The sequence below is a fragment of the Prauserella oleivorans genome, assembly GCF_042685745.1.
Classification (GTDB): Bacteria; Actinomycetota; Actinomycetes; order Mycobacteriales; family Pseudonocardiaceae; genus Prauserella_A; species Prauserella_A oleivorans.
Map to the genome: position 1 here is coordinate 5,402,416 of NZ_JBHUNT010000001.1, position 115,343 is coordinate 5,517,758.

The window sequence follows — 115,343 nt, forward strand, 5'->3', positions numbered from 1 at the left end:
CGGCTACCGCGAGAGCACACGGCGCGCCGAGCACCAGCGCGAGCAAGAGCAACGCGAGCACGGCGAGGACCTGTAGCCGCCGCCCAGGTCGCCGTGTCCGCCGTTCCGGTAGCCGTGTCCGCCGGCTGCGCGTCGGACAGCGGCCGCCCCCTGTGGAACCCGTATCCCACGACGGCCGGCGGGACGCTCAGAGCTGGACGCCTCTGGTGAGTGCGCCGTCCACGACGAGGTTGGTTCCGGTGATGAAGCTCGCCGCCGGGCTGGCGAGGAACGCCACGGCGTTCGCCACCTCCTCCGGCGTGCCCATCCGGCCCGTGGGATTCAGCGACAGGGCGTGCTGGTACAGCTCGGGGTCGTTCTGTTCGGTGTTCTCCCAGATGCCACCCGGGAAATAGGTGTTGCCCGGTGACACGCTGTTGGCGCGAATGCCCTTGTCCGCCAGCTGATACGCCAGCCCCTGCGTGTAGTGGACGAGCGCCGCCTTGAACGTGCCGTAGGGTCCGGCGGCGAAGTCGATCTCGCGCCCGGACACGCTGGAGATCGTGACGATCGAGCCGGCCGAGCTCCGTTCCAGATGTGGCATCGCGGCGTTGACGAGCCGGACGGAATGCATCATGTCGACCTGGAAGCTGGTGTTCCAGTTCTCCTCGGACTCGCCGATCGCCAGCGCGCTCACGTTGGCCACCACGATGTCCACACCGCCCAGCTCGGCCGCGCTGTCGTCGACCCACTGCCGGATCGCGGCCGCGTCACCGACGTCCACCGCGCGTCCGGTCGCCGGGTAGCCGTCACCGCGCAGCTCCTCGACGAAGGTGTCCACATCCGTCTTGGTGCGCGCACAGAACGACACGGCGGCGCCCTCCGCCGCGAGCGTGTTCACCGTCGCGCGTCCGATTCCCTTGGTGCCGCCCGTGACCAGCGCGCGGAGCCCCTTCAAACGCAGATCCATGCTCTTCCTTCCGATCTCTCAGACGACGCTCGCGGCGAGCTCACGAAGCCGGCGGTGCATCCCGTCATAGGCGTTCGCGGCGGGTAGCAGCTCTTTCGGGACCTTCGTGGCCGCGCTGTAGTTGGCGTCGCACACGTTGGCCAGCGGTGACTCGCTGATCTGCGTCAGCAGCTGGTAACCGTCCATTTTGTCCAGTCCGTACAACTCACCGAACCAGTGGATCATGTCGACCTGGCTCGCCCGCCACGCGTCCTCGAGCGGACGGCTGGAGCCGATCACCACCAGGTGGTCGTCGGATTCGATGCGCGGCCACGCCGGTGCGCCGCCCTTGATGAGGTCGACCAGGAGGGTGACGTTCATGGCACCCTCCACGGCCGTACCGCACGACTCACCCTCGCCCTGCCGGTAGTGTCCGTCCCCGACGGAGAACAGCGCGCCCTCCACATTGACGCCGAGGTAACACGTCGATCCGGCACGCATTTCCGGCGTGTCCATGTTGCCGCCGAAGGTGTCCGGCACCAGGGACGACCGCGCCTCCCCCGCGGCCGGCGCGACACCGACGGTGCCGAGCATCGGCGCCATCGGAAGCTCCAGGCGAAGCTCGGTGGACTGAGCCACGAACTCCACGCTGCGGCGCTCGGTGTTCACCTCGTAGATCCAGGTGCGCTCCGGCAACGGATCCTGCAACGTCACGGTGCGGTCGGTGCTGGTCAGCCCTCCGAACAGGGGGATCGTCGTGGAGGCGCCCCAGCTTCGCGCGGGCGTGAGGTCGACGATGTGCAGCGCCAACGTGTCACCCGGCTCCGCTCCCTCCACATAGAACGGCCCCGTCTGCGGATTGACGTAGGGCATGTCGAGCGACACGCTGGGCATGTCGGTGATGTTCCGCAGACGTCCGCAGAACGCGTCGTCGGTCCACAACTTCAGCATCGAGCCCGGCTTGATCTGGTGCGTCGGGGCGACCCCGCCGAAGGTCCAGGCGTACTGCTCCGGTTCCGGCGTGTACTCGATGACGTCCACGTACTGTCCTCCTACCGGCGAATCCGCGAGTCGTTCCGCAGCCGAGTTCCCCAGCGTCCACAATGTCCCGGCGTGGCGGACGATCGCGAACGCTCACGCCTCGTTCCTACTCATGATCCGCACCGGCGGCTATATGTCGCCGCCCACACCGGAATGGTTGCAATACGACGGAAACACGCAGGTCACGAGCGTGAAATTCCGCCTCGGTTCAGCCGGTGACGGCCTCGGCGGGCGAGCGGCCGAGGACGTTGCCCTCGCTGTCGAGGGCCTCGACAGCGACATACCGGGCCGCGGCGGGGAGGTCGACCTCGGTCTCGAAGCCGACACGGGCCGCGTCGGCGACCGGCTCGAGAGCGATCGGGCCGTTCCCGGCCAGCACGCGCCAGGTGGCGACCTCGGTCGCGCCGTTCCAACTGGCGTAGACATCGGTGCCGCCGTCGGTGTCGGTGACGCCGGCGACCTCCGGGTCGTCGGCCGGCTGCCCGACCCACGTCTTGCGGTAGGCGCGGTAGGAACGCATGCCGTCGGCGATCTCGGCGTGCAGCGCCACCGAACCATCCGCGGCGTACTCCGTGTAGCCGGGCCCGCCACCCCAGCCGACGAATGCGTGCCCGCCCGGCATGACCTGGTGGTTGCCCATGTTCGGGCTCAGCACCGGGTCCGCCCGTGGCAGGTCTCTGGCCAGCTGGGCGGTGCGCGCGGTCTCGTCGAGCCACAGCGTGATCGCCCGCGACCGGTCCTTGGCCCCTCCGGCGCCGTTGTCGAACAGCGTGATGGTGCCGTCGGGACGGCGCCGGGCATCGTGCTGCCACTCGAACCCCGTGCCCGGCCCCATCCGGAAGTCGCTGCGCTTGCCGCCGAGGCGCCAGTTGACGGCACCGGTGTCGCGGTTCAGCTGGTAGACCGCGTGGGTGTTGCGAGCCGAGATGAGCAGGCTGCCGTCGCCGTCCTCGGCGACCGAGTTGATGTGGAAGTAGTCCCAGGGCACTGCCGGGTCCTGCGAGACGGGCACGAACGACTCGTCGATGCCGACGTGCTCGAGACTGTTCCATTCGAACAGCACCCGTCCCGTGGCGATGTCGACCTCCTGCACCACGCCCTCGTAGACGGAGCCGTCCGCCGGACCACCGACGGGCGTCAGGTCCATCGGCACGGTGCGGTAGGCCAGCAGCAGCGCGGTGTCGCGGGGCGTGATGACGAAGTCGTGCAGATCGGCCCGCACTCCGTTGCCGGTACGGACCGTGGCGATCTGCCGGTACGACTGGTCCATGATCACCGCCTCGCCCTCGCCGTAGCCGGGCGGTACGACGACGCTGCCCTGCCACCACGTGAGCACCGGCTTGCCCTGGTAGGTCTGCGCCTTGAAGTCCTGCACGGCCACGCCGGCCGGACTCGGCGCGAACCAGATGGGCTGCCCCTGGTCGTCGACGATCAGCGGGCCGGGCTGGCCCGAGGGCTGCCCCTGCGGCAGCGGCGCGATGAAGATGCCACCCGGCAGGGTGCCGTTGGCGGGTGTGATGGTGTCGACCAGGGGCGGGTGCAGGTCCGGCTCGGTGACGAACTGCCAGCCGAGCTGTTCCTGAGCCGCGGCGTGCGGGGCGGCGACGAGCGAGCACGCCGTCGCCAGCACGACACCGGCGATCCCGAGCCTGAACGTCTTGCCTCCGCGCTCCCCACGGCGGACGGCGTCTACCGGTGTGCTCACTGCGGCCCTCCAGTCACGGCAGCCTCGCTGACGACTACCCGAACGGCGACGGGAACTTGCCCTCGGCACGGACTCGCTCGACGAGCTCTGGCATCGAGGCGCTGTCGTTGACGTGCGGGAATTCGACGTCCGGCACGTCGACGCCGAGGAACTCGCACAGCGGCTCCCAGCCGGAGCCGACCTCGTACTCGAGCAGCCGCGAGGCCGGCACGGTGCCGCGGACCTCCTCGTTGTGCCGCTCGAACACCTCGATGGCGTGATCGCGGTCCTCGAAACGGCCACCGAAGGTGCCCTCCCAGATCATCTTTCCGACCAGTGGGCGGAAGACCTCCGACATCTCGGCAGGCACAGCGGGGTCGGTCTCGGCCGTGTAGAACTGATAGATCGTCTTGTACGTGCTGTCGTACCAACGCTGCGGGTCGCGCACGGTGAGGAGCACCTTCGACTCCGGGTACGCCTCGGCGATCTGGGACCAGAAGGCGCAGCCCGGCCAGTCCACAGTAGACTGGTAACCGGCGAAAACCTTGGACCAGTCCATGTCCTCTCCGTCGACCGCGCGGCGCCAGTGGTGCATCTTCCCGGGGTCGGCGATGACGTCGAACATGTGGTAGCACGGGCCGAATCCGAGGTGTTCCAGCGCTGCCTTCATGGATGCGGTGCCGGTCCTCCCGAACCCGGCGCCGACGATCTTCATCGTGGAATCGCCTCCCGTGACGGCCGAAGTCTTTTCAGTGGGAAAGTAACGTCGGAGTGCCGACTATGCCGCGCCGTGTGCACGACCGCCTGCCGAAAACAGCCGATCGGATGTCCCTGTGTGAGTGACCCGTTCGATCACCGACCGTGGTGGCACGAGGTCAGAACCAATCCACCCGGGCCGGCCGGGTTGCCCTTCGTGGCCGCTTCCGGACAAGTGCGGAGCAGGTACCACGACGTCGCACCAGACTCGAGACCCGACACCACGGCGCATCGAGTCTCGGAGGTGGGACATGTCGACACCTTCTGGCCAAGCTTCCGGGCCGGCCGCCGACAGCGGCGGTCAGCCGGGATCGACCTCCACCGCGGAGGCTCCGCAAGGCCCGCCGGATTCCGGCGAGCCATCCGCCGAGACGCCGAGCACGACGCCCGACTCGGCGCAGGACGACCCGGCGCCGGACGACCCGGCGCAGGACGACTCGGCGCAGGAGGCACCGTCCGGTGGCACGACGGAACCGGCGCCACCACCGGACGACCACGCGGAAAGCAGCGATCCGGACACGGCAGGCGGACCGCCGGCCGAACCCGGCTCGGACGGCGCACCACACGAGGGCGATACCCAGGAGGTCCCGCTGCCGGGCGAGGAACCCCGGGCCGAGGCGGAGAACAGCGCGATACCCGGAATCCTCCCCGGTGCGGACGTGACGGAGGTGGGCGAGGACCGCCCGCCGGGGCCCCTTTCCGGCGAGGAGGTCGTACCGGACGACGACGAGTTCAAGGCAAGCGTTCGGAAGCAAGCTCCACCCATCGAGACTCCGGCGTCCATACTGGACGAGCTCGGGCAGCAGTGGCGCAATGCCGGCGCCGACGCCGAAGCCGCGCACGCCGATGGCTCGGGTGGAATGGACGTTGTCGTCCAGTCGTGGAACGACCCCGCGCTCGAGGAGCTGCGGCGCCGGACCGATCCGTCGCTCGCCGAGACGAGGAGCGTCCGCGACTCCGCCGGCGCACTGGACGAACAGGTCCGGCGCGCCGGCGAGCAAGCCCGAGCCGCCGCGGACGGGATGGAACGGAACATCGAGCGTCAGGCGCCGGGGTACTACCTCGCCACCGCGACTCTGCCACCCGGCGAACGCGAGGTCGCTGCGCAACGCATCGTCGACCTCACCGCGGCCGGCAACCGCGACCTCGCCAACCAAGCGGCGAACAGCATCGCGAACGACCCGGGGTGGGACCGCGTCGAAGCCACAGCCACCCCGGCGCCACCAGCACCGGAGAATCCCACGCCGGCGGTCCTGGCGGCGGCCTCGGTCGGCGCCGATGCTGCCGCGAGTGTCGCCACACAGCGGTATGCGGCCACGATGGCGGCCGAGGGATTCGACGACGTGGCAGGCAAGGTGCTCAAGCTCGGGGCGTTCGCCGGACCCGCGTTGGGCCTGCCCATCGCGATCGCCGGCGCCGCCTACGACGCTCACGAAGCGCCGCCCGACAACAGGGAATCGCTCACCCGAGCGGCCGTGTCCAACGGGGCGGGCTGGTTGGCGAGCATCGCCATGGGCACGGCCATCGGTACCCCGATCGGCGGCGTCCCCGGGGCAGTGATCGGTGCGGTCGCCGGCGGCATTTACGGCGTGGCGACCTCCGGAATGGTGGACGCGATGTTCGAGCACGGCACCGAGGACCGGAACCACCTCGCCGATGGGTGGAATGCTGTGGTGGACACAGGCGCATCGCTCTGGAAGGCCGTGACCCCGTGATCGCCGAGCAACGACCAGGAGACGCCGTGACCGACGACGACAAGCCATCGCCACCCGAACTCCCTCCGGTCCTCTACCTTCCGTGTCTGGAACACGTCGAAGCACCGGAGGATGCGGTCATCGAGTACGTCCGCACTGACCGCGGGCACGTGGCGCTCGTGGGGTACTCATCGCTCGATCAGCTGAAGGCCCGGTGCGGTGACGACCGGCCTTGGCTGCGGTGTCCGACCGAGATGGTGGGCCGGATCAGGGAGGCGGCGCCTTTTGACGCCGTACTGATCGACGTCGCCATGCCACCCGGGCTACGACGGGACACCAACCGATCGGTCGACAGTGGACAGGAGGCGGACCGTGACCCGCTATGACCTGGACCCCGACGGGGTCGGCAAGGGACTCAGCCTGCTCCGAGCGGCGGGTGAGACCTTCGGCTCGGCGTGGCGACAGCGCCGCGACGCGCTCACAACCGGGCTTTCCGGAGTCGGCAACGACGTCGTCTCGCAGGCATTCCGATCCAGGTACCTACCACTCGCCGAACGGCTGATGGCGCGAGCCGACGCCATCTCACCCTCGTACCGCAACGTCTGCGACGACGCCCAGTGCTGCGTCGACGACTACCTGGCAGCGAACGCACGCGGCACCGACGCGATGCACCGGCTGACCGACGCGGAAGCCGGACGCCCGCGGTAGGCCCTTCCGCCACGACCGGCGGTCGGGGTTCCTGCTGTATCTCCGGTGCGGCCCGGCCGTGGACGCAGCTTCGCCGTGGTCAGGCCGCGCCGAGCCGCCGGGTGAGCTCGGTGAGCGCCTCGCCCAGCGGCCGGTCCACCCGGACGGTCGCGTACCGGTCGCCCCGGGTCACGCCCAGGTTGACGATCGCGACGGGCTTGCCCGCTCGCGCCGCACGGCGGACGAACCGCAGGCCCGACATCACGGTCAGGGAGGAGCCGAGCACCAGCAGCGCGGACGCGGCATCGACCAGGTCGTAGCAATGCTCCACACGGGACGGCTCGACGTTCTCTCCGAAGAACACCACGTCCGGCTTCAGCACACCGCCGCAGTCGCGGCACGGTACGACGCGGAATCCGCGCACGTGCTCGTCGGCGAGGTCCACGTCGCCGTCCGGGTTGATCCGCGTGGCGGTGGCGTCGAAGTGCGGGTTCGCGGCACGCAACCGGCGGTCCAGTTCCTCCCGCGAGCTCGTCGCTCGGCACGACAGGCACACGACCCGGTCGAGGCTGCCGTGCAGTTCCACCACGTCCCGTGTGCCGGCGGCCTGATGCAGCCCGTCGACGTTCTGCGTGATCACGCCGCGCACGAACCCCGCCGCCCGCAGCGCGGCGACCGCGCGGTGCCCGTCGTTCGGGGCCGCCCGCGCGATGGTGCGCCACCCCAGGTGGCTGCGCGCCCAGTAGCGGCGCCGCGCGTGCTCCCCGGCGACGAACTCCTGGTACGTCATCGGCGTGTGCCTGCGCAGGCTCCCGGTAACGCCGCGGTAGTCCGGAATGCCGGATTCGGTGGAGATGCCCGCCCCGCTCAGCACGGCGACGTCCCCGTCCCCCACGATGCGGACCACGTCCTCCAGGCTGCTCGTCCGGGGCAGCGGATCACCCGCCGGCGTCCAGCTCAGGGTCGGTCGCGTCCGCACGCCGCCAGTGTAGGCGGGCACGTCGGACCGGGTGGGTGCGTCGACCAGTCCCCCGTCACGGTGCGGGTCTCGTGCCTGGCCGGTGAGCCGCGATGTCGAGGGCAAGCCCGTCGCGGCAGGGGACCTGGCCGGCAGGACGCGCAGGTGGGGTCCGCGAAGCCCCCGAAGCCGTGTACAGCGCACGAAAAAAACCCGCCGACCTGGCGACAATCGCAGGTCAACGGGCTTTCGAACTGTGGAGCTAAGGGGACTCGAACCCCTGACCCCCTCACTGCCAGTGAGGTGCGCTACCAGCTGCGCCATAGCCCCGTGTGTAGCGGCTTTCGTCGCTCACGTGCCAACCAATGTACCCCACCCCGACACCCGCTCTGCACGGGGGGTCGGCTTAACGATCCGAGCGCAGGGTCGCCGGGTCGAAGGTGTCGAGGTCGTAGTCCTCGTCGGGCTCCGGCGCGGGCGCCGGGGCACGGCGACGGCCCGCGGCGAGCCGCTCCTCCCGCCGCCGCTGGAACTCCTCCACCGTCAGCCCAGGGTCGTCGCCCTGCGCACGAGCGGGCGCGGGGACACCGGAGAGCTGCTCGATCAGGTACGTCATGTGCTCTCCGAGCAGCAGCGCGACCTTGTTGTAGCTGGCCTGTGTCGCCTCCCGCATCGCGACCTGCGCGACCTCCACGATGAGCGAGCCGAGCCGCTCGGGGCCCCAGTTCACCGCTGCCGGGGCCAGCCACAGGTCGATCAGCTTGCCGCGCGCGTCGACGGTGATCTCGATGGTGCTGTCCAGGTCGTGAGCGGTTCCCGTGGCCTGCGCCAGCACCGCGTCGACCCTGGCCAGCGCCTCCTGGCGCGCCCGCGCGTCGTCGATGAGCTGTCTCGTCGTCCGCTCGATGGGCACCTGCTCCACCACTCAGCGTCGTCCTCCCAGGTACGGCACGTCGTCCTCGTCGTCCGGGAGCGGCTCGTAACCGAGCGTGCTCAGGTGCTTCTCGCCGTCCGGACCGAGTACCGGAGCCAGCGCGCGGTACATCCGGTCGCCCGCACGCCGTGTCGCGCGGTGTGCCAGCTCGGTGATCTGCTGGGCGAGCGCGTCCGAGCCCGCCCGCAGTGCCGCGTGTGTCAGCCGCACGTCGGTGAGGAGTCCACCGGGCGCCACCTCGACCCGGATGCCACCGTCGGCCGATTCGGCGCGGCCCGTGACACCACCGACGCGGTCGAACCGTTCCCGCGCCTGCTCCGCCGCGCGTTCGGCCTGGTCGGCGACCCGGGATGCCTCCAGGTCGACATTGATCTCCACCACGTCACTCCTAGCCGGTCGGGCGGTAGAAGCCGAGGAACTGCTGGCCGGCGTTGTCGGTGCGGATCGGGTTGATCTGCACCGGGTCGCCCGCCTCGATCATCAGCCCGTCGCCGATCACCATCGCGACGTGGCCGTCCCACACCACCAGGTCCCCCGGCAGCAGCTGGTCCTGCGACGGCACCTCGGCCCCGATCGTCTGCGCGCTGGAGTGCCGTGGGATCTCCAGACCGGCCTCGCCGTACGAGGTCATGGTGAGGCCGCTGCAGTCCAGCCCCTCGCCGCGCGCGGTGCCGCCCCACACGTACGGCACGCCGAGCTGGGACAACGCCGCCCGCACGGCCTTGGCCGCGGTCTCGTTGGGCGCCTCGACGGTCGAGCCGTTCGGCAGGTTGATCTTGACGCCGGTACCGGGCTGGGGCGGGATCGCGACGGGCAGGCGTGGCTTCGTAGCCGTTCCCCCACCGCCGCCGCTGTAGCCACCACCGCCGGAGTCACCGCCGCCACCGGACCCGCCGGTGCCCTGGCTGTTGAACGAGGACGCCACCTGCGTGCCCCCGCCGGAGCCACTCGGCGTGGTGGACTGCTCGCCGCCGCCCAGCTTGCCCGCGATGCCGGTGAGCGTGTCGAGGGTCCGGGCGCTGGTGTCGGCGGCCTGCCCGGTGAGCTCGCCGATGGTGCGTTGCAGCTGCACGAGCAGCTGGCGCACCGCGGCCTGGCCGCCCGTGGGCACGGGAGGCGTCTGCCGGGCGGCCGCGACCGCCTTCATCGTGGAGCTGATCTCGCGGATGATCTGCTCGCGGATGCGGTCGTTCTCGATCTGGCCGACCTTCAGCGCCTCCGCAGCCTCGGTGACCGCGTCCTCGATCTGCCTGCTCTCGTCGAGGAGCGCGTCGATCTCCCGCTCCAGGCTCTGGGACGTGCTCGTCGCCAGGTCGGCGGCGTTGCCCGACGCCCGCGAGGCGAGCGTCACGCGCTGTGCCCCGGCGGTGCCGCGCACTCCGTCGAGCGACGTCCGCAGTGCCGTGTGGCCGTCGGCGGCGCCCTGGATCGCCGAGTCGTCGGTACGCATCTTCTGCGCGAACCGGTCCGGCAGGTCCAGGGCCGTGTGCATCAGCTGGGCTGTCTCGGTCATCCCAGCTCCTTGCCGAGCCGGGCGATCGTGGCCTGCTGATCGGCCTCGACCGCGTCGTAGTTGGCACTGGTCTGCCGTGCGGCGTCGGCCATCTGCTGCCAGTTCCCGCCGAGCCGGCCGAGCCGTTCCTGCAGGCTGCGCATCCGGCCGGCGTACGCACCGGTGAACCCGGCCTCGGACCCCATCGCCGAGAAGCCGTCCCCGGCCAGTTCGACATGTGGCGCGACGTGGCCTTCACTCGCCTTGCGCACGTCGTCGCCCGTCGGATCGATCGACCGTGCGTAATCGGTGTAGGCGCCGTCGTCGACCTGGAAACCCTGATGCGGCGTCCCGTCCACGTACCCTCCTCGTCCCCCATGAGGTGCGACGCGGCCGCGGCCTGCGCGGTTCCGGCGAGCACCCGGCGCTCAGCCTAGAACACCGAACGTGCACGGAAGGGTGGAAACGCTAACCTCGCGAACCGGCCGTCAGCTTGTCGAGCCACCGCTGGTCGCGGAAGTCGACGATCTTGCCGTCGGCCACGACGGTCGGTGTCCCGAATCCGCGCTGGCCGTCGCCGAAGTCCTGGTGCAGGCTCGGGTCGTTGCTGATGCGTTCCATCTCCGCCGTGAGCTGCCGGTCGAACCTGCCGTTGCGGACGCCGTCGGCGAAGGCCTGGCTCGTGATGCCGAGGTCGCGCCCGAGCTGGATGAGCTGGTCCTTGCTGTAGCCGCGCTTGCCCTCCTCGGGCTGGCTGGCGTAGAGGCTGTCGTGGAACGCGGTGAACTTGCCCTCGTCGGCGGCCAGCAGGGCGGCGTTGGCGGCGTCGAGCGAGTAGCCGGGCGGATCGGAGGCGTTCACGAGCAGCGGCACCATGTGCGTGCGGACCTGCAGCACGCCGTCGGCCACCTTCTGCTGGATCTGCCGGCCGTAGGCCTCGTGGAACTGGCGGCACACCGGGCACAGGAAGTCGGCGTAGACGTCGATGGTGGTCGGCGCCTGCGGGTTGCCGGTGACGACGACGAGGCCCTCGCGCCGCTCGGGGTAGTCGGAGGCGATCGGCTGCGCCGTGGGGATGGACTGTCCCTCGGTCTCGTTCTGCGAGGCGTTCGTCCAGACGATCCCGCCGACCACGACGGCGGCGATGGCGACCACCGCCGCGACGATGATGCCGATCCGCTTCGGGTCCGTCCCACTCCTGGCCTTGGCGACGGCCTGCTTGCCCATCTGCTGCTGCCGGCGCTTCCGCGCGGTCCGTTCGGCTCCGCCCACTGGGGTCCTTCCTCGTGCGTGCGCCTTCTAGGCTAATGACCGCGTGGAAAGACCCGGTGAGGAGTTGGGTGTGCGGCTGGCATGAGGCTTCCCGATCTGCCGGTGCGCGACGTCCTCGACGAGCTGCGCGCCGAGCTCGGCCGGCACGGCACGGCGGTGCTCGTCGCCCCACCCGGCACCGGCAAGACGACCGTGGTGCCGCTCGCGCTGGCGGAACCGGCCGCGGGCCGGATCGTGGTCGCCGAGCCGCGCAGGCTCGCCGCTCGCGCCGCCGCGACCCGGATGGCGGCACTGCTGGGTGAGCCGGTGGGCGAGACCGTCGGGTACGCGGTCCGCGGTGAGCGGCGGGTGTCGGCACGCACGCGGATCGAGGTCGTGACCACGGGCCTGCTGGTACGCAGGCTGCAGCGCGATCCCGAGCTGCCGGGAGTGTCCACCGTGCTGCTCGACGAATGTCACGAGCGCCACCTCGACGCCGACCTGCTCCTGGCGTTGCTGCTCGACGTCCGCGCCGGCCTCCGCGACGACCTCACGCTGCTGGCAACCTCCGCGACCGTGGCCGCCGACCGGCTCGCCACCCTGCTCGGCGATGCCCCGGTGGTCACCGCGCACGCCCGGACCCACCCCGTCGACGTCGTGTACTCCCCACCCGCACGCGGGGAACGCATCGAGGCGTGTGTGGCCAGGGCGGTCCGCGCCGCACTGTCCGAACGGGACGGAGATGTGCTCGTGTTCCTCCCGGGTGCCGGGGAGATCGCGCGGGTCACGCGGCTGCTCGACCTCCCGGACGTCGACGTGCTGCCGCTGCACGGCAGGTTGTCGTCGGCTCGGCAGGACGCCGCCCTGCGGGAGGGCGGCCGCCGCCGGGTGGTGCTGGCGACGGCGGTGGCGGAGTCGAGCCTCACCGTGCCCGGGGTGCGGGTGGTCGTCGATTCCGGGCTGGCCAGAGTGCCGCGTGTCGACCACCGGCGTGGCCTGCCAGGGCTGGCGACCGTCCGGGTGTCGGCGGCGGTCGCCGACCAGCGGGCGGGCCGGGCCGGTCGGCAGGGCCCGGGTGTCGTGTACCGGTGCTGGCCGGCGCACGAGCAGGCGAGCCTGCCGGCGTACCCGGAGCCGGAGATCCGTACCGCCGAGTTGTCCCGGCTGGCCCTCGAGCTGGCGTGCTGGTCCACGCCGGACGGCAGCGGGCTCTCGTGGTGGGATCCGCCGCCCGAGGGCGCGCTCGCGGCGGGCAGGCGGCTCTTGCACACGCTCGGGGCGGTCCGCGAGGACGGCACGGTGACCGAGCGGGGGTCACGCATGGCGGCACTGGGCTTGCATCCGCGGCTGGCGCGGGCCCTGCTGGACGGCTCGGCGGAGATGGGCGCCGAGGCGGCGGCCGAGGTCGTCGCGCTGCTCGACCAGGGCGCCTCCCTCACCGACGTGGACGCCGAGTTGCGCAGGCTCCGCGGGGCGCGCGACGCCCAGGACGGCACGCGCTGGCGGCGGGAGGTCCGCAGGCTGACGGGGCTCCTCGGTGATCCGGGCGGCCGTCGTGGGGCGCGGGAGTCGGCGGGCACGGCGACACGGGCGGCGAACACGGCTACGCGGGCGGCAGACACGGTGACCGGTACCGCGGACACGCGGGATCCGGCTGCCGTCGTGGCGCTGGCGCATCCGGAACGGCTCGCGCGCCGCCGCGGGCCGGCGTCGAACGTGTACCTGATGGCCGGGGGCACCGCGGCCGAGTTGCCGCCCGACAGCGGGCTCGGGGACGCCGAGTGGCTCGCCGTCGCCGAGGCCACGCGCGAGCCCGGCCGCGCGCACGGCGTCATCCGGCTCGCGGCACGCGCCGACGAGGACCTGGCCACCCGTGTCGCGGCGAACCTGGTGACGGAGACCGATGAGGTCGCCTGGTCCGACGGGGACGTCGTGGCGCGGTGGGTTCGCAGACTCGGCGCGATCACGCTCACCGAGCGGCCGCTGACCTCGCCGGACCCACAGCTCGTGCGGCAGGCCGTGCTCGACGGCCTGAGCCGCGAGGGGCTCGGGCTGCTCGGCTGGCCCGCCGGCGCGACCCGGCTGCGGCAGCGCATGGCGTTCCTGCACGTCCACCTGGGCGGGGCGTGGCCCGACGTATCGGACGCGGCACTGCTGTCGCGAGTGGACGAATGGCTTGAGCCGGAGCTGTCCACGGTCCACCGCCGCGCCGACCTGGCCCGCATCGACACGACGTCGGCGTTGCGGAGGCTGCTGCCGTGGCCGGAGGCGATCCGGTTCGACGAGCTGGCACCCGACCGCATCGAGGTACCGACGGGGTCACACATCCGCGTCGACTATTCCGGCCCCGACCCCGTGCTCGCCGTGAAGCTGCAGGAGACGTTCGGGTGGCAGGCGACGCCGCGGATCGCCGACGGCCGGGTGCCCGTGGTGCTGCACCTGCTGTCGCCGGCGGGCAGGCCGGCGGCGGTGACGTCCGATCTGGAGTCGTTCTGGCAGCAGGGGTATCCGGCCGTGCGTGCCGAACTCCGCGGCCGGTACCCGAAACATCCGTGGCCGGAGGACCCGCTGACCGCCGAACCGGCCCGCGGCACCAACCGGCGTCCTAGGTGAACAGCTGGCGTTGCGGCCGGGCAGGCAACGTCCGGGCGAGGTCCTCGTCGTCGTCCTCGTGCAGTCCCAGCTGGACGGCCTCGCGGATCTGCATGCGGTTCTCCCGCACGACCTCGGCGAAGAAGTGGTCGATGCGCTCGTCGGTGAGCACGTCCAGGATCACCCGGATGGTGGTGTCCACCACGGACTTCACGATCTCGTCATGGAAGGGCAGCCGCTGCAGCCGGCCCGCCTGCGGGTCGTTCTTCAGCTTCTCGGTGACGATCTCGCGCAGCATGTCCTTGTGCTCGCCGAGCGAACGCGCGAGGTTCTCCGGGTAGTTGCCGGTCTCCAGCACCTTCACCACCTCGTCGAGGACGGCGATCGTGACCGGTTTCTTGATGGCGAGCACGATCGGGCGGGAGAACCGCTCCACCATGCGCTGAGTGAAGCGCTCGCCGAAGGCGCGATCGGCCGTGCGGGCGAGTCGCACGACCACGACGACCACCCGCAGCAGGCGAAACCCGCGCAGTGCCGGGTGCGCGACGGGGATCATGCCGAGGATCTCGTACCAGCCTCGGACGGGGAACATCTTGTCCCAGCCTGCGGCGCGCCAGCGCCAGAGGAACTCGACGAGGAAGACGCCGCAGATGCTGGTGTCGATGATGAAGATCGTGCGCGCGGTCTCGGCCGGCACGTCGACGAAGAGCAGATAGCAGAGCAGGCCCACGGAGACGATCGCGAGCGCGAGCATCACGAGGTCCACAAGGCTCACCCGTCGCCGAGGCTGCGGCGTGCCAGTGGTCATGGGCGGCATTGTGCCTGACGCCGGGCGGCGGGGCCGCGCGGAAGGCCGGGGAGGCGCGCCGCGAAGCGGCGGAGCCGCTCGCAGCGCGCCGCCCGCCTGCACCGCCGCGGGTTCTGACATGGTTCCTCGCGAGGACAGCGCCGACGTGGTGAATTGGCATTCATGAGGAGGCGATCCCGCAGCGAGGGGCCATGTCAGGTTCCGCTACCCGCCAAGCGAACCGCGCCCAACGATCCCTACGACGTGGTGGCCTGGATGAACGCGAGCACCTGTGGCCACGAGGTGGCGTAGGCGGTGGCGTTGATCTCGTTGCCGTGGGTGCGGCTGTCGCTGAACCCGTGCTCGGCCTCCGGGTAGAGGTGCACGATGCTCGGGGCGCCGGTGCGCGAGTGCAGCGCGTCCTGCAGGCGCTGGAAGCTCTCGTGCGGCACGAGGGTGTCGCGACCCGGGTACAGCATCATGGTGGGCGCGGCGATCCGGGCGGTGTGCTCGACGGCGTCGACCGTGTGGTTCGGCGCGGGCGGGATCGGGACGGTCGGGTGGTAGGCGATCACGTTGGCCAGCCGGTCGTCCCGGCCGCCGAGGATCAGCGCGAACCTGCCGCCGAGACACCAGCCGATCACCCCGACCTTGCGCAGGCCCAGCTCGCCGAACATGTGGTCGAGCAGCGTGCGCATCTCGTTCAGGCAGGTCTCGTCGTCCAGCTTGCCCATGAGGTCGAACAGCACCTCGCGCGAGGTGTCGTCGGCGCTCGGTCCGTGCCAGGGGTCCCAGCTCAGCGCGGTGACGCCGGTGCGGGCGATGTCGTCGGCGAACTCCCGCACGCGCTCGCCGATGCCGGTGATCATCGGCAGCAGCAGCATCCCGCTCGTGCCGCCGCCTGCCGGCCGCGACAGGTACGCGCCGAGCTCGCCGACCTTGATCGTGGAAGTGTCGATCTCGTGTGCCATGACCCGAACCTAGCGGCATCATGGATGACCATGCGCTCGAAGAGTACGCTCGCCGAGCAGATCGAGGGGCTGTTGCCCGACAGCATCGAGGCGCTCGACGAGGAGCACAAGCAGGTGCTGGCCGACGCGCTGCGGCAGGCACGCAGGCGGCAGGCCGCCGCCCTGGAGGCCGCCGCGGAGGACTCGCTGTCGCACATCCCGTTCTTCCTCCGGGGCGCGGTCCGCAAGGCGGCGGGCCTGTGAGTGACGCGCTCGACCGGCTGTCCGCCCACGCCGAGGTGCTCAAGCTGGCCCGCGTGCTCGGCGAGGATCCGGACCGGTTCGGCTTCCTGCTCGACGTTCCCGCCGGCGACATCAGGGTCCTGCGCGGGCAGGTCACCGAGGCCCTGCACGGGGCCCACCTGCCGGTGCTGCGCAGGCTGGCCGGTGCGAGCAGGTTGCTGCCCGCGCCGGTGCTGGCCGTCATGGCGGAGAAGGCGTTCGGCGCCCTGCTGAGCGCGCGCATCGCGGGCCTCGTGGACGCCGACCGCGGCGCCGACATCGCGGGCAGGCTCTCCCCCGGTTTCCTCGCCGACATCGCCGCGGAGCTCGATCCGGCACGCGCGGTGGACATCATCACGCGCCTGCCACCCGAGACGGTGACGGCGGTGAGCCGCGAGCTCCGGCGACGCGAGGACTGGATCACGCTCGGCCGCTTCGTGGGCAACGTTCCCGCCGACGTCGCGGCGGCGGGGCTCGACGTGCTCACCGAACCGGACCTGCTGCGGGTGGCGTTCGTTCTCGACGACACGTCCACGGCCGACGTTCTGCTCAGCCGCGTGCCCGGGGAGCGCTATCCCCGGCTCGTCCACGCCGCGGACGAGCACGACCTGTGGCACGCGTTGTTCCTGCTCCTCTCGCGGCTCGGAGCGGAGACGCGGCGGCGGGTGGTCAGGGCCGCGGCCGGGCTCGAACGGGAGGTACGCGACCGGGCCGCCGCGCAGGCCCACGAGTTCGGTGTACTGGACGAGCTGCCGCCGCTTCGCGAGGTCCTGCTCGGCTGACCGGGTGCTGGTGCGTGGACGGCAGACACGGATACGTGAACCGCGCACACGGCTACCTGAATCGCAGACACGGTGACCCAGACGGCAGACACGGCTACCTAAACCGCGCACCCGGCTACCCGAATCGCAGACACGGCGTGGGCGTTCAGACCACTCGCCGGCCTCGACGCCACACGGCCCAGGTGAGCGGCACGCCCGGGCGGTAGGCGAGGTGGGTGGCCGACGGCGCGTCGAGGACGTGCACGTCCGCCCGCGCGCCGACCCGGAGGGCCCCGACCGCGCCGTCGCCGGTGTCGCGCCGCAGCGCCCGCGCCCCGCCCGCGGTGGCCGCCCACACCGCCTCCCGCACCGTCAACCCCATCTGCAACACCGCCGTGGCCACACAAAACGCCATCGACGTGGTGTACGAGCTGCCCGGGTTGGCGTTGCTGGCGAGGGCGACGGTGGCGCCCGCGTCGAGCAGCCTGCGCGCGGGCGCGAGCGGCTGCCGGGTCGACAGGTCGCAGGCGGGCAGCAGCGTCGCCACGGTGTCCGACGCCGCGAGGGCGTCGACGTCGTCGTCCGTCAGGTACGTGCAGTGGTCGACGCTGGCGGCGCCGTGCCGCACGGCGAGCCGAACGCCGGGGCCGTACCCGAGCTGGTTGCCGTGCACCCGCAGGCCGAGGCCCTTCGCCTCGGCGGCGCGCAGGACCCGCTCTGACTGCTCCTCGTCGAACGCACCGTCCTCACAGAAGACGTCGGCCCAGCGCACCGACGGCAGCACGGCGTCGAGCATCTCCCCGCACACCGAGTCCACATAGGACTCCGCCTGCTCACCGGGTGGCACCAGATGGGCCCCGAGGTAGGTCACCTCGTCGGCCACCTGCGCCGCGATGCGTGCCGAGCGTGCCTCGTCGGCCACGTTGAGCCCGTACCCGGTCTTGGTCTCCAGGCAGGTGGTGCCCTGCCGGATCGCCTCGGACACGTGCCGGGCGAGGTTCGCCGCCAGCTGGGTGTCGGTCGCCTGCCTGGTCGCCTGAACGGTCACGGCGATCCCGCCCGCACGGTAGGGCTTGCCCGCCATGCGCGCCTCGAACTCGGCGGTCCGGTCCCCGGCGAACACCAGGTGCGTGTGGCTGTCCACCCACCCCGGCAGCACGGCACGTCCGGCGACGTCCACTTCGGTGTCGGCCACGGGAGCCAGCCGCGCCGGACCGACCCATGCCACCCGCTCGCCCTCGAGCACCAGCGCGGCGTCGGTGAGCACCCCGAGCCCGGGGTCGTTGGTGGTCAGCTCACCGATCCCGGTGACCACAGTGGACTTCATCGGAGCCTCCCGATCTCGGTCGCGAGCAGTGCGGCGGGCCGGTCGACGCGGGTGTGCACCCCGTCTCGGACCACGTGCTCGCCGGCGACCAGCACATCGGTGACGTCCGCAGCCGACGCGGCGAAGAACACGCCGTCCGGCTCGGCGCCCGCCGTGCGGACCGAATCGAGCCGCACCGTCACCAGGTCCGCCTGCGCTCCGGGTTCGAGCCTCCCGACGTCGGGGAAGCCGAGCGCGTCGTGGGCGGTGGCGGCGGCCAGCAGTTCGGTCACGGTGAACCGACCGCGGGCCTCGGCCGCGAGCCGCTCGTTCAGTTCGAGCGCCCGGGTCTCCTCGAACGGGTCGACGACGGCGTGGCTGTCGGTGCCGAGGCTCAGCGGCACACCCGCGTCGTTGAGTGCCCGCGCGGGCCCGATGCCGTCGCCGAGGTCGCGCTCGGTGGTCGGGCAGAAGCACACGCCCGTACCCGTGGCCGCCAATGTCGACATGTCACCGTCGGTCAGGTGGGTGGCGTGCACGGCGACGGTGTGCGGACCGAGCACGTCGTGGTCGGCCAGCAGTCCGGTGGGCGTCACGCCGTGGGCGTGCAGGCAGTCCTCGTTCTCCGCGCGCTGCTCGGACAGGTGGACGTGCAGCGGCCTCCCGCCCGCCGCCTCGGCCACCACCGCCAGCTGGGAGGCGGGCACCGCGCGCACGGAGTGCACGGCGGCCCCGACGGTGACGTGCCGGCCCTCGGGCCGGAACTCCGCGACGCGCGCCGCCCACGCCTCGGCGTCGCCGTCACCGAAGCGTCGCTGGGTGCCCTCGAGTTCCCGGCCGGGCCCGCCGGCGAGGTAGCAGGTGTCGAGCAGGCACAACCGGATTCCGGCGTCCTGCGCGGCGGCCACGAGCGCGGCGCTCATCGCGTTCGGGTCGGCGTAGCGGCGGCCGTCCGGGGCGTGGTGCAGGTAGTGGAACTCGCCCACGCTGGTGTACCCGGCGAGCACCATCTCCGCGTACACGGCACGGGCGAGCCGGTAGTAGGAGTCCGGATCGAGCCGTGCCGCGAGCGCGTACATCCGCTCCCGCCAGGTCCAGAACGTCCCGCGTTCGCCGTGCGTGCGTCCCCGGAGCGCCCGGTGGAAGGCATGCGAGTGCACGTTGGCGAACCCGGGCATCGTCAGTCCGGAAAGGACGGTTCCGGACCGTGGCCGCCCGGGTTCCACCGCCTCGACGACGCCGTCGGAGACGTCGATGCCGACCCCGGGCACCACGCCGTCGGGCAGCCAGGCGTACTCGCACCAGTACCTCATCGGCACAGGTGCTCCAGGACTCGGGCGAGCGCCCCGGCTCCGGCGGCGACGTCGGCCGCCTCGGCGAATTCCTCGGGCGCGTGGCTGACGCCCGTGGGGTTGCGGACGTAGAGCATCGCGGCCTGGACGTGGTCGGACAGGATCGCCGCGTCGTGTCCCGCGCCGGTCGGCAGCGCGGGCACGCCGCCGAGCAGGCCGGCGAGCTCGTCGCGCAGCCCCGGGTCGAACTCGACCTCCCCGCTGTGCGATTCCTGCCGCACCTGCACCGAGCAGCCCTCCTCGGCCGCCGCGACCCGCGCGGCCTGTTCGATGTCGGCCACCAGCGAGGACACGTCACCACCGCGTGCGTCGAGCCAGACGTCCACAGTGGATGCGATCACGTTGGTGCCGCCGGGGTTGGGGACGAGGCGGCCCACCGTCGCACGCGCACCCGGCACGGCCCGGGCGAGCCGGCGCGCCGCCGCGATCGTCTCGGCGGCGGGCAGCATCGGGTCCCGGCGGTCGTCCATCGGGGTGGCTCCCGCGTGGTTGCCCTGGCCGGAGAAGGTGAACCGCCACCGCCCGTGGGCGATCACGGTGCTGCCGACGGCGATCGGCGAGCCGAGATCGATCAGTCCCCTGCCCTGTTCGACGTGCAGCTCGACGAACCGGCCAATCCGGCCCAGTGCCTCGGGGTCGGGGCCGATGCGGTCCGGATCAAGCCCCGCCGACACGGCGGCCTCGGCGAAGGTGACGCCGTCGGCGTCGCGCAGCCGCAGCGCCGCGTCCGCGCGAAGCGATCCGGTGAGCAACCGCGACCCCAGGCACGGCACCCCGAACCGGCCGCCCTCCTCCTCACCGAACATCACCACCGCGAACGGCTTCGCGGGCGTGACGCCGCGGCCACGCAGCTCGTCCACGGCGACGAGCGCGCTCACCACGCCGAGCGGTCCGTCGAACGCACCGCCGCCCGGCACGGAGTCCAGGTGGCTGCCGGTCACGACGGCGTCCGGTCCGGGCGTGCCCCACCACGCCCACAGGTTGCCGTTGCGGTCGCGTTCGACGTCCAGTCCGCGCCGCTGCGCCTGCTCGGCGAACCACTCGCGCAGCTCACGGTCGGCGGCGTCGAACACATGCCGGGAGTAGCCGCCGCGCACCCGGTCGCGGCCGACGTCGGCGATGTCGTCCAGCAGAGCCTGCGCGCTCACGCCTGCTCCCGCATCGGGATCCGGACACCCCGCTCGTCGGCGACCTCGGCGGCCCGCTCGTACCCGGCGTCGACGTGTCGCAGCACGCCCATTCCCGGGTCGTTGGTGAGCACCCGTTCGAGCTTCTGCGCGGCCAGCGGCGTCCCATCGGCCACGCACACCTGGCCGGCGTGGATCGAGCGGCCCATGCCCACGCCCCCGCCGTGGTGGATGGACACCCAGGTGGCGCCGGAGGCCGTGTTGACGAGGGCGTTGAGCAGCGGCCAGTCCGCGATCGCGTCGGAGCCGTCGGCCATCGCCTCGGTCTCCCGGTACGGCGAGGCGACGCTGCCCGCGTCGAGGTGGTCCCGGCCGATCACGACCGGCGCCTTCAACTCTCCGCGTTCCACCATCTCGTTGAACCGCAGGCCGGCGAGGTGCCGTTCGCCGTAGCCGAGCCAGCAGATGCGCGCGGGCAGGCCCTGGAACGCGACCCGCTCCCCCGCCATCCGGATCCACCGCGCCAGCGACTCGTTCTCCGGGAACAACTCCAGCACGGCACGGTCGGTGGCGGCGATGTCGGCCGGGTCGCCGGAGAGCGCCGCCCACCGGAACGGGCCCTTGCCCTCGCAGAACAGCGGCCGGATGTAGGCGGGCACGAAGCCCGGGTAGTCGAACGCGCGCTCGCAGCCGCCCGCCTTGGCCTCGCTGCGCAGCGAGTTGCCGTAGTCGAACACCTCGGCGCCGCGGTCGAGGAAGCCGAGCATCGCGTCGACGTGGGCGGCCATCGACTCGCGGGAGCGGTCGGTGAACTCGTCGGGCTTGGCGGCGGCGTAGTCGTGCCAGTCGGCGACGTCGACGCCGATCGGCAGGTAGGCCAGCGGGTCGTGGGCCGAGGTCTGGTCGGTGACGATGTCGACCTCGACGCCGCGCCGCAACAGCTCGGGCAGCACTTCGGCGGCGTTGCCGATGACCCCCACCGAGAGCGGCACCCGCCGCTTCTTCGCCTCGGTCACGCGCGCGATCGCATCGTCCACATCGGAGGCCAGTTCGTCGAGGTAACGGGTCTCGAGCCGGCGCTGCGCACGCGCGGGGTCGCACTCCACGACCAGCGCCACGCCGTCGTTCATGGTGACGGCAAGCGGTTGCGCCCCGCCCATGCCACCGAGGCCCGCGGTCACCGTGAGCGTTCCGGCGAGCGTGCCGCCGAAGCGTTTCTCCGCCACGGCCGCGAACGTCTCGTACGTGCCCTGCAGGATGCCCTGCGTGCCGATGTAGATCCACGACCCGGCGGTCATCTGGCCGTACATGGTCAGGCCCATCGCCTCGAGCCTGCGGAACTCCGGCCACGTCGCCCAGTCGCCGACGAGGTTGGAGTTGGCGATCAGCACGCGCGGCGCCCACTCGTGCGTGCGCAGCACGCCGACCGGCTTGCCCGACTGCACGAGCAGGGTCTCGTCGTTCTCCAATGTGGTCAGACACCGGACGATGGCGTCGTAGCTGGCCTGGTTGCGGGCGGCCTTGCCGCTGCCGCCGTAGACGACCAGGTCCTCCGGCCGTTCGGCCACGGCAGGGTCGAGGTTGTTGCGCAGCATCCGCAGCGCGGCCTCGGTCTGCCAGTTCTTCGCGGTCAGCGTCACATGTCCTCCAGACAGTCGAGTACGGCTCCGGATGCGATGAGGTCTTCGGCGGCGGCGATCTCCGGAGCGAGGTGGCGGTCGGGTCCCGGACCGGCAACCCGGGTGCGCACCAGATCGCGTACGGCCGCCGTCACCGGCGCGGGCCGCAGCGGGGCCCGCAGGTCCAAGGCGCGCGCGGCGGTGAGCAGTTCGATGGCGAGCACGGTGCGCAGGCCGTCGATGCCGCGCCGCAGCTTGCGGGCCGCCGACCAGCCCATCGAGACGTGGTCCTCCTGCATGGCACTGCTCGGGATGGAGTCCACCGAGGCCGGGACGGCGAGTCGCTTGAGCTCGCTGACGATGCCGGCCTGCGTGTACTGGGCGATCATGTGGCCGGAGTCGACCCCGGGGTCGGCGGCGAGGAATGCGGGCAGCCCGTGCGAGCGCGCCACGTCGAGCATCCGGTCGGTGCGCCGTTCGGCGATCGAGGCGACGTCGGCGACCGGGATGGCGAGGAAGTCCAGCACGTAGCCGAGCGGCGCGCCGTGGAAGTTGCCGTTGGACTCGACCCTTCCGTCGGGCAGCACCACCGGATTGTCCACAGCGGACATCAGTTCCCGGTCGGCCACCGTCTCGGCGTGGGCCAGGGTGTCGCGGGCGGCGCCGTGCACCTGCGGGGCACAGCGCAGCGAGTAGGCGTCCTGAACACGCGGGCAGTCGGGACCGCGATGGCTGGCCACGATCTCCGAGCCGGCGAGCGCCTCCCGCATCCGGCGCGCCGAGATCGCCTGCCCGGGATGCGGGCGCAGCGCCTGGAGATCCTCGGCGAACACGCGGTCGGTGCCCAGCAGCGCCTCGACGCTCATCGCCGCCGTCACGTCGGCGACGTCCAGCAGCCGCGCCAGGTCGGCGGCGGCCAGCACCAGCATGCCGAGCATGCCGTCGGTGCCGTTGGTGAGCGCGAGTCCCTCCTTCTCGGCGAGCGTGACCGGTTCGATCCCGGCCGCGCGCAGCGCGTCGGCGGCGGGGCGGCGCTCGCCGTCGACCAGGACCTCGCCCTCCCCCATGAGGGCCAGCGCCACGGCGGACAGCGGCGCGAGGTCACCGGAGCAGCCGAGGGAGCCGTACTCGGGTACGACCGGTGTGATGCCGGCGTTGAGCAGTGCGGCGAGGGCGGCAGCCGTCTCGGGGCGTACGCCGCTGTGCCCGGTGGCCAAGGTGCGCAGCCGCAGCACCATGAGTGCCCGCACCACCTCGGTCTCCACGGCCGGGCCGGCACCGGCGGCGTGCGACCGGATGAGCGAGCGTTGCAGGTCGGTCCTGCGCTCCGGCGGGATGTGCCGCACGGCCAGTGCGCCGAACCCGGTCGAGACGCCGTAGGTGGGGGCGGTGGAGGCCGCGAGCGCGTCGACGTGTCTGCGTGCCTCGGCGATGTTCTTCTCGGCGGAGGCGTCCAGCACGACGGGAACCCGGCCGCGCGCGACCGCGACCACGTCCTCCCGGCTCAGCGGGGACGCTCCGAGCGGTACCTCGTGCGGCATGTCCCCATTCCATCGTCTCGGGCACAGGCGCATCATCAGCGGTGACGTGGTTTGTGTCTCGGATACCAGACAGGAGCGGCCATGACCGAGGGCAACGTCCCCGCGCTACGACGCGGCCTCGCCCTGCTCGGGGTACTCGCGCGGCATGCGGGCCCGGTGTCGGCCGCCGCGCTGGCACGCGAGCTCGACCTGCCGCGCTCGACGACCTACCACCTGCTGGGCGAGCTGCAGGCGGCCGGGTTCGTCGTCCACCTGCCCGCCGAGCGGCGGTACGGACTCGGCATCGCCGCGTTCGAGCTCGGTTCGGCGTACCTGCGGCACGACCCGCTGGAGCGGCTCGCGGGCCCGATCCTGCGCAGGCTCGTCGACGAGGCCGGGCACACCGCCCACCTCGGCATCCTGCACGGCAACGAACTGCTCTACCTGGTGAAGGAACGTCCCGCCCGGCCGCAGACGCTGGTGACCGACGTCGGGGTCCGGCTGCCCGCGCACCTCACGGCGTCGGGCAGGGCGATGCTGGCGTACGTGCCGCGGGCACAGGTGCGTGCGCTGTTCCCGGCGGCGTCGGCGTTCGTGCACCGCACCGACCGGGGTCCGCGCGGGCTGGCGGAGCTGCGGGCGGTTCTGAGCGCGCACCGCAGGCTCGGCTGGGCCGTCGAGGACGGGCACGTCACGGCCGGGTTCGCCTCGGTGGCGTATCCGGTGTTCGATCACGGCGGCAGGCCGATGGCGGCGATCAGCGTCACCTTCCGGCACCCGTGTGAGGGCGCCGAGTGCGGCGAGACGTGGCCGGAGCTGGCCACCCGGGTACGCCGGGCCGCGGGCGAGCTGACCGCCCGGATCGGCGGCCGGCCCGGCTGAGCGGGCGGCCGCCGATCGGCAAGCACCCCTACGACGGGACGAAGTCCGTCGCCGGCGCGTCCGTCCTCGCCGATGCCGGCCGGCGGTCAGGTCTGCGCCGCCTCCGCCGGTTCGGCCTTCGGTGCCTCCACCGGCTCGGCGGCCGGCACGCGGACATCCACCGTCGCCTGCTGGACCGTGGCCGTGGGCGCCTCCAGGTGGTAGGCGGACTCCGCGTGCAGCGACACGTCCAGGCCGCTCGTCTCCTGCTCGGGGTCGACGCGCAGACCGATGGTCTTGTCGAGGCACCAGGCGAGCGCGTAGGTGACGGTGAACGAGAAGACCATGGTCGCCGCGATCGCGACCAGCTCGCGCCACACGATGTCCCAGCTGCCGCCGAAGAGGATCCCCGCGGTCTCCCCCGGCGAGGACGCGCTGCCGACGAGAATGATCCCGATGGTGCCGACGATGCCGCCGACGCCGTGGACCGCGAAGGCGTCCAGGCTGTCGTCGATGCCGAGCTTGGTCTTCCAATTGACCGCCCACGCCACCACAGCGCCACCGGCGAAGCCGACTACCAGCGCGCCCACCGGGTTCAGTGTGTCGGCGGCGGGCGTGATGGCGACCAGGCCGCCGACGATGCCGGTGGCCAGGCCCAGCGACGTCGCCTTGCCGTCCCGGAGCCGCTCGACCAGGCAGAAGCCGAGCATGCCGGTGCAGCCGGCCAGCAGCGTGGTCAGCACGACGTACTGGGCGAGGTAGCTGGAGCCCAGCGCCGAACCACCGTTGAAGCCGAACCAGCCGAACCACAGGATCCCTGCGCCCAGCAGGACCAGCGGCACGTTGTGCGGGCGTTCCGGCCGACCGCGCCGCTTGCCCAGCACCAAGGCCAGCGCCAGCGACGCCACGCCGGCGTTCATGTGCACCGCGGTGCCGCCTGCGAAGTCGTGCAGTTCGAGGACGTTGCGCATCCAGCCGCCGACCGTGCCGGATTCGGGGTCATCGCCGGCGAACACCCAGTGGCCCAGCGGGAAGTACACCAGTGTCAGCCACAGCGCGCTGAAGATCAACCACCCGCTGAACTTCATGCGCCCGGCCGCGCCGCTGGCGGCGATGGCGACGGTGATGGCCGCGAACAGCAGGAAGAAGGCGACGTCGTAGACGGTTTCGGGCCCGCCGGAGCCGCTGTCGGTCAGGTCGGACAGAGCGAAGTACTCCAGCGGGTTGCCGATCAGGCCGAGACCGCCGAGCGAGTCGCCGAGCACCATGCCGTGTCCGAAGAGGACGTAGAGCACCGAGGTCACCGCCAGGGTGCTCATCACCATCATGCTCATGTTCAGGACGTTGCGGCCATTGAGCATGCCGCCGTAGAACATCGCCAGGCCCGGGAACATCAGGATGACCAGGGCGAAGGCGGCGAGCAGCCACGCGAGATCTGCTGCTGGCATGGATTCTCCTACAAGAGAGCGGTTAGGGAGGGGCGTCCTTGCGCCATGCGAGGTGCCCGGCCGGTGCGCGACGCGGGCGCGCGCGGTGCGGCCGGCGTCCGGAACGGACTACTTCCTGGCAGGAGAGAACGTATCCGGGCGGGAAACCTTAATGGGTTAACGCCACGTCAAGACTGGTAAGTGACGGGTGACGTCGGCTCACCCGCTACCCGGTGACGACAATTGCCGCACGCCGCAAGCTCCCCTGCGCGCGCGATGCGCTGAGACCGGACGCTCACAGCGGCGCAACACCACGGAAACATGGCGTACCTTCCGTCCACTGTGGCCGCGTGAGCGTGGTCGACCGACGTGGCGACGCAGGCCGCCAAGCTTCAGTTGTTCCTCGCGTCGGCCGGACATGGGCGAGCCCGGCCCGGAGCGCATGGTTCCGCGCCGGGCCGCGTGCACCTGCCGGTCAGCTCGACAGGCTCAACGGATTCCGGCGCTGTCAGCACGCTCTTCGGCACGTCCAGGTGATGTCGGCTGCTCGTCAGAAGTCAATACCGCCACGGGAAAGCCCTGTCGGGAAAAAGGGGTGATCGTGCGGGGCTACGGATTTCGGCAGGAGTCCGGGTCCGCAGGAGAGGCGCTGCGGAGCGTCACCGACTCACCGCAGGCGTTCATGCCGGCGTGCACCGGCGCAGGCCAGCCACGCGACGGACATCTGAGGCGTACTGAGGCCAACGGAGGCCAACGGAGGCCATCGGAGGCCGCAGCCGCCGGTCCCCGGAGGGGCTCCCGGGATACCGCGCGCGTATGTCCGGCTTCGACGCGGCGGCCCGACCTGGTCACCCGCCCGGACCGGCGGCCCTGGCGGCCCGGACGCCCGGATCCGGGCTCAGGTCCGCAGCCCGCCCGCGCTGCCCGCGTCGACCAGGGCGCGCAGGTCCTCGGGCAGGCTGTCGCGGACCTTGGCGAAGGTTCCCTCCGTGGCCTCGCGGGTCACCTCGAACACGACCCGGCTGCCGTACAGCGCGGTCGGCTCGTCGTGGTGCCAGCGTTCGGCGACGCGGCGGGCGAACTCGTCGAGGCCGAAGCGCTCGCCGGTCCCTGCGCCGCCCATGGTCACCGTCCGGCGCAGGTGCTCGCCGATCTCCGTGGGGAGCTGGTCGGCCAGATGGCTCGCCGACTGCTCGGGCACCCGCTCCCCGAGCGTCTCGAGCGTGGCCCGGGTCAGTCCCTCGGCCTCTCCGCGGCTGGCGAGCTGCGCACGTGCCTGTACCTGTCCGATGAAGTGGTCGTGGTCCATGATTCACGCCTGGGCGAGCCGCTGAGCGAGCAGTCGTTTGCCCTGCTCGCCTGCCTTCTGGTTGTTCTCCTGGATCTGCCGGAACCACGCGGCGAGCTCCCGGTCGCCGTCGCGCTCGGCGTCGGCGATGTACTCCTCCATCTGCCACGCGTACTGCAGCGACGCCTGGAGGACGCTGACGAGGTCGTAGTTCTTGTCCTTCACGGGACTCTTCGGTGCGGCGGTCATCTGCGTCTCCTTTCCCACTCGACGTGTTACCTCCCGATGTGGGCGGTCAAACAGGCCCCGCGCGCGACGACGAGGCCGCGACCCCCCCTGGGTCACGGCCTCGTCGCGGGCGGCACGCGTCAGGCGTTGACCTTTTCCGGGATGCCGAACTCCTCGGCGGCCGGACGGCGCCGGGCCGGGCCGGTACGGGCGTGGGTGGCGTACAGCGTGAGGCCCACGAACGTCAGGCCGCCCACGAGGTTTCCGATCACCGTCGGGATTTCGTTCCACAGGAAGTAGTCGGCGAGGGAGAAGTCACCGCCCATCATCAGGCCCGACGGGAACAGGAACATGTTGACCACCGAGTGCTCGAAACCCATGTAGAAGAACACGAGGATCGGCATCCACATCGCGATGACCTTGCCCGACACCGACGTCGACATCATCGCGGCGACCACACCGGTGGACACCATCCAATTGCACAGCACACCGCGGATGAACAGGGCCAGCATGCCGGCGGCGCCGTGGTCGGCGTAGCCGACGGTCCGGTCGGCGCCGATCGCGCCGAGCCGCTGGCCGACCTCGTTCGGGTCGACGGTGAAGGCGTAGGTGAGGATGATCGCCATCATCAGCGCGACCGTGAGCGCGCCCGCGAAGTTGCCGACGAACACCAGTGCCCAGTTGCGCAGCAGCGCCCGCAGGTTCACGCCGGGCCGCTTGTCGAGCCAGGCCAGTGGCACCAGCGTGAAGACGCCGGTGAGCAGGTCGAACCCCAGCAGGTACAGCAGGCAGAACCCGACGGGGAAGAGCAAGGCTCCGACCAGGGCGTTGCCCGTCTGCACGGTGATCGTCACGGCGAACGCCGCCGCGAGGGCGAGGATGGCGCCGGCCATGTACGCGCGGATGAGCGTGTCGCGCGTGGACATGAACGCCTTCGCCTCGCCGGCGTCGATCATCTTTCCGACGAACTCGTGGGGGTTCAGGTAGGACAAGACGTCGCTCCTTCGGTCAGCAGTCTGGGGCCCCCGCGGACACCGGGCGACGTGCCCGCGGGCCGGACTGTCCGGAAGAGTGTGCGCAGCGGGCATGTCCTGCCTGTGACAGGCGGTGGAGCGTCAGGTCACGGACAACTCACCGCGGGGCGGGCGACGCTGTGCGATCCCGGCGCCGGTGGCGACATCCCGGGCATCGAGGAGGCCGGGCTAGAAGCCCTGCTCGTGCACGACACCCGCGGCACGCGCGCGGTCCAGCCACGCGCGCAGCTCCGGGGAAAGCGACGCGGGCTCACGGCCGGGCGGTGCCGCGAGCACGATGTCGCAGAGCCGTCCGGCCAGCCGGATCGGCACGCTGACGGTCAGCGGGTAGTCGAGATCGCGCAAGACCGCGGGTGCGTCCTGCTCCCGGTCGACGACCACGCACACCCGTCCGGTGTCCGACAGCAGCCGCGAGAGGCGCCGCCAGAACGGCAGCAGCGACCGGGTCAGCGTCCCACCGGCGTCCACGGCCAGGTTCCACGGCGGGTTGGTCACGATCACGTCGATCTCACCGTCGGGGAACGGCAGCCGTCCCGCGTCCTGCTCGGTCACCTCCACCTCGGCGCCGAACGCGCGCGCGTTGGCACGGGCGTTGGCCACGCGTTCGGCACTGACGTCGGCGGCCAGGATCGCGGCGTCCGGGCACTGTGCGTACGCCTCGATGGCGCACGTGCCGTCACCGCAGAAGGGGTCGAGGACGGTCTCGCCTGCGGACGGTCCGGCAAGACGGGCCAGCGCGGCCGCCAGCGGCGGGTGCAGCGTCCCCGGCCCGGTGTGCCGCTTGTAGGCGCGCCGGTGCAGCGGCCGGCCGGCGACGCGGAGGGTGATCGTGGCGATGCCTTCGCCGAACATGATCCGGACCGTCAGATCGGTGCCCTGCGGTGTGCCGCCCGAGCGCTGCACGGGATTGTGCGAGACGTACGTGCCGCCGAGCACCGGCGTCAGCTCGGCGCCGATCCGGTCCTCCAGCGTGTAGCGGTTGAAGTTGCGGCGCCCGACGAAGTTCGCGACGACGTCGAAGACGGGGCGGCACGGCACCGCGCGCACGGCGCGCAGCCGGTCGAGCGCGCTCCCCCAGTCGGCGGCACCGATCTCGGCGGCGAGTCGCGGGGGGACGTCCTTGGTGTGGCCGGGGTCGGGCGTCGTGCCGACGACCAGGAAGGCGTCGTCGACGGTACGCAGGTCGAGCACACCAGGTGTCAGGTCGGGCACGGTGACAGAGACCTGCCGCGGGGCCAGGTCGATGCGTTCCGGGCGCAGGGCGCCGTCCACCTCGCTCGCCACGATCCATTCCGTGCCCCGCAGGCATCGGACGACCAGGTCGACCGCCACACGACTCCCTCCGACGATGTGCCCAGTGTGGCAGGCGCGGCGACGTGGGATCCGGGCGTGGCCGCGCCTGCCACGGCTGGGCACCGGTGGGCTGGGCGTGCCGGTACCCGTGGTCGGGACCGGGAGAGGTCGGCGTCAGGTGGAGGCCTGGTCGCTGTCCTTGAGCGCGCCCCAGCCATGCCACCGGTCGACCTCGATCCACGCGCTGACGCGGGAGCGCACGCGGTCGGGGTACTGCGCGCCCGTGTAGTGCCGGGCGATGCGGTCGATGTCGGCCAGTCCGGCGTCCTCCCGCAGGTCGGTGGCGCGGCCGATGAGCGTGACGTGCGTGTACCAGTCGTCGGCCAGCACGGTCAGCGTCACCCGCGGATCCCGGCGCAGGTGCTTGAGCCGCACCCGGCCCTCGTCCATGCTGATCAGCGCCCGCCCGTCGTCCCAGACGTACCAGGTAGGCGTCGACACGGGCGCCCCGTCGGATCGCAGGGTCGCCATGACCGCCGGGTTCGGGCGGAGCAGCAACTCCACGGCTTCGGGCGGCAACGGCGGCTTCGACACGGTGATTCCCCTCCCCGGTGTGTTCCGCGTCGAAAGCCTAGTGGAGCCCGGGCAACACCGCCGGGCGCGAGCGGCGGCGGCGTGGTCCCGGCAGGCTCATGCCCGACCGGAGCCCGGCCGCGCTCCTCGCCGGAGCCGAACGCCCGGAGCGGCCGCGCACCGGTGTCACGCCTTGGCGGGCTCCGCGACGCCGACGTCCGGGGTGTCGAGCGCGGGCATCACGGTGTCGTGCACCATGCGCAACTGTTCGTTCGTGTGCGCGACACCGGGCAGCTCCATCCCGGAGAACGCCTTGACCAGTGCGGAGTCGGTGATCGCCAGGACCATGTGGTTGACGCCGGTGGGCGCGATCTCTCGCCGGATCTTCTCGGCGCACTCCTCCGGGGTGCCCGCGATCGAGAGCTTCTCGGCGAGTTCGGGCGGGGTCAGCTCGTAGGCCCGCTTCAGGTCACCTGCACCGACTGCGGCGACGATCTCCGCCAGCGACTCCGGCTCGACTCCGTTGCGGCGCAGTTGCTCCTCGGGCATGGCGGAGGCGTACAGGCCGACCATCGCGCGCGCGGCCTGCTTCGCCGCCTCGCCGTCCTCGCCGGTCGCGAACACCACCCACGCGGCGATGTCCAGCGACCGCCAGTCCCGGCCCGCCCGCTCGGCACCGAGCTTGACGTTCTCCACGAGGTAGTCGTAAGCCTCGCGGGTGTAGCTGAGCGCGTGGTGCACGCCGTCGGAGAACTCCCCGGCCGCCTGGAACGACTTCGGCCCGCGCATCGCACCGAGCTTGAGCGGTAGCCGGTCCTGCACCGGCCGCGCGAAGGTGAACAGCCCGCTGTACTTGTAGAACTCGCCCTCGAACGTGATCGCCCCGTCGTCGAGGAACGTCCGCATCACCTGGTGGGCCTCCTTCACCCGCGACAACGGCCTGGTCCGCGCCCAGTCGATCCCGTACTGGGCGAGCAGGCCGAAGTTCCCGCTGGAGATCACGCATTCGGCCCGGCCGCCGGTCAGCTCGTCCAGGGTCGCGACGGCCTGGCAGATCAGCGTCGGCTCCCGCAGGCAGATCGGCGAGAGGTTGGGGCCGAACCGGATGTTCGTCGTCTTGTCCGCTGCCGCGGCGAACAGCAGCCACAGATCCTTGTGCCAGGTCTCGTCCGCCGCGTAGGCGGCGTAGAACCCGAGCTCGTCGGCAAGCTTGATCGACTCGATGGAATCCGTGATCGGGTAATCCGGGAGCATGACGTAGCTGAACTTCATGACACTCACCTCGCGTTAGATGTCCAGATTGGACATGACGTGCTTGACCCTGGTGTAGTCCTCCAGCCCGTACAGGGACAGGTCCTTGCCGTAACCGGAGCGTTTGAACCCGCCGTGCGGCATCTCCGCGACCAGCGGGATATGGGTGTTGATCCACACGCAGCCGAAGTCCAGCCGCTTGGCCATCCGCAGCGCCCGGCCGTGGTCCTTGGTCCACACCGACGACGCGAGCCCGTACTCGACCCCGTTCGCCCAGCGCACGGCCTCGTCCTCGTCGCTGAAGCGCTGGACAGTGATCACCGGGCCGAAGATCTCCTCCTGGACCGCCCGGTCGTCCTGCCGCAGGCCGGAAACGACCGTCGGCGCGTAGAAGTATCCCCGGTCACCGACACGTGAGCCTCCGGTCCGCACGGACGCGTGATCCGGCAGCCCGTCGACGAACCCGGATACCCTGGCCAGCTGGTTCTCGTTGTTCACCGGGCCGTACGCCACGTCGTCGCCGGTGCCGGTCGTGGTGCCCCGGGCCTGCTCGGTGAGGGCGTCGAGGAAGTCGTCGTGCACCCGCGGACCGGCGAGCACGCGCGTGGCCGCCGTGCAGTCCTGCCCGGCGTTGAAGTACCCGGCCTCGGCGATCGCCGCGGACGCCGCCTCCACGTCAGCGTCGTCGAACACCACCACGGGTGCCTTGCCCCCGAGTTCCAGGTGCACGCGCTTGAGGTCGTTCGCCGCGGCCTGCGCGACCTCCATGCCGGCCCGCACACTGCCGGTGATCGACACCATGTCGGGCTCCGGGTCGGCCACGAGCGCGCGGCCGGTGTCCCGGTCACCACAGACCACATTGAACACACCGGGCGGCAGGAACTCCGCCATGATCTCGGCCATGAGCACCGTCGACACCGGCGTGGTGTCGGAGGGCTTGAGCACCACGGTGTTCCCCGCTGCGAGCGCGGGGGCGAACTTCCAGATCGCCATCATGATCGGGTAGTTCCATGGGGTCACCTGCGCGCACACGCCTACCGGCTCGCGGCGGATCCACGAGGTCAGCCCGGCCATGTACTCGCCGCTCGCCCGACCCTCCAGGCAACGCGCCGCACCGGCGAAAAAGCGCAGGTGGTCGAGGAACATCGGGAGCTCCTCCGAACGCGTCAGCGCCTCCGGCTTGCCGGTGTTGCGGCATTCGGCCGCGAGCAACTCGTCCGCACGTTCCTCGAAGGCGTCCGCGATGCGGTTGAGGGCCAGTTGCCGCTCGGCGGGCGTGGTGTCCCGCCAGCTCTCGAACGCCGCGCGGGCCGCAGCCGTCGCCTGACGCACGTCCTCGGGCCCGGAAACCGGCGCCTCGGCGAACGCATCCCCGGTGGCCGGGTCGATCACCGGGGCGGTCCGGCCGTCCACAGCGTCCACGAGCTTGCCGTTCACGAAATTGCGCACCGTCTGCGTCATGACAATCACCTCGTCCTTTCGAGCGTGGCCGGAGGTATGGCGTCGCTGGCGGGTGCCTCACTGCGGCCGTACGGGCGGGTGGTCACCAGCAGGACCAGACCGGTTCCGACGACGAGCACACCGGAAAGCAGAGTGAGGTAGTTGTCGTACCAAGGGGCGTCGGGCGAGCGTGGCCACACCATGTTGACGATCGCGGACACCCCGTAGAGCAACGCGAGCACGTTCACTGGCATGCCCCATCGCCCGAGCGTGAACTGTCCACTCGGGATCCATCCCTTGATCCTCGCCCGCAGCGCGGCCAGCACCACCATCTGGAACCCGAGGTAGATGCCCAGCACCGCGAACGACACGATGCGCTCGGTGGCGTCCTCGGAGATCCGCGACGCCAGCACCACCAACGCGGGCACGATCGCGGCCACCAGCAAGGCGTACGGCGGCACGTGCAGCCGCGCGGAGAAACGGGAGAACACCGAGCTCGCCGGCAGCATCCGGTCGCGGGCGTACGAGTAGATCAACCGGCTCGCGGCCGCCTGCAGGCTCAGGGCACACGACAGGAACGAAACGAGCACCACGGCCAGCACCACCTTCGAACCCACCGGGCCGAACGCGGAACCGAGCACTGTGGACACCGGGTCGGCGTCGGTACCGGAGATGACCGCACCGAAGTCGGGAACGGCCAGCACCAGCGACAGGCAGACGAACGTGGCCGCGAACCCGCCGACGTAGATCGTCATGCGCATCGCCTTCGGAATGCGCCGCGCCGGGTTCGGCACCTCCTCCGCGACGTCGCCGCACGCCTCGAAGCCGTAGTACTGGAAGATGCCGATCAGGCCGGCGGCCAGGAAGGCGGCGAGGTATGAGCCTTCCCCGCCTGCACCGAACCCGTCGAACAACACCCCGAGGCCGTGCTGCCGCTCGGTGGCCAGCAGCCAGCCGCCAACCGCCAGGGCGCCGAGGATCTCGGTGGTGAAGCCGATGATCGCGGCGATGCCCAGCGCCCGCGTACCGCCGAGGTTGATCACGGTGGCCACCAGCAGCACGAGCAGCGCGCACAGGATCGTGTTGCCGGTGCCGGGGGAGAGCTCGAACAGCATCGACACGTAGGGCCCGGAACCGTAGGCGACGCTGGCGATCGTCACGAGCAACGCGATCATGTACACCCAGCCGGTGAGCCACGCCCACCGCTTGCCCCACAGCCGCCGCGCCCACGGGTACACCCCGCCCGCGAGCGGGTACTGGGACACGACCTCGCCGAAGACGAGGGCGACGAGCAGCTGCCCGACGCCGACGATCAGCAGGGTCCACACCATCGGTGGACCCGCGGTCGCGAGCGCGAATCCGAACAGCGTGTAGATGCCCACGACCGGGGAGAGATAGGTGAACCCGAGGGAGAAGTTCGCCCACAGGCTCATGTCCCGGCGGAACTCCGAACGGTAGCCGAGTGCTTCGAGCTGGGCGGCGTCGGAGGCGGAATGCCCGCCTACGCCGGACCCTCGGGCGGGGACCTGGTCAACCATGAGCCGTCCTCTCGGTGGGAAAGGCGGATCCGGCCACGCGGCCGGGGGGTTTACTCGTCCATCTCGTCGAGCAGGCGCTGACCGGAGACCACCTTCCGCGCCCAGTGCCGGTGCATCCAGTCCAGGTGGTCGTGCCGGCTCGCGACGATGCGCAGGGTGTCCCAGTTCGGGAACACCTGTTGCGCCACGTGCACGGTCATCAGCTTCGGGTCGACCTCGAAGACGTCCTCGAAGCGTTCGATCGCCACGTCGGTGACCTGCCTGGCCTCCGGTGGCCGGTGCTGCTCGGAGTAGCGGTAGCCGCTCATCGCACACCTCCCGCGTCCGGCTCGTAGGCGCGGTCGAGCCCGTACTTGCCGGGGTTCATAATGTTGTTGGGATCGACCGCGCGTTTCACGGCGAGCATCACGTCGTATCCGCCGCCCAGCTCCTGCGGCACCAGATCGACCTCGCCTTCCCGGCAGGAGCCGTGGCAGGCGCTGATCGAGCCGCCGTAGCGCAACGCCACCGCCGCGATGTCCTTCTTGGCCTGCACCCAGGCGGCCCACGACGCGTCGTCCAGTCGCTGCTCCCAGATCCCGACGTCGATCTCGGTCAGGTAGTCCACCCCGGTGTTCGCGCTGGTGTAGGCGAACATGCCCCAGTCGTCGAACATGTCGAAGCGGTCGCGGAGCTTGCGCACGATCTCGTGCCATTCCAGCCGGACCTTGGGCAGCTCGCTGTAGTTGATCGCGGCGTCCTCGCAGTGCCAGCTCATCGGCACGACCTGCCCGGCTCTGGTCCTGCCGTGCAGCGGCGTGGCGTACCGGTCGTGCCGGGCCGCCCAGTCCCCTTCGGACACCTCGTCGCCGAGGTAGCGGCCGCCGTTCTCCTTGGCGATGCGCAGCAGCCGGCGCCCGCCCGCGATCACCTCGTCCTCGTAGCCGTAGGCGACGGCGCACACGAGGGCGCGCACGTCGGCGGGCTGGGGAATGTAGGCCTCGTCGTCCCGGCGCAGGTAGTCCACTTTCCACTCGTCGAACAACACCGCACCCGCGAACGTCGCCACGCCTGCCCGCGCCAGCTCCCCCACCGCTCGGTAGGCACTGTCGTAGTCGGGGAACGCGAAGAACGGCGAGAGCTCGGCTTCCGGCTTCGGGAACAGTTTGAGAGTGGCCTCCGTGGCGATGCCGAGCGTGCCCTGATGCCCCATGAACAGGTGCTTGAGCTGGTAGCCGCTGGAACTCTTCGACAGCTTGTGCCCTGCGCCGTCGCCCACGTGGATCACCCGGCCGGTCGGCAGCACGAAGTCGAAGCTCAGCACAAGATCACGGGTGTGGCCGTACCGGCTTCCTATGAGCGACCAACCGCTGGTGCCGATCCGCCCGCCAACCAGCGAGCAGGGGTACGAGGCCGGATCGTCCGGGTAGATCAGCCCGTACCGCGCGAGCACCTCGTTCAACTTGAGCATGTTGATGCCGGTGCCGACCGTGCAGGTGCGGTTGACCTCGTCGATCTCCTTGATGGTGTTCATGCGCTTGACGTCCACGACGATGCCGCCGCGCAGCGGCACGGCCCCGTCGGTGAGCCCGGTGCCGCCGTCGCGGGGCACGACCGGGATGCGGTGGGCGTTGGCGATCCGGACGATCTCGGCGACCTCCTCCGTGGAGCCGGGCAGCACCACGACATCGGGCACCCGTTCGGACCACCGATGCACGGGGAACGGCGCGGGCACGCGGGCTCGGTTGAAGCGGGCGGGCTTGTCGGTGAGCACCTGGTCGCTGCCGACCACTTGGCACAGCTCGTCGACCACCGGGTCGGTGAGTGCGGGCGCGATCGTCATTCCCCTCGCCTCCCGCCGACCTCGATGCCGAGCGACTCGGCGAGCAGTTCGTGGATGTCGACCACGTCGATGTCCTGCGCGTGCCCGGCCTCGGACAGCGGGCGTTCCGACCACGGGCACGCCGACACGAGCGTGTCCACCCCGAGCTGCGCCGCCTTGTCCACTCTGGACTCGCTGATCTTCGCGGTCAGCTCGGGCTTCTCGATGGGCAGCCCGCCGCCTCCGCCGGAGCAGTAGGACCACTGGGTGACCCGGTCCACGTCGTGGAAGGTCAGCCCGGGGATGGCGGAGAGGATCTCGCGGGGTGCCTTCCAGATGCCCTTGCGCTTGTTCAGCCGGCACGGGTCGTGGTAGGTGATCGTCCGCTCGATCGGGACGGACGGCCGCAGCCTGCCGTCCGCGATCATCTCCGCGAACAACTCGACCACCAGCATGACCTCGATGTCGTAGTCCTCGCCGAAGTACTTCGGGTAGTCCTCGGTGAAGGTGATGTAGTCGTGCGGGTCGAGCACGAGCACGCGCTTGACCCCGCTCGCCCGCCAGTCCTCGAGGTTGTGCCGGGCGAATCGCCGCGACTGCTCGACGTAGCCCATCTCGGCCGCCGGTCCGCCGCAGCACCACTGCTCGTTCATGAGCCCGAACTCGTAGCCCGCGCGCTGCAGGATCTGGGCCACGGCTCGGGGAACCGACGTGCGGTAGAACGCCGCCTCGCAGTCCACGAACAGGATCGACTCGCCGCCGATGGGAATGTCGAGGCCCGCCGACCAGTCGCGCACGTGCTCCTGGCTGACCGGGGTGTCCCCCAGTACGGGTTCGTGGGTTCGCTCGTCGGTGAGGAGGTTCCACCGCTGCCAGCCCGGCTGGTGCACGCCCTCGGTGACGGCGAGCGCGCGCATCGCCTTGACCAGGTCGACCGTGCGGGTGCGGAAGCGGTAGAAGTCGCCGGTGAACAGGGTGTTCGGGCACCGCAGCTCGCAGGCGCCGCACTGGGTGCAGTTGACGTAGTCCGCGGCGACGTCGGCGATCTCCAGCTCGCCCTGCTCCATCGCGACGACGTTGGCGTGGAACGCGGTCGGCGTCCACGACTCGTTGCGGGTCACCTGCATGACGGGGCAGACCTCGCGACAGAACTTGTGTCCCGAGGAGAAGCAGTTGTACGCGGCGTTGCGCCACTGGTTGACGAATTCGCCGGTGTTGTCCGGCCGGCCGTTCGGGGACGACGGGGCGCCGGTGTCGTGGTGGGAGATGTCGGTCATGAGATCCACTCCTGAGGCGGCGGGTGCGGGAACTCGGGTGGACAGACGGGTCGGTTCGTGATGCGCGTCACGTCATGACCATTAAAGTATGAAACCATATTCCAATGCGCAACCCCCTGTAACCGTGTGGATTCGCGCGTAACGCAAACTCAACAAGGGCGGCAGTGCCGACAAAAGCGACGGAGGTGGGCGTGGACAACACGGTGTCCGGAGCGGCGCGGCATGCGGCCTTCGCACCGCTGGATGACGGGGGACGCGCCGAGGTCGTCGCCCGTCGGCTGGGGGAGGCGATCGCGCTCGGACTGCTGGAGGACGGCGAGCAACTGCCGCGCGAGTCGGAGCTCGCCGCACAGCTCAAGGTCGCCACGGTGACCTTGCGCGAAGCCTTGGCCTCGTTACGCCACGAGGGTCTGGTGGAAACCCGGCGTGGCCGGGGCGGGGGCAGCTTCGCCCGCTCCCCCGCCGACCCTTCGCTCGACCGGCTGCGGGCCACCCTCCGCGAGCTGAGTGTGCACGAGCTGCGGGAGATCGCCGATCAGCACCTCGCGGTCAGCGGCACCGCGGCGCTGCTGGCGGCCGAACGCGCCGACGACGGCGACATCGCGACCCTGCACGGCCTCGTCGACCAGCTGGGATCGGCGTGCACCCCGGGCGACCGGCGGCGCGCCGACGCCCGCTTCCACATCGAGATCGCGGCGGCCGCGCAGTCGTCCCGGCTGACGCGGCAGGAGATCGCACTGCAGGCGGAGGTGGGCGAGCTGCTGTGGATGCCGTCCGGCGAGGCGATCCCGCATCCGGACGCGATCGCGGACCATCGCGAGATATTGCGGGCGATCGAGGTCGGTGACGGTACGCTCGCGCGAACCCTCGCCGAGCGCCACGTCACCCGGGGAATCGATCGTCTGATCGAGTTCCACCTCCGGCTTGCGGGCGCATGAGAATGTCTGTGCGACACGGCAGCCGGACGCGGAAGTGGGGCGAACGTGACCGACGCGCGACAGGTGCACATCGGCGCCGCGGCCGATCGGGTCTCGGCTGTGCTCGACGACGCCTTCGGCTGGCTCGACCGGCTCGCGGGGCGACTCCGCCTGCTCCACGACTCGGCGCGGTCGGAAGGCCGCCCGCTACGCGCGGAGGAACTCGCCGACCTGCGTGAACCGATCTTCGCCCGGCTGCGGGAGCACCCCCGGCTGGTGGCGGGCACCGGGGTGATCCTGGCCGGTGATGTGCTGGCCGATCGCAGTCACTGGCTGGAGTGGTGGCAGAACCGGGCCGGCGACTCCCCGGTGTTTCTGGAGGTCGACCACGACCCGGCGAGCGTCGGCTACTACGACTACGCGACCGCGGCGTGGTTCGCGCTGCCGCGGCGCACCGGCCAGCGGGTGGCCGTCGGGCCGTACGTCGACTATTCGGGCACCGACGAGTACATGCTCACGCTGGCGAATCCGGTGTCCTCCGGCGAGTGGTTCCTCGGCGTCGCCGCGACCGACATCCGGGCCGACGCGTTCGAGTCTCTGCTGCTCCGCGCGCTGGGCGGCACGGGGCCACCGGCGGTGCTGGTGAACGCCACCGGCCGGGTGATCGCCTCGAACACCCCGCACAAGATCGCCGGTTCCCTGGTGGCCGAGCGGGAGCTGGACCCGGACCGGCCCGCCTACCCGGTGACGGCTCCGTGCGCCGCCGACTGTGCGGGCCTGCCGTGGCGCGTGTGCGCGCTGCGAGGCTGAGTCCCACCCGGCGCGCCCACCGCAACGACAATCGAGCACCCATACCCCGCGCCGAACAAGCTGCGCCTTCGATCGAGTGGAGGTGCCGGGCCGAAACCGCACCGCAACCACCACGACGGGGTCCGGGGACCTCCCCGGGCGGGGCTCTGGGGGCCGCGCCCCCAGAAGACACGACGAGGATCGAACACAGCGAAGGCCCCCGGCGACGAGCAGGGGCCTTCGATCGAGTGGAGCTTCGGGAGCGTACTCGAACTCCCGGCTGGTCCGACCTCAACTGGACCACGACCAGTCCGCACGAGCACGCACCGTGGGGCTCCGGGGGCTCGGCCCCCGCAATCAATACCCGAAACGAGAAACCGGCGAGCGCTCTCCGCGAGCACTCGCCGGTCTTCGAGTGGAGGTGCCGGGAATCGAACCCGGGTCCTCTGTCGCCTTTCCAGGGCTTCTCCGTGCGCAGTCCGCTGTGCCTCTACTCGGCCCCACCGGTCACGCGGACAAGCCGGTGTGACGGGCCCAGCCACTGTTCGTTTCCCAACCGGTCCCCGTGGCCGGGACCGGCGGTGAGCCTCCTAGCTGATGCCGGCAAACCGGGTCGGAGGCTTACCCGGGCCGACAGACTTCACACTCGCTCAGGCGGCGAGGGCGAAGTCGCGCTGACTGTTCGTCTTGGCGCTTATTTTAGTGCGACGACGCTCACGGTGGTCGTTGCCTGCACCGGCACGCTTCCCCTGGATCAACGTCCAGAGTCGAGACCGTTCACCCCCTTGTCGGTGTCACTCTTTCCACCCAGGATAACGCGACCCGCAAGCCGATAATTCCGCGGCGCCGGTAGGGCTGTCCCCACCGTGCACTGACCGGTGTGCTCCATGGTCCGGGCAGGTCAGAGCGGTGATGCTGGAACACCTCACCCCCGGCACGATCGAAGGGACCGCCCGCCATGAACCGCGCCGCCCGCAAGATCCCGCTCGCCGGCTCGCTCGGCTACCTGCTGCTCAACCTCCCGGCCGGCATCGCCGGCTTCGTCTTCGTGGTCACCACGCTGGCCGTGGGTGTCTCCACGGCGATCATCTGGGTGGGGGTGGCGGTTCTGGCGCTCACCGTGGTCGGCGTCCGCGCGGCCGCGACTGCCGAACGTGCCCGCATCCGCGCTCTGCTCGACATCACCATCCCGCAGCCCTACCGGCCGCTGCCCGGCACCGGGGCCCGCGCCCGCTGGCGCGCCCGCGTGCGCGATGCGGCGACCTGGCGTGACCTGGCCTACCTCGTGCTCCTGTTCCCGCTGGGCATCGCCGAGTTCGTTGTCGTGGTCACGAGCTGGGCGGTGGCCCTGGCGCACCTCGCGTTGCCGGTGTTCTACCGCTGGCTGCCGGACGGGGCCTACTTCTTCCCCAGCTACGACCTGCGGTGGATCGTCGTCGACTCCGTGCCGACCGCGTTGCCGTGGGCCGCCCTCGGGATGCTGCTGGCCTGCGTCGCCGTGGCCGTCACCCGCGGGCTCGCCACCGTGCACGCCCGGTTCGCCCTGGCGCTCCTCGGCCCGAGTGGTCGCCGCGTGCGGGAGGCGGAGGCGAGCTTCGCCGATACCCGCGTGCCCTCCACGGTGGCAGGATGAACCCCGGGGCGACGGACGGGGGACCCACCATGAGCGACGCCGCCACCGTGGCAAATCAGCCGCGGCCGAGCCCGGCCAGGTCGATCGCCTTCATGGTGCTCAGCTTCCCGCTGCGGCTGGTGCAGTTCATCACCGTCGTCGTGCTCGGTCTCGTCGGGATCGCCACCACGATCGTCTGGGTCGGCATCCCGGTGCTGATGCTGGCCACGCAGCTTGCCCAGTGGTTCGGCGACCTCGAACGGGCATGGGTCCGCAAGGCGCTCGACACCCCGGTCCCCGATGCCGAGCGCCGGCACGCCGAGGGCTGGGTGCGCCGCTGGTTCGCCCAGCTCACCGACCCCACGACCTGGCGGGATGTCGCCTACCTGCTGGCGGCGCTGCCGCTCGGCATCGTGGAGTTCGCCCTCGGCCTGGTGTCGATCGTGCTGCTGCCGATGGCCATCTGGGTGATGCCCGGTGCGGGCTGGCTGCACGGCCGGTTCGCGATGACCCTGCTGGGACCGCCGCGAGCCGACCGGCTGGAGGCCAAGGCTTCGCGGTTGCAGGCGTCGAGGGCTCGTGGCGTGGACGCCGCCGAGGCCGAGCGCAGGCGCATCGAACGCGATCTGCACGACGGCGCGCAGCAGCGGCTGGTGGCGGTCGCGATGACCGTCGGCCGGGCGAAGGCGAAGCTCGACGGCGACCCGGGCGAGCTGCGGGCCCTGCTGGACGAGGCCCACACCGACGCGAAGCTGGCCGTCGCCGAGCTGCGTGACCTGGCCCGCGGCATCTACCCCGCCGTGCTGGCCGACCGCGGGCTCGACGCGGCCCTCTCCGCACAGGCCGCGAAGTCGCCCGTGCCCGTGATGGTCGAGGTCGAGCTCGACGTCCGCCCGCCCGCGGCCGTGGAGACCACGGCGTACTTCATCGTGGGCGAGACGCTCGCCAACGTCGCCAAGCACTCGGGTGCCACCGAGGCGACCGTGCGGGTGTGGCGGGCGGAGGACACCGTGGTGGTCGAGGTGACGGACAACGGAGCCGGAGGCGCGTCGATGCGGCCGGGGGGTGGGCTTGCCGGGCTCGCCGACCGTGCTGCCACGATTGACGGCGTCATCTCCGTCGTCAGCCCATCCGGCGGTCCCACGGTGATCCGCGCGGACCTTCCCTGCACCTGGTGAGCTGACCATGTTCGCCACTGGGGGCAGGAATGCGCGTCGTGATCGCCGAGGACGCCGTGTTGTTGCGTGCGGGCGTGCAGCGGCTGCTCGCCGACGAGTCCATCGAGACGGTGGCGGCGGTGGGCTCGGGCGACGAGCTGCTGCCCGCCGTGGAACAGCATCGGCCTGACCTCGCGATCGTGGACGTCCGGATGCCGCCGACGTTCACCGACGAGGGCCTGCGCGCGGCCCTGCGCGCACGCGAGGTCGTGCCGAACCTGCCCGTGCTGGTGCTCTCCCAGTACGTCGAGGAGACCTACGCCGTCGAGCTGCTGTCCGCGGGCGCGGGCGGGGTCGGATACCTGTTGAAGGAGCGCGTCGCCGACGTCACCGACTTCCTGGACGCCGTGCGCCGCGTCGCCGCCGGTGGCACGGCGATCGACCCCGAGGTGATCTCCCAGCTGATGGCTCGCGGACGGAAGAACCCGCTCGACGCGCTGACCGCCCGCGAGGGCGAGGTGCTCGAGTTGATGGCGCAGGGTCTGTCCAACTCCGCGATCGCCAAGCGGCTCGTCGTCTCCCACGGCGCGATCGAGAAGCACATCGGCAACATCTTCACCAAGCTCGGCCTCGAGAACACCGCCGAGGAACACCGCCGCGTCCGCGCGGTGCTCACCTACCTCGGCCGCTGACGCGCCGGGGGTAGGGCGAACCCCACCCGCCCCGGGCGAAAACCGGAAGATCAAGACGCCGGTCTGCACCGCTGTGCCCGCACCGCCTGCCGACCAGGCTTGCCTGCATGACCGCAACCCGGAGCAACCCGCCACCCACGCGCGATCGCTTCCTCGACATCGTCCGTGCCGTTGCCATTCTCGGGTCGTCGTACAGCACTGGGCGATGCCGGTACTGGACTACTCCGGTGGCCGGCTCACCGCCGGCAACGCCATGACCACTTCGGGCTGGTGGCTGCTCACGTGGCTGTCGCAGGTGATGCCGCTCGTGTTCTTCGCGGGCGGTGCGGCGAACCTGATCTCCCTGCGTCGCGCGAGCTCCGTCCGGCTCTGGCTCGCCGGTCGCCTGCACCGGCTGCTGCTGCTGCCGGTCCTGCCGCTGTTCGCCGTGTGGCTCGTCGTGCCGACGGTGCTGCGGGACGCCGGTGTGCCGGAGCAACCCGTGGCGCTCGCCGGCGCGATCGCCGCGCAGCTGCTGTGGTTTCTCGGGGTCTACCTGCTCACGGTCCTCGCGACGCCGCTGCTGGCTCTCGCCCACCGCCGCTTCGGTCTCGCCGTGCCCCTCACGCTGAGCGCCGCCGCGGTCGCCGTGGACATAGCCCGCTTCGACGGCGTTCCTCTCGTCGGCTATGCCAACGCGGTGTTCGTCTGGCTCGCCGTACATCAGTTCGGTTTCCAGTACACCGACGGCTGGCTCGGCCGGTTGTCGCCGCGCGCCGCGCTCGGCCTCTCCGCCGCGGGGTTCGGTGTCACGGCGGTGCCGGTGGCGTTCGGTCCCTACGCGGCGAGCATGATCGGCATACCGGGTGAGCCCGTGTCGAACATGAGCCCGCCCGCCGCGTGCCTGGTGAGCCTCGCGGCGGGGCAGATCGGTCTCGTCCTCGCCGCGAAGAGGACGTTGACGACGTGGGCGCATCGGCCGGCGATCGGCACCGCGCTCGGCTGGGTGGGTCCGCGGTTCATGAGCATCTACCTGTGGCACATGCCCGCGCTCGTCGTGGTCACCGGAGGCACGGTGGTCGCGCTCGGCTACGCGACCCCGGCACCCGGCACCGTGCTGTGGCTTGCCGCGCTACCGGCGTGGCTGGCGGCCACCGGTCTCGTGCTGGTGGGGCTGCTGCGGGTGTTCAGCCGGTTCGAAGCGCTGCCGGCCGCGCCCTCGTCCCCGATGGTGTCCACGCGCCGGCTCGTCGCCGCCGGACTGCTCGCCTCGGGCGGCGTACTCGGACTGGCCGCGACCGGGTTCGCCGACGGGCCCGACCGTGGATCGCATTGGTCGCCTGTGCGTTCCTGCTCGGGAGGCACGCGGCAGGCCGGGTCCCCGCGACGAACCCCTAGAGTCCGAGCAGTTTGGCCGGGGTGTCGTGCAGCACCGCACGCAGGAACGGTTCGCCGAGGCGGTCGTCGGCGTCGGCCCAGCCGGCGATCGCCCGTAGCTGCGTGGCGTAGTCGTACGGGATGTTCGGGAAATCCGTGCCCAGCACGACGCGGTCGGGCACCTCCGCCAGCCGCTGCGGCCAGTCGGGGGGCGTCGGCATGAACCCCTCGGTGAACGGCACGCCCACCATGGTCGTGTCCAGGTACACGCGCGGAAACCGGTGCACCAGGGCGAGCGCGTCGTCGTACTCCGGCATCCCGGCGTGGGCGAGCACGGCGACGAGCTGTGGATGCCGGGCGAGCACCTCCGCGAACACGCCGATCCCGGTGTGCTCGCCGCGCAACGGCCCGTGTCCACAGTGGATCACCACCGGGATCCCCGCGTCGGCCAGCACTCCCCACGCCTCGTCGAGCAGCTCGTCCCGTGGGTCGTAGGCACCGACCTGGACATGTGCCTTGACGCAACGGGCACCTGCCCGCACCGCGGACTCCACGTAGGACGCCACGCCGGGCTCCGGGTACAGCGTCGCGGTCGGCACGGCGTCCGGCTCCCGCCGGGCGAACTCCAGCACCCACTCCGTGAGCCACTCGGCCATGTCCGGCTTGTGCGGGTAGACCAGCGGCGCGAACGTCCGCACACCGAGCGAGCGCAGCACGTGCAGCCGCTCCTGCTCGGGCAGCCGGTAGTGCACGGGCCAGTCCATGCCGTAGTGCTGGTCGGCCTGGTCGAAGTACGCCCACACCTTGGTGAGCACCCGCTCGGGCAGGAAGTGCACGTGGATGTCCACGAGCCCGTCCAGCCCGAGGCCTCGCACCCAGGCGGCGACGTCGCTGTCCGAAGCCGGGCCCGTCAACGGCGGTACTTTCCCTTCACGGCGCGGCCCATGGCCCTGGCCACTTCACGCTGGGCGTCCCGCTTGGCCAGGGCCTGCCGCTTGTCGTAGGCCTTCTTGCCCTTGGCCAGCGCGAGTTCGACCTTGACCTTGCCGTCCTTGAAGTAGAGCGACAGCGGCACGAGGCTGACGCCGCCCTCCTTCGTCTTGCCGATCAGCTTCTGGATCTCCCCGCGGTGCAGCAGCAGCTTCCGCGTCCGGCGTGGCGCGTGGTTGGTCCACGTGCCCTGCGCGTACTCGGGGATGTGCAGGTTACGGAGGAAGACCTCGCCGTCGTCGACGGTGGCGAACGCGTCGACCAGCGACGCCTTGCCCGCGCGCAGGCTCTTCACCTCGGTACCCACGAGGGCGACGCCCGCCTCGTAGGTATCGAGGATCGAGTAGTCGTGCCGCGCCCGGCGGTTCGACGCGATCACCTTGCGCCCGACTTCCTTGGCCATGATTCGACTTTAACCGCTAGTGGCGGACATAGAGGCGCAGTGTCACGTACCCGGTGATCGCCGAGATCAGCACCGACACGCCGAGCAGGATCGGAGCCACGGGGAACAGCACGTCGATCAGCTCGATCTTCGGGATCGCCCCGCCCGTCGCCTCGAGGATGCGGTCGAGCGCGACGTACTTGAGGGTGATCAGCCCCGCGACGCCGATCACGGCACCGAGGACGCCGGCGACCACCGCCTCCAGGAGAAACGGCAGCTGCGTGTACCAGCGGGTGGCGCCGACGAGCCGCATGATGCCCACCTCGGTCCGCCGGGTGTAGGCCGAGACCTGGATGGTGTTGGCGATCAGCAGCACGGCCGCGAGCGCGGCGATGAGCGCGATGATGAACGTGCCGTTCCGGCCGGAGTTGAGCAGGCTGAAGAAGCGGTCGAGGAACTTGTTCTGGTCGTCGACGTTGGCCACCCCTGCCTGGCCGCTGAACTCCTGGACGATCACCTCGCTGCGCGCGGGATCGAAGAGCTTGACGTGCAGGGACGCGGGCAGCGCCTCGGGCCGCGCGAGCTCGACGAGCTCGGGCTGGCCCTCGAAGATCCGCTTGAACCGTTCGTAGGCCTCGGCCCGGTCCTCGAACACCACGGACTCGACGGCCTGGTTGCTCTCGAGGGCCTGCCGGATCGACGAGCACGGCTCGCCCGTGCAGTTCTGGTCGTTGGCGCTGATGTCCTCGGTGAGGTAGATCGTCACCTCGACGTCGTCGAGGTAGCTGGCCTTCATCTTGTCGATGGTGCGGACGAAGAGCAGGCCACCACCGAACATCCCCAGCGAGATGGCGGTGGTCAGGATCATGGCGATGGTCATCGTGATGTTCCGGCGCAGACCGGTGACGACCTCGCTGAAGACGAAGCTGGCGCGCATCTAGGGCACGGTTCCTTGGGTCGGGGGTACGTGGGGGGCGGGGACTTGCCGGGTGTGGGACGTCGCTGCGGGGGATCAGCGACCGACGCCGTACACCCCTCGCTTGTCGTCGCGGATCACCCTGCCGAGGTCCAGTTCGACGACGCGACGGCGCATGGAGTCGACGATCGAGTGGTCGTGGGTCGCCATCAACACCGTGGTGCCGGTGCGGTTGATCCGCTCCAGCAGCAGCATGATGTCCTGGCTGGTGTCGGGGTCCAGGTTGCCCGTCGGCTCGTCGGCCAGCAGCACCAGCGGCCGGTTCACGAACGCGCGTGCGATCGCCACCCGCTGCTGCTCACCACCGGAGAGCTCGTGCGGCATCCGGTCCGCCTTGCCTTCGAGGCCGACCAGTTCGAGCACCTCGGGCACCACCTTGGTGATGGTGCGCTTGGGCTTGCCGATCACCTCGAGGGCGAACGCGACGTTCTCGGCGACCGTCTTGTTCGCCAGGAGCCGGAAGTCCTGGAAGACGCAGCCGATCGTCTGGCGCAACCGGGGGATCTTGCGCCGGGGCATCTTGGCCACGTCGAAGTTCGACACCATCACCCGACCCTTGCTGGGCACCTCCTCCCGCAGCAACAGTCGGAGGAACGTCGACTTCCCTGAACCCGAAGGGCCGATGAGGAAGACGAACTCGCCCTTGTCCACATCGACCGAAACGCCGTCCAGGGCGGGACGTGTCGAGGTCTTGTAGACCTTGGAAACAGAATCGAGCCGGATCACGATCGGCCATACTACCCACGGCCGCCGTTAAGCCCGGGTTGCATGTGTGAAGCGCTACGCCGCGGCCGTTTCCTGTTGCTTGCGCCACCGGATTCCGGCTTCGAGGAAGGCGTCGATCTCACCGTCGAGCACGGCCGAGGGATTGCCCACTTCGTACTCCGTGCGCAGGTCCTTCACCAGCTGGTACGGGTGCAGAACGTAGGAACGCATCTGGTTGCCCCAGCTGGAACCGCCGTCACGCAGTGCGTCCAGTTCCGCACGCTCCTCGGCCTTTTTCCGCTGCAGCAGCTTGGCCTGCAGCACCTTCATCGCGGCCGCCTTGTTCTGCAGCTGCGATTTCTCGTTCTGGCAGGAAACGACGATGCCGGTCGGAAGGTGCGTGATGCGCACGGCGGAGTCGGTGGTGTTCACGCTCTGCCCACCGGGCCCTGACGAGCGGTACACGTCCACGCGGATGTCCTTCTCCGGGACGTCGACGTGGTCGACCTCCTCCACCTCCGGCAACACCTCGACGTGGGCGAAGGACGTCTGCCTGCGGCTCTGGTTGTCGAACGGCGAGATGCGCACCAGGCGGTGAGTGCCCTGTTCCACCGAGAGCGTGCCGTAGACGTAGGGAGCGCTGACCTTGAAGGTGGCCGAGCGGATGCCGGCTTCCTCGGCGTAGGAGATGTCGTAGACCTCGGTCGGGTACCCGTGCCGCTCGGCCCACCGCAGGTACATGCGCAGGAGCATCTCGGCCCAGTCTGCGGCGTCGACCCCGCCTGCCTCGGAGCGGATGGTCACCACGGCGTTGCGTTCGTCATATTCGCCGGAGAGCAGCGTGCGGACCTCGAGCGCGTCGATGTCCTTGGCCAGTGCCGTGAGCTCGTTCTCGGCCTCGGTCTTGCTGGCCGCGTCGCCCTCGGCCTCCGCCAGCTCGTGCAGGACTCCGAGGTCGTCGAGCCGCTGACGCAGTTCGGTCACCCGCCGGACCTCGGCCTGCTTGTGCGAGAGCTGGCTGGTGACCTTCTGCGCCGACTCCGGGTTGTCCCAGAGGTCGGGGCGGGCCGCCTCCTCCTCGAGCGAGGCGACCTCCTTGCGCAGGGCATCGACGTCCATCACGGACTCGATCCGCGTCAGCTTGCCCCCGAGGTCCTTGAGGATGTCTTCGAACTCAGCACTCACAACCCACAAGGTTACGGCAATTCGTGCGGCCGCTCGCGGCGGCCGCACGTCTTGCCCCGTCAGCTCGACGCGACGGCGTCGAGAAGCTTCAGCGCGGCCTTGGCGTGTGCCTGGCCGAACTCCGCCACCGCCTTCGCGAGGGGGTCCGGAGCGGCCTTGACGGCGGCCTTGGCCTCGTCGAGCTCCTCGGTGTAGGTCGCCCGCGCCGACTCGAAGAGGTTCTGGCGCTGCTTGGGCGTGAGCACACCGGCATGCACGACCCGGAGGATGAGCGGCGAGCGCAGGTGGTCGGGGGTGGCCTCACTGGTCACCCACGCCTTGAAGGCCTTCTTGCCCGCTGCGGTGATCAGGTACTGCTGGCTCGATCGCGGCCCCTGCTTGCCGAGCCTCACATAGCCCGCCTTGTGCAGGGCGGGGAGCTCCCGGTAGACCTGGCTCCTCGTCACGCTGAAGAACGCTCCGAAGCGTTCCTCGGCTCCGGCGACGAGCTCACCACCGGTGGCGGGGCCATCGTGAAGCAGACCAAGCAGTGCTGCGGCTGTTGCGTTCAAATCGGACACGTATATACCGTGCCACGTTCTCGCGTATCTGTCCACTGTGGTCCCGACACTTGTCCACTGTGGAGCCCTGCCCACACCGGGACACCCCCCGCCTGAACAGCAAAAAGGCCCGGATCGCGTGATCCGGGCCTCTGCCTGGTAGCGGGGACAGGATTTGAACCTGCGACCTCTGGGTTATGAGCCCAGCGAGCTACCGAACTGCTCCACCCCGCGTCGTTGTGTTTGCAACTCTACCTCACCCAAGATCGTGCCCAGCGAGGGGGTCACCCAAGCCGGCCGACGCCCCAGCGACCCGCCTACCTAAGGGGGCCCAGGGGGGCGAAGCCCTCCGGGTGGGGGCGCGGGGTCCGACCCCCACAACAATGCGAAAGAGGCCCGGTCTGCGCCTTCCGCAAACACGGGCCTCTCGCCTCTGTAGCGGGGACAGGATTTGAACCTGCGACCTCTGGGTTATGAGCCCAGCGAGCTACCGAACTGCTCCACCCCGCGTCGGTGACACCCACTTTACGCCTTGGTTTCCGGTCGGTGCAAAGCGGGTGCCCACCTGGTGGCCGTGATGTCAGCCACCCGCGTTCTGCGCCTCCTCGTAGCGCCGTGCGGCGGCGTCCAGCTCGGCCAGCGCCTGCCCCTGCGCGGTGAAGTCGCCGGACTGCTGAGCGCTCCGCAGCTTCTCCAACGCGGCCTGGATGTCGGCGACGGCCTGGCTCAGGTCGGCGTTACCGCTGCCACCGTCCGCGGGCGGCGGCTGCTGTTGCTGCGTGCCCGTTGGCGGCGGCGTGGTCGGCGCGCCCGTCGCGTCGTCGGGCGACCCCTGCGCGGGCCCGGTCGCCGCCTCTCCCGTGCCCTCGCCGAACACCTGGTCGAGCGCACCGTTCAACGTGGACGCGAAGCCGATCTTGCCGCCGAACGACACCAGCACACGTGCGAGCTGTGGGTAACTCTGCGCGTTGCGCTGCTGGATGTAGATCGGCTCCACGTACATGAACCCACCTGCCACCGGCAGCGTCAGCAGATTGCCGTAGATGATGTCGACGCTCTGGTTGCCGAGCAGCGTCCGGTCCTGGGTGAACGCCGGATTCGACTGGAAGGCGTTTTGCACCTGGACGGGACCCTCGAGCTGGTTACCGCCCGTCGGCAGCCGGAGCACGGTCATCTTCCCGTAGTTCTCCGGGTCGGACGACACCGTGACCCAGGCCGCCAGGTACTGCCGCGCGAGCGGGGTCAGCGCACTGGTGAGCTGGAACGTCGGCTGGTTCTGTCCCGGCGCCTGAGCCAGCACGTAGTACGGCGGCTGCTTGGCCGCGTCGGAGTTCGGGTCGAGCCCGCCCTCCTGCGTCGGGTCCTGCGGCACGTTCCAGAACGTCTGCGTGGAGTAGAACTCCTGCGGGTTCTGCACGTGGTACTTCGTCAGCAGCTCCCGCTGGATCTTGAACATGTCCTCCGGGTAGCGGAAGTGCTCCCGCAGCTCGTTCGTCACCTCGGAGCTGGGCTTGACGATGCCCGGGAAGACGTTCATCCACGCCGACAGCACCGGGTCCTTGTCGTCGACCTGGTAGAGGTTCACGGTGCCGTCGAAGGCGTCGACCGTGGCCTTCACGGAGTTGCGGACGTAATTGATCTGGTTGTCCTGCTGCCGGGCGACCCCGCTGAGCGAGTCCTGGGTCGCCGTGCCGAGGGACGTCCGCTGCGAGTACGGGAAGTTGTTCAGCGTCGTGTAGCCGTCGACGATCCACTGGATCCGCCCGTCGATCACCGCCGGGTACGGGTCGCCGTCCGCGGTGAGCCACGGCGCGACCTTCTCCACCCGCTCGCGCGGGTCGCGGTTGTACATGATCTTCGAGTTCTCGCCGATGGCGTCGGAGAACAGGATGTTGCGCTCCCCGTACTCCGCGGCGAAGACGAGCCTGTTGAACCAGTTGTCGATCGGCACGCCGCCACGGCCCTGGTACAGGTAGCTGCGGTCGGTCGCCGTGTCGTACTCACCGGGGGCCTGGCCACGCTGCCCGCCGACGATGGCGTAGTCGGTGGCGAGCTCGCCGTAGTATATGCGCGGCTCGTCGACCCGGATACCGGATCCGTTGGGGTTCTGCGTGTCGCTGGTGCGCGCGATCGGGTACCCGCCGTCGCTGTTCGCGCCCTCGATGGCACGGTCGATCGTGTTGGCGGGTGCCGCGACGAAGCCGTTGCCGTGCGTGTAGACGAGGTGGCGGTTGATCCAGGTCTGCTGGTTCTCCCGCAGGCCGCTGGTGTTGATCTCCTTCGCGGCGACGATGTAGGACTGCTTCTCGCCGTTGACCGTGTAACGGTCGATGTCGAGCTTGTCCGGGAAGCCGTAGAAGTTCTCGCGGCCGACCCGCTGCGTGAAGGTCGGGCTGAGCACGTTCGGGTCGAGCAGCCGCACGTTCGGGATGGTTCCCTGCTCGTCGCGGATCTGCTGTGGACTCGCCTCGGATTGGCCCGTGTAGTTGCGGTACTCCACGTCCCCGAGGCCGTAGGCGTAGCGGGTCGCCTCCATGTTCCGCTGGATGGAGGTCGCCTCGCGCTCGTTGGCGTTCGGGCGCACCGAGAACTGCTCCAGCACCGCGGGCCAGGCGACGCCGATGATGATGCCCGACAGGATCAGCAGCACCAGCGCGATCGCCGGCAGCTGGATGTTGCGCAGGAAGGCGCCCACGAAGAACGCGATCGCGCAGAACACCGAGATACACAGCAGGATCAGCTTGGCGGGCAGCACCGCGTTCAGGTCGGTGTACGTGGCGCCGGTGAACAGGTTGTTGCGGTCCGAGAGCAGCAGGTCGTACCGGTCGAAGAAGTACTCGACCGCCTTGAGCAGCACGAACAGCCCGATCAGGACCGAGAGGTGCACCCGCGCCGAGCCCGAGACCTGCCCGCCACGGCCCGCCAGGCGGATGCCGCCGAACAGGTAGTGGGCGAGCAGGCCGCCGATGAACGCCACGACGATCGCGACGAACAGCCAGCCGAGCAGCCAGCCGTAGAACGGCAGCTCGAAGACGTAGAAGCCGATGTCGTGCCCGAACTGGGGATCGGTGCGGTTGAATTCGGTCCCGTTGAGGAACAGCTGCACGATCTCCCAGTTGCCCTGGCCCGAGACCCCGGCGATGAGGCCGGCGAGCACGGGGATGCCGATGCCGAACAGCCGCACCCGCGCGACCACGACGGAGCGGTACCGCGCGAGCGGGTCGTCCGCGCCCGCGACCGGCACGAACACGGGCCGCGTGCGGTAGGCGATCACGAGGCTGACGGCCAGCAGCCCGCCGACGAGGATGCCCGAGGCGAAGAACAGGGCGATCCGGGTCAGCAGAACGGTGCTGAAGACGTTGCGCGCGCCGACCTCACCGAACCACAGCCAGTCGACGTAGGTGTCCAGGAACCGTGCGCCGAGCAGCAACAACAGAATGAGGGCGGCCGCGATCGTCAGCAGGATGCGAGCTCGCCGGGACAGCTTGGGCAGGCTGACTGGGGGCCGGGTGGCCACTACGCACACTCCTGTGGTCGAGACTGACGTTCCGGGGGCGCCAGCGCTGCGAGCGTCCCATGATTACTCAACTCTACGGATGCGGGCGAGAGTTCCCGAAATGCCCCCAAACCGGGCGCGCGTGTGGCGGGCGGCCCCGCCTGCCACGATGTCGGCATGACGGAGAACGGACCCGAGGCGAGCCCCCCACGGGTGGCCGCCCTCGCGCGGGAGGTCGAGGAGTTCGTCGCGACGGCCGGGTGGGAGCAGCAGCCGCAACTGTTCGCGCTCGTGCCGACGGCGGAGCTGCTCGCCCAGCAGCCCGAGCTCGCCGAGCAGCTCGACCCGGCCAGTGCCCTTACGCCGGTGGCGCAGGAATCGCTGCCCGAGGGCGACCTCGCCGAGACGCTGGCCACCCTCGCCTGGCCCGACGCCGTGCACGGCTGCGCGCTGTCACAGGAGATCATCGTGCTCCCGCCCGACGCCGAGGCCGAGCTGCCCGAGGTCGACGACTCCGCCGGCGCGGTGGACGCCTCGGACGTCGAACGACTCAAGCAGGCCGCGGCCGGGCACCCACGCCGCACCGAGGCGCGGCTGGTGGCGGCCGTGCTCCGGGACGGCTCGGCGGCGTGCGTGATGCGGTTGCGCGGGATCCGCACCCGGCCGGAGGACGACTCCGAGCCGACCGAGGAGATCATCGAGCACCCCGAGCTGGCCCCGAACCTCGTCGACGCCCTGCGCGCCACGCTGCTGCCCTGACGCCGCGGGCCGTCAGCCGCAGGTCGGGACGGGCTTGCCGGCACGGAGGTTGCGCAGCGCACTGACGGCGTCGTCGAGCGTGCCGACCCTGACCAGCCGGAGCCCGTCCGGTGCCGCCGACACTGCCTCGGCGCAATTGTTCGCCGGCACCAGGAAGGTGCTCGCGCCCGCTTCCTTGGCGGCGACGAGCTTGAACGAGATGCCGCCGATGGCGCCGACGTTGCCGGCCGCGTCGATCTCCCCGGTGCCCGCGATCCGCTGACCGCCGACCAGGTCCTCCGCCTCCATCCGCTCGACGATCGCCAGCGCGAACATCAGCCCCGCGGACGGCCCGCCGACGTCCTCGAGCGAGATGTCCACCTCGAACGGCACGTCGGCACGGTCCACCGGCTGCATGCCCACGAACCCCTGCGGCTGGCCGTCCGGGTGCCGGGCGAGTGTGAGGGACCGGGTTTGTTCCGGCTGGCCGTCGCGCTGGTAGGTGAGCGAGACCCGCTGGCCCGGACGGGTGTTCTCGAGCGCGGTGAGCACGTCCTGCTGGGAGGCGATCGCCTTGCCGTTGACCGCGACGATCCGGTCCCCGGGCTCCAGCACCGAGTCGGCCGGGCTGCCCGAGACGACCTGCTGCACCAGGACCTTCACCGGGTGGCCGATGCTGCGCAGCGCCGCCACCTCGGCGTTGCTCTGCGAGTCCTGGAACTGCTGGACGTTCTGGCGCCGGACCTCTTCGTCGGTCTCGCCGGGACGGAAGTACTCCTCGCGCGGCGCCACGGCATAGCGGCCGCTGACCCACAGCCCCAGGGCGCCGAAAAGGGTGACGTCGTCGTTGAGCGAGACGGTGGTCATGCGGAGCTCGCCGCGGCCGGGATAACTGCGCTCGCCGTTGATCGACACGACCTGCTCGCCCTCGACCGTGCCCAGCGTGTCGTAGGTGGGTCCTGGCCCGAGGGCCACGTACGGCACGCGCACGAACGCACCCAGCAACGCGAACACGACCACGAGCACGCCGCTGAACACGACCGTCCACCCGCGTCTGCTCAGACGGTTCCTCGGCCGGCGGCCGTCGTCGTCACCCGGCGTGGCCGAGGGCGGTGGCACCTCGGTCGCGGCACCTGCCTGCGTGCCTCCTGACGCGGTATCCATGTCGCGGGACTCACTCACGCGCACAGCGTACGGTGACCGTTCTCAGCCGACAGCGAAGGTCCGTAGCGGGCACGTCGCAATCCCCTCGTGTCCGCGTACGGTAGGTGGCATGAGCAACCCACCGTTCGGGTTCGGCTTCCCCGATCCCGACAAGCGTCCTGAGAACGAGCCGTCGGGCTCCGGCGGCCAGCAGGGTGCCGACGCGTTCCAGCAGCTGGGGCAGATGCTCAGCCAGCTTGGGCAAATGCTGAGCCAGGCGGGCAGCTCGTCGGGACCGGTCAACTACGACCTCGCCAAGCAGATCGCCCTCCAGCGCCTCGGCGGTGGTGGACAGCAGATGGGCTTCAAGGCCGACGACCCGCAGGGCGACACCGCTGTGCGGGACTCCGCGCATCTCGCGGAGCTGTGGCTGGACGAGGCGACGATCCTGCCTGCGGGCGCCTCCAAGACCGTCGCGTGGACCTCCAAGGAGTGGGTGGAGCAGACGCTGCCGACGTGGCAGCGGCTCTGCGACCCGGTGGCCAAGCAGGTGTCCGGCGCGTGGATGCAGGCGCTGCCGGAGGAGGCCAAGCAGGCCGCGGGTCCGCTGCTGTCGATGGTCGGCCAGATGGGCGGGATGGCCTTCGGCTCCCAGCTGGGCAACGCGCTCGCGGAGCTGGCCTCGGAGGTACTGACGTCCACCGAGGTCGGTCTGCCGCTCGGCCCGGAGACCACGTCGGCACTGCTGCCCGCGAACATCGAGAAGTTCACCGAGGGCCTGGAGCGTCCGGCCAGCGAGGTGCTCGTGTTCCTCGCCGCCCGGGAGGCCGCCCACCAGCGGCTGTTCGCGCACGTGCCGTGGCTGCGGCAGCGGCTGCTGGCGACGGTCGAGGAGTTCGCGCACGGCATCACCGTCGACACGTCCGCGCTCGAGCAGCTGGCCGGCCAGGTCGACCCGAGCAACCCGGCGAGCATCGAGCAGGCCATGTCGTCGGGGCTGCTGGAACCGAAGACGACGCCCGAGCAGCAGGCCGCGCTGACACGGCTGGAGACCCTGCTCGCGCTCGTCGAGGGCTGGGTCGATGTCGTGGTCGCCGACGCGGTCGGCAACCGGCTGCCCGGGGCCGACGCGCTGCGGGAAACGCTGCGCAGGCGCCGGGCGACCGGCGGCCCGGCGGAGCAGACGTTCGCCACGCTCGTCGGCCTGGAACTGCGGCCCCGGAGGATGAGGGCCGCGTCGGCGCTGTGGAAGCTGGTCGGCGACCGGCACGGCATCGACAAGCGGGATCAGCTCTGGTCGCACCCGGACCTCATGCCGACCACCGACGACCTCGACGAGCCCATGGACTTCGCCGACCGGCTCGGTGGCGTCGAGATCGGTGACGATGTCGACCCCATCGCCGAGCTCGAGAAGACCGAGCGCGCCGAGGAGCAGGCCCGGTCGGAGTCGGCCGAGGCTGAGGCTGGGTCGGGCTCGGCTGGGTCGGGCTCGGCTGGGTCGGGCTCGGCTGGGTCGGGCGACGCGCCCGGGTCGGCGGGCTCGGCCGACGAGGGCGGTTCCGACACCGGGAGCGCACGCGACTCGGGGCAGGACGACTCCGGCGAGGCCGGCGGTCGCTCCAAGGACGCCTGAGCTCTTCACGTGGTCCGCACCGGCCCGTGGTGGCCGGTGCGGGGTGCAGGGCTGCGCCGAACGGAGGTCTCGTGGCGCTCGCCGTTGGCACATGCTGTCCGAACAGCGCCAACGGCGGTTCACGTCGGCTGCCGGCGGCCCGCCGACGACGCCGGTCGACATCAGCGAGGTCCACGCACAGCGACCCCGGAAGGCGTCGAGCCAGCGGTGTCAGCGGGTCAATCCCGAGGCTTCTGGCCTCACAGCCTCGGACCACACGTCCGGCTCGCCAAGCTGATGCCCCGGGTCCGATCGGGCGGAACTGCGCGCCGCCGGGCAGCTCCAGGTTGGCCCCACCGCTCGCTACCGGTCGCTACTGAGCGTCCCCACGAGCAGCAGCCTTCAACGTCACCAGTCGCTGGTGCATGCCGACCGAGATTCGCGCAGCAGCCTCCGGCGTCACCAGCCGTCGCCGGTGGAAGCAGAACGCGACCATGCGCGCCGCAGCGCCACCAGCGGTCGCGGCGCGCCGAACGCCACACGCGCAGCAACGTCACCAGCCGCCGGTGCATGCCGATCGAACGCCACCGAACCCGTGGCCGGTCAGACCCAACCGGGCCATCAGAACCAGAACCCGGACAGACCGCATCCTCAACGCCGCTCGAACCCACCCCGGCCTGGCCGCACGTCCGTGTCGCGCGTGTCATCGCCGGATTCAACCTGTTCCAAGCCACGAGCGCGTCTACTCGTCGTCGTCGAGCCCCGTGATGCCGAGATTCGCAGCGGCGGACAGCCCTTCCAGGTAGCCGATCGCGCGTTCCGTCTTCGGGTACCGCCCGACCAGCTCCCAGAACTGGGCGTTGTGGTGCGCGACGCGCAGATGCGCAAGCTCGTGCACGAGCACGTAGTCGAGCACCCAGGACGGCACATCCCGCAACCGCTCGCTCACCCGGATCGTCCGGTCGACCGGCGTGCAGGACGCCCACCGGGTCCGCATCGGCGGGACCCACCGGACGCTGGCGGGCTTGGCCGTTCCGTCGAGGTAACGGCGTGAAAGTTCCGTACACCGCAGCAGGAGGGCTTCATCCGAGGCGCGGGCAGGCGACGCTCGTCTGCTCTCGGTGCGCTTCAGCTTTCGCTGCATCTCTGCCACCCAGTGCTCCTCCTCCGCCCGGCTCATGGAAGCCGGGATGAGCACCACGAGTGTGTCGCCGTCTCGGTACGCCGTGACGGTCCGGCGGCGGCGGGCGCTGCGTCGAACCTCGATCTTCTCGTCGGGGACTGAAGGCTGGCGCTCGTTCCTGTCCCGATTCCTCAATGAGGGAACCCGTGCTTCGGCCACCCGTACACGGTAAAGCCAATCGCCGACATCTCCGATGGCTCCGGCGTCACATCTCCGTAGTTATCCACAACCGAATTCACCTGTGGATAACCCCGGTCGGGTGTAAGCACCGAGCACGATCAGCGGCCACTCTGGCTGCATGACGAACTCACTACGCCCAGTGACCATTCCCCGCAGACCGCGGCTCGTGCCCGGCCTCGACGTTCTCGAACGACGCAGGAACGAGCTGCAGATCGGTCTCGAGCCCAGGCATGCCGTCGTGCTCAAAGACCTGCCGCCCATCCTCATGGACATCCTCCGTGGACTCGACGGGAGCCGAAGTACCGCATCGCTCCTGGACCTCGCCGATGACCGGCACGCCGAGCGGCTGCGGGACCTCCTGACGGGCCTCGCCGAACGCGGGCTCATCGAGGAGGCCGAACCGCCGGCTCACCCGCACACGCGTAGTGACGAGCCCGCGCTGTGGTCCCTCACCCTGTCGCGCCCCCGGCGTGACACCGCCGCCCGGCGGGCGCAGAGCGCCGTGCTCGTCCACGGCGGCGGCAGACTCGCCGCGGCGATCACCCACCTGCTCGCGACGTCCGGTGTGGGCCACCTCGACGCGCGGGCGGAAGGCCGGGTCGGCCCGGAGGACATCGGTTCCGGCTTCACCGACGGCGACGTGGGAACCCCCCGACGGCAGGCACTCGCCGAGGTCGTCCGACGCAGCAGCACGACCACGAAGACCGGCACGATCAGAGGCAAGCGCCGGCCCGACCTGGTCGTGCTCACCGACGCCGTGGTCCCGGCACCGGAGGTGGTGACCGAACTCATGGCCGAGCGTCAGCCGCATCTCGCCGTCCGGGTGCGGGACGGCATCGGCCTCGTCGGGCCCTTCGTCCACCCGGGTCGCACGAGCTGTCTTCGCTGCGCCGATCTCCGCCGAACCGGGCTCGACGCGTGCTGGCCGCGGGTTGCTAGCCAGCTCGCCGGCAAGCAGCCCCGGACCGAGCTGTGCAGCGTCAACGCGACCGCCGGTGTCGCCGCCGCACAGATCCTGCGGATTCTCGACCCCGAGGACACCGAGCCGCCGACCTGGAACGGCACGCTCGAGCTCGATTCGTTCGGTGGCACTGTGACGCGCCGCACGTGGCTACCACACCCCGTCTGTCCGTGCGGTGCGGCCCACATCAGTCCCGCACCCTGACCCCGCCCAACGGCCACAACGGCTGCGCGACCGGTGATCGGCAAGGCAGAATCAGCCCCGTGACGGAATTCCGGGACTCCAGCGAGGACAGGGCCGAGGCCGCCATGCCGCGCCGGGCCGCGGCGCGGACCGCCAAGCTGGCGAGCCTGCCCCTCGGCATCGCAGGTCGCGCAGTCGGTGGCTGGGGCCGGAGGCTGACCGGGCAAAGCGCGGAAGAGGTCAACGCCGCCATGTCCGCGAAGGCCGCCGAGCAGCTCTTCGAAGTCCTGGGCACGCTCAAGGGCGGGGCGATGAAGTTCGGCCAGGCGCTCAGCGTCTTCGAGGCGGCCGTGCCCGACGAATTCGCAGCGCCGTACCGGGATGCTCTCACCAAGCTGCAGGCCGCCGCGCCCCCCATGTCGGTGCGCCAGACCCACCGGGTCCTCGCCGAGCAGCTCGGCCGCTCCTGGACTCGCCGCTTCGAGTCGTTCGACGACGAACCGGCCGCCTCCGCGAGCATCGGCCAGGTGCACCACGCGGTCTGGCACGACGGCCGAGAGGTCGCCGTCAAGGTCCAGTACCCGGGCGCCGACGAGGCCCTCCGCAGCGACCTGCGGCAGCTCCAGCGTTTCAGCAGGCTGTTCCAGGCTCTCGTGCCGGGCACCGACGTCAAGCCCCTGCTCGCCGAGCTCGCCGACCGGATGAACGAGGAGCTCGACTACCGGACCGAAGCCGACAACCAGCGCAGCTTCGCCAAGGCCTTCGCCAGCGACGATCAGGTGCTCGTGCCGAGGGTCGTCGCCAGTGCTCCCAAGGTCGTCATCACTGAGTGGGTGACCGGTACGCCCTACGCCCGGATCATCCGGGAGGGCACCCAGGAGCAACGCAACGAGGCCGGCCGCCTCCTGGCCGAGTTCCACTACTCCTCTCCCGCTCGCGCGCGCCTGCTCCACTCCGACCCTCACCCCGGCAATTTCATGCTGCGGGACGACGGCCGGATCTGCGTGATCGACTTCGGTGCTGTTGCTCAACTTCCCCAGGGCGCGCCGCCCGCCCTGGGCCGGATGATGCGGTTCGCACTCGAAGGGCGGTCCGAGGAGCTCTACAGCGTTCTGCGTGCCGAGGGATTCGTCCGCCCGGACACCGACATCCAAGCTGATGACGTCTACTCCTACCTCCTTCCGCTCGTGTCGCCCCTCACCGAGGAGCGGTTCCACTTCTCGCGCCGATGGGCCCAGAAGCAGGCCATGCGCATGGGTGACATGCGCGGTCGCGACTTCCGCACCGGCCGGTCGCTCAACCTGCCGCCGCACTGGTTGCTGATCCACCGGGTGACCGCCGGGGCCATCGGCATCCTCTGCCAGCTCGACGCCGAACTGGCTCTGCGGTCCATTGTCGAGCGCTGGCAGCCGGGTTTCCTCGACTGAACCCGATCGGCCGATCAGTTATCCACAACTTCGGGCCGGACGGCGCGAAATCGCCATTCGCGCGGCCGGTTCATCCACATTCTCGGCAAGATCTCCCGCAGCCCGGCCTGCTCCCGCCACCCTCGACGCATGACTCTCACAGCCGGCGCGGCACGAGCAGTGCCCGACGCCACCGACAACATCATCACGGCCGCCGAGCTCAAGGCGGGCGGCATGTCCGACAGCGCCATCCTGCGACGATGCCGCCCCGGCGGACCCTGGCGACGTCTGTTGCCCGGGGTCATCCTGCTGTCGCCCGGCGAGCCGACCCGTCGTCAGCTGCTGAGGGCGGTCGCCCGCTATCTCGGCCCGGACACGGTCATCACCGGCATCGACGCGCTGAGCGCACACGGCCTCGAGCTACCTCGCCAGCCCGCCGTTCACGTGCTCGTGCGCGCGCAGCGCCGCGTGCTCGCCCCGGAATTCGTCCAGCTCGAACGGACCATCCGCGTTCCCGATCCGGTCAGGATCGACGGCCTGCCCTACGCCCCGGCCCCGCGGGCGGCACTGGATGCGGCGCGCCGGCAGCGCGACGCCGCCCTGCTGCGCGACCTGTTGTCACTGCCGATCTACTACGGGCTTTGTACCTACGAGGAACTGAGTGTCGAACTCGCGGCCGGCAGCCAGCGCGGATCGGCGGCGGTCCGCGCCGAGCTGCGGCGAATCGGCCGGACGCGGGACACTTACGTTCACGGATGGGCTCGCCGGCTCCTACGCCGCGCTCCGCTCCCACCGCCCCGGTGGGACGTGACCGTCTGCGACAGACGTGGCCGCCCCATCGGTGCGGTGGACGCGTGGTGGGACGACGTCGGCATGGGCTGGCAGTTCACGCCACCCGGCCGAGCGGGCAGCGGGCATCTCGGGCACCTCGCGCTGACCGCGGCCGGCATCGTGCTGGTGCGAACCGAGCCGGAGCGACTTCGCTCGGCGGACGAGACAGTTCTCGTGGAGCTGGCGAGCGCCTTTCGTACCGCCGCGACCCGAGCCCGGCCTCCGGTGCAGTGCGAGGCGCCGGAACAGGCCGCATGAAGCATCACCAGTAGTCCACGGGAAGTTTGCCCTCGATGTCGAGAACGTGCTCGCGCGCGCAGCGCGGGCACAGCCAGCGAGTCCGGCCGTCCTCGGTCTCCCGTACCCAGGCCAGTGTCGTGACGGATCGGTCTTCGGGCCGACCGGCACCGCACATCGCGCACACGACCACCGGCTGCTCAGTCATGTCCGCCGTCCGATGTGGACGGTCCGGGCGTTCAGGAGGTAGAGGTCGTCGCGATTGCCGATGTAGTCGGGACTTTCAGGGTCGAGGAGCCGCCGCACCGCGTCCCTGTCCTCGTCGTCGAGTTTCTCGTCGGCCATCTCGGAAAGCCACGTCAAGCGTTCGACGGCGAAGTCCCGCACCCGCTCGTCCGCGGGTGCCGGATGATCGAGGAGGTAACTGAATGACGTGATGTCAGCGAGGCCCGCACGCGCCAACGCGGTGTTCCAGCCGTAGGGCATCCGCACGGCATCCGGCATGGTGGCGCGCATCTGCTCGAACCAGTCGTCGCGGTTCGCGTTGAGCCGCTGCTCGAGTCCTGGCCTGCCGAGGCCGAGGTCCCACGGCAGGCATCGCGTGTCGAGGCCGCCCTCCGCGATGGCGAGGAGGCCTCCCGGACGCAACGCGGCGGCGAGGCGGTCCACCGCTCGCTGCTGATCAGGAAGGTGATGCACCACAGCGGAAGCCCACACGAGGTCCGCGGGCGGCACGAGCTCGTCGAGCGGCTGGGTCCCGGCATCGGCGACGACCGCCTCCACCCGGACGTCCGGACCACCCGACGCCTGCGCCGCCTCGCGCGCGGCCGCCAGGAGCTCGTCGACCGCATCGACGAGAAACACGGTCCCGCCGCCGTGAGCCCGCAGCGCACCGGCGAGCGCAGCGCTCATCCCGCCCGCGCCGGATCCGACATCCACCACGGTGCCGCCGGAGGGAAGGTCGGTCGTGATGCGTGCTGCCACGGACTCCAGCGTGTCGCGCTCGAGGTCGTCGAGCCTGCGCATGGCTGTCAGGCGGGCGGCCCAGTCCACGTCGTCGTGCGTATGTGCTGACATAGCGCCATTGAACACCGGATGGAGCCCCGTGGGCGGGCCGGCCGCATCGGTCGCCGTCCGCCCACGGGAGCTCGGTCCGCTTTTACCGGGCGTAGTGGCGAGATCTCTTCGCCGCCCAGTGCGCCACCCGGTTCCAACGACGCGCGGCGCGGGCACGCCGCAGCTCGCGCTGGCCGTGGGTGGCCTCTCTCAGTTCTCGTATTCGGGCTCTGGCCAGTTCTTCATGTAGCAACATTCGGGAGGTCTCCGTGTTCATGACTGTGTGAATCGGCTCGTAGGTCTGCGCCGAACCGGCCGCGCGCTTCGGGCGCGGGCCGTTCTCGCCGTCGGTGGTCATGCGGCACTCCTCTGACGAGGGGCCGCAGGCTCTGCGGCCGGGTTTTTCCGAGGGCGGCCACGGGGCCGCTTGCGGGCGATCACCGCGCCCCGTTCGAAGATCTCGCCGCCCCAGACGCCCCATGGCTCCCTACGGGCCAGCGCGCCGGCAAGACAGGCCGAGCGCACCGGGCAGTCACCACAGAGCACCTTGGCGCGCTCCAGGTCCGCTGGCGCTTCGGCGAACCACAGGTCCGCGTCCCCGGACTGGCACGGCAGGTTGAGATCCGGAGAGGACACCGCGTCGAGTAGTTCCGCGACGCCGGTCGTCCCGTCCAACAGGTCGGGTAACGCCTCCTCTGACGCGAAGGCGGTTGCCGCTGGCATTTCCCGTTCTCCTTTGTTACGAGGGATTTCCTGATGGATCCACAGGCCCCGAAACAGCACGAAGGCCGCGGATCCGATGTACGGTTCCGCGGCCTTCGAGAGCCTTCTCCCTAGACGGGTGCTAGGGGCATCTCTCCCGTGAGCACAACGGAACCCTGGGCTTGTCCTGCTGGATCGGACGCTGGACGCGCACCGGACGGAACACCGGGTTGGCAAGTCCGGCGTTCCAGTCAGCGGTGTCGAGAGCGGCGGTACGCACATGGCGACCACGACGCGTCTCGCCGACGAACTGACCAGCGAGGGACATGCCGGTGCACCGGCGAGCGAGCACGACCTGTTCGGTCCAAGACAGCGCGGTGCCTGCGACGCCGATCCGCTCCGTGAGCTTCATCCGAGGCACCTCCTCCCGCTGTCCGTCGGTCCGCCGCAGTGTCGGCGACCGAGATAGATGTTCCACCCAGTGCTTGCAGGCTATTGCGCGTCTACTCGGCGGGGCAACCGATTTTCCGGAACTTTCCCCGCCTGGATCAAAAGTCTGTCGTGACCAGGCCATTCCCCTGGCCGGCAGTGCCGACGCGGCTACTCACCGTGGGCGTCGCGGACCACCTCGAGCACCTCCGCGCCGAAGCGCTCGAGCTTGGTCGCGCCGATACCCGAGATCGCCACGAGTGACCTGCTGTCGGTGGGACGTTGCTCGGCGATGGCGACGAGCGTCGCGTCGGTGAACACCACGAACGCCGGCACGTTGAGCTCGCGTGCCCGTTCCATCCGCCAGTCCTTCAGCCGGGCCAGCAGGTCCTCGTCCACATCGGCCGGGCATTTCGTGCACCGACCGAGCTTGACCTCCATCGTGGAGATCAGCGGCCGGTCGCAGATACGGCACCGCGCCGCGAACTTGGACGCCTTCGGCGAGCGTGCCACGCGAGCGGCCGGGTGGTCCTCGGGAATCAGCCCGTAGAGGAACCGGCTTCGCCTGCGGTTCCGCCGTCCGTCCGGGGTGCGCGACAGCGCCCACGTGAGGGACAGGTGCTCCCGGGCACGCGTGACACCGACGTAGAACAGCCTGCGCTCCTCCTCGATGGCCTCGTCGTTGCCGTCCGCGTGCTGGATCGGCACGGTTCCCTCGGCGAGGCCGACCAGGAAGACGGCATCCCACTCCAGACCCTTCGCGGCGTGCAGGGACGCCAGGGTGACACCGTCCACGGTCGGTGGGTGCTGCGCGGCGGCGCGCTGATCGAGCTCCGCGACGAAACGGCCGAGCGTCGCGCCTTCGGTCGTGCTCGCCAGTTCCTCCGCGAGCTCGACGAGAGCGAGCAGCGCGTCCCAGCGCTCCTTCGCCGCCCCGCCCGGCGGCGGTTGCTCGGTGAGCCCCACTCCGGCGAGCGCCTGCCGGCACAGGTCCACCAGGTCGCCCTCCGGGTTCCGTGACGCCGCGGTGCGCAGCGCCGCCATCGCCTGCCGGACCTCCCTGCGCTGGAAGAACCGCTCACCGCCACGCACGAGGTACGGGATGCCGGCCTCGGACAGCGCCTGCTCGTAGGCCTCCGACTGCGCGTTGACGCGGTAGAGCACGGCGATCTCGCTCGCGGGCACGCCCGCGTCGAGCAACTCCCGGATCCGGCCCGCGACCGCTTTGGCCTCGGCGATCTCGTCGTCGTACTCGGCGAACCGCGGCGGCGGGCCGTCGGGCCGCTGACCGATCAGCCGCAACCGGGAGCCCGCCGGCCGTCCGCTGGCCGCGCCGATGACCCGGTTCGCGAGCTCCACCACCTGCGGCGTCGATCGGTAGTCGCGTTCCAGCCGCACCACCGTCGCCTCCGGGAAGCGGCGGGTGAAGTCCAGGAGCGGACGCGGCGACGCGCCGCCGAACGAGTAGATGGTCTGGTTCGCGTCGCCGACGACGGTGAGGTCGTCCCGCCCGCCGAGCCAGGCGTCGAGCAACCGCTGCTGGGCGGGGGTCACGTCCTGGTACTCGTCGACGACGAAGCAGCGGTACCGGTCGCGAAACTCCTCGGCCACACTCCGGTGCTCCTCCAGGGCCGCGGTGGTGTGGAGCAGCAGATCGTCGAAGTCGAGCAGCTGGGCCTCGTTCTTGATCCGCTCGTAGGTGCGATACAGCTCCGCGATCCGCCCGGCGGACTCCGGGATGTCCCGGTTGAGCCTCGCCGCGACGGCCGGATAGTCGTCGGGGCTGACCAGCGACGCCTTCGCCCACTCGATCTCGCTGGTGAGGTCGCGCAGCACCTCGACCTCGGTCGGCAGGCCGAGCCGGTTCGCCGCCTGACCGACCAGCCGCAGCTTGTTGCCCTCGATGAGGTCCCAGGGCCGGTCGCCCACGACGCGGGGCCAGAAGTAGCGCAGCTGGCGCAGCGCCGCGGCGTGGAACGTCCGCGCCTGCGCTCCCTCGACCCCGAGTGCGCGCAGCCGGGTCCGCAGCTCGCCCGCGGCGCGCGCCGTGAACGTCACGGCCAGTACCTGGCCCGCGGAAACGTGACCGGATCGGACGAGGTAGGCGATGCGGTGAGTGATCGTCCTGGTCTTGCCGGTCCCGGCTCCGGCGAGCACGCACACGGGCCCCCGCGGCGCGCAGGCCGCGGCTCGCTGTTCGGGATCGAGGCCCTCGAGCAGCTCCTGATGACGGTTCGACGACGCACTTCCCACGGCCGCATCCTCGCAGAGGGGACCGACAGCGCCACGGTCCCCCGGCCGCCCGTATCCTGGGTCATTATGGCGGAGAAGCTGGACAAAGAGGCTGCCAAGAAGGCCAAGAAGGAGAAGCGCGCGGCGAGCAAGGCGCGGCGTGGCCAGATCTTCCAGGCGTTCAAAATGCAGCGCAAGGAGGACAAGGCCCTCATCCCGTGGATGCTGGGTTCCTTCCTGGTCGTCACGGCCGTCGTCTTCCTGATCGGGTTGTGGCTCGGCATCCAGTGGCTGCTGCTGCCGGTCGGCATCATGCTGGGCCTGCTGGCCGCAGTGATCATCTTCGGCAGGCGCGTCCAGAAGACCGTCTTCGCCAAGGCCGAGGGCCAGCCGGGCGCCGCTGCCTGGGCGTTGGACAACCTGCGCGGACGCTGGCGGGTGACACAGACCGTCGCGGCGACGACGCAACTCGACGCCGTGCACCGCGTGCTCGGCGGCCCGGGTGTGATCCTGGTGGCCGAAGGCGCCCCGCACCGCGTGCGGAACCTGCTCTCGCAGGAGAAGAAGCGCATCGCCCGGCTCATCGGCGACACCCCGATCTACGACGTCGTCGTCGGCAACGACGAGGGCCAGGTTCCGCTGCGGAAGCTGCAGAGCTACCTCATGAAGCTGCCCCGCAACCTCAAGGGCCCGCAGGTCGACGCGCTCGAGGCCAAGCTCTCCGCCCTGGGCAACCGCGGCGCGGCGCTGCCCAAGGGCCCCATGCCGCAGGGCGCGAAGATGCGCAACGTCCAGCGCACGATCCGCCGCCGCTGACTCAAGCCGCCGTCCGACACCACGGCCTCCGTCCCGGTCTCCGCGATCGGGCGGGGGCCGTTGTCGTACCTGCCGCGAACGGGAACGGACGTCAGCACGCCCGACAACGGGTGTTCCGTGGAAGCTCCCTCAGCGCATCCGGATGACGACGGTTTCGGTCAGCCGGTCGTGCCAGCCGCGGTTGTCGGCGTTGCGCACCGCGGCCGGGATGATGAGAAACGTCAGCACGCAGCGGACCACGGCACGCCACACCCCGGGCACACCGCCACCGTCCAGCCGCGCCACGCGGATGCCGCACGCGGCCATGCCCGGCGTGAAGCTGAAGAATGCGGCGGGCAGCATCGTGATGGCGGCCCACATCGCAAGCGACCACAGGTTGTAGGTCTGCATGCGCGCGAGGTCGTCGTAATCCGGCTGGATGAACAACGCCGTCAGCAACGACGCGAGCACCAGGTCGACGACGAGGGCCAGGAACCGGCGCCCGGAACCCGCCGCGGAACCGACTCCGTCCTCGGGCAGCCCCAGATGCTCCCCGGGCCAGCGCGGCGGCTCACATAGAGCTGCGTCACTTCCCGAGGACAGCGACGTAAGCCACTCTCCGGTCCATCTAGCCACGTGAACAGGGTATGTCGCCGATTCGGAGGTGTTTATCGCGCCCTCATATCCGATATCCGCCAACCCGTTAACGTCGGCGAAACATATGGGTGACGGTCGGGCAACACCGCCAACTTAGCTTAGGCCGAAGAGAGCACTGCCGCACGAGCTCGAAGATGAAGGAGTCACCGAGGGTGTCCACTACTCCAGACGATGTCCTGCGTCTGATCGCTGACGAGGACGTGGAATTTGTCGACGTGAGGTTCTGCGACCTGCCTGGCATCATGCAGCACTTCACCGTCCCCGCCAAGGCTTTCGACGCGGACGCGTTCGAAGAGGGCCTCGCCTTCGACGGCTCGTCGGTGCGCGGTTTCCAGTCGATCCACGAGTCGGACATGCTGCTGCTGCCGGACCCGGTCACCGCGCGCATCGACCCGTTCCGCAAGGCCAAGACGCTGTCGCTGAACTTCTTCGTGCACGACCCGTTCACCCGGGAGCCGTACAGCCGCGACCCGCGCAACATCGCGCGCAAGGCCGAGCAGTACATCACCGAGTCCGGCATCGCCGACACCGCGTTCTTCGGGCCCGAGGCCGAGTTCTACGTCTTCGACGACGTGCGCTTCGACTCGTCCGAGAACGGCACGTTCCACGAGATCGACTCGGTCGAGGGCTGGTGGAACACGGGCCGCAAGGAAGAGGGCGGCAACAAGGGTTACAAGACCAAGTTCAAGGGCGGCTACTTCCCCGTCCCGCCCGTCGACCACTACGCCGACCTGCGCGACGAGATCGTGCAGAAGCTGGTGGGGTCCGGCTTCGAGATCGAGCGTGCCCACCACGAGGTCGGCACCGCCGGCCAGGCCGAGATCAACTACAAGTTCAACACGCTGCTGCACGCTGCGGACGACCTGCAGCTGTTCAAGTACATCGTGAAGAACACGGCCTTCGCCAACGGCAAGACCGCCACCTTCATGCCGAAGCCGCTCTTCGGTGACAACGGCTCGGGTATGCACTGCCACCAGTCGCTGTGGAAGGACGGCGAGCCGCTGTTCTACGACGAGTCCGGCTACGCGGGCCTCTCGGACATGGCGCGCCACTACATCGGCGGCATCCTGGCGCACGCGCCGAGCCTGCTGGCCTTCACCAACCCGACCGTGAACTCCTACCACCGGCTCGTGCCGGGCTTCGAGGCTCCGGTCAGCCTGGTGTACTCGCAGCGCAACCGCTCCGCGTGTGTCCGCATCCCGATCACGGGCAGCAACGCCAAGGCCAAGCGCCTCGAGTTCCGGTGCCCGGACTCGTCGGGTAACCCGTACCTGGCGTTCGCGGCCATGGTGATGGCGGGCCTCGACGGCATCAAGAACAAGATCGAGCCGCCGGAGCCGATCGACAAGGACCTCTACGAGCTGCCGCCCGAGGAGGCCAAGGACGTCAAGCTGGTCCCGAGCGACCTCGGCTCCGTGCTCGACTCGCTGGAGTCCGACCACGACTACCTGCTCGAGGGTGGCGTGTTCACCCCTGACGTGATCGAGACGTGGATCGCCTTCAAGCGTGAGAACGAGATCGACCCGCTGCGGCTGCGCCCGCACCCGTACGAGTTCGCCCTCTACTACGACGTGTGATTTTGGGTGTTCCAGGGACGGCTGAGCAACGACGAATGCTGAGGAAAAACCGCCTCTGACCTGCGGAAACGCCGCCGACGACCTTCGTGGTCGTTCGGCGGCGTTTCTCGTGGTTTTCCACTCGCTTGTTACATCAGTGGTACATGGAGCGCCTCCGGCGCCTCGCCTTCATGCTCGTGAGAACACCGGATCAAGAACGTCGGCGACGCGGCGCATCTGGTCGTCGAGGTCGGCTTCACTGATGTCCTCGACGCCCTCCTTCCTGCGCCAGGCGGCCCACTTTGCCTGCATGTCACCGGTCGCGGCGTAGCCCGCCACCACCGACGTGATCGGCCGGAGCACCACTCGGCGGTAGCGGGCAACGGCTCGAGCCGACTCCAGCAGCTGATCCTGGTCGACCTCGTGGTGCTCGAGCAGTTGAGCGATGTCGATGTAGTCGCGCCAGCGGGTGCTGATGGTCCCTCGCTCGAGGATGGTGACACCCTTCTCGGCGATGATCGTCTCGGGCGCGTAGCCGAGCATCTCGATCGGCTCGCCGATGACGCGTTCAACGCGAACCGTCCTGGGCGTCGGCACGACGGGGTCGCCGGTCGAGACTACCTGCCATGGTCATCGCTCCTCCAGATGTGAGGAGCCCCACTTTGCCACTGCGTTCATCACCACCCAGACCGGTCCGCACCTTGCCCGGCGAGCGTCAGAGCGACGGCGCGTCCGATTCCGCGCCCGGCGCCGGTCACGATCGCTTGAGCACCGGACAGATCCGACATAAGAACCTCATCTCCTTCTCGCCTCTGTGGCCTCGGTCACATCGATGAGGACTACCTGACCACACCGCGACTGGGCTTGAAAGGGCCGCAGTCGCGGCGGAACGCGACAAATGTCTCGCTCGAATACAGCACCCACAGCGACCCAGTCTGGGCAGCGAGGGTGAGGCCGCGACCGAGTGTCACAAGCTGGCGGGGCCCTGGAGTACCCCACAGCGCGCGATCGGCCTCGCACGGGCAGGATGGGGGTCCAGTAGGTTGCGGCGGAAGACTCAGCGAGCCGGCCTCGGCAGCATCCGGTCGCTGACGATCTTCTTCTGGATCTCGCTGGTGCCCTCGAATATCGTGGTCAGGCGCGCGTCGCGCCAATAGCGCTCGATGGGCCAGTCCCGGGTGTATCCGTTGCCGCCGTGCAGTTGCAGGGCCTGACCGGTGACCTCGACCGCCATCTCGGTGGCTAGGAGCTTCGTCATCGCGGCTTCGGTCTCGCACGGAGCGCCTGCGTCCATCATGGCGGCGACCTTCTGGTAGAAGGCGCGTGACTCCTCAACGCGGGCCGCCATGGTGGCGAGGGTGAAGCGTAGAGCTTGGAAGTCGGCGAGGGGGTGTCCGAACTGCACGCGCTCCTGTAGGTAGCGGATGCTGTCCTCCACGGCGGCGCGGGCGAGGCCGACAGCCCGGGCGGCGGTTTGGACCCTGGCGACGTTGAGGCCGGCCTCGACGGCTCGGAATCCGTGGCCCTCGGCGCCGGAGAAACCGAAGGGCTCGGCGATGTCGGCGTCGGTGACCCGCACGTTCTCGAAGGTGAGGTTCCAGCTGACCAGGCCGTGGTAGCCGATCTTGTCGATCGGCTCTCCGCTGACACCATCCGGAAACGACTGCCTCGCCTTCGGCAGGACGAACGTCTGGATGGGTCCGGGCTCGTCGCCGTCCATGACGCGGCACATCACCAAGATGAAGTCGCCCTCGAACGCGTTGCCGCACCACCGCTTGCGTCCCGAGATCAGGTAGCCATCACCGTCTCGGACCGCGACGGTGCTGATCGAGGCCAGGTCCGAGCCGGACTCGGGTTCCGAGAGGGCTGCGGCGCCGATCCAGCGGCCCTGTGCGCTGAGTCGACGAGTGCGCTCGGTGCGCTCGTCATCGGCGAACCGCGTGCCGAGGCCCTGGCCGCGGGCGATGATGCTGGCCACGCTGAGCCATCCGCGCGCCAGCTCCTCGGAGATCATGCAGTAGTCGAAGACGCCGAGTCCCAGCCCGCCGTACGCCTTCGGGATCGTGATTCCGAAGTAGCCGCGCTCGGAGAGGCCGTCGAGGATCGACTGCGGGAGCGGTGCCTCGGTCTTGTCGAGTTCGTTGGCCGTGGGCAGGACGTGGTCGTAGACGAAGGCACGAGCCTCGCTGAGCAACGCAACGCGCTCCTCGGTCCGCCACGGTGCAACGAGCTCGGGGGGCTTAGGGGTGAGGGCGATGTCGGCGATGAAGGCGTTCTTGTTCACCGTGAACCCTCCCCCGTCCCTCCAGCCAGGTGGAGGCGAAGATAGGCGCCGATCTCTTCCATCGCCTTGAGCGATTCGGGGATCTGGGCGGCGAAGAAGGGCAAGATGTGGATCATTCGCGGCCACACATCGAGGTCGACCCGACCGCCTGCCTCTCGGATGCGCCGCGCGACCCGGACAGCGTCGTCGAAGAGGACCTCGGAGGTGCCCACCACGATGAGGACGGGCGGCAAACCATGGAGGTCGGCGAAGAGCGGTGAAGCTCCGGGGTCGGTGAAGTCCGCGTCCTCGCTGCCGAGGTAGCGCACGGCATAGGAGTGGCTGCCGGCGGGTGTGACGATCGGGTCGAGGTGCGCTCGCTCGCGGACCGAGTCGCCCGCATAGGCGAGATCGGCGAGAGGTGAAAGGCACACTGCCGCCCCTGGCATTGCGGAACCATCGTCCCGCAGACGCACGAGCACAGAGAGGGTGAGGCCGCCGCCGGCCGAATCGCCCGCGACCGCGACGCGCGCGGCGTCGATGCCCGTGTCCAGCACTGCTCGAACGACGCTGACGCAGTCGTCGAGGGCCGCGGGATAGGGGTTCTCGGGCGCTAGCCGATACCCGACAGTCACCACCGTCGACCCTGTCAGGCTCGAGAGCCTTGCAGCCATGCCCCGGTAGCCCTCGATCGTCCCGATCGCGAAGCCGCCTCCGTGAAGGTAGATGATGATCGACTCGGCCGTGCTGCCGGGCGCCGAGACCCACTCGACAGGGACGCCACCGAGCGTGTCGGGTCGGATGTCGGCGCCGTCCGGGACCGCGTTGAAGCCTGCGGCGAAGCGCTCGAAGTTCGCCCGGAGCTCATCGATGGGAGTCGTGTCCGCGGCGAAGGGAGAGGCGCGGAGACGGGCGACGAGGTCGTCGAACTCGGGACTGGTAGCGAACAGATCCACGGTCGAGTGGTGTGTCACGGGGTTGCTCCTTCGGAGTTCTCCGATGCGCGCGGACGGCCGACCAGGTCCGCGTGTTCGTCGAGGAATGGTGCGCGGACGAGCGGGTCCGGCTTCGACCTGCTGAACTTGAGCGGCTGGCCGGCGAGGATGGCAGGGCGTGAGGCGCCCGGATTCTCAACCTCTACGAGCATTTCGCGCACGTGCGCGTGCGGGTCGGCGAAGATGTCGGAGACGTCGTTGACTTGGCTGTACGGCACCTGCCCGCCGAGCAGTTCGGTGAGCTGAGCCCGGGTGAGGTCCCGAGTCCAGCTCTCGAGCAGTTCACGGATGTCGCCCCGGTGTTGGGAGCGCTCGTACTCGGTGAGGAACCGGGGGTCGTCGATGAGGTCCGGGCGTCCCATGATCCGGCACAGCTTCTCCCACCGCAGCTGGGTGGTCGCCGCGATCGCGATGTAGCCGTCGGCGACCTCGAGGACATCGAACGGTGTCAGGATGGGGTGGGTGTTGCCGATCGGACGTGGGACGGCATCGGTGTAGGAGTGCTAGTAGACGATGCGTTCGCACAGCGACAAGATCGCGTCGTACATCGCGATGTCGACATGTTGGCCCAGACCGCTGCGCTGGGCCTCGAAGAGCGCGGCGAGGATGCCGGTCATGAGCATCGCCCCGGGGAAGATGTCACCGACGCCTGGTCCGATCTTGATCGGCTTGCCGTCCTCGGTGCCGGTGATGCTCAGCGGGCCGGCCATCGCCTGGATGGTGATGTCCATGGCCGGCCAGTCGATGTAGGGGCTACGTCCCGCCCAGGCCGAGCCGAAGCCGGTGAGCGTTCCGTAGACGAGCGCAGGGTTCAGCTCGGAGAGTCGGTCATAGCCGATCCCGAGGCGATCTACCACACCTGGACCGAAGTTCTCGACGAACACGTCCGCGTCGCGGACGAGGTCGAAGAGCGCCTGCCTGCCCTCCTCGGTCTTCAGGTCGAGGACCACGCTCTTCTTGCCCCGGTTGACGCTTTGGAAGTATCCGCCGAGGGTCGGGCCTGAGTCGCCTTCTGAACGGATCGGCTCGGGGCCGACGCGCCGCGTCGGGTCGCCGTGGGGCGCCTCGACCTTGATGACCTCTGCGCCCAGGTCGGCCAGGATCATGGTGCCGTAGGGTCCGGCGAGGGCGGCGGTGAGGTCGATGACCCGTACGCCGTGCAAGGGGCCGCTCATCTGACATCCTTCCCGGTCGCGGCGTTCACAGCTGGCCGTTCACGGACGCGCGGTGGAGCACTGTCTCGAAGATCCGCGCCGTGGCGGCGTCGACCATGTTGCCGTCGATGACCACGGCGCCCTCGCCACGCTCTTCGGCCTCTCGCAGTGTCCCGGGAGTGTGCGCTGAATCGAGGCAGCTTGGTCAGCGACTCGACGTCGAGCCACTCATAGAGCATGAAGTCGAGATCGCGGCGCGAGATGATCGTGGAGTCCATGACTTCCTCAGAGCGAGGCGCCGCCGTCGACCGCCAGCAGCGCGCCGGTGACGTAGGCGGACTCCTCGGCAGCCAGGAAGGCGATCGCGGTCGCGATCTCCGACGGCTCGGCGAAGCGGGCGATCGGGCCGGAGACCTCCGGGATGCGGGCCTCGGGGATGGTCGCCGTCATACGGGTCGCGGCGTTCGGCGAAACGCAGTTGACCGTGATCCCGAAGGACGCCAGCTCCTTCGCCGCCGTCTTGGTGAACCCGATGATCCCGGCCTTGGCAGTCGCGTAGTTCGCCTGCCCCAGGTTGCCGTGGAGCCCCGTGTAGGAGGTGATGTTGATGACCCGGCCGTATCCGCGCTCGCGGAAGTGCGGCACCAGCGCTCGGGTGAACCGGAACGTCCCGCCCGCGTGCACGGCAAGGACGGCCTCCCAGTCCTCATCCGTCAGCTTCCAGAGCATGCGGTCACGCACGATGCCGGCGTTGTTGACCAGGATGTCGACATGCCCGGTCTCGGCGATCGCCTGTGCGACGACACGTTCGGCGTCCTCGGTCTTCGAGACGTCGGCCTGGATGGCGAGGCCGCCGATGCTCTGCGCCGCGGATTCCAGCTCGGCGCCGTCGAAGTCGACCATCACGACGGCCGCTCCGCTGGTGGCGAACAGCTCGGCGATCGCCAGCCCGATGCCGCGGGCGGCGCCGGTGACGATCACGGTCCGGTCGGTGAAGTCGTACTTGATGTTGGTCATGCTTGCCTCGTCAATCGATGTTGCTGCGGTCTGTTGGGGCGGCGGTGCTGGCGCTACGTCGTGGCGGTCAGGGCCGCAGGACGATCCGGATCGGATTGCCGACCTGGTTGCGCAGGTGGTCCAGGGCGGTCTCGGCCTGGTCGAGTGGAAGCACCTCCGTGATCGACTCGCTGAGGTCCAGGCGGCCTGCAGCCGCGAGACGCACGAGCTCCTCGGTGTGGTGGCGTTCGGAGCCGTACGAGCCGATCACGCTCTTCTGCAGGCGAATCAGGCGCGCGCTGTCCTCGATCACAAGCGGGCCCTGGGGGATGCCCACCAGGACGACCCGGCCGCGTGCCTCGATCGCGTCGAAGGCCTGCTGCTGGACGCGGCCGTTGCCGACGAAGTCGAACGCGACGTCGATCGGACCGGCGGAGGCGAGCCTGTCCGCGAAGTCCTCCGCGGTCGGGTCGAGCGCGAGATCGGCGCCGGCACGTAGTGCCCGCGCGCGGGCGGCGGGTGCTGGGTCCACGGCGATGACCGGCGTCGCGCCGACCAGTCGCAGGAGCTTGACGGCGTGGTAGCCCAGGCCTCCCAGCCCCCAGACAGCGGCCGCCTCGGCCGGCCTGACTCGGCCGGCGTCGGTGATCGCCGCCCAAGGGGTTGCGACGGCGTCGGGGATGATGGCTGCTTGGTCGAAGGGAAGGTCGGGGCCGACCGGGAGGACGCGCTCGGCAGGGACGACAACGTAGGTCGCCCAGCCGCCGTCGTACTGCACGCCGGGGATCGAGGTCTCACCGTCGACGAATCCGACCGGGTGGACCAGCACGCGCTCGCCGATGGTGTGGCCGGTGACGCCGTCGCCGATCTCGTCGATCACTCCGGCGATCTCGTGGCCGAGGGTGACCTCACGCGGCATCCGGGCGGCGAGCTCTCCGTCGACGAAGTGGAGGTCGCTGTGGCACACGCCTGCGTACTCGACTCGGAGCCGCACCTGGTCGCGCCCTGCGTGCGGGACGGGGCGTTCGGTGACGGACAGGTTCCCCGTCGCGGTCTCGAGCCGGACCGCCATCATCGTGTCGGTGTGATCAGTCATGCCAGTTCTCCTGTGCCGGCCATCGCCAGCTGTCGTACGTCGTGCGTTGACTCGAGGGAGTCGAGTCGTCTCAGATCACTGAGAAGGCGATCTGCTGTGCGGGGCCTGATGGCATCGCTCGTGAGGTCTCGGAACTTCCGCTCGAGGGCCTGACGGGACACAGACCCCGGCACTCCCGCGTCGCTGTCCGACGTCAGTCGGCCGCCGTCGGACAACACGACCTCGACCTTGGCGCGGGTCTTTCCGAAGCCCTCGTCTGTATGGAGCTCCACCGCCTGCATGAGACGCGATGTCTCCGCAGAGGCAGGCAGCGGGTCGGCGAAGCTCGCCGTGGTCACGTCGCCCTCGAATGCGATCGCCGTGCAGTAGGCGAGGCTGAACTTGCCCTCGAGACCGGTCTGGGGCGCCGGTATGGCGCACACCGGGAGCGTGATCGGTGGAACGGTGAGCTCGATCCGTGCGATGTCCGACGGCGACAGGTCGTGGGTCGTGCGGAGCGACTCGGCGCCAAGGATCGCGGCGTGGGTCCCGAAGCAGGACGGATAGGCCTTGAACAGGTGTGATCGGAGGGTCCACTCCGAGGCGAAGGGCACCACGACCGAGGCGAGATCGACCTCCGAGGCATGTGTGAGTGCGAAGCCCTGCGGACCGAAGACGCCATCACTCGCCGGCCCGACGAACCCGGCGGTCGCGAGCTGTGCCGCGAGGACTCCGGCCTGGGCGGCGCGGCCGGCGTTGAGTGGCTTCGCCATCGACCCGAAGACGGACTTCAGCCCGGCGGCCTCGGTCGCGGCGATCGTCAGCGTCGTGCGGAGCTGAGTAGCGTCGGCGCCCAGTAGGAGGGCCGATGCGGTGGCGGCGCCGAACGCTCCGATGACCCCCGTGGTGTGGAAGCCGATGTCGTAGTGGGACGGGCTGATGGCGATGCCGATCCGCTCTTGGAGCTCGTAGCCGGCGACGAACGCGACGATGAGGTCGCGGCCGGTGCAGTCATCTTCACGACGCTGAAGGGACGCGAGAATCGCGGGGACAATGGTCGTCGACGGATGGGCGCCCGATCGGGGTGCCCAGTCGTCGAAATCCAGTGCGTGGGCCGCGGTCCCGAGCCGGAGGGCATCGTCGTCCGAGACGCTGGCGAGGATCGCCGCGGCCGGCTCGGAGGCGCCAGCCAGGCAGCAACCGAGCACATCGAGCACGCACAGGCGGGCCAGTTCGACTACGTCGTCGGGGATGTGCTCGAACTCGAGCGAGGCCGCTTCCTTGACGAGGAGGTCCAGCGGCCCGGCGTCGGCGGCAGTCACGGACGCTCGGGGCTGGTGGTGACGAAGCCCTCGAGTTCGCCGTTCGCGAACTTCTCGAGCAGTCGATAGTACGCGAGCGCGCCAGGACCGTAGCGGCCGCCGATGAACAAGTCGTCCATGCTGGTGGCCTTGCCCTCGGAGTTGTAGTAGCCAGGGGTGCATTCGAGGTAGAACTCGAACAATGCCTTGTTCTGCGGGGCGGTCCGGATGGTCTCGACCCACGCGTCGACAGCCTCCGGCTGCGCTTCGACGATGCTGTCGCCGCGGGCGACGACCGTGGCGAGGATGTGGGCGACGTACTTGGCCTGCTCGTCGAGGAGGTGGACCGCGTTCACCGCTGAGACGGTTTGGAGGTTGCCGCCGATGAAGAACAGGTTGGGGAACCGATCGGTTGACATGCCGTGCAGCGTGCGGATGCCGGCGGAGCCCCAATGCTCGGAGAGGTCGATGCCGCGCCCGTGGAGTTCGAAGCCCGTCAGGCGGGTGTATTCGATGTTCGCCTCGAACCCGGTGGCCATCACGATGCAGTCGACCTGGTGCTCGACACCGTTGACCATCACTCCGGTCTTGGTGAAGCGTTCCACACCCTGGCCGCGGGTGTCGATCAAGTGGACGTTCGGGCGGTTGAACGCTGGGAGGTAGTCGTCGTGCCAACCTGGTCGCTTGCACCACCAGCGATACCAGGGCTTGAGTGCCTCTGCGGTCTCGGGGTCCTCGACTATGGAGTCGATGCGTGCGCGCAACTGGTTCATCAACCGAAAGTCGTTGATGACGCTCAGCTCTGCGGCCTCTTCGGCGGTCGGCTTACGGCCAAGGCGCGCCTCGACCTTCTCCGGCGGCTCGGAGAGCATGGCGAACGCGTCACACCATCCGTCGGCCACGAGGTCCTCGGCCGGCTCTTCGCCGTCGACGCGGGTGCCGAACTGGACGTGCGCCTGGAAGTTCTCGCGGCGCCGCTGCTGCCATCCCGGTGATGCATCAACCCAGTCGGGCCCCGTCTCGCACTGCCCGCGGACCCCGACGGTCGAGGGGGTGCGCTGAAACACCAGAAGCTTCTTCGCGTCCTTAGCGACGGCAGGCACGATCTGCAGCGCTGTCGCGCCCGTCCCGATCACTCCAACGGTCTTGTCGGCCAGACCGGTGAGACCGCCCTCGCTCGATCCGCCGGTGTAGCTGTAGTCCCAGCGGCTGGAGTGGAAGATGTGGCCCTCGAACTCGTCGATACCGGGTACGCCGGGGAGCTTGGGAAGGCTCTGCCGGCCGGCTGCCAGAACGAGGAAGTCGGTGGTGATCTCGTCGCCCCGGTCGGTCGTCAGCCGCCACACGTGCGCGTCCTCGACCCAGGCGGCGTCGGTGATCGTGGTCTGGAAGAGGGCTTTGTCGTAGAGGCCGTACTTCTCACCGATGAGCCGGCTGACGTGGAGCATCTCGTCGGCGTAGGCATAGCGGTGCTTCGGCATGTAGCCGAGCTCCTCGAGCAGCGGCATGTAGATGTGGGCTTCGATGTCGCACATCGCGCCGGGGTACCGGTTCCAGTACCAGGTTCCTCCGAAGTCGCCGCCGATCTCGATGATCCGAATGTCCCGAAACCCGGCTTCGTGGAGCCTCGCGCCTTGGACCAGGCCGCCGAACCCGCCGCCGACAATCACAACCTGGGTGTGATCGTGGAGCGGCTCCCGGCTCAGCGGGCTCGACCACGGGTCCTTGCTGTAGTCGGCGAACTTTCCTGAGGTCGCGACGTACTGCTGCTTCCCGTCGGTCCGGATGCGGATATTGCGCTCGAGCTCATACTTGGCCTGCAGCTCCTCAGGGTCGAAGTCGAGCGGTCCAGTAAGTTCGCTGTTCACCATGATGTCCCCGTCAACGGACGCTGACACGTCCGAAAGTTGTTGACCCCGCGCGGCACCTTTTCCAGTGCGGGTGACATCGATTACACCAGCGCGTGACGGGCGTCATAAGCGCCTCTCGTCGTGATTGCGACGCGTCATTTGTCGTGTGTGCTCGGTCGCCGGATCATCCGTCTCGACTCGGCCGGAGGTGCAAACGTGCCGGCGACCAACTCCAGACACCGGTGCGTCGGGGGAACCCGGGCGCTCAGTGGTTCCAGACCCGGCGTACCGGGGCCGCCGTGCGGCCGGTCGGTGTTCCCTGGCGACTAGGGTCGTCGTTTCGGCCGTCCTCTGCCCAGCACACCCACACCACTCGATTCCGGAAGGCGGTGCGCTCGCAATCGGAGGCGGCGGTTACATGGGCGATACATAGGCCGCCCCCGGAGTGGCGTTCGTGCAGGTCAGCGGGACATGACGTCCTCTACTACGACGTGTGATCGCCTGACACCGGCTACGCCGGCGGCGAGGAGCGGAAACGCCCTCGCCGTCGGCGTTTCTTTGTGGGCGGACCGAGCCTTCCGCGCACGACGAAGCCCGCTCGGCAATGTTTCACCGAGCGGGCGGGCACTGCTGGGTCAGGCTGCTCCGCGGAGCAGGTCGAGGTCGATGCCGGACTCCTGCATGCGCGCCAGTGGGTCCGGAACGAGCTTGCGCTTCTCGAGGTCCATGAGGCCGAGCGTCGACTGGATCTCCGCCGAGAGCGTGCCGTCGGCCTTGCGGATCTCGTTGTTCATCCGGAACACCTTGCCGTCGTCGATCTCGGCCACGCAGCTGACGGTCACCTCGTCGCCGTAGCGCAGCTCCCGTCGGAACCGGATGTGCGACTCGAGCATCACGACACCGATGCCCTGCTTGATGAGCCCCTCGGTGACGCCGGCGGCCTCCGCGAGCGCGGTCCGGGCGATCTCGCCGTACTGGTGATAGACGGCGTGGTTGACATGCCCGTTCGCGTCGAGCTCGTACGTCCGCACCTTGACCTGGATCTCGAAGGGTTCACGCTCAGTCACACGCCACACCCTAAAGTGCCTGGCCAGGCCGAGTCCCCTGGAGGTGAGCAAGCGCTCAACTCTCGTAGAACAGCCGTTCCACGATGGCGTGGGCACGGCGCGTCGTCCGCCGGTAGGCGTCGAGGAACTCGCCGGGATCGTCGTCGACGCTGTAGCCGAACACGCTGGCGACCGCCGTCAGCTCCCGGCCCGACGACGGCAGCTGATCGACGGCCTTGCCCCGTACGAGCATGGCGGCATTGCGCGCCCGCGTGGCCAGCATCCAGGCCTCCCGCAGGGCCTCGACGTCCTCGGCCTCGGCGAGCCCCGCCTCGGCCATCGCGTCGAGCGCCCTGGGTGTGGATGTGGTGCGCAGCGCCGGCACCTCGTGCGCATGCCGCAACTGCATCAGCTGCACGGTCCACTCGACGTCGGCGAGCCCCCCGCGCCCGAGCTTCGTGTGCGTGGTGGGGTCGGCGCCCTTCGGCATCCGCTCGGTGTCCACGCGCGCCTTGATCCGCCGTACCTCACGCAGCTTCGCCGCGTCCAGCCCACCCTCGGGATAGCGGATGGGATCGATGCTCGCGATGAACCGATCACCCAGGTCGCAGTCACCGGCGACGAATCGTGCCCGCAGCAGCGCCTGCGACTCCCACACCTCGCCCCAGCGCTCGTAGTAGGCGCGGTAGGAGTCGAGCGTACGCACGAGCGGTCCACTGCGCCCTTCCGGCCGCAGGTTGGCGTCGACCTCGAGCGCGGGATCCTGGCTCGGCGCGCCGAGCACCTGTCGCACCGTCTCGGCCACCGTGGTGGCGAACTTGAGCGCCTCCTGCTCCCCCGCCCCGTCCGAGCGCTCGCACACGAACAGCACATCGGCGTCCGAACCGTAGCCCAGCTCCTGGCCGCCAAGCCTGCCCATGCCGATGACGGCGATCTTCGCCGGCTGGCTCCCGGTCTGCTCGCGCTGCTGCCGCACCGCCCCCTCCAGCGCCGCCTGCAGTACCGCTCCCCACACCGACGACAACGCCTCGCACACCGCCGGCACGTCCAGCAGGCCGAGGAGATCGGCGCACGCGACCCGCAGTAGCTCGTGCCTGCGCAACGACCGCGACGCTGTGACGGCCGCCTTGAGCCCGGGTTGCCGGCGCGCGGCGGCCCGAAGCGACTTGGCGACGTCTTCCGACGGCCGGCCACACAGTCGTTCGGCGTCGCCGAGCATCCGCAGCACCTCCGGCGCCCGCACCAGGAGGTCCGGCACGAGCCGCGACGTGCCGAGCAGCGTCGCGAGGTTCTCGACGACGGCGGCCTCGTCACGTAGCACGCGCAGGTACCACGGGGTCTCGGCCAGCGCCTCGGAAACGCGACGGTAGGCGAGCAGGCCGCCGTCGGGGTCGGGGGTGTCGGCCAGGAGGTCGAGCAGCACCGGAAGCAGCGTCTGCTGGATCGACGCACGCCGGGACACCCCGCTGGTCAGCGCCTGGATGTGCCGCAGCGCGCCATCCGGGGACGCATAACCGAGCGCGGCGAGCCGGCTCTCCGCCTGCTTGGTCGTCAGGCGCAGCGCCGCGGTCGGCACCCGCGCGACGGCGTCGAGCAGCGGCCGGTAGAACAGCTTCTCGTGCAGCCGGCGTACCCGGTGCACGTGTTTGCGGAAGTCGTGCAGCAGGACGTTCGCCTCGGACCGGTCGCGCACCGGCCGGATCCCGGTCGCCCGGGCGAGCCAGCGCAGCGCCGCGGTGTCGTCCGGTTCCGGGAACAAGTGGGTCCGCCGCAGCGCCCGCAACTGGAGCCGGTGCTCGACCGTGCGCAGGAACTCGTACGACTCCCGCATCTCCGAGGCGTCCGTGCGCGCGACGTACCCGCCCGCGCCGAGCGCTTCCAGAGCCTCCATTGTGGACGCCGAACGCAGGTCGGGATCGACCCGGCCGTGCACCAGTTGCAGGAGCTGAACGGCGAACTCGACGTCCCGCAGCCCGCCCCGGCCGAGTTTCAGCTCACGCTCGGCGATCTCCGACGGGATGTGCTTCTCCACCCGGCGACGCATCTGCTGCACGTCGGCGACGAAGTTCTCGCGGTCCGCCGCCGACCACACCATCGGCGTCACCAGCTCGGCATACCGGCGCCCGAGCTCCGCGTCGCCCGCTGCGGGCCGCGCCTTCAACAGCGCCTGGAACTCCCACGTCCGCGCCCACTTCTTGTAGTAGGCCTCGTGACCGTCGAGCGTGCGCACCAGAGCACCCGACTTGCCCTCCGGGCGCAACGCCGCGTCGACCTCGAAACAAGCCTTGCCGACCACGCGCATCATTCCGGTGGCAAGGCGCGTGGCCACCTGCAGGTCGCCCTCCCCGACGAACACCACGTCGACGTCGCTGACGTAGTTGAGCTCGAGACCCCCGCACTTGCCCATCGCGATCACCGCGAGGGAGGCCGAGTCCGCGTCCTTGGTCTCGTGCTCGGCGACGGTGAGCCCGGCCCGCAGTGCCGCATCGGCGAGCTCGGTGAGGGCGTGCGTGATCCCGCTGAACGACGGCGGCTCCAGCCCGGGTTCCACGACATGGCCGAGGTCGCGCGCCGCGATCTCCAGCAGCAATCCGCGGTACGCCTTCCGCAGCGCCTGTTCGGCGTCGCGTCCGGTGAGCACGGTGCCGTCCCGGCGGACCGCGTCGTCCAGTACGCGGGTGTAGTCGGCGGTGTCGGTGTGCCGATTTCCCGCGAGCGTGCGCCAGTCGCCGGGCGAGCTGACGAGGAAGTCGCCGAGCGCCGTGGACGTTCCGACGACACCGAGCAACCTGCCGCGCACGGCGGCGTCGTCGCGCAGCGCCTCGGCGAGCTCCGGCCAGCCGGCTTCGTCGGCCGAACGGATCCGCTCGATCGTCCGTAGCGCGAGATCGGGATCCGGAGTGCGGGAGAAGGCCGCGAGAATGCGCTCGCTGCCGTCGGCCGGGCCGGTGTCGGTCCACCAGCCCGCGGCCCGGAGCTCTTCGTCGGCACGATCGTCGGTGAACCCGAACCTCGCCGTCGAAGCCATCTGACGAACGCTGTCTGCCATCAGCTCTTACCGTAGTCGGCCCCGGTCACCGCCACGTCGCGACAAGCGGCGAACAGGTCACGCGAGGGGCAGCCGACGCTGGTCCTCGGCCGCCGGTTCGAGGTCACCCGCCGCGAGGCGGACGAACCGATGCGCGAACGGACGCCACGTCTCCGCGACGTCGGTGTGCACCGCCGCGAGCGTCGTGTCCTCGAAGGCGCCCTCCCGCGCGGCTGCAGCAGTGTCCGGCGAGTTGGCGGCCCACCGGCGGACGATGTCGGGCGTCGTCTCGATGTGGAACTGTATGCCGTAGGCGCAGCGGTTCACCCGGAATGCCTGGTGGGGATAGCGGGGCGCCGACGCGAGCAACTGGGCCCGGGCCGGCAGTTGGTCGACGACGTGAGTGTGGAACTGCAGGACGTCCTGCATCAGTGGCAGGTCGGCGAACAGCGGATCCACCCACGCGGCATCCTTCTTCGCCACCAGTTCGGGTCCGACCTCCGGCCCGCGGGGTCCGGGCACCACCCGGCCGCCGTTGGCGACGGCGAGCAGTTGCGCACCAAGACATACGCCAAGCGTGGGCACGTTCTGGCTCGTGGCACGAGCGAGCAGACGCCGCACCGCGGCGAGCCAGGGGTACTGCTCCTCGTCCTCGACGTTCATGGCGCCGCCGAGACACACGAGCGCCTGGTAACCGTCGAGGTCCCGTGGAACGGAGTCGTCCGGAAGGGCCCGCACGTCGACGTCCGCGCCGGCCTCGATCAGCCAGTCACCGAGTCGACCTGGCGGGTCCGACGCGTCCGGTTGGAGAACCAGAATCCGTGTGCTCACGCCATCCAGCCTACGGGGTCACCCGATCATCACGTGCCGCGAAAGCCCGGCGCACCCGGCAAGGCAACCGCGCGAGAAGAACGGCATCGAATGACCGCCGTCATCTGCACATCGAGACGAAGAAGATCCCGGCGGTGGGGTTTCCGCGAAAGCGACCCTGCACCCCTCGCCGACGCGCTTCTTACCAACAAAAAGGGGAGGCCCGCCGGGTGGCGGGCCTCCCTGTGAGGTTTTGTTCGGCGGTGTCCTACTCTCCCACACCCCTTCGGGTGCAGTACCATCGGCGCTGGTGGGCTTAGCTTCCGGGTTCGGAATGGGACCGGGCGTGTCCCCACCGCTATCACCACCGAAACACTACGAAACAACACACCGACTGTTGTTGCTGCCCCTAGGCGGGGCTCGGTGTGGTGTTTCAGAATCGTAGAGTGGGTGCGCAGCATCTTCGTGGGCAAGTCCTCGGCCGATTAGTACCAGTCCACTCAAAAACACGTTACCGTGCGTCCATGTCTGGCCTATCAACCCAGTGGTCTACTGGGGGCCTTAACCCACAACAAGGGGTGGGAGACCTCATCTTGGAACAGGCTTCCCGCTTAGATGCCTTCAGCGGTTATCCCTTCCGAACGTAGCCAACCAGCCATGCCCCTGGCGGAACAACTGGCATACCAGAGGTTCGTCCGTCCCGGTCCTCTCGTACTAGGGACAGCCTTCCTCAAGTCTCCTACGCGCGCGGCGGATAGGGACCGAACTGTCTCACGACGTTCTAAACCCAGCTCGCGTGCCGCTTTAATGGGCGAACAGCCCAACCCTTGGGACCTACTCCGGCCCCAGGATGCGACGAGCCGACATCGAGGTGCCAAACCATGCCGTCGATATGGACTCTTGGGCAAGATCAGCCTGTTATCCCCGGGGTACCTTTTATCCGTTGAGCGACACCCCTTCCACCAGGAGGTGCCGGATCACTAGTCCCTGCTTTCGCACCTGCTCGACCCGTCAGTCTCACAGTCAAGCTCCCTTGTGCACTTACACTCAACACCTGATTGCCAACCAGGCTGAGGGAACCTTTGGGCGCCTCCGTTACCCTTTAGGAGGCAACCGCCCCAGTTAAACTACCCACCAGGCACTGTCCCTGAACCGGATCACGGTCCGAAGTTAGATTCCCAGCACGACCAGAGTGGTATTTCAACAACGACTCCACAACCACTGGCGTGGCCGCTTCACAGTCTCCCACCTATCCTACACAAGCCGAACCGAAAACCAATACCAAGCTGTAGTAAAGGTCCCGGGGTCTTTCCGTCCTGCCGCGCGAAACGAGCATCTTTACTCGTAGTGCAATTTCGCCGGGCCTGTGGTTGAGACAGCCGGAAAGTCGTTACGCCATTCGTGCAGGTCGGAACTTACCCGACAAGGAATTTCGCTACCTTAGGATGGTTATAGTTACCACCGCCGTTTACTGGCGCTTAAATTCTCAGCTTCACCCCCCGAAAGGGGTTAACCGGTCCTCTTAACGTTCCAGCACCGGGCAGGCGTCAGTCCATATACCTCGACTTGCGTCTTCGCATGGACCTGTGTTTTTAGTAAACAGTCGCTTTCCGCTGGTCTCTGCGGCCAACCCACCCTAGCCCGCGCAGGGCTTCAGGTGCTTTGGCCCCCCTTCTCCCGAAGTTACGGGGGCAATTTGCCGAGTTCCTTAACCACAGTTCACCCGATCGCCTTGGTATTCTCTACCTGACCACCTGTGTCGGTTTGGGGTACGGGCCACGCGCGCACTCGCTAGAGGCTTTTCTCGGCAGCAGAGGATCACCCTACTTCGCCACAACGGCTATGCATCACGCCTCACCCTCGACCTCAAAGGTCAGTCCGACGGATTTACCTATCGAACGGGCCACACGCTTACACCAGTATCACCACTGACTGGCGGGGCTACCTTCCTGCGTCACCCCATCGCTTGACTACTACAGGATCAGGTCCCACGCTCCACCACACCACAACCCCCGAAAGGGCCGTCAGTGTGGCTTCGGGTGGTTAGTCTCCCCTGCCTCGCCAGGGACGCACACACGCGGGTACGGGAATATCAACCCGTTGTCCATCGACTACGCCTGACGGCCTCGCCTTAGGTCCCGACTTACCCTGGGCGGAACAACCTGGCCCAGGAACCCTTGGTCATCCGGCGGCAGAGATTCTCACTCTGCATTCGCTACTCATGCCTGCATTCTCACTCCCACACCCTCCACGACTGAGTCACCTCGCCGCTTCCCTGGATGCAGGACGCTCCCCTACCCACCCACACCACTAGACACCAGAGACAAAACCCTGGAGCCGATGTTATGTGTGGACGACACAGCTTCGGCGGTGTGCTTAAGCCCCGCTACATTGTCGGCGCAGAACCACTTGACCAGTGAGCTATTACGCACTCTTTCAAGGATGGCTGCTTCTAAGCCAACCTCCTGGTTGTCTCAGCGACTCCACATCCTTTCCCACTGAGCACACACTTAGGGGCCTTAGCTGGTGTTCTGGGCTGTTTCCCTCTCGACGACGAAGCTTATCCCCCGCCGTCTCACTGCCGCGCTCTCACATCACAGTATTCGGAGTTTGGTTGACTTCGGTAACCCGGTAAGGCCCCTAGGCCATCCAGTAGCTCTACCCCCATGATGAAACACGCGACGCTGCACCTAAATGCATTTCGGGGAGAACCAGCTATCACGGAGTTTGATTGGCCTTTCACCCCTACCCACAACTCATCCCCCAGGTTTTCAACCCTGGTGGGTTCGGGCCTCCACACCGTCTTACCGGCGCTTCACCCTGGCCATGGGTAGATCACCCCGCTTCGGGTCTCGACCACGCAACTACACGCCCTCTTCAGACTCGCTTTCGCTACGGCTACCCCCCACGGGTTAACCTCGCCACGCAGCACGAACTCGCAGGCTCATTCTTCAAAAGGCACGCCATCACCCAAAGGCTCTGACGGCTTGCAGGCACACGGTTTCAGGTACTCTTTCACTCCCCTCCCGGGGTACTTTTCATCTTTCCCTCACGGTACTCGTCCGCTATCGGTCACCAGGAAGTATTTAGGCTTACCGGGTGGTCCCGGCAGATTCACAGCAAATTCCACGAGCTCGCTGCTACTCGAGAACACCACCAAGACACACCACCACAGCTTTCGCGTACGGGACTCTCACCCACTCCGGCCAGCCATCCCAGACTGTTCCGCTAACCATGGCGCGCATCCGAGAGAGTGTCAGCTCCCTCCAGGCAGGTCTCACAACCCCGCACACACAACACCTGACAGCTTGACATGCGCACGGTTTAGCCTCCTCCGCTTTCGCTCGCCACTACTCACGGAATCACAATTGTTTTCTCTTCCTACGGGTACTGAGATGTTTCACTTCCCCGCGTTCCCTCCACACGCCCTATACATTCAGGCGCGGGTGACACCCCATCACGGGTGCCGGGTTACCCCATTCGGACACCCTCGGATCACAGCTCGGTTGACAGCTCCCCGAGGCTTATCGCAGCCTCCCACGTCCTTCATCGGCCCCTGGTGCCCAGACATCCACCATGTGCCCTACACAACTTGACCACAAAGATGCTCGCACCCACTCTACAATTCTCAAACACCACACCGAAACAACACCACGTGCTGCCTCAGGACCCAACAGTGTGTTCACAGCTCTCAACGCAGTCTTGTCGGTCCACAAATTCCTCGAGCAACCGGACAACACCACACACGGGCATTCCATCCGGCCACCCCCACACCAACACCAGACCACAACCCAGCGCCGGCATGAGACGTGAAAAGCTCCTTAGAAAGGAGGTGATCCAGCCGCACCTTCCGGTACGGCTACCTTGTTACGACTTCGTCCCAATCGCCAGTCCCACCTTCGACCACTCCCTCCCACAAGGGGTTGGGCCGTGGGCTTCGGGTGTTACCGACTTTCGTGACGTGACGGGCGGTGTGTACAAGGCCCGGGAACGTATTCACCGCAGCGTTGCTGATCTGCGATTACTAGCGACTCCGACTTCACGTAGTCGAGTTGCAGACTACGATCCGAACTGAGACCAGCTTTAAGGGATTCGCTCCACCTCACGGTATCGCAGCCCTCTGTACCGGCCATTGTAGCATGTGTGAAGCCCTGGACATAAGGGGCATGATGACTTGACGTCATCCCCACCTTCCTCCGAGTTGACCCCGGCAGTCTCCCACGAGTCCCCGGCATTACCCGCTGGCAACATAGGACAAGGGTTGCGCTCGTTGCGGGACTTAACCCAACATCTCACGACACGAGCTGACGACAGCCATGCACCACCTGTACACCAGCCACAAGGGAACACCCATCTCTGGATGCGTCCAGTGCATGTCAAGCCCAGGTAAGGTTCTTCGCGTTGCATCGAATTAATCCACATGCTCCGCCGCTTGTGCGGGCCCCCGTCAATTCCTTTGAGTTTTAGCCTTGCGGCCGTACTCCCCAGGCGGGGCGCTTAATGCGTTAGCTACGGCACGGGATACGTGGACAGCACCCCACACCTAGCGCCCAACGTTTACAGCGTGGACTACCAGGGTATCTAATCCTGTTCGCTCCCCACGCTTTCGCTCCTCAGCGTCAGTATCGGCCCAGAGACCCGCCTTCGCCACCGGTGTTCCTCCTGATATCTGCGCATTCCACCGCTACACCAGGAATTCCAGTCTCCCCTACCGAACTCAAGTGATGCCCGTATCGACCGCAAGCCCCAAGTTAAGCCTGAGGTTTTCACGGCCGACGTGACACACCGCCTACGAGCTCTTTACGCCCAATAATTCCGGACAACGCTCGCACCCTACGTATTACCGCGGCTGCTGGCACGTAGTTAGCCGGTGCTTCTTCTCCAGGTACCGTCACTTACGCTTCGTCCCTGGCGAAAGAGGTTTACAACCCGAAGGCCGTCATCCCTCACGCGGCGTCGCTGCATCAGGCTTCCGCCCATTGTGCAATATTCCCCACTGCTGCCTCCCGTAGGAGTCTGGGCCGTGTCTCAGTCCCAGTGTGGCCGGTCGCCCTCTCAGGCCGGCTACCCGTCACCGCCTTGGTAGGCCATCACCCCACCAACAAGCTGATAGGCCGCGGGCTCAACCTGTACCGCCGAAACTTTCCACCACACCACATGCGTGACATGGTCCTATCCGGTATTAGACCCAGTTTCCCAGGCTTATCCCAGAGTACAGGGCAGATTACCCACGTGTTACTCACCCGTTCGCCACTCATCCACCCAGCAAGCTGAGCTTCAGCGTTCGACTTGCATGTGTTAAGCACGCCGCCAGCGTTCGTCCTGAGCCAGGATCAAACTCTCCAACAATGCATCAAAGAGAAAACCCAGCTACAACAATAGCCTCAAAGAAACCCAAAACAGGGTCACACAAACAACAAGACTACAAGCTCACAAACACACTGTTGAGTTCTCAAACAACACGCACATTGTTTCAAACACCGGGCCCCGGGCGCGCCAGCCAACATCAGAACTAATCTCGGAAGATGTCGCTCGGATGTTGTGGCCCGCTTCAGGGCCGACCAAGAACTTTACCCGGTCCGGCTCGCGGGGTCAACCCCCGCTCGGCCCGGCCGCTCTTGGCGACGAAGAGAAGATTACATGGTCGGAAACCCCCCGAAACAGGGGGGTCCCCTTAACGCAAAACCCCAGGTCAGAGCACCGGAAGCAGCGTGCGGAGCTCGTAGGGGGTCACGGCGCTGCGGTAGCTGTCCCACTCGGCGCGCTTGTTCCGCAGGAAGAAGTCGTAAACGTGCTCGCCCAGCGCCTCCGGCAGGAGCTCCGAGCGCTCCATCTCCGTCAGCGCCTCGCCGAGGTTCTGTGGCAGCTGCGTGTAGCCGGCGGCCTTGCGCTCGGACTCCGACAGCGACCAGATGTTGTCCTCCGCCGCGGGCGGCAGCTCGTAGCCCTTCTCGATGCCCCGCAGTCCGGCCGCGAGGATCACCGAGTACGCCAGGTACGGATTGCACGCGGAGTCGAGTGTGCGGATCTCGACCCGGCGCGACGACGCCTTGCCCGGCGAGTACATCGGCACGCGCACCAGGGCGGAACGGTTGGCCCGGCCCCACGAGACCGTGGTCGGGGCCTCCCCGCCGGCGATCAGCCGCTTGTACGAGTTGACCCACTGGTTGGTGACGCCCGAGATCTCCCGCGCGTGGTAGAGCAGGCCCGCGACGAACGCCTTGCCGGTCTCGGAGAGCTCGTAGGGGTCCTCCGGGCTGTAGAAGGCGTTGCGGTCGCCCTCGAACAGCGAGACGTGCGTGTGCATCCCCGAGCCGGGCTGGTCGGTGAACGGCTTGGGCATGAACGTCGCGCGCACACCCTGGGTGAGCGCGACCTCCTTGACGACATACCGGAACGTCATGACGTTGTCGGCCATGGTCAGCGCATCGGCGTAGCGCAGGTCGATCTCCTGCTGCCCCGGAGCGCCTTCGTGGTGGCTGAACTCCACGGAGATGCCCATCGCCTCGAGCGCCTCGATGGCGTGCCGACGGAAGTGCGTGGCGGTGGCGTGGCTGGCCTGGTCGAAGTACCCGCCGTTGTCGGCCGGGATCGGTTCCTTGCCGTCCTCGGGCAACCCGGCGAGCAGGAAGAACTCGATCTCGGGGTGGACGTAACAGGTGAACCCGGCCTCGCCCGCCTTGGACAGCTGCCTGCGCAGTACGTGCCGGGGATCCGCCCACGACGGCGAACCGTCCGGCATGGCGATGTCGCAGAACATGCGCGCCGAGTAGTGACCGCCTTCGGGGGTCTCCCACGGCAGCACCTGGAAGGTCGACGGGTCGGGCTTGGCGACCATGTCCGATTCGTAGACGCGCGCGAAGCCCTCGATGGCGGAGCCGTCGAAGCCGATGCCCTCACTGAAGGCACCTTCCAGCTCGGCGGGCGCCACGGCGACCGACTTCAGAAAACCCAGCACGTCGGTGAACCAGAGCCGCACGAAGCGGATGTCGCGTTCTTCCAGCGTGCGCAGCACGAACTCCTGCTGGCGATCCATGCCGCGACCCTATGCGCGATGTGTTAACGCAATGTTTCGTGGTTGCGCGCGGTGGGGCGAATCCGTACCGACATCACCGCCGCCAGTGCGCACAGCCCGCCCGCGACGTACCAGGCGAGGTCGTAACTGCCCAGCTCATCGCGGGTGAGACCGGCACCGAACGCGGCCAGGGCCGCACCGACCTGGTGCGAGGCGAACACCCAGCCGAACACGATCGGGCCCGCCTCGCCGAACCGCTCCCGGCACAGCGCGACGGTCGGCGGGACCGTGGCCACCCAGTCCAGGCCGTAGAAGACGATGAACGCCCACATCGGAGGCTCGGTGGTCGGCGCGAACAGGTGCGGCAGGACCAGCAGCGAGACACCGCGCAGCGAGTAGTACGCCCCGAGAAGCCACCGGGGGTCGACGCGGTCGGTGAGCCAGCCCGACAGCACCGTGCCCGCGACGTCGAAAAGGCCGACGAGCGCGAGCAGTGCCGCTGCGGTGGTGTGCGGCATGCCGTGGTCGTGGGCGGCAGGGACGAAGTGCGTGCCGATCAGCCCGTTGGTGGAGGCGCCGCAGATGGCGAAGCCACCCGCCAGCAGCCAGAACGCCGGCGTGCGGGCCGCGTCCCCCAGCGTCCGCAGAGCCCGGCCGGCGCTGCTGCCGACCGGCACGACGACCTCCTCCTCGGTGTCCGTGCCGTAGCGGGTCGTCCCGACGTCGCGGGGATGCTCGCGCAGCAACAGCAGCACGACCGGCACCACCGCGAGCGCGGCAGCCGCCACGACGAGCGAGGCCGACCGCCAGCCGTGACTCGTCGCCAGTGCGGCCACCACCGGCAGGAAGACGAGCTGGCCAGTCGCACTGGCCGCGGTGAGCACGCCGCTGACCAGACCGCGATGCCTGACGAACCACCGGCTGGTGACCGTGGCGACGAACGTCAGCGCCATCGCGCCAGTTCCCGTGCCCACCAGCACGCCCCAGCACAGCAGCAGCTGCCACGACGCCGTCATGAACACCGTGAGCCCGCTGCCCGCCGCGACCAGCACCAGCGCGCCCACGACCACGCGCCGCATGCCCAGCCGCTCCATCAGCGCCGCGGCGAACGGGGCGATGAAGCCGTAAAGCAGCAGGTTCACCGACACGGCGGTGGAGATGGTGCCGCGCGACCAGCCGAACTCGTGGTGCAGCGGGTCGATCAGCACGCCCGGGGCCGCCCGGAATCCCGCCGCGCCCAGCAGCGCGACGAACGCCGCGAACGCGACCAGGAAGGCCCAGTGGATACGACGGCCGCGGCCGGAGCGCCGCGGAACGATCACGGTATCGGTCACGGAGATCAGCGTGACGGGACGGCGAGCCGCCGACGAGTGGCAAGAACGCCACAATGTGCAAGGATCTTGCCATGCACCGTGTGGTCGTGCTGGCCGTCGGCGAGGTCGTCGGCTACGACATGCAGATCCCGCCGCAGATCTTCGCCGCCGCGGAGCGGGACGGCCGGCCGCTCTACGACGTGCGTGTGTGCGGAGTGGACGACCGCCCGGTGCGCGTCTCCTCCGGCTACACCGCCGTCCTCGACCACGGACCCGTCGCGCTCGACGACGCCGACACGGTGATCGTGCCGGGCACGCGGGTCCACGGGCCCCGGCGCGAGGGGACCCTGCCCGCCGACATCGCGGCCGCGCTCGCGCGCATCCCGAGCCACGCCCGGATCATGTCGATCTGCACGGGCGCGTTCGTCCTCGCCGCCGCGGGCCTGCTGGACGGACGGCCCGCCACCACGCACTGGGCCTATGCCGACGACTTCCGCAGGCTGTACCCAAAGGTCCGGCTCGACGAGAAGGTGCTGTTCGTCGACGACGGCGACGTGCTCACCTCGGCGGGGCTGGCCGCGGGCGTCGACCTCTGCCTGCACGTCGTGCGCGCCGACCACGGCACCGACGTCGCCAACCGGGCGGCACGCTACTGCGTGGTGCCGCCCTGGCGCGACGGCGGGCAGTCCCAGTTCATCGACCGGCCACTCGTGGACCAGGGCATCGGGAGTACGGCACCGACCCGGGCGTGGGCGCTCGAGCACCTCGGCGAGCCGCTCGACCTGGCTACCCTCGCCGCGCACGCGAACATGAGCGTGCGGACGTTCAGCAGGCGATTCCGCGAGGAAACCGGCCTCCCACCGCACACCTGGCTCACCCGGCAGCGCATCCTGCACGCACGCCACCTGCTCGAGTCGACGGAGCTGTCCGTGGAGCGGGTCGCCGCCGAATCCGGGCTCGGCACGGCCGCCTCGCTGCGGCAACACCTGCACGCGGCCATCGGCGTGTCGCCGTTGGCCTACCGGCGCACGTTCGCCGCCCACCGCGCGGGAGCCGTGAGCGAAAGAGCCGAAACGTCCCGCTAACGTAACCGCCATGGCGTCCGGACGGATCACCCTCGTCGTCGCGCTCCTGGTCGGGCTGCTCAGCGCCTGCGCGTCCTCACCGGACACCCGCGGCCCGCTGCCGGACGGCGCGGCTCTCGTCGGCGCCGCCGCGGACACGCTGCGCGACCTCGAGAGCGTCCGGTTCGACTTCCGCGTCGGCGGCGCCATCCCCGGCCTGTCCATCCGGGCGGTCGACGGCGTGGCCACCCGCACGGGCGGGCAGTACGGCTGGGCGCGCGGGGACGCCGACGTCCAGGAGCACACCGACCGCAGGCAGTACGAGTACGTGCTCACCGGCAACCGGCTGGACCTCACCGACTCCGACGGCGACCGCGTCAGCCGCGGGGTGCCCGCGCAGTTCAGCCCGGCCCGGCTGCTGGATCCGGAGCGCGGCCTGCGCCAGCTGCTCACCAAGGCCACGGCGCTGGAGACCGAGAGCCGCGAGGAGCTGCAGGGCGTGCCTGCCTACCGGATCAACGGCGAGCTCTCGCATGCCGCCGTCTCGGCCCTGGTGCCCGGTATCCACGACGCCGTCGACGTGAAGTTCTGGGTCAGCGAGAACCCGCGGCGTGACCTGCTGCGCCTGTGGGTGCAGGTGCCGCCGCGCCAGCCCAACGAGGGCTCGGTGATGCTCGAGCTGGCGCTCACCGACCACAACAAGCCGGTGCAGAACGCACAGGGTTGATCAGCAGCGCTTGCCCTCCGGCGGGAGCGTGCCGTCGATCAGGTACGCGGTGCCCGCCCGGTCCACGCAGGTGTTGCCCTGCAAGAACACGGTGTGCTGGTTGCCCTCGAAGGTCAACAGCCTGCCGTTCATCGCCTTCGCCAGCTGGACCCCGGCCTGGTACGGCGTCGCCGGGTCGTTGGTCGTGGAGATCACCAGGGCGGGCGGCACACCCTGGACGTCGGGCAGATGCGGTTCGGAGGTGTTGGGCACCGGCCAGAACGTGCACGCGTCCCGGGCCGAGGACGGCGGCGTGCCCGGGTCGAGGAACGGCGCGACGGCCGCGTACCGGCGCTGCGCCTCCAGGATCTTCGCCCGGTCGGTGACGCGCGGGTCGTCCACGCAACGGATGGCGATGAACGCGTCCTGGGTGGTCGAGTACCGGCCGTCGCGACCGCGCTCGTTGTACATGTCGGCCAGCGCCATGAGCGTGCTGCCGCGGCCCTGCCGCAACTCGGCCAGGCCGGTGTTCAGGCTGCCCCACAGCTGCTCGGAGTAGAGCGCCTGGATGGTGCCGGTGGTGGCGTCCTCGTAGGAGAGCCGCCTGCCGTCGCCGACGGGTACCGGGTTCTCGATCAGCGGCCGGACGAGGTCCTGGTAGGCCTTCGTCGCTCCGGCCGGGTCGGTGCCCAGCGCGCAGCCCGGCTTCGCCGTGCACGACGCGGCGAACTCGGTGAACGCCTTGCCGAACCCCTCGCCCTGGTCGACGAGCGACTCGACGATGTCCTGTTCCGGGTCGAGTGCGCCGTCGAGCACCATCGCGCGCACGTTGCGCGGGAAGCGCTCGGCGTAGGTGTATCCGATCCGGGTGCCGTAGGAGTAGCCGAGGTAGGTCAGCTTCTCGTCTCCGAGCACCGACCGCAGCACGTCGAGGTCCCGCACGACGTCCCGGCTGCCGAGGTGGGCGAGCAGCTGCTCGCCGTGTTCGGTGCGCTCGGCGCACTTGCGGGCGAAGTCGCGCTCCTCGGCCTCCTGCCCTGCCACGCCCTGCGGAGTGCCGTCGACCTCGCCGTCGTCACTGCGGTCGGCGTCGCGTTCGGCACCGGTGAGACAACGCACGGCCGGTTCGCTGGCGCCGATGCCCCGCGGGTCGAAACCGACGATGTCGAACCGCTGCCCCAGGGGTCGACTCGCGACGGACGGCGCCATCGACGCCGCCGCGGTCATGCCGGACGCGCCGGGCCCGCCGGGATTGAGCACCAGGGAGCCGATGCGCTCGCCACTCGCCCGCTGCCGGAGCACCCCGATGGTGATGGTGGTGCCGCCGGGCTCGGAGTAGTTCAGCGGGACCGTCAGCCGCGCGCACTCGAGCCCGTCGGCCTGGAATGCCGCCCGCGCGTTCTCCGACGTCGCGTAGGAGTCGCACGCGCCCCAGTCGAGCGACTGCGAGTAGAAGCGTTCGAGTCCCTGCGGCACCGGCCCCACCGGTCCGCTCGACTCCTGCGATGAATCCTGGGTGCAGGCCACCAACCCGACCAACGCAAGTAGACAGGTGGCCAGGGACAGGTAGCGTTTCCGAACGGGCACACGACGATCGTGCCATCACACCGGGACCGGAATGCACCAGCACATCGCCTGCGTGCGGCGGGGATCGAGATAGGAGACCACGGGTGGCGTTGATGAGCCGGGTGGGCAAGCGGCTGCGCAGGATCATCCAGCGCCCGGCCAGTGTCGAGCTGACGCGGTACGAAGCGCTGTTGCCTGCCGTCGAGAAGCGGGAGCCGGAGCTCGAGAAGCTCAGCGACCCCGAGCTCACCGAGGCCGCGGCGGCCCTTCGGGAGAGCATGCGGGACGGGTCGTTCGGCGACGCCGAGCTCGTCGAGCTGTGCGCACTCGGCCGCGAAGCCGCCCGCCGGGGCCTCGGCGAGCGCGCCTTCGACGTCCAGCTCCTCGGCACGATGGGCCTGCTCACCGGGCACGTGGTGCAGATGCAGACCGGTGAGGGCAAGACGCTCGCCGGGGCGCTGGCCGCCGCCGGGTACGCGCTGCAGGGCAAGCGCGTGCACGTCATCTCGGTCAACGACTACCTCGCCCGCCGCGACGCCGAGTGGATGCGGCCGGTGTACGACCTGCTGGGCGTGTCGGTGGGCTGGGTCGAGCCGGCCCTGGACACCGAGGAACGCCGCGCGGCCTACGCCGCCGAGGTCTGTTACGGCGCGGTCAGCGAGGTCGGCTTCGACGTGCTGCGCGACCGGCTGGTCACCGACATCGCCGACCTCGTGCAGCCCGAGCCCGAGGTCGCGATCGTGGACGAGGCCGACTCGGTGCTCGTGGACGAGGCGCGCGTGCCGCTGGTGATGGCGGGATCGGTGGACGCCGGAATCGCCGACACCGAGGTGGCCAACATCGTGCGCCGCCTGCGCCTCGGCCTGCACTACGAGACCGACCCCGACGGCCGCAACGTGTGGCTGACGTCGGCGGGCGCGTCGGTGGTCGAGAAGGCACTCGGCGGCATCGACCTCTACGGCGAGGACGGATCGGAGCGGCTCGCCGCCGTGAACGTCGCCCTGCACGCGCACGCCCTGCTGACGCGCGACGTCGACTACCTGGTCCGCGACGGCAAGGTGCAGCTCATCAACGCCTCGCGCGGCCGGGTCGCCGAGCTCCAGCGCTGGCCGGACGGGCTGCAGGCCGCGGTGGAGGCCAAGGAGCAGCTGGCGCCCTCCGACCACGGCGAGATCCTCGACTCCATCACCGTGCAGGCGCTCATCGCGAGGTATCCGCAGGTGGCGGGCATGACGGGCACCGCGGTGGCGGTGGCCGAGCAGCTGCGGGAGTTCTACCGACTCGAGGTCGCCGTGATCCCGCCGAACACACCGAACGTGCGCGAGGACGCCCCCGACCGCATCTACGCCTCGCCGGGCCACAAGCTGCGCGCGATCGTGGAGGAGATCCGCGAGGTCCACGACTCGGGCAGGCCGATCCTCGTCGGCACCCAGGACGTCGCCGAGTCCGAGGAGCTCGCCGACAAGCTCGCCAAGGCCGGGTTGCCGTGCGTGGTGCTCAACGCCCGCAACGACGCCGAGGAAGCCGCGATCATCGCCGAGGCGGGCACCTACCAGCGGATCACCGTGTCCACGCAGATGGCGGGGCGCGGCACCGACATCCGGCTGGGCGGCGCCGACGGCGGCGACCGCGAGCGGGTAGCCGAGCTCGGCGGCCTGCACGTCATCGGCACCGCGCGCTACCCGAGCAGCCGGCTCGACGACCAGCTGCGGGGCCGCGCGGGCAGGCAGGGCGACCCCGGCAGCTCGGTGTTCTTCGCCAGCCTCAACGACGAGCTGGTGCTCGCGAACGCCCCGGACGTGCCCGAGGGCATCGAGGCCGACCCCGAGAGCGGCGAGATCACCGATCCGGCCGCGCAGCGGCAGATCAACCACGCCCAGCGCGTGGCCGAGGGTGTCGACCTGGAGATCCACCGCAACACGTGGCGCTACACCCGGCTGATCGAGCACCAGCGGGCCGAGCTGCTCACGTGGCGTGACGAGGTGCTGCGCACGGAGAAGGCGAAGGAGCTGCTGGCCGAGGCCGAGCCGACGCGCGTCACCGAGCTGACCGAGGCGCTGGGTGCGGAGAAGGTCGCGCGGGTGTGCCGCGAGATCATGCTGTTCCACCTCGACCAGCTGTGGGCCGATCACCTCGCGTTCCTCACCGACGTGCGCGAGACCATCCACCTGCGGGCGATGGCCCGCGAACAGCCGCTGGACGAGTTCCACCGCGCGGCGATCCCCGAGTTCCACAAGATCCGCGGGGAGGCCGAGAAGCGGTCCGCGAAGACACTGGTGGAGGCCGAGATCACCGGCGAGGGCATCGATCTGGCGGCCGCCGGGGTGCGCAGGCCGACGTCGACGTGGACGTACCTGGTGCAGGACAACCCGTTCGACTCCGACGCCGAGCAGGCGCTGAAGAAGGTGCGCGGGCTGCTGCGCAAGAAGCGGAGCTGAGACGCGTGCGCGCCGACACATGAAGATCGGCGCCCCGGTGCGGGACAATGGCCGCATGCCGCAGTTGCGAATCGCGTTGGCCCAGGTGAACACGACGGTCGGCGATCTGGCCGGCAACGCCGCGACGATCGTCGAGTGGACGCGCAGGGCCGCCGACGCCGGCGCGCACGTCGCCGTGTTCCCGGAGATGTCGGTGACCGGCTACCCGGTCGAGGACCTGGCGCTGCGGAAGACGTTCGCGCGGGCGTCGCGGGATCAGGTCGAGCTGCTGGCGCGGCGGCTCGCCGAGGCCGGCTGCGGCGACGTGCTCACCTACGTCGGCTACCTCGACCAGGACGAGGTGGGCCCGCGCAACGCGGCCGCCGCGCTGTTGGGCGGCGAGGTGGTGGCGAGCCAGTACAAGCACCACCTGCCGAACTACGGCGTGTTCGACGAGCGGCGCAACTTCAAGCCCGGCACCGAGCTCGACGTGGTCCGGCTGCACGGCCTCGACATCGGCATGGTGATCTGCGAGGACCTCTGGCAGGACGGCGGGCCGGTGGCCGCGCTCGGCGAGGCGGGGGTCGACCTGATCGTCTCGCCGAACGCCTCGCCGTACGAACGGTCCAAGGACGACGTCCGGCTCCCGCTCGTGGCGGGCCGGGCGCGGGAGGCGCGGGCACCGATCGTCTACACGAACTGGGTGGGCGGCCAGGACGACCTGGTGTTCGACGGCGACTCGATCGTCGTCGCCGCGGACGGCGAGCTGCTGGCGCGCGCGCCCCAGTTCACCGAGCACCTGCTGCTGACCGACCTCGACCTCCCCTCCGGCGGCCACACGGCGGTCGGGGAGTTTGCCGGGCTGCGCGTGAACCGGCGGGTTCTGAGCGACACCCCGGTGCCCGCCTACGAGCCGCTGAGCGGGCCGGCGATCAGCGAGCCGCTGTCCGACGAGGCCGAGGTGTGGTCGGCACTCGTGCTGGGCCTGCGTGATTACGTGCGCAAGAACGGGTTCCGGTCGGTGATGCTGGGCCTCTCCGGCGGTATCGACTCGGCGGTGGTCGCGGCACTGGCCGTGGACGCCCTCGGCCCGGACGCGGTGTACGGCGTGTCGATGCCGTCGGAGTACTCGTCGGAGCACTCCCGATCGGACGCGGCGGAGCTGGCACGCCGACTGGGCTGCCACTTCCGCGTCGAGCCGGTGGCGGACATGGTGCGGATCTACGTCGACCGGCTCTCCCTGACCGGGCTCGCCGAGGAGAACATCCAGGCCCGCGTGCGCGGCATGCTGCTGATGGCACTGTCCAACCTGGACGGCCACCTCGTACTGGCGACCGGGAACAAGACCGAGCTGGCCGTGGGCTACTCGACGATCTACGGCGACGCCGTCGGCGGGTTCGCGCCGATCAAGGACGTCTTCAAGACTCACGTGTGGACACTCGCGCGCTGGCGCAACGCCGAGGCCGACAAGCGCGGGGAGACACCGCCGATTCCGGAGAACTCGATCACCAAGCCGCCGTCGGCCGAGCTGCGCCCGGGCCAGCTGGACACCGATTCGCTGCCCGACTACGCGCTGCTCGACGACATCCTCGACGACTACGTGGAGGGCGACCGCGGCTTCGCCGACCTGCTCGCCGCGGGCTTCGACGCGGAGGTGATCGACCGGGTGGTGCGGATGGTCGACAAGGCCGAGTACAAGCGCAGGCAGTACCCGCCCGGCACGAAGATCACGTTCAAGGCGTTCGGCCGCGACCGCAGGCTCCCGATGACCAACCTCTGGCGGGAGACGCACTAGCAGCACGCGCGCGGGGTGTGGGGCTCCGGTCTGCCTGCCGCTCATGGTCTGCCGTCGGGCGCCGGGAAGGGACCGGCAGAGCCGGCCTCGTCGCCGCGGGGCCGTCGAGTGGACCGGCCACGCGCGTGGTCGGTGACGGTGCCGGCGACCGGCCCCGCGCGGCTGTCGGATTCCGTCGGTGCACCGGCGTACGGTGCCGGGTGTGGCACAGGGGTTCACACTGTTCGACACGGCGATCGGGCAATGCGGCATCGCGTGGGACGGCCGCACCGTCATCGGCAGCCAGCTGCCCGAGGGCAGCGCCGAGCGCACCCGTGCGCGGCTGGAACGCCGGTTCCCCGGAGCGGTCGAGCATGATCCGCCCGGCACCGTGCGGCGCGCGATCGCCGCGGTGACCGCGCTGCTGTCCGGTGAGGGCGCGGCCCCGCTGGCCGAGGTGCCGCTCGATCTGAGCCGCGTGCCGCGGTTTCATGCCCGCGTCTACGAGGTGGCGCGCACGATTCCCCCGGGCACGACGCTGACCTATGGCGAGATCGCGCGCCGACTCGGGGAGCCGGGTGCGGCCCGCGCGGTCGGACAGGCACTCGGCGCCAACCCGTTCGCGCCCATCGTGCCGTGTCACCGGGTGCTGGCGGCGGACGGCGGCACGGGCGGCTTCTCGGCGAACGGCGGGGTGGCCACCAAGCGGCGGATGCTGGAGATCGAGGGCGTGTACCTGGAGGAGCCGACGCTGTTCGACGTCTGACCGGCGTGTTCGCGGCGGGCGCTACGTCTCGGACGTCAGCGCGCCTGTCGCCAGGCCCTGGGCCACCTGGTCGGTGTAGGACTCGCCGAGTTCGGTCAGTCGGCGGAGGGCGTCGCGGAACCGCCGGAGCCTGCGGAACTGCTCGCCCAGCCTGCGTTGCGCGTCGAGGTCGAGCACGGGTATCTCTGCCCGGCGCACGTCGAGGCGGTGGATTCCGGAGACGGTGACCGACAGGGCGCGGGGTGACGGTGCCGCCGCGAGGTAGCCGGCCAGGAAATCGGGATCCAGCCGCCGGGAGTCCGGCCGGAGGAGATGCAGGTTGGGACCGAGCACCCAGCCGGGCTCGTCGACGACCATGGGACGCAGGCGCCCGTCACCGGCCGCGACGACGGGCAGCACGACGTCCCCCGGCTCCAGCTCGATCGGCTCGTGCTCGCCCGCTTCCGCGAGCCGTGCCGTCGGTGGCCTGCCGGTCGCCACGTCACGACCCGTCAGCACCAAGGGTCCGCTGCCCTCCTCGGTCGTCGCCGGCCGGGACACGGCGTGGGTCAGCGTGAGTGCGCCGGCGCGCGCGAGTTCGTTCACCGTGACGGTGGTGTCGTCACCACGCCCACCGGCGGCGACCTGCGGCAGCAGGTCCCGGATCGTGGCCAGCAGCTCCGCGATGTGCGCAGCCTGCGTGTCGAGCGCCGAGGGGTCCACGCGTGTAGCGGGAGTGGGCACGTGACGAGCCGGGGTGAGGTCCACCTCCTCGTCGAGGAGGTCGATCGGTTCCACCACGCGTCGCCGGCCCGGCACCTCGGCCACCTCACCGGTCTCGGCGAACTCCCGCCAGGACGCGCCGATCGCGTCGCGCAGTCCGGACCAGTCGACCTGGCCGCGTCGCTGCGGGCGCAGGTCGGTGACGTCCAGGAGCAGGACGGGACCACCGGCCTCCGCGTCCGGCGCCCGCAACACCCACAGCTGCAGGCCGATCCCGGTGGAGCGCAATGTGCCGGGCGGCAGCGCCACGATCGCCCGGAAGACACCACGGCGGAGCATGGTTTGCCGGATCGAGCGGCCGGAACGCCGGGAGGCGACACTCGCCGGCACCACGAGCACCACCGTGCCGCCCGGCTTCGCGTGCGCGAGACAGTGCTGGACCCACGCCAGCTCGGTTTCCGTCTTCGCCGGCACGCCGTACTCCCACCGGGGGTCCATGACGAGGTGTTCGTGGCCCCAATCGCGGTAGCCGAACGGCGGGTCGCACACGACCGTATCGGCCCGCAGATCCGGGAAGGCGTCGAACCGCAGCGCGTCCCCGATCACCACGTCGGCCTCGGCGTGCAGGGACAACCTCGGCACGGCGAACCGGCCCACCCACGCGTCGCTCTCCTGGCCGACGAGGCGGTGCGCACCGGCGCGGGCCGCCGCGGCCAGGAGCGCACCGGTTCCGCAGGCGGGGTCGAACACGGTCGCGCCCACCGGCCGCGCGAGTTCCACCATGAGCTCCGCCAGGTCGGGCGGGGTGGCGAACGGCGACAGTTGCTGCCGCGCGAACACCCGGTTCACCAGCGCGTCCATCACCTCGTCCGCGGGCAACGCGGCGACCGCGTCCAGCGCCGCGGCGACCTCGGGCGGCACCCGGGTCCGCCCGCCGGCCAACCGCTCGGCGACCGCCGCGGCGAGCTCGTCGATCGGTGACTCACCTCGGGCCGCGTCGAGCGCCCGCCACAGCTCGTCCACCGGCTCCAACGCGGTCAGCTTGCCCTGCGCGCGCAGCCACGCCTCCACCTCGGACCGCCGGAAGGCCGGTGAGCCGGCGCCCGCGACCGGCTCGGGAAAGTCCTGGTAGCGGCGGCGCCAGTTGCTGACGGCCGCTCGGCCGACGCCGGCGAGCCGAGCGACCTCGGCAGCCGTCATCAAGGACTCATCGGTCATGCCAACCTCCGCACACTGTACGCGTTACCGTAACACAGTCCCGAGTTCATTGTTGACTGTGAACTATCGCTAGTGTGTAATGCACGTGTACACATCCCGAGTACCGGTGAGGCTGTCCATGACCGCGCCCGACGCCCCCACTCCGAACCACGACGACATCGCCGCCCTCGTACCGGCCGCCGCGGCCGCCGACTCCCATGCGGTCGGGACGCTGCTCGGCCGGCTGCGACCGATGATCGTCAGCTACTGCCGGGGACGGCTCGGCCGTGGCAGCGGCCACCCAACGGCCGACGACATCGCCCAGGACGTGCTCCTGGCCGCGTTCCGGGCCCTGCCGCGGTTCGGCCACGCGCCGGAGACCTTCCTCCCGTACACGATGGGCATCGCGCGGAACAAGATCGCCGACGCGTTCCGGAAGGCGCCGCGGGACAGCCACGTTCCGCTGGAATGGGCAGCCGACGAGGCCGTCGCGGAATCCACCCCGGAGGCGGCGGCGCTCGACCGGGAGCGGCGGGACCACCTCGCCGCGTTGCTCGCGGAACTCACGCCCGCGCAACGGGAGATCCTCACGCTGCGGTTGCTCGTCGGCCTCACCCCGGCGGAGACCGCCGAGGTCATCGGCTCGACACCGGGTGCCGTGCGCGTCGGCCAGCACCGCGCCCTGAACGCGCTGCGGCGCCGGCTACGCGAGACGCGCTGTGCCTAGCGTTGTGCCTAGCGCCGGGCGAAGCGCCGCCAGGGCGTGAGCCACGGCGTCTCCGGCCAGCCCTCGGCCGCCGCCATGAGCGGCAACGCGGTGGCCCCGTCGATCGACTCCCGGAGGATGTCGGCCTGCCCGGCATGGCGCGCGGTCTCCTCGATCAGGTGCAGCAGCACCCACCGGACCGACCACGCCGCGACATCGTCCGGAAACCACGGGACGTCCTTCGGTACCGGAACGGGACGGCCGAGGTCGTCGATCCCGGCGACGATCTCCTCGGTGTCGGTGGCGACCCGCTCGTACTCGCCGATCACGTCGGCGAGCGTCTCCCCCGGCAACATCCGGAAGTCGCCCCCGTCACCGGGCGGCCGCCCGAGGACCGTGCGCATCCAGCCGCGTTCCACTCCGGCGACGTGCTTGATGATGCCGCCGACGGACAGCGAACTGACAGTCGGCCGCGCCCTGGCCTGCTCGTCGGTGAGGCCGTACGCCGCCAGGCACAGCACGTACCTCTGCTGGGCGAGATAGGCGAGCAGGCCCTCGCGTTCGTCGGCCACGGGATCGACCAGGCCGGGCACGTCAGCTCACCGGATCCCTCGGCCGCGGGCGGATGTCCCGGGTGATCGACACGAGGTAGGCAACCCCGCACGACAGCAGCGCCGTGCCGGCGAGGAGCTGTCCGCGCGCGGCGAGCCCCGCGAAATGGCCCGGGCCGAGCCAGCCCGCGAGGACCAGACCACCGAGCGCCACCGTGTTCACCAGGACGCTCAGCACCGGGATGACGCGCCACCGGCCGTGCCACCACAGCAGCACGGTCATCGGTCCCACCACGTAGAGCAGGCCGAACAGCAGGGAGACGACGAGGTTGACGACATGCCCGGTGGAGTAGCCGGCCCGCTCCCGGCACGCCTCGCTCGCCGACACGGCGCAATCGAGCGGGAACGCGCCCTTGGCGACACAGAGCAGGCCCAGCACCCCCACCGCGACGACCGTCGACCGCGCCGCCCGGTGCACGGGCGCCAGCCGGAGCAACGGTGGGACGGCGAGCACGAACGCGACACCGGTCAGGATTTCCGCGGTCCGGAAAACGGATGTGTACGGCTGGTCGGAGGCCGCCAGGTCGACGGTGGCCGCGTGCACCGGGGAAAGCCCCGTGTCGAGGAAGAACTCCAGGGTCCACGCGAGCTGCCCGAGTGTGCCGGCGCTCAACAGGCCGACGCTGGCCAGTCGTACCCCGAACAGGGTCGGAGGACGACGGAGATCGGGCAGCATGGCGAACTACTTATCATGGCCGCGCGGGAACTGAAACCCGAGGAATTCTCGTTTGCGTTCCGTTTACCGCGTAGTGCCTGGCCGAGCGTGTGAAGCTGGTCGCACGCGCTTGGTGCCCGGCGAGGCCGGTGCGACGCTCGACGGGCAACGATCCACGACCCGGGGACCTGGTGACAGGCCTCGAGGGAAGGACGGTCGACGACGATGTCCACGCCTGGGAACGCGCGTGCGGGCGAGGTAACCGCCCCCTACGGAACGGGACCTTCAGCGCAGGAGAAACCGCGGAAGAAGGTCCGCATTCATCATCTGCGGGAGCTCAAGGAACGCGGCGAGCCGTGGCCCATGCTCACCGCCTACGACATGTACACCGCCGAACTGTTCGACGAGGCCGGCATCCCGGTGCTGCTGGTCGGCGACTCGGCGGCCAACAACGTCTTCGGTTACGACACGTCGCTGCCGGTGACGGTCGACGAACTGTTGCCGCTGGTCCGCGCGGTGACGCGGGCCACCACCCGCGCACTGGTGGTGGCCGACCTGCCGTTCGGCTCCTACCAGCTCTCGCCCGAGCAGGCACTGCAGACGTCAGTGCGGTTCATGAAGGAGGGCCGCGCCCACGCCGTGAAGCTCGAGGGCGGCCGCCGGTTCGCGCCGCATGTCGAGGCGCTGACCTCCGCCGGGGTGCCCGTGATGGGACACATCGGTTTCACCCCGCAGAGCGAACACAACCTCGGCGGCTACCGGGTGCAGGGCCGCGGCGCGGCCGGGGACGAGCTCCTCGCCGACGCACTGGCGCTGCAGGCGGCGGGCGCGTTCGCGGTCGTGATGGAGATGGTGCCCGCCGAGGTCGCCAAGCGGATCACGCACGAGCTCACCATCCCGACGGTCGGCATCGGAGCGGGACCGGACTGCGACGCGCAGGTGCTCGTGTGGCAGGACATGGCCGGGCTCCGCCGCGGCAAGGCGCCTCGGTTCGTCAAGCGCTACGCCGACGTGGCGGGCGAGCTCACCAAGGCCGCCCAGGCGTTCGCCGACGAGGTGCGCCGCGGCGAGTTCCCCGCACCTGAGCACGCCTTCCACTGACGCCTGCCGTGCCCGGCCGGTGCCACCCGCGCACCGGCCGGGCGCGCCACGGCTAGCCTGCACCGCATGGACGAGCTGTATCCGGCGATCACTCCCCACGAGCACGGCATGCTCGACGTCGGAGACGGCAACCGGCTGTACTGGGAGGTCTCCGGAAACCCCGACGGCAAGCCGGCCGTCGTGCTGCACGGTGGCCCCGGCAGCGGGAGCGCACCGCTGTCGCGCAGGCATTTCGACCCGGCCGCCTACCGCATCGTGATGTTCGACCAGCGCGGCGCGGGACGCAGCACACCGCACGTCAGCGACCCCGAGGCCGACCTGGCCACCAACACCACCTGGCACCTCGTCGCCGACATGGAACGGCTGCGCGAGCACCTCGGCATCGAGCGCTGGCTGGTCTTCGGTGGCTCCTGGGGCGCCACCCTCGCGCTCGCCTACGCCGAGAGCCACCCCGCGCGTGTCAGCGAGATCGTGCTGCGCGGGGTGTTCACCGCCCGGCCCAGCGAGCTCACCTGGATCTACAACGGCGGGGCGGCCCACCTCTTCCCCGTCGAGTGGGCCGACTATCTCGCGCCGGTGCCCGAGGACGAGCGTGGCGACCTGCTCGGCGCGTACCGGCGGCTGCTCGACGATCCCGATCCGGACGTCCGCAGGCGCGCCGCCGTGAGCTGGAGCGCGTGGGAGGGCGCCATCGTGTCGGTGGTGCCGCAGGCCGGTTACCGCGCCGGGTACAGCGCCCCGGCCTTCGCGGTGCCGTTCGCCCGCATCGCGCTGCACTACTTCACGCACGGGGCGTGGCTCGACGACGGGCAGCTCATCCGCGACGCCGGCAAGCTGGCCGGCATTCCCGGCGTCCTGGTGCAGGGCCGCTACGACGCGGTGTGCCCACCGGTCACGGCCTACGAGCTGCACCGGTCGTGGCCCGGATCCCGGCTGGTGCTCCTCGACCACGCTGGGCACGCCATCACCGACCCCGGCATGCTCGCGGCGCTGCGTGAGGCACTCGACGGTTTCGCCCGCACCTGAACGCCCGCCGTCACCGCCCGGCGTTGAGGGCGAGCCACAGTTCGGCCCGCACGCCCGGTGAGTCGAGGTCGCGGCCGAGCAATTCGGCCACGCGGGCCATGCGGTTGCGCAGGGTGTGCCGGTGGACGCCCAAGGTGGACGCGGCGGCGTCCCAGTGTCCATTGTGCTCGAGCCAGCGGTACAGGGACGTTTCCAGCTCGGGGCGTCCGGCAGCACGCAGCGGAGCGAGCGACTCGTCGGCGAACGTCCGGGCGGCCTCGGTGCCGAGCAGGCCGAGCAACCCGGCACCGGCGTGCTCGGGATAGCGCACCACGGGCTTGCCGTCCGCACGTGCGACGTTCGCGGCCTGTTCCGCCTGCCGGTGACCGGCGGCGGTGCGCTCGGCGTCCACTGTGGAGGACACGCCGGCGTGCAGGCCCGGGACGCGGCCGGGCAGCCGCAGGGCCGCCGACACGTCGCCGAGGACGACCACTGTGGACTCGTGCTCGGCGACCAGCGACGCCTGATCCGGTTCGGTCTCCAGCGCGTCGAGGGCCGCGGCCAGCGCGTGAGCCGGGCCGGCGAGCACCACCACCTGCCACCTCGGCGCCGGTGCCGTGCCCGCGACGTCGCGCAGAGTGGCGAGAGCGAGCTCGACGTGCCCGTCGAGCAGGAGGCGCAGCAGCCCGCTGCGGAGTCCGCGGAGCTGCGCGCCGTGGGCGCGGTCGCGTTCGAGCGAGAGCGACAGCAGCGCCGCGGCCGTGGCGACGAGGTGCTGGTCGGCCGCATCGAGCCGGGTGGAGCGGCCGACGGCGAGAAACCCGCGCGTGCGGGTACCGAGCGCCTGCAACACCACCTCGTCACCGTCCATCGTCAGCAGCCGCGATCCGCTGTGGGCGCGATCGAGTTCCGCGCGCACGGACGTGGCCTTCGCCGCGGCGGCGGCCGGTGCGGCCTCCCGCACCGTGCCGGCGGCGTCGACCAGCACCACCCACGCGTCGACGAGCCGCGCGAGCCTGCGCACGAGCGCGCCGGCGCCGTCCGGCCTGCGCAGCGCGGTGCGCGTCAGCTCCCGCTGTCCTCGGCCGGTCCGGACGAGCGACTCGTACTGCTCGGCCGCGAGCGCGGCCGACACCGCCCGCGAGATCGCGATGAACGGCGTGGGCCGGGGCACCTCCAGCAGCGGCAACTCCACCGCGTCGGCGGCCGCGATCAGCGCGCGGGGCACCCGCTCGTGGCTCAGGCCCACACCGAAGCCGAGTCCGGCGACGCCCGCGTCCGCGAGCCTGCGCACGTAGGCGTCCGCGGGCTCGGTGTCGCTGCCGAGCCCGGTGGTGAGCACCAGCTCGCCGCCGTCGAGGAACGCCGTGGGGTCGGCGAGCTCGGTCGGGTGCACCCAGGAGATCCCGCGGTCGAGTCCCGCCGCGCCCGCCAGCACGCGCAGGCCCAGCGCGGTGTCCCCTGCCAGGCTCCGCAACGTGACTGCCACGATGTCGAATCGTAGCCGCCGGATTGGACATCTCGGCAGGCTGACCGCACGGGCCGCCCCCAGCATGCTGGGCACATGACCGCTACCACCCCACGCCGCGCGCACGCCGCGCCCGGACGGCAGGCCCACCGACCCGTGCGAGCCTTCGGGGTCGCCGCGTGACCGCCCCGTTCTGGATCGCGGGCAAGCCGGTGTGCGGCACCGAGGCGGCCGTGGTCCGGCATCCCTACGACGACACGGAAGCCGGCAGCCACTACGTCCCGGCCGAGTCCGACGTCGAGGCCGCGGTAGCCGCCGCCGACGCGGCCCGCGCGGAGGCCGCGGGCCTTCCCGCCCACGTCCGCGCGGGCGCGCTCGACCACGTCGCGCACGCCCTGACCGGGCGTGCCGAGGAGTTCGCCCAGCTCATCACCGCCGAGTCGGGCAAGCCGATCCGCTGGGCGCGCGCCGAGACCCTTCGGGCGGCCTCGACGTTCCGCTGGGCCGCCGAGGAGGCCCGCCGCTTCTCCGGCGAGCTGCAGCGGCTCGACACCGACCCCGGCTCCACCGGCAGGCTCGCACTGGTCCGGCGGGTGCCGCGTGGCCCGGTGCTCGGGATCACGCCGTTCAACTTCCCGCTCAACCTGGTGGCGCACAAGGTGGCGCCCGCGATCGCGGTGGGCGCGCCGATCGTGCTCAAGCCCGCACCCGCCACGCCCTTGACAGCACTTGCCCTCGGCGAGGTGCTGGCCGAGACCGATTTGCCCGCCGGGTGCTGGTCGGTGCTGCCGGTCGGCAACGACGACGCCACGCGGCTCGTGACCGACGCCCGGCTGCCGGTGGTCTCGTTCACGGGTTCGGTACCGGTCGGCTGGAGCATTCGGGAAACTGCGGCACGCAAGCACGTCACGCTGGAACTCGGCGGTAACGCGGCGGTGATCGTCTGTCCGGATTGGACCGACCTGGACGCCGCGGCGGAGCGGATCGCCATCTTCGCCATGTACCAGGCAGGTCAGTCGTGCATCTCGGTGCAGCGGGTGTACGCGCACGACGACGTGGCCGACGACCTCACCGAGCGAGTGGTCGCCCAGGTCCGCGCGATGGGGACCGGCGACCCGCGCTCGGCGGAGACCGCCGTCGGCCCGCTGATCGACATCGCGGCGGCGCGCCGGGTCGAGGCGTGGGTCGCCGACGCCGTGGCCGCGGGTGCCCGGTGCCTCACCGGCGGCGAGCGCGACGGCGCGACTGTGGCGCCGACCGTGCTGGCCGGCGTCCCCGAGGACGTGTCCGTCATGGCCGACGAGGTCTTCGGGCCGGTGGTGTGCCTCAACGCCGTCGGGTCGGTGGACGAGGCGTTCGACCGGGTCAACGCCTCCCGGTTCGGCTTGCAGACCGGGGTGTTCACGCGCGACCTGCCGACCGCGTTCGCGGCGTCGGCACGGCTCGACGTGGGCGGCGTGGTGGTGGGCGACGTGCCGAGCTTCCGGGCCGACCAGATGCCCTACGGCGGCGTCAAGGACTCCGGCACCGGCCGGGAGGGCCCCGCCGCGGCGATGGCCGACCTCACCGAGGAGCGCGTCACCGTCCTCACGGGACTGCTGCTGTGAGCGCCGCCGACAGCTCGCGGTAGGCGTCCACAAGCGACGGCCCATACCAGGTCAGGTAGCGGCCGGACACGAGAACGTACGGCACGTCGGGAAAGAACTGCGGGCCGTCGTCGTCGGTGAACTCGTACGGTTCATCGGGCAGCACCAGCAGGTCGGCCTCGCCGGCCGCGAACCGGCTCCGCAGCTCGTCGAGCGGAGGGCGCGGGTAGCGGTCGGCGTGGTCGACGTAGGCGTTGCCGACGCCCAGGCGGTGCAGCACGTCCCCGCCGAACGTGTCCCGGCCGAGCACGACCCACGGCTTACGCCACACCGGCACCACCGCCCGCACGCGAGGTGGGCGCGTCACCCGCCAGAGTTCCTCCGCCTCCACCAGCCAGCCGGGAGCCTCGATGCCGAACGCACCGGTCAGCACGGCCCGCAGCGACCCGAGCGCGTCCGGAACGGTCGCCGGTGCGGCCATGACCCACACGGGCACTCCGGCCTCCCGCAGCCGCCGCACGTCCTCGGGCCGGTTCTCCTCGGAGTTGGCGAGCACGAGGTCCGGCCGCAGATCGAGCACGGCGCCCACCTTCGGGTACTTGGACCCGCCGACCCGCGGCACGTCCAGCCCCGGCGGGTGCGTGCAGTAGTCCGTGGCGCCCGCGAGCACGCCCGGCACCGTGTGCTCGACCGCCTCGGTGAGCGCGGGCACGAGCGACACGACCCGCCGCGGCGGGCCCACCAGCGGAACGTCGGCGCCCAGATCGTCGGTCGGTGTCGTCATCGGCAGTACTCCAGCAGGACGTCGGCGTGACACGGTTGCGGGGCGCACCAGCAGCCGAGCGCGCGGCCGGACAGCTCGCCGGCCTGTAGTCGGCCCACCAGCTCGGGGCGCCCTTCGAGGTACTCACGATAGTGCCGGATCATGGCGTCGCGGTCGGTCTTGGCCTCCTTGACGAACGGGTTGGCGAAGTCGGACTCCGGCCAGGAGTGCCGGTTGCCGGAGTGTCCGACGTAGACGATGAGGTCGTGATCGACGAGCCAGGGCACCAGGTGTTTGTGCGGCCCCGACTTACGCACGTTCACCACGACGCTCTCGCCCGCCCGCACCCGGTCGCACAGCTCGCGCTCGGTCGCGGTCCACCGGTCACGCTCGCTCAAAGGACACCTTCCGCTTCGCCACGTCGACGGCCGTGAGCCGCACCGAGACCCGCCCGCTGTCGGGAAAGCCCGGCCCGGTGCACTTGCCGAGCACCGGCGGGTCCTCGAGGAACACCTCGGCCTTGCCCTCCTCCGCGCGCAGCACCACGGCGTCGAACGTCCGTCCGATGTGTTCGGCCAGCACCCACGCCTCCACCTGGTCGAGGCAGGCGCGTTCGACGCGCGCGGCCAGGTTGTCGGAGAGGCTCATCAGCTCGGGCAGGTCGGCGAGGGCGGCCCGCACCCAGCCGGGCACGGGCCGGTCGTGAGTCACGGCGAGACAGATCTCGGTGGCGAACCGGTCGACGAGCCGCCGGATCGGCGCCGTGACATGCGCGTACGGGCGGCCGATGCCCGCGTGGCCGGCGAATTCCGGCACGTCCCCGTCGAATGACGTGTAGCCGGCGCCGCGCAGCAGCCGCGTCGTGCCCGCGTGCAGGGCCAGCGATGCCGGATGGCGCGGATCCAGCCCGGCCAGCAGTTCGGCCACGGAGGCCCTCGGCGGCCACTCGATGCCGAGCGCGTCGGCCGACCGGCGGAGCCAGTCGAGGGTGCCGTTGTCCGGCTCGGGCAGTGTGCGCAACACACCGATGCCCGCGTCGAGCATGATCGACGCCGCCGCCATCCCGGTGAGCAGCGAGATCTCCGCGTTCCACAGCTCGACGTCGTTGCGCGGCCTGCGGGCCAGCACCCAACCGCCGAGCGGGGCCTCGGTGATCTCCTGTTCCGGCAGCTGCAGTTCGACCGCGCCCCGCCGGACGGCGTGCTGTCGCCGCAACCTGCCGAGGTCGGGCAACGCGGTGATGGACGGGTGTGCCGTGCCCGCCGCGAGCGCGGCCGCCACGGTCTCGTAGTCGAACCGCTCGACCGAGCGCACGAGCGCCCGACGGAGCCGGACCCCCGTCGGCTCGCCCATGGAGTCGGTGTCGATCGTCCAGAGCACCGCGGGGCGGACCGCGCCGGGAAGGAGGCTGGCCGCCCCTTCGCTCAGCTCGGCGGGGTGCAGTCCGAGGTTGCCGTCGGGCAGGTAGAGCGTCTGGCCGCGCCGCCTGGCCTCGGCGTCGATGGCACCCCCGGGACGGACGAAGGCGGCGAGGTCGGCGATGGCGTACTGCACCCGGAACCCGCCGCCCGCGCGGCGTTCGAGGAGCACGGCCTGGTCGAGATCCTTCGCGCCCGGCGGGTCGATGGTGACCAACGGCAGCGCGGTGGCGTCCTCGCGATCACCGTCGTCCGCCGGGTCGCCGGCCACGGCTTCCGCCTCCGCCAGCACGTCCGGGGGGAACGATTCCGGCAGCTCGAATTCGGCACGCAGCGAGGCGAAGTCGCCGGCGCCGGGTGTACGGAGGACGACACCCACACCTGCACCATAACCCGGCACGGCGGTGGACATGACCTGATCGAGTACGGGTTGCCCGGGTGTACCTTGCGGTTCACAGATAATGAAAACCAATACCGACTTCGGGAGTTGACCGTGAAAGTCGCCTTCGTCGGCAAGGGCGGGAGTGGCAAGACGACGCTGAGCGGGCTGTTCACGTCGTATCTGGTGCACGAGGGCGCGCCCGTGCTGGCCATCGACGCCGACATCAACCAGCACCTGGCCGTCGCGCTCGGCGCCTCCGAGGAGGAAGCCGCGGCGCTGCCCACCCTGGGCGAGCACCTGCCGCTCATCAAGGAGTACCTGCGCGGCGACAACCCTCGGATCCCCAGCGCCGAGGCCATGATCAAGACGACGCCGCCCGGCCGCGGGTCCCGGCTCATCACCCCACGCGAGGACAACCCGATCACCGACGCCTGCGTCCGCGAGGTCGGCGGCGCCCGGCTGGCGGTGACCGGGCGGTTCACCGACGACGACCTGGGCGTCGCCTGCTACCACTCCAAGACCGGCGCCGCCGAGCTCCTGCTCAACCACCTCGTCGACGGACCCGGCGAATACGTGGTGGTCGACATGACGGCAGGCGCCGACGCGTTCGCCTCCGGCCTGTTCACACGGTTCGACGTGACGTTCCTCGTGTGCGAGCCGACCGTCCGCAGCGTCGGCGTCTACCGCCAGTACACCGAGTACGCGAAGGACTTCGGTATCCGGCTGGCCGTGGTGGGCAACAAGGTCACCGACGAGGAGGACGTGGACTTCCTGCGCGAGGAGGTCGGCGGCGCCCTGCTCGGCTGGCTCTCCAGCTCCGGCCACGTGCGGGCCGCCGAACGCGGCCGGCCGCGCCCTATCTGCGAACTGGAGCCGCACAACCTCGGCACCCTGCGGACCATGCGGTCCACAGTGGACGCCACCGAGCGGGACTGGCGGAAGTACCAGGCCCAGGCGGTGGAGTTCCACCTGCGCAACGCCCGTGCCTGGGCGGGATCGGAACTGGCCGAGCAGGTGGACCCGGACTTCGTCCCGGAACCGCCGGCCCTGGCACATCGCTGACGAAAGACACCTCTGCCCGCCGGCGCGGCCGTCGGCGCGGTGACGACAGACGGCGTGTTCCGGCCGGTCGTGCGGTGATGCGTCCCGGCAGCGCGGCCGCCCCCTTCACCCGGTGGGCGGCCGCGCGGCGGTCAGTCGTCGTAGTCCTCGCCGCGCCATTCGGCGTCGGCGCGATCGGCGGCCCGGGTGCGTTCGCGGGCGAGTTCGAGGGCACGGCGGGCGGTCGCCTCGTCGGGGTACGGCCCGAGCCGATCGATCGAACGCGACAGCCGGCCGTGCTCGACCTCACCGGTCCGGGTGTTGTACCACCAGCCGGGCGCCGGGTTCGGATCTTTGCTGTGCTTCGCCATACCTCGAGCGTGGCACAGAGCGCTCACCTGCGATAGCGGTAAGGGATCTCGGTCGGCTCGTCACCCGTGGGCCCGAACGCGGTGCCGCCCTGCGCGGCTTCGCCCGGGAGCTCGTCGAACCAGCCCCGCTCCGCCGTCCGGGCAGGCTCCGGTGGCTGGGCGGCTTCGGGCTGAGCGCTCTGCGCCGCCGGTTCGCCGGACGTCCCAGGGTGCGCGGCTCCCTGCGATCCGGCGGCAGGCGTCGATCCGGAGGCCGGCTGCGCCCCCGGGGCAGGAGGTTCGGCAGCACGTGCGGCAGACGGCTGCGACTGGTCGCCACCCTGGCTCTCAGCGGACCCCTCCGGCTGCCGGGGCTCCGCCGACCACGCCGTACCGGGCTCGATCCGGACCGGGGTCGCCATCCGCTCGCCGGCCGAACCCGAGCCTCCCGAAGCAGGCGAGCCCGCCGGCTCACGCTCACCGGAGGCCGCTCCACCGGACTCCACGCCGCCCGGCCCGCTCACACCCGGACCACTCGGCGACAGGGACGGCGCCGTCGGCGGCGGTGGCAGGGGCGGCGCGGCCGGAGGCGTGGACGACGCCGGCGCGCTGCGCCACACCGGCTGCGGCCCGATGTTCATCGGCGCCGGCCTGCCCTGCTGGGGCCCGGCGGCGGGCCGGGCCGCCTGCCGTTCGCGCACGATGGGGTCCAGGCACGACACGAGCACCGTCGTGTTCTCCGGGTCCTCGACCTTACGGCCGCTTCGCTCGCGGTACACCATCTCGCCGTCCGAGTCGATCTCCACGAGGTAGCCCGCCTCGGCAAGCTGCTCCTCGTCGAGGTCGGTGAGCCGCTCGGGACGCGAAGGCACCACCCGGTACGACGGCCACGACAGGCGGGCGTGCGTGTCGTGGAACTGGGCCAGCAGGTTCACCATCTGTTGCTGCCACGGCAACGGCATGCCCTCGGCGATGGCCCGGGGCAGGACGACGTAGCCCTCGTCGACTCCGGGCAGGCCGCCGCGGCGCAGGTAGTCGGCCAGCGGCGTGCTCGACGCAGGCGGCGCGCTCCTGGGCGCGGGCGGCGGACCGAACATCGCGAGCGGGTCCATCTCGAGTCCGGGCTGCCTGCCCTTCCCGCGTTTACCCCACTTCTTGCCCACGACTCACTCTCCCTGCACTCACACGCCTGGCCTGACCGCCTGCGGGACGAGCTCGGCCTCGTCCCACGACACATCTCGAACATGCACCGGCACACCGGACTGCTGGGCCTCGACCATCTTCCCGTCACCCAGGTACATCGCCACGTGGTGGATCGTGCTCGGGTTGGACGGGTCGTAGGCCCAGAACAACAGATCACCGGGTTGCGCCTGCTCCACCGGCAGCATCGCGCCCGCCTTGTACTGATCCCTGGACACGCGCGGCAGCGTGATCCCGGCCGCCTCGTACGCCCGGAGCATCAGGCCCGAGCAGTCGTAGGAGTCCGGGCCGGTCGCGCCCCACACGTACGGCTTGCCGCGCTCCCCCAGCGCGAACTCGATCGCCCGGCTCGCGGCGGCGTTGCCGGGCAGCGCCGCGCCCGCGCCCTCGCCGCAGCCGGTGGCGTCCTCGACCTGGCCCATGTTCTCGACGAGGTGGACAGCCATCGGCTCCCAGCTGTGATAGCGATCCGGGAAGGCCGAGCGCTCGACGGCCTGTGCCGCGTCGCCCGGCCGCATATCCTGCCAGTCCGGGATCGCCTCCAGGACGTCGTAGAACTTGTTGACCTGGTACGGCGGGTTGGTGACCTGCGCGACCGTGCCCCAGCCCATCGACGGGCGCATCTGGAAGATCCCGAGCGAGTCGCGGTCGCCGTAGGTAAGGTTGCGCAGCCGCGACTCCGTCATGCCCGCCTGGATGGCGATCTGCCACGCCCGCGGCGACAGGTCGCGCTCCTTGCCGATCTTGATGATCAGCGCGACGATCTGCCGCTGTTCCTCGTCGAGCTCGGCGGCGTCGGCGGCGCCTTTGTCCTGCTGGCCGAGCTGTGTGGGGCCGATCGCGGCGTCACAGCTCAGCGGCGTGACGCCCATCGCCTGCTGCCGCGAGCTGTCGATGATCGTGATCATGCCGACCGCCAGCACCACGGTCAGCACGGCCGCGGTGACGCACCCGAAGAGCAGTCCTGCCCGCACGGCTACCCCGCCTGGTCGTAGTGGGCGACGCGCCAGCCCACGTCCGTGCTCACCACCGTGATCGTCAGGGTGGGGCCGTCCGTGGGCACCTCGACCTCGACGGAACTGGTGAACGACTGCGTGGCCCGCGGCGGTCCGGCGACGCGGGTCGCCGGGATGTTCGCGAGGTTCACGCTGCGCATGACCGGCAGGTACTCCTCGGTGGTGTACGGGCGCATGCCCTCGAGCCACTGGTCGATGGTGATGCCCTGCGGGTGGTCGACCCACGCCGCCGCCCACTGCTCGGCGACCCGCAGGGCCTGCGGGTTGGGTGGCGCGCTCGTGGGCGAGGCCAGCGGCGCGGTGAGCCGGGTCGGGAGTGGACTCGTGCTCAGCGCGGCGTCGTCGCTGGTTCCCGTGGCGTTGCCGGTGGTGTCGGCGGCGGGCGTCTGCCTGTCCTGTCCGCCCTGGCCGTCCAACAGCAGCCGGGGCACCACGATGCCGGCCGCGACGATCACGGCCACCACCACGATCAGCGTCCCGATCAGGTGCGACGGCGAGCGAAGCGGCCAGCCCCACAGGCGGCGGTAGACGGCCGCGCGGCCGCGATTGGTGCGAATCGGCATCGTGACCCCTT

The 115,343-nt window shown here is 70.1% G+C and carries 99 protein-coding genes, 3 tRNA genes, 3 rRNA genes, 1 other RNA gene and 3 pseudogenes (2 of these 109 only partly in view); 31 read left to right on the forward strand and 78 right to left on the reverse strand.

The features are described from left to right. Window positions 1–76: the end of a hypothetical protein gene (locus ACFSZT_RS26520; RefSeq protein ID WP_377387980.1), read on the forward strand. 1,082 nt of this gene lie to the left of the window's left edge; the window shows 76 of its 1,158 coding nt (coding positions 1,083–1,158); its start codon lies off the left edge, out of view; it ends in the stop codon at window positions 74–76. 111 nt (window positions 77–187) lie between these two features. Here ACFSZT_RS26520 and ACFSZT_RS26525 read toward each other — a convergent pair whose 3' ends face one another. The 4 genes from ACFSZT_RS26525 to ACFSZT_RS26540 form a co-directional block, all read right to left on the reverse strand. After that, on the reverse strand, window positions 188–949 hold the full coding sequence (locus ACFSZT_RS26525; RefSeq protein ID WP_377387978.1) for an SDR family NAD(P)-dependent oxidoreductase: 762 nt from the start codon (window positions 947–949) through the stop codon (window positions 188–190). Window positions 950–967: 18 nt separating this feature from the next. After that, entirely contained in the window at window positions 968–1,969 is a 1,002-nt protein-coding gene (locus tag ACFSZT_RS26530; RefSeq protein ID WP_377387976.1) for an acetamidase/formamidase family protein, read from the reverse strand. A 208-nt stretch (window positions 1,970–2,177) separates the two neighbouring features. Then, complete coding sequence (locus ACFSZT_RS26535) at window positions 2,178–3,674, reverse strand: arylsulfotransferase family protein (protein WP_377387974.1); 1,497 nt, start codon at window positions 3,672–3,674, stop codon at window positions 2,178–2,180. A gap of 34 nt (window positions 3,675–3,708) precedes the next feature. Beyond that, window positions 3,709–4,368 (reverse strand): sulfotransferase family protein, encoded by a 660-nt coding sequence (locus tag ACFSZT_RS26540; protein ID WP_377387972.1) that lies wholly within the window; start codon window positions 4,366–4,368, stop codon window positions 3,709–3,711. 292 nt (window positions 4,369–4,660) lie between these two features. Here ACFSZT_RS26540 and ACFSZT_RS26545 point away from each other — a divergent pair, with 292 nt between their 5' ends. Genes ACFSZT_RS26545 through ACFSZT_RS26555 form a run of 3 tightly spaced genes read left to right on the forward strand, consistent with a single transcriptional unit; the run spans window position 4,661 to window position 6,811 of the window. Further along, window positions 4,661–6,124 (forward strand): WXG100-like domain-containing protein, encoded by a 1,464-nt coding sequence (locus tag ACFSZT_RS26545; protein WP_377387970.1) that lies wholly within the window; start codon window positions 4,661–4,663, stop codon window positions 6,122–6,124. Window positions 6,125–6,150: 26 nt separating this feature from the next. Then, the gene (locus ACFSZT_RS26550; protein ID WP_377387968.1) at window positions 6,151–6,489 is read left to right on the forward strand and encodes an SAV_915 family protein; all 339 of its coding nucleotides are present in this window, start codon (window positions 6,151–6,153) and stop codon (window positions 6,487–6,489) included. Then, window positions 6,476–6,811, forward strand: coding sequence for a hypothetical protein (locus ACFSZT_RS26555; RefSeq protein ID WP_377387966.1), 336 nt, complete (start codon window positions 6,476–6,478; stop codon window positions 6,809–6,811). The genes ACFSZT_RS26550 and ACFSZT_RS26555 overlap by 14 nt, the downstream gene beginning before the upstream one ends. A gap of 79 nt (window positions 6,812–6,890) precedes the next feature. On the opposite strand, the gene ACFSZT_RS26560 is transcribed toward ACFSZT_RS26555, so the two are convergent. From ACFSZT_RS26560 to ACFSZT_RS26590, 7 genes are all read right to left on the reverse strand, one after another. Further along, entirely contained in the window at window positions 6,891–7,769 is an 879-nt protein-coding gene (locus tag ACFSZT_RS26560) for an NAD-dependent protein deacetylase (protein WP_377387964.1), read from the reverse strand. 236 nt (window positions 7,770–8,005) lie between these two features. Next, window positions 8,006–8,078 (reverse strand) — tRNA-Ala (locus ACFSZT_RS26565). A 76-nt stretch (window positions 8,079–8,154) separates the two neighbouring features. Further along, entirely contained in the window at window positions 8,155–8,673 is a 519-nt protein-coding gene (locus ACFSZT_RS26570) for a YbaB/EbfC family nucleoid-associated protein (RefSeq protein ID WP_377387962.1), read from the reverse strand. Beyond that, a complete protein-coding gene (locus tag ACFSZT_RS26575) occupies window positions 8,674–9,060 on the reverse strand; it encodes a YbaB/EbfC family nucleoid-associated protein (RefSeq protein ID WP_377388054.1) in 387 nt (128 codons plus the stop codon). A gap of 10 nt (window positions 9,061–9,070) precedes the next feature. Then, window positions 9,071–10,195: a C40 family peptidase gene (locus ACFSZT_RS26580; protein ID WP_377387960.1), complete on the reverse strand. Its 1,125-nt coding sequence runs from the start codon at window positions 10,193–10,195 to the stop codon at window positions 9,071–9,073. Further along, entirely contained in the window at window positions 10,192–10,533 is a 342-nt protein-coding gene (locus ACFSZT_RS26585; protein WP_377387958.1) for a hypothetical protein, read from the reverse strand. Before ACFSZT_RS26585 ends, ACFSZT_RS26580 begins: the two co-directional genes overlap by 4 nt. Window positions 10,534–10,642: 109 nt before the next feature. Continuing rightward, window positions 10,643–11,446: a DsbA family protein gene (locus ACFSZT_RS26590; RefSeq protein ID WP_377387956.1), complete on the reverse strand. Its 804-nt coding sequence runs from the start codon at window positions 11,444–11,446 to the stop codon at window positions 10,643–10,645. Window positions 11,447–11,527: 81 nt separating this feature from the next. On the opposite strand from ACFSZT_RS26590, the gene hrpB reads away from it, so the two are divergent. After that, window positions 11,528–14,038, forward strand: coding sequence for an ATP-dependent helicase HrpB (gene hrpB, locus ACFSZT_RS26595; RefSeq protein ID WP_377387955.1), 2,511 nt, complete (start codon window positions 11,528–11,530; stop codon window positions 14,036–14,038). On the opposite strand, the gene ACFSZT_RS26600 is transcribed toward hrpB, so the two are convergent. Both ACFSZT_RS26600 and ACFSZT_RS26605 read right to left on the reverse strand, forming a co-directional pair. Next, window positions 14,031–14,825 carry an ion transporter gene (locus ACFSZT_RS26600; protein WP_377387954.1) on the reverse strand — a complete coding sequence of 265 codons (795 nt, stop codon included), beginning with the start codon at window positions 14,823–14,825 and terminating at the stop codon, window positions 14,031–14,033. The genes hrpB and ACFSZT_RS26600 overlap by 8 nt on opposite strands. 236 nt (window positions 14,826–15,061) lie before the next feature. Further along, on the reverse strand, window positions 15,062–15,775 hold the full coding sequence (locus tag ACFSZT_RS26605; protein ID WP_377387953.1) for a dienelactone hydrolase family protein: 714 nt from the start codon (window positions 15,773–15,775) through the stop codon (window positions 15,062–15,064). Between the two features lie 30 nt (window positions 15,776–15,805). On the opposite strand from ACFSZT_RS26605, the gene ACFSZT_RS26610 reads away from it, so the two are divergent. Further along, window positions 15,806–16,018: a hypothetical protein gene (locus ACFSZT_RS26610; RefSeq protein WP_377387952.1), complete on the forward strand. Its 213-nt coding sequence runs from the start codon at window positions 15,806–15,808 to the stop codon at window positions 16,016–16,018. Further along, entirely contained in the window at window positions 16,015–16,818 is an 804-nt protein-coding gene (locus tag ACFSZT_RS26615) for a hypothetical protein (protein ID WP_377387950.1), read from the forward strand. Before ACFSZT_RS26610 ends, ACFSZT_RS26615 begins: the two co-directional genes overlap by 4 nt. Window positions 16,819–16,963: 145 nt before the next feature. Here the strand turns inward: ACFSZT_RS26615 and hutI are convergent, their stop codons facing one another. From hutI to hutH, 5 genes are read right to left on the reverse strand one after another with little or no spacing between them, the layout of a single operon-like run. Next, the gene (hutI, locus tag ACFSZT_RS26620; RefSeq protein ID WP_377387948.1) at window positions 16,964–18,124 is read right to left on the reverse strand and encodes an imidazolonepropionase; all 1,161 of its coding nucleotides are present in this window, start codon (window positions 18,122–18,124) and stop codon (window positions 16,964–16,966) included. Continuing rightward, on the reverse strand, window positions 18,121–19,416 hold the full coding sequence (locus ACFSZT_RS26625; protein ID WP_377387946.1) for a formimidoylglutamate deiminase: 1,296 nt from the start codon (window positions 19,414–19,416) through the stop codon (window positions 18,121–18,123). Before ACFSZT_RS26625 ends, hutI begins: the two co-directional genes overlap by 4 nt. Next, window positions 19,413–20,603, reverse strand: a complete 1,191-nt coding sequence (locus ACFSZT_RS26630; protein WP_377387944.1) for an allantoate amidohydrolase — start codon at window positions 20,601–20,603, stop codon at window positions 19,413–19,415. The genes ACFSZT_RS26625 and ACFSZT_RS26630 overlap by 4 nt, the downstream gene beginning before the upstream one ends. After that, window positions 20,600–22,222 carry a urocanate hydratase gene (gene hutU / locus ACFSZT_RS26635; protein WP_377387942.1) on the reverse strand — a complete coding sequence of 541 codons (1,623 nt, stop codon included), beginning with the start codon at window positions 22,220–22,222 and terminating at the stop codon, window positions 20,600–20,602. Before hutU ends, ACFSZT_RS26630 begins: the two co-directional genes overlap by 4 nt. Continuing rightward, a complete protein-coding gene (gene hutH / locus ACFSZT_RS26640; protein WP_377387940.1) occupies window positions 22,219–23,742 on the reverse strand; it encodes a histidine ammonia-lyase in 1,524 nt (507 codons plus the stop codon). The genes hutU and hutH overlap by 4 nt, the downstream gene beginning before the upstream one ends. A gap of 81 nt (window positions 23,743–23,823) precedes the next feature. Here hutH and ACFSZT_RS26645 point away from each other — a divergent pair, with 81 nt between their 5' ends. Then, a complete protein-coding gene (locus ACFSZT_RS26645; RefSeq protein ID WP_377387938.1) occupies window positions 23,824–24,603 on the forward strand; it encodes an IclR family transcriptional regulator in 780 nt (259 codons plus the stop codon). Between the two features lie 86 nt (window positions 24,604–24,689). Here the strand turns inward: ACFSZT_RS26645 and ACFSZT_RS26650 are convergent, their stop codons facing one another. The 12 genes from ACFSZT_RS26650 to ACFSZT_RS26705 all read right to left on the reverse strand — a co-directional run bounded on the left by ACFSZT_RS26650 (window position 24,690) and on the right by ACFSZT_RS26705 (window position 37,732). Continuing rightward, entirely contained in the window at window positions 24,690–26,030 is a 1,341-nt protein-coding gene (locus ACFSZT_RS26650) for an ammonium transporter (protein WP_377387936.1), read from the reverse strand. Window positions 26,031–26,907: 877 nt separating this feature from the next. Then, window positions 26,908–27,318, reverse strand: coding sequence for a DUF2267 domain-containing protein (locus tag ACFSZT_RS26655; RefSeq protein WP_377387934.1), 411 nt, complete (start codon window positions 27,316–27,318; stop codon window positions 26,908–26,910). 3 nt (window positions 27,319–27,321) lie between these two features. Next, window positions 27,322–27,546, reverse strand: coding sequence for a hypothetical protein (locus ACFSZT_RS26660; protein WP_377387932.1), 225 nt, complete (start codon window positions 27,544–27,546; stop codon window positions 27,322–27,324). A gap of 119 nt (window positions 27,547–27,665) precedes the next feature. Then, window positions 27,666–28,517: a formate/nitrite transporter family protein gene (locus ACFSZT_RS26665; RefSeq protein ID WP_377387930.1), complete on the reverse strand. Its 852-nt coding sequence runs from the start codon at window positions 28,515–28,517 to the stop codon at window positions 27,666–27,668. Between the two features lie 210 nt (window positions 28,518–28,727). Further along, window positions 28,728–29,891, reverse strand: coding sequence for a TRM11 family SAM-dependent methyltransferase (locus ACFSZT_RS26670; protein WP_377387928.1), 1,164 nt, complete (start codon window positions 29,889–29,891; stop codon window positions 28,728–28,730). Window positions 29,892–30,026: 135 nt separating this feature from the next. Further along, window positions 30,027–30,446: a PPOX class F420-dependent oxidoreductase gene (locus tag ACFSZT_RS26675; protein WP_377387926.1), complete on the reverse strand. Its 420-nt coding sequence runs from the start codon at window positions 30,444–30,446 to the stop codon at window positions 30,027–30,029. A 165-nt stretch (window positions 30,447–30,611) separates the two neighbouring features. Beyond that, window positions 30,612–31,697: an LLM class flavin-dependent oxidoreductase gene (locus tag ACFSZT_RS26680; protein WP_377387924.1), complete on the reverse strand. Its 1,086-nt coding sequence runs from the start codon at window positions 31,695–31,697 to the stop codon at window positions 30,612–30,614. Between the two features lie 15 nt (window positions 31,698–31,712). Continuing rightward, complete coding sequence (locus tag ACFSZT_RS26685) at window positions 31,713–33,137, reverse strand: gamma-aminobutyraldehyde dehydrogenase (protein ID WP_377387922.1); 1,425 nt, start codon at window positions 33,135–33,137, stop codon at window positions 31,713–31,715. Window positions 33,138–33,142: 5 nt separating this feature from the next. Beyond that, window positions 33,143–34,654 carry an APC family permease gene (locus ACFSZT_RS26690; protein WP_377387920.1) on the reverse strand — a complete coding sequence of 504 codons (1,512 nt, stop codon included), beginning with the start codon at window positions 34,652–34,654 and terminating at the stop codon, window positions 33,143–33,145. A gap of 50 nt (window positions 34,655–34,704) precedes the next feature. Then, on the reverse strand, window positions 34,705–34,962 hold the full coding sequence (locus ACFSZT_RS26695) for a hypothetical protein (RefSeq protein WP_377387918.1): 258 nt from the start codon (window positions 34,960–34,962) through the stop codon (window positions 34,705–34,707). Further along, window positions 34,959–36,476 (reverse strand): FAD-binding oxidoreductase, encoded by a 1,518-nt coding sequence (locus tag ACFSZT_RS26700; RefSeq protein ID WP_377387916.1) that lies wholly within the window; start codon window positions 36,474–36,476, stop codon window positions 34,959–34,961. The genes ACFSZT_RS26695 and ACFSZT_RS26700 overlap by 4 nt, the downstream gene beginning before the upstream one ends. Next, window positions 36,473–37,732 carry a (Fe-S)-binding protein gene (locus ACFSZT_RS26705; protein WP_377387914.1) on the reverse strand — a complete coding sequence of 420 codons (1,260 nt, stop codon included), beginning with the start codon at window positions 37,730–37,732 and terminating at the stop codon, window positions 36,473–36,475. The genes ACFSZT_RS26700 and ACFSZT_RS26705 overlap by 4 nt, the downstream gene beginning before the upstream one ends. 191 nt (window positions 37,733–37,923) lie before the next feature. On the opposite strand from ACFSZT_RS26705, the gene ACFSZT_RS26710 reads away from it, so the two are divergent. Both ACFSZT_RS26710 and ACFSZT_RS26715 read left to right on the forward strand, forming a co-directional pair. Next, window positions 37,924–38,670 (forward strand): FadR/GntR family transcriptional regulator, encoded by a 747-nt coding sequence (locus tag ACFSZT_RS26710; RefSeq protein WP_377387912.1) that lies wholly within the window; start codon window positions 37,924–37,926, stop codon window positions 38,668–38,670. A gap of 45 nt (window positions 38,671–38,715) precedes the next feature. Further along, complete coding sequence (locus ACFSZT_RS26715) at window positions 38,716–39,459, forward strand: cache domain-containing protein (RefSeq protein WP_377387910.1); 744 nt, start codon at window positions 38,716–38,718, stop codon at window positions 39,457–39,459. Window positions 39,460–39,851: 392 nt separating this feature from the next. Here ACFSZT_RS26715 and ssrA read toward each other — a convergent pair. Next, window positions 39,852–40,223: a transfer-messenger RNA gene (ssrA, locus tag ACFSZT_RS26720) on the reverse strand. Between the two features lie 173 nt (window positions 40,224–40,396). Here ssrA and ACFSZT_RS26725 point away from each other — a divergent pair. From ACFSZT_RS26725 to ACFSZT_RS26740, 4 genes and pseudogenes are all read left to right on the forward strand, one after another. Continuing rightward, window positions 40,397–41,071 carry a sensor domain-containing protein gene (locus ACFSZT_RS26725; RefSeq protein ID WP_377387908.1) on the forward strand — a complete coding sequence of 225 codons (675 nt, stop codon included), beginning with the start codon at window positions 40,397–40,399 and terminating at the stop codon, window positions 41,069–41,071. Window positions 41,072–41,100: 29 nt separating this feature from the next. Beyond that, window positions 41,101–42,228: a sensor histidine kinase gene (locus ACFSZT_RS26730; protein ID WP_377387906.1), complete on the forward strand. Its 1,128-nt coding sequence runs from the start codon at window positions 41,101–41,103 to the stop codon at window positions 42,226–42,228. A 29-nt stretch (window positions 42,229–42,257) separates the two neighbouring features. After that, window positions 42,258–42,899 (forward strand): response regulator transcription factor, encoded by a 642-nt coding sequence (locus tag ACFSZT_RS26735; RefSeq protein ID WP_377387904.1) that lies wholly within the window; start codon window positions 42,258–42,260, stop codon window positions 42,897–42,899. A gap of 107 nt (window positions 42,900–43,006) precedes the next feature. Continuing rightward, window positions 43,007–44,276 (forward strand): annotated as a pseudogene (locus tag ACFSZT_RS26740) (acyltransferase family protein). Here ACFSZT_RS26740 and ACFSZT_RS26745 read toward each other — a convergent pair. The 9 genes from ACFSZT_RS26745 to ACFSZT_RS26785 all read right to left on the reverse strand — a co-directional run bounded on the left by ACFSZT_RS26745 (window position 44,273) and on the right by ACFSZT_RS26785 (window position 52,549). After that, window positions 44,273–45,169, reverse strand: coding sequence for an amidohydrolase family protein (locus tag ACFSZT_RS26745; RefSeq protein WP_377387902.1), 897 nt, complete (start codon window positions 45,167–45,169; stop codon window positions 44,273–44,275). The pseudogene ACFSZT_RS26740 and the gene ACFSZT_RS26745 sit on opposite strands and share 4 nt — an antisense overlap. Next, complete coding sequence (smpB, locus tag ACFSZT_RS26750) at window positions 45,166–45,648, reverse strand: SsrA-binding protein SmpB (protein WP_377387900.1); 483 nt, start codon at window positions 45,646–45,648, stop codon at window positions 45,166–45,168. Before smpB ends, ACFSZT_RS26745 begins: the two co-directional genes overlap by 4 nt. Before the next feature lie 16 nt (window positions 45,649–45,664). Beyond that, a complete protein-coding gene (ftsX, locus tag ACFSZT_RS26755; protein ID WP_377387898.1) occupies window positions 45,665–46,564 on the reverse strand; it encodes a permease-like cell division protein FtsX in 900 nt (299 codons plus the stop codon). 75 nt (window positions 46,565–46,639) lie between these two features. Further along, entirely contained in the window at window positions 46,640–47,329 is a 690-nt protein-coding gene (gene ftsE / locus ACFSZT_RS26760; protein WP_377387896.1) for a cell division ATP-binding protein FtsE, read from the reverse strand. A 54-nt stretch (window positions 47,330–47,383) separates the two neighbouring features. Continuing rightward, window positions 47,384–48,493, reverse strand: a complete 1,110-nt coding sequence (gene prfB, locus ACFSZT_RS26765; protein ID WP_377387894.1) for a peptide chain release factor 2 — start codon at window positions 48,491–48,493, stop codon at window positions 47,384–47,386. Between the two features lie 59 nt (window positions 48,494–48,552). Then, complete coding sequence (locus tag ACFSZT_RS26770; RefSeq protein WP_377387892.1) at window positions 48,553–49,053, reverse strand: PadR family transcriptional regulator; 501 nt, start codon at window positions 49,051–49,053, stop codon at window positions 48,553–48,555. A 136-nt stretch (window positions 49,054–49,189) separates the two neighbouring features. Continuing rightward, window positions 49,190–49,266: transfer RNA gene (locus ACFSZT_RS26775), tRNA-Met, on the reverse strand. 202 nt (window positions 49,267–49,468) lie between these two features. Beyond that, a tRNA-Met gene (locus ACFSZT_RS26780) sits at window positions 49,469–49,542 on the reverse strand. Between the two features lie 70 nt (window positions 49,543–49,612). Further along, window positions 49,613–52,549: a UPF0182 family protein gene (locus tag ACFSZT_RS26785; RefSeq protein ID WP_377387890.1), complete on the reverse strand. Its 2,937-nt coding sequence runs from the start codon at window positions 52,547–52,549 to the stop codon at window positions 49,613–49,615. Window positions 52,550–52,705: 156 nt separating this feature from the next. Here ACFSZT_RS26785 and ACFSZT_RS26790 point away from each other — a divergent pair, with 156 nt between their 5' ends. After that, complete coding sequence (locus tag ACFSZT_RS26790) at window positions 52,706–53,287, forward strand: PPA1309 family protein (protein WP_377387888.1); 582 nt, start codon at window positions 52,706–52,708, stop codon at window positions 53,285–53,287. A gap of 12 nt (window positions 53,288–53,299) precedes the next feature. On the opposite strand, the gene ACFSZT_RS26795 is transcribed toward ACFSZT_RS26790, so the two are convergent. Further along, window positions 53,300–54,448: a YlbL family protein gene (locus ACFSZT_RS26795; RefSeq protein WP_377387886.1), complete on the reverse strand. Its 1,149-nt coding sequence runs from the start codon at window positions 54,446–54,448 to the stop codon at window positions 53,300–53,302. Window positions 54,449–54,539: 91 nt separating this feature from the next. Here ACFSZT_RS26795 and ACFSZT_RS26800 point away from each other — a divergent pair, with 91 nt between their 5' ends. Then, window positions 54,540–56,042 (forward strand): zinc-dependent metalloprotease, encoded by a 1,503-nt coding sequence (locus tag ACFSZT_RS26800; RefSeq protein ID WP_377387884.1) that lies wholly within the window; start codon window positions 54,540–54,542, stop codon window positions 56,040–56,042. 721 nt (window positions 56,043–56,763) lie between these two features. On the opposite strand, the gene ACFSZT_RS26805 is transcribed toward ACFSZT_RS26800, so the two are convergent. Continuing rightward, window positions 56,764–57,288, reverse strand: a complete 525-nt coding sequence (locus tag ACFSZT_RS26805; protein ID WP_377388052.1) for a M48 metallopeptidase family protein — start codon at window positions 57,286–57,288, stop codon at window positions 56,764–56,766. Between the two features lie 214 nt (window positions 57,289–57,502). Between ACFSZT_RS26805 and ACFSZT_RS26810 the strand changes: the two genes are divergently transcribed. From ACFSZT_RS26810 to ACFSZT_RS26820, 3 genes are all read left to right on the forward strand, one after another. After that, on the forward strand, window positions 57,503–58,549 hold the full coding sequence (locus ACFSZT_RS26810) for a TOMM precursor leader peptide-binding protein (protein WP_377387882.1): 1,047 nt from the start codon (window positions 57,503–57,505) through the stop codon (window positions 58,547–58,549). Between the two features lie 104 nt (window positions 58,550–58,653). Then, window positions 58,654–59,955 carry an ABC1 kinase family protein gene (locus tag ACFSZT_RS26815; protein WP_377388050.1) on the forward strand — a complete coding sequence of 434 codons (1,302 nt, stop codon included), beginning with the start codon at window positions 58,654–58,656 and terminating at the stop codon, window positions 59,953–59,955. 129 nt (window positions 59,956–60,084) lie between these two features. Beyond that, window positions 60,085–61,023: a hypothetical protein gene (locus ACFSZT_RS26820; protein ID WP_377387880.1), complete on the forward strand. Its 939-nt coding sequence runs from the start codon at window positions 60,085–60,087 to the stop codon at window positions 61,021–61,023. Between the two features lie 4 nt (window positions 61,024–61,027). Here ACFSZT_RS26820 and ACFSZT_RS26825 read toward each other — a convergent pair whose 3' ends face one another. From ACFSZT_RS26825 to ACFSZT_RS26850, 6 genes are all read right to left on the reverse strand, one after another. Further along, on the reverse strand, window positions 61,028–61,210 hold the full coding sequence (locus ACFSZT_RS26825; RefSeq protein WP_377387878.1) for a hypothetical protein: 183 nt from the start codon (window positions 61,208–61,210) through the stop codon (window positions 61,028–61,030). Continuing rightward, the gene (locus ACFSZT_RS26830) at window positions 61,207–62,079 is read right to left on the reverse strand and encodes a class I SAM-dependent methyltransferase (protein WP_377387876.1); all 873 of its coding nucleotides are present in this window, start codon (window positions 62,077–62,079) and stop codon (window positions 61,207–61,209) included. Before ACFSZT_RS26830 ends, ACFSZT_RS26825 begins: the two co-directional genes overlap by 4 nt. A gap of 82 nt (window positions 62,080–62,161) precedes the next feature. Next, window positions 62,162–62,416, reverse strand: a complete 255-nt coding sequence (locus ACFSZT_RS26835) for a hypothetical protein (protein WP_377387874.1) — start codon at window positions 62,414–62,416, stop codon at window positions 62,162–62,164. Then, window positions 62,413–62,781: a WhiB family transcriptional regulator gene (locus tag ACFSZT_RS26840; protein ID WP_377387872.1), complete on the reverse strand. Its 369-nt coding sequence runs from the start codon at window positions 62,779–62,781 to the stop codon at window positions 62,413–62,415. Before ACFSZT_RS26840 ends, ACFSZT_RS26835 begins: the two co-directional genes overlap by 4 nt. Before the next feature lie 121 nt (window positions 62,782–62,902). Beyond that, window positions 62,903–63,172: a hypothetical protein gene (locus ACFSZT_RS26845; protein WP_377387870.1), complete on the reverse strand. Its 270-nt coding sequence runs from the start codon at window positions 63,170–63,172 to the stop codon at window positions 62,903–62,905. Between the two features lie 188 nt (window positions 63,173–63,360). Then, a complete protein-coding gene (locus ACFSZT_RS26850; protein ID WP_377387868.1) occupies window positions 63,361–65,442 on the reverse strand; it encodes an ATP-dependent DNA helicase UvrD2 in 2,082 nt (693 codons plus the stop codon). Between the two features lie 66 nt (window positions 65,443–65,508). Between ACFSZT_RS26850 and ACFSZT_RS26855 the strand changes: the two genes are divergently transcribed. Then, on the forward strand, window positions 65,509–66,237 hold the full coding sequence (locus ACFSZT_RS26855) for a DUF4191 domain-containing protein (protein ID WP_377387866.1): 729 nt from the start codon (window positions 65,509–65,511) through the stop codon (window positions 66,235–66,237). Between the two features lie 129 nt (window positions 66,238–66,366). Here the strand turns inward: ACFSZT_RS26855 and ACFSZT_RS26860 are convergent, their stop codons facing one another. After that, window positions 66,367–66,852 (reverse strand): RDD family protein, encoded by a 486-nt coding sequence (locus ACFSZT_RS26860; protein ID WP_377387864.1) that lies wholly within the window; start codon window positions 66,850–66,852, stop codon window positions 66,367–66,369. 173 nt (window positions 66,853–67,025) lie between these two features. Between ACFSZT_RS26860 and glnA (ACFSZT_RS26865) the strand changes: the two genes are divergently transcribed. Further along, entirely contained in the window at window positions 67,026–68,450 is a 1,425-nt protein-coding gene (glnA, locus tag ACFSZT_RS26865) for a type I glutamate--ammonia ligase (protein ID WP_377387862.1), read from the forward strand. Window positions 68,451–68,618: 168 nt separating this feature from the next. Here the strand turns inward: glnA (ACFSZT_RS26865) and ACFSZT_RS26870 are convergent. The 16 genes and pseudogenes from ACFSZT_RS26870 to ACFSZT_RS26950 all read right to left on the reverse strand — a co-directional run. Continuing rightward, window positions 68,619–69,032, reverse strand: a pseudogene (locus ACFSZT_RS26870) (nucleotidyl transferase AbiEii/AbiGii toxin family protein); the annotation flags it as partial. A gap of 454 nt (window positions 69,033–69,486) precedes the next feature. Then, window positions 69,487–70,713, reverse strand: a complete 1,227-nt coding sequence (locus ACFSZT_RS26875) for an acyl-CoA dehydrogenase family protein (RefSeq protein WP_377387860.1) — start codon at window positions 70,711–70,713, stop codon at window positions 69,487–69,489. Continuing rightward, entirely contained in the window at window positions 70,710–71,666 is a 957-nt protein-coding gene (locus tag ACFSZT_RS26880) for an alpha/beta hydrolase (protein WP_377387858.1), read from the reverse strand. Before ACFSZT_RS26880 ends, ACFSZT_RS26875 begins: the two co-directional genes overlap by 4 nt. Then, a pseudogene (locus tag ACFSZT_RS26885) lies at window positions 71,663–72,862 on the reverse strand (CaiB/BaiF CoA transferase family protein). Before ACFSZT_RS26885 ends, ACFSZT_RS26880 begins: the two are co-directional and overlap by 4 nt. Before the next feature lie 264 nt (window positions 72,863–73,126). Then, complete coding sequence (locus ACFSZT_RS26895) at window positions 73,127–73,858, reverse strand: SDR family oxidoreductase (RefSeq protein WP_377387856.1); 732 nt, start codon at window positions 73,856–73,858, stop codon at window positions 73,127–73,129. A gap of 67 nt (window positions 73,859–73,925) precedes the next feature. Further along, a complete protein-coding gene (locus tag ACFSZT_RS26900; RefSeq protein ID WP_377387854.1) occupies window positions 73,926–74,933 on the reverse strand; it encodes a zinc-binding dehydrogenase in 1,008 nt (335 codons plus the stop codon). After that, window positions 74,930–76,234, reverse strand: coding sequence for an MmgE/PrpD family protein (locus ACFSZT_RS26905; protein WP_377387852.1), 1,305 nt, complete (start codon window positions 76,232–76,234; stop codon window positions 74,930–74,932). The genes ACFSZT_RS26900 and ACFSZT_RS26905 overlap by 4 nt, the downstream gene beginning before the upstream one ends. Continuing rightward, window positions 76,231–78,111, reverse strand: a complete 1,881-nt coding sequence (locus tag ACFSZT_RS26910) for a flavin-containing monooxygenase (RefSeq protein WP_377387850.1) — start codon at window positions 78,109–78,111, stop codon at window positions 76,231–76,233. The genes ACFSZT_RS26905 and ACFSZT_RS26910 overlap by 4 nt, the downstream gene beginning before the upstream one ends. A gap of 587 nt (window positions 78,112–78,698) precedes the next feature. Continuing rightward, a complete protein-coding gene (locus ACFSZT_RS26915; protein ID WP_377387848.1) occupies window positions 78,699–79,130 on the reverse strand; it encodes an acyl-CoA thioesterase in 432 nt (143 codons plus the stop codon). 55 nt (window positions 79,131–79,185) lie between these two features. Then, window positions 79,186–82,158, reverse strand: a complete 2,973-nt coding sequence (locus tag ACFSZT_RS26920) for a bifunctional [glutamine synthetase] adenylyltransferase/[glutamine synthetase]-adenylyl-L-tyrosine phosphorylase (RefSeq protein WP_377387846.1) — start codon at window positions 82,156–82,158, stop codon at window positions 79,186–79,188. Between the two features lie 57 nt (window positions 82,159–82,215). Continuing rightward, complete coding sequence (locus ACFSZT_RS26925; RefSeq protein ID WP_377387844.1) at window positions 82,216–82,968, reverse strand: type 1 glutamine amidotransferase; 753 nt, start codon at window positions 82,966–82,968, stop codon at window positions 82,216–82,218. A gap of 234 nt (window positions 82,969–83,202) precedes the next feature. Continuing rightward, a 5S ribosomal RNA gene (gene rrf / locus ACFSZT_RS26930) occupies window positions 83,203–83,319 on the reverse strand. A 93-nt stretch (window positions 83,320–83,412) separates the two neighbouring features. Then, window positions 83,413–86,545: ribosomal RNA gene (locus tag ACFSZT_RS26935) — 23S ribosomal RNA — on the reverse strand. A gap of 227 nt (window positions 86,546–86,772) precedes the next feature. Then, window positions 86,773–88,296: ribosomal RNA gene (locus ACFSZT_RS26940) — 16S ribosomal RNA — on the reverse strand. The 16S, 23S and 5S rRNA genes sit together here, the layout of an rRNA operon. A 343-nt stretch (window positions 88,297–88,639) precedes the next feature. Beyond that, window positions 88,640–89,983 (reverse strand): type I glutamate--ammonia ligase, encoded by a 1,344-nt coding sequence (gene glnA / locus ACFSZT_RS26945; protein ID WP_377393535.1) that lies wholly within the window; start codon window positions 89,981–89,983, stop codon window positions 88,640–88,642. Window positions 89,984–90,006: 23 nt separating this feature from the next. Next, complete coding sequence (locus tag ACFSZT_RS26950) at window positions 90,007–91,296, reverse strand: MFS transporter (RefSeq protein WP_377393532.1); 1,290 nt, start codon at window positions 91,294–91,296, stop codon at window positions 90,007–90,009. A gap of 71 nt (window positions 91,297–91,367) precedes the next feature. Here ACFSZT_RS26950 and ACFSZT_RS26955 point away from each other — a divergent pair, with 71 nt between their 5' ends. After that, window positions 91,368–92,360, forward strand: coding sequence for a GlxA family transcriptional regulator (locus ACFSZT_RS26955; RefSeq protein ID WP_377393529.1), 993 nt, complete (start codon window positions 91,368–91,370; stop codon window positions 92,358–92,360). 10 nt (window positions 92,361–92,370) lie between these two features. Beyond that, window positions 92,371–93,066 (forward strand): LppX_LprAFG lipoprotein, encoded by a 696-nt coding sequence (locus ACFSZT_RS26960; protein ID WP_377393526.1) that lies wholly within the window; start codon window positions 92,371–92,373, stop codon window positions 93,064–93,066. Here ACFSZT_RS26960 and ACFSZT_RS26965 read toward each other — a convergent pair whose 3' ends face one another. Then, window positions 93,067–94,632: an alpha/beta hydrolase gene (locus ACFSZT_RS26965; RefSeq protein WP_377393523.1), complete on the reverse strand. Its 1,566-nt coding sequence runs from the start codon at window positions 94,630–94,632 to the stop codon at window positions 93,067–93,069. 83 nt (window positions 94,633–94,715) lie between these two features. Between ACFSZT_RS26965 and secA2 the strand changes: the two genes are divergently transcribed. From secA2 to ACFSZT_RS26980, 3 genes are all read left to right on the forward strand, one after another. Further along, on the forward strand, window positions 94,716–97,049 hold the full coding sequence (gene secA2 / locus ACFSZT_RS26970) for an accessory Sec system translocase SecA2 (protein WP_377393520.1): 2,334 nt from the start codon (window positions 94,716–94,718) through the stop codon (window positions 97,047–97,049). 55 nt (window positions 97,050–97,104) lie between these two features. Further along, window positions 97,105–98,823: an NAD+ synthase gene (locus ACFSZT_RS26975; RefSeq protein WP_377393517.1), complete on the forward strand. Its 1,719-nt coding sequence runs from the start codon at window positions 97,105–97,107 to the stop codon at window positions 98,821–98,823. A gap of 202 nt (window positions 98,824–99,025) precedes the next feature. Continuing rightward, window positions 99,026–99,568 (forward strand): methylated-DNA--[protein]-cysteine S-methyltransferase, encoded by a 543-nt coding sequence (locus tag ACFSZT_RS26980; protein WP_377393514.1) that lies wholly within the window; start codon window positions 99,026–99,028, stop codon window positions 99,566–99,568. Between the two features lie 21 nt (window positions 99,569–99,589). Here the strand turns inward: ACFSZT_RS26980 and ACFSZT_RS26985 are convergent, their stop codons facing one another. Continuing rightward, window positions 99,590–101,488 (reverse strand): N-6 DNA methylase, encoded by a 1,899-nt coding sequence (locus tag ACFSZT_RS26985; protein WP_377393511.1) that lies wholly within the window; start codon window positions 101,486–101,488, stop codon window positions 99,590–99,592. A gap of 118 nt (window positions 101,489–101,606) precedes the next feature. Between ACFSZT_RS26985 and ACFSZT_RS26990 the strand changes: the two genes are divergently transcribed. Next, the gene (locus tag ACFSZT_RS26990) at window positions 101,607–102,194 is read left to right on the forward strand and encodes a sigma-70 family RNA polymerase sigma factor (RefSeq protein ID WP_377393508.1); all 588 of its coding nucleotides are present in this window, start codon (window positions 101,607–101,609) and stop codon (window positions 102,192–102,194) included. Window positions 102,195–102,202: 8 nt separating this feature from the next. Here ACFSZT_RS26990 and ACFSZT_RS26995 read toward each other — a convergent pair whose 3' ends face one another. Both ACFSZT_RS26995 and ACFSZT_RS27000 read right to left on the reverse strand, forming a co-directional pair. After that, window positions 102,203–102,766, reverse strand: a complete 564-nt coding sequence (locus ACFSZT_RS26995; RefSeq protein WP_377393505.1) for a DinB family protein — start codon at window positions 102,764–102,766, stop codon at window positions 102,203–102,205. A 1-nt stretch (window position 102,767) separates the two neighbouring features. Then, window positions 102,768–103,460 (reverse strand): DUF998 domain-containing protein, encoded by a 693-nt coding sequence (locus ACFSZT_RS27000; protein ID WP_377393502.1) that lies wholly within the window; start codon window positions 103,458–103,460, stop codon window positions 102,768–102,770. 204 nt (window positions 103,461–103,664) lie between these two features. On the opposite strand from ACFSZT_RS27000, the gene panB reads away from it, so the two are divergent. Together panB and pip are read left to right on the forward strand one after the other, a co-directional pair. Then, window positions 103,665–104,540 (forward strand): 3-methyl-2-oxobutanoate hydroxymethyltransferase, encoded by an 876-nt coding sequence (panB, locus tag ACFSZT_RS27005; protein WP_377393499.1) that lies wholly within the window; start codon window positions 103,665–103,667, stop codon window positions 104,538–104,540. A 66-nt stretch (window positions 104,541–104,606) separates the two neighbouring features. After that, window positions 104,607–105,566, forward strand: coding sequence for a prolyl aminopeptidase (pip, locus tag ACFSZT_RS27010; RefSeq protein WP_377393496.1), 960 nt, complete (start codon window positions 104,607–104,609; stop codon window positions 105,564–105,566). Window positions 105,567–105,576: 10 nt separating this feature from the next. Here pip and ACFSZT_RS27015 read toward each other — a convergent pair whose 3' ends face one another. Then, window positions 105,577–107,034 (reverse strand): PucR family transcriptional regulator, encoded by a 1,458-nt coding sequence (locus ACFSZT_RS27015; RefSeq protein ID WP_377393493.1) that lies wholly within the window; start codon window positions 107,032–107,034, stop codon window positions 105,577–105,579. A 158-nt stretch (window positions 107,035–107,192) separates the two neighbouring features. Between ACFSZT_RS27015 and ACFSZT_RS27020 the strand changes: the two genes are divergently transcribed. Continuing rightward, the gene (locus tag ACFSZT_RS27020; RefSeq protein WP_377393490.1) at window positions 107,193–108,620 is read left to right on the forward strand and encodes an aldehyde dehydrogenase family protein; all 1,428 of its coding nucleotides are present in this window, start codon (window positions 107,193–107,195) and stop codon (window positions 108,618–108,620) included. On the opposite strand, the gene ACFSZT_RS27025 is transcribed toward ACFSZT_RS27020, so the two are convergent. The 3 genes from ACFSZT_RS27025 to ACFSZT_RS27035 are packed head-to-tail and all read right to left on the reverse strand — an operon-like array spanning window position 108,601 to window position 111,159. Then, window positions 108,601–109,383, reverse strand: coding sequence for a helical backbone metal receptor (locus ACFSZT_RS27025; protein WP_377393487.1), 783 nt, complete (start codon window positions 109,381–109,383; stop codon window positions 108,601–108,603). The genes ACFSZT_RS27020 and ACFSZT_RS27025 overlap by 20 nt on opposite strands. Then, entirely contained in the window at window positions 109,380–109,760 is a 381-nt protein-coding gene (locus tag ACFSZT_RS27030; protein ID WP_377393484.1) for a DUF4326 domain-containing protein, read from the reverse strand. The genes ACFSZT_RS27025 and ACFSZT_RS27030 overlap by 4 nt, the downstream gene beginning before the upstream one ends. After that, entirely contained in the window at window positions 109,747–111,159 is a 1,413-nt protein-coding gene (locus tag ACFSZT_RS27035) for an RNB domain-containing ribonuclease (RefSeq protein WP_377393481.1), read from the reverse strand. The genes ACFSZT_RS27030 and ACFSZT_RS27035 overlap by 14 nt, the downstream gene beginning before the upstream one ends. Window positions 111,160–111,273: 114 nt before the next feature. On the opposite strand from ACFSZT_RS27035, the gene ACFSZT_RS27040 reads away from it, so the two are divergent. Further along, entirely contained in the window at window positions 111,274–112,224 is a 951-nt protein-coding gene (locus tag ACFSZT_RS27040; protein ID WP_377393478.1) for an ATP-binding protein, read from the forward strand. Between the two features lie 131 nt (window positions 112,225–112,355). Here the strand turns inward: ACFSZT_RS27040 and ACFSZT_RS27045 are convergent, their stop codons facing one another. The 5 genes in view from ACFSZT_RS27045 to ACFSZT_RS27065 are tightly spaced (at most 23 nt apart) and all read right to left on the reverse strand, a layout consistent with a single transcriptional unit that may run on beyond the window. Continuing rightward, window positions 112,356–112,574, reverse strand: coding sequence for a hypothetical protein (locus tag ACFSZT_RS27045; protein ID WP_377393474.1), 219 nt, complete (start codon window positions 112,572–112,574; stop codon window positions 112,356–112,358). A 23-nt stretch (window positions 112,575–112,597) separates the two neighbouring features. Continuing rightward, window positions 112,598–113,716 carry a hypothetical protein gene (locus tag ACFSZT_RS27050; RefSeq protein WP_377393471.1) on the reverse strand — a complete coding sequence of 373 codons (1,119 nt, stop codon included), beginning with the start codon at window positions 113,714–113,716 and terminating at the stop codon, window positions 112,598–112,600. An 18-nt stretch (window positions 113,717–113,734) separates the two neighbouring features. Continuing rightward, on the reverse strand, window positions 113,735–114,727 hold the full coding sequence (locus ACFSZT_RS27055) for a C40 family peptidase (protein ID WP_377393468.1): 993 nt from the start codon (window positions 114,725–114,727) through the stop codon (window positions 113,735–113,737). Between the two features lie 2 nt (window positions 114,728–114,729). After that, window positions 114,730–115,332 carry a hypothetical protein gene (locus ACFSZT_RS27060; RefSeq protein WP_377393465.1) on the reverse strand — a complete coding sequence of 201 codons (603 nt, stop codon included), beginning with the start codon at window positions 115,330–115,332 and terminating at the stop codon, window positions 114,730–114,732. Window positions 115,333–115,341: 9 nt separating this feature from the next. Beyond that, window positions 115,342–115,343: a 2-nt sliver of a magnesium transporter gene (locus ACFSZT_RS27065; protein WP_377393462.1), read on the reverse strand. 2,068 nt of this gene lie beyond the right edge of the window; just 2 of its 2,070 coding nucleotides fall inside the window; its start codon lies beyond the right edge, outside the window — the gene reads right to left on this strand; its stop codon straddles the right edge of the window (only 2 of its three bases are visible, at window positions 115,342–115,343).

Excerpts from the sequence above, each read along its gene's own strand:
- ACFSZT_RS26525 (WP_377387978.1), bottom strand. The coding sequence starts at position 949 with ATGGATCTGCGTTTGAAGGGGCTCCGCGCGCTGGTCACGGGCGGCACC.
- ACFSZT_RS26540 (WP_377387972.1), bottom strand. The coding sequence starts at position 4,368 with ATGAAGATCGTCGGCGCCGGGTTCGGGAGGACCGGCACCGCATCCATG.
- ACFSZT_RS26545 (WP_377387970.1), top strand. The coding sequence starts at position 4,661 with ATGTCGACACCTTCTGGCCAAGCTTCCGGGCCGGCCGCCGACAGCGGC.
- ACFSZT_RS26580 (WP_377387960.1), bottom strand. The coding sequence starts at position 10,195 with ATGACCGAGACAGCCCAGCTGATGCACACGGCCCTGGACCTGCCGGAC.
- hrpB (WP_377387955.1), top strand. The coding sequence starts at position 11,528 with ATGAGGCTTCCCGATCTGCCGGTGCGCGACGTCCTCGACGAGCTGCGC.
- ACFSZT_RS26600 (WP_377387954.1), bottom strand. The coding sequence starts at position 14,825 with ATGACCACTGGCACGCCGCAGCCTCGGCGACGGGTGAGCCTTGTGGAC.
- ACFSZT_RS26605 (WP_377387953.1), bottom strand. The coding sequence starts at position 15,775 with ATGGCACACGAGATCGACACTTCCACGATCAAGGTCGGCGAGCTCGGC.
- ACFSZT_RS26610 (WP_377387952.1), top strand. The coding sequence starts at position 15,806 with ATGCGCTCGAAGAGTACGCTCGCCGAGCAGATCGAGGGGCTGTTGCCC.
- hutI (WP_377387948.1), bottom strand. The coding sequence starts at position 18,124 with ATGAAGTCCACTGTGGTCACCGGGATCGGTGAGCTGACCACCAACGAC.
- ACFSZT_RS26625 (WP_377387946.1), bottom strand. The coding sequence starts at position 19,416 with ATGAGGTACTGGTGCGAGTACGCCTGGCTGCCCGACGGCGTGGTGCCC.
- hutH (WP_377387940.1), bottom strand. The coding sequence starts at position 23,742 with ATGCCGCACGAGGTACCGCTCGGAGCGTCCCCGCTGAGCCGGGAGGAC.
- ACFSZT_RS26645 (WP_377387938.1), top strand. The coding sequence starts at position 23,824 with ATGACCGAGGGCAACGTCCCCGCGCTACGACGCGGCCTCGCCCTGCTC.
- ACFSZT_RS26650 (WP_377387936.1), bottom strand. The coding sequence starts at position 26,030 with ATGCCAGCAGCAGATCTCGCGTGGCTGCTCGCCGCCTTCGCCCTGGTC.
- ACFSZT_RS26655 (WP_377387934.1), bottom strand. The coding sequence starts at position 27,318 with ATGGACCACGACCACTTCATCGGACAGGTACAGGCACGTGCGCAGCTC.
- ACFSZT_RS26660 (WP_377387932.1), bottom strand. The coding sequence starts at position 27,546 with ATGACCGCCGCACCGAAGAGTCCCGTGAAGGACAAGAACTACGACCTC.
- ACFSZT_RS26680 (WP_377387924.1), bottom strand. The coding sequence starts at position 31,697 with ATGAAGTTCAGCTACGTCATGCTCCCGGATTACCCGATCACGGATTCC.
- ACFSZT_RS26685 (WP_377387922.1), bottom strand. The coding sequence starts at position 33,137 with ATGACGCAGACGGTGCGCAATTTCGTGAACGGCAAGCTCGTGGACGCT.
- ACFSZT_RS26690 (WP_377387920.1), bottom strand. The coding sequence starts at position 34,654 with ATGGTTGACCAGGTCCCCGCCCGAGGGTCCGGCGTAGGCGGGCATTCC.
- ACFSZT_RS26695 (WP_377387918.1), bottom strand. The coding sequence starts at position 34,962 with ATGAGCGGCTACCGCTACTCCGAGCAGCACCGGCCACCGGAGGCCAGG.
- ACFSZT_RS26700 (WP_377387916.1), bottom strand. The coding sequence starts at position 36,476 with ATGACGATCGCGCCCGCACTCACCGACCCGGTGGTCGACGAGCTGTGC.
- ACFSZT_RS26705 (WP_377387914.1), bottom strand. The coding sequence starts at position 37,732 with ATGACCGACATCTCCCACCACGACACCGGCGCCCCGTCGTCCCCGAAC.
- ACFSZT_RS26725 (WP_377387908.1), top strand. The coding sequence starts at position 40,397 with ATGAACCGCGCCGCCCGCAAGATCCCGCTCGCCGGCTCGCTCGGCTAC.
- ACFSZT_RS26730 (WP_377387906.1), top strand. The coding sequence starts at position 41,101 with ATGAGCGACGCCGCCACCGTGGCAAATCAGCCGCGGCCGAGCCCGGCC.
- ACFSZT_RS26735 (WP_377387904.1), top strand. The coding sequence starts at position 42,258 with ATGCGCGTCGTGATCGCCGAGGACGCCGTGTTGTTGCGTGCGGGCGTG.
- smpB (WP_377387900.1), bottom strand. The coding sequence starts at position 45,648 with ATGGCCAAGGAAGTCGGGCGCAAGGTGATCGCGTCGAACCGCCGGGCG.
- ftsX (WP_377387898.1), bottom strand. The coding sequence starts at position 46,564 with ATGCGCGCCAGCTTCGTCTTCAGCGAGGTCGTCACCGGTCTGCGCCGG.
- ACFSZT_RS26790 (WP_377387888.1), top strand. The coding sequence starts at position 52,706 with ATGACGGAGAACGGACCCGAGGCGAGCCCCCCACGGGTGGCCGCCCTC.
- ACFSZT_RS26800 (WP_377387884.1), top strand. The coding sequence starts at position 54,540 with ATGAGCAACCCACCGTTCGGGTTCGGCTTCCCCGATCCCGACAAGCGT.
- ACFSZT_RS26810 (WP_377387882.1), top strand. The coding sequence starts at position 57,503 with ATGACGAACTCACTACGCCCAGTGACCATTCCCCGCAGACCGCGGCTC.
- ACFSZT_RS26815 (WP_377388050.1), top strand. The coding sequence starts at position 58,654 with ATGCCGCGCCGGGCCGCGGCGCGGACCGCCAAGCTGGCGAGCCTGCCC.
- ACFSZT_RS26820 (WP_377387880.1), top strand. The coding sequence starts at position 60,085 with ATGACTCTCACAGCCGGCGCGGCACGAGCAGTGCCCGACGCCACCGAC.
- ACFSZT_RS26825 (WP_377387878.1), bottom strand. The coding sequence starts at position 61,210 with ATGACTGAGCAGCCGGTGGTCGTGTGCGCGATGTGCGGTGCCGGTCGG.
- ACFSZT_RS26830 (WP_377387876.1), bottom strand. The coding sequence starts at position 62,079 with ATGTCAGCACATACGCACGACGACGTGGACTGGGCCGCCCGCCTGACA.
- ACFSZT_RS26835 (WP_377387874.1), bottom strand. The coding sequence starts at position 62,416 with ATGACCACCGACGGCGAGAACGGCCCGCGCCCGAAGCGCGCGGCCGGT.
- ACFSZT_RS26840 (WP_377387872.1), bottom strand. The coding sequence starts at position 62,781 with ATGCCAGCGGCAACCGCCTTCGCGTCAGAGGAGGCGTTACCCGACCTG.
- ACFSZT_RS26845 (WP_377387870.1), bottom strand. The coding sequence starts at position 63,172 with ATGAAGCTCACGGAGCGGATCGGCGTCGCAGGCACCGCGCTGTCTTGG.
- ACFSZT_RS26855 (WP_377387866.1), top strand. The coding sequence starts at position 65,509 with ATGGCGGAGAAGCTGGACAAAGAGGCTGCCAAGAAGGCCAAGAAGGAG.
- ACFSZT_RS26895 (WP_377387856.1), bottom strand. The coding sequence starts at position 73,858 with ATGACCAACATCAAGTACGACTTCACCGACCGGACCGTGATCGTCACC.
- ACFSZT_RS26900 (WP_377387854.1), bottom strand. The coding sequence starts at position 74,933 with ATGACTGATCACACCGACACGATGATGGCGGTCCGGCTCGAGACCGCG.
- ACFSZT_RS26920 (WP_377387846.1), bottom strand. The coding sequence starts at position 82,158 with ATGGCAGACAGCGTTCGTCAGATGGCTTCGACGGCGAGGTTCGGGTTC.
- glnA (WP_377393535.1), bottom strand. The coding sequence starts at position 89,983 with ATGGATCGCCAGCAGGAGTTCGTGCTGCGCACGCTGGAAGAACGCGAC.
- ACFSZT_RS26955 (WP_377393529.1), top strand. The coding sequence starts at position 91,368 with ATGCACCGTGTGGTCGTGCTGGCCGTCGGCGAGGTCGTCGGCTACGAC.
- ACFSZT_RS26960 (WP_377393526.1), top strand. The coding sequence starts at position 92,371 with ATGGCGTCCGGACGGATCACCCTCGTCGTCGCGCTCCTGGTCGGGCTG.
- ACFSZT_RS26975 (WP_377393517.1), top strand. The coding sequence starts at position 97,105 with ATGCCGCAGTTGCGAATCGCGTTGGCCCAGGTGAACACGACGGTCGGC.
- ACFSZT_RS26985 (WP_377393511.1), bottom strand. The coding sequence starts at position 101,488 with ATGACCGATGAGTCCTTGATGACGGCTGCCGAGGTCGCTCGGCTCGCC.
- ACFSZT_RS26990 (WP_377393508.1), top strand. The coding sequence starts at position 101,607 with ATGACCGCGCCCGACGCCCCCACTCCGAACCACGACGACATCGCCGCC.
- ACFSZT_RS27000 (WP_377393502.1), bottom strand. The coding sequence starts at position 103,460 with ATGCTGCCCGATCTCCGTCGTCCTCCGACCCTGTTCGGGGTACGACTG.
- panB (WP_377393499.1), top strand. The coding sequence starts at position 103,665 with ATGTCCACGCCTGGGAACGCGCGTGCGGGCGAGGTAACCGCCCCCTAC.
- pip (WP_377393496.1), top strand. The coding sequence starts at position 104,607 with ATGGACGAGCTGTATCCGGCGATCACTCCCCACGAGCACGGCATGCTC.
- ACFSZT_RS27025 (WP_377393487.1), bottom strand. The coding sequence starts at position 109,383 with ATGACGACACCGACCGACGATCTGGGCGCCGACGTTCCGCTGGTGGGC.
- ACFSZT_RS27045 (WP_377393474.1), bottom strand. The coding sequence starts at position 112,574 with ATGGCGAAGCACAGCAAAGATCCGAACCCGGCGCCCGGCTGGTGGTAC.
- ACFSZT_RS27060 (WP_377393465.1), bottom strand. The coding sequence starts at position 115,332 with ATGCCGATTCGCACCAATCGCGGCCGCGCGGCCGTCTACCGCCGCCTG.